The organism is Acinetobacter sp. YH12098 (assembly GCF_013419235.1).
GTDB lineage: Bacteria > Pseudomonadota > Gammaproteobacteria > Pseudomonadales > Moraxellaceae > Acinetobacter > Acinetobacter amyesii.
This window is the reverse complement of the sequence record NZ_VPAO01000002.1, coordinates 1-112,262: the sequence shown is the minus strand read 5'-3', so window position 1 is coordinate 112,262 and position 112,262 is coordinate 1. Positions and strand designations below refer to the sequence as shown.

Here is a 112,262-nt window from a genome sequence, read left to right as displayed (position 1 = left end):
ATATTATGCGACAACGTAAATTGACGGGTGAATTTTAAATTCGAATTCATGCCATCATAGAAAAGCCCAATGCTGTGTAGAACAACATTGGGCTTTTTTATTTGTGGTATACAGTCTTAATTTGATGTTGTTGGTTGTTCTGCATTTTTTAATTTGCGATCGAAAATAAACGGGCCAAAAGGCAAAATCGATGCAATTAGGCCCATTAGAAATACGCTGAGCGACCATTTTTGCTTTTCACAGACCACAAATAGCACCACCAAGAAGGCAATAAACAAGACGCCATGTCCCATACCGACGTACTTGACCAATATTGGATTATCCATCAGGTACTTCATTGGCATAGCAATGAACAACAATAATAAAAAGGAGATGCCTTCGAGTAGGCCCACAAAGCGTAAGGTCTTGATATTCATGCGAAGTCTAAATTCAAAGTGATTTCAGCCTTGAGTCTACCTGAAAGCACTGCAGGAACGAAGCATTCCCGTTGAAATAATTGATCCGCATATTGAATCTAAGTTGATGTTTTTAAGGTTAATTCTGAGTCGTCTGCTCGGATTAATTTTCTAGATCCGCTAAGGCATCCTCAATTGAACCCTGATCAAATTCATAGTTACAGCCGAATAAAATCATCGGGCTTTTTCCGGTCATTTCAGACAGGCTTAGTTTGTGATTGATCGCATGCAGATCATCCGTTTCAGCTTCCGTACGTAGGATTTTTTCACCACGGAAAAACGGCATATTGGCAAACATCGGATGCTGTTCAATACCATATTTTTGGGCAAGTTTTTTCACATCGGCTTGGCGATAGATCGCGAATACGGCATTGGAAGACAGGCCAATTTCTTGGGTCGGCATGCCAAAAAATTCAACAGGCTGCTTATTTTTATAGATATAAATAAACGGTTGATGTGGGTCATCATGGCGTTTCCAACCCAATTGCCCTAGAACCTTTTCATAGTCGAGTAAAGTGTCATGGTAGGTGTCGTAATCGGCCTGACATTCCAGAATACGCTTTAAATCTTGTGCTGTCGGTGCTGCAAAAACAGAAGACGCAGCTAAACATGAGGTCGCCATAATCGTGGTTAATATGAGGCGTTTAAGACCGAAACTAAGCATTTTCATCAAGAGTCCCAAATGATTTTATTTAATTTCCGCCTGAATTAGCTGTGTTCTGAGCTGAATCAGTTCGGCTAATGTTTCTAATAATAAACTGATCTGCTTGAGCACCAGTTGTAGGTGATTAGACAGCATTTCTTCAGTGCTGAGTGTTTGAATTTCGAAAAGTTTTTGCTGAATTTTCTCAGGGTTGAGCGGTTTTTGCTGAATTAAGACGTCGTCTAAGGTGCTTTGACACCATTGCAGTAGTTCAAGGACTTGTTGGTCTTGTACTTGTTCACGGTGGCTCCCCAGTGCCGAAATATAACTGAGCTGACTATGGCTATAGACCAAATAGCGAAAAGCATGTTGAATCAAAATTTGGTCGGGTTCAGGCTCGGTACTTAAACTTGAAATCATGCTCGACAATTCAGTTTGAGCATTATGGGCTGAACGACGGGCACGCCGATAATCAATGCTATTGGTTTTCCCATGGAGATATTGCTCAACCACGGCATCAAAATAATGCAGGGTCGCAGCAGAGCTTTTTTGAATGGTCTTGGAAATATTGCGAAAGTCCCAATCTGGCCAGATCACATTCACCGCAAACCATGCAATAAAACAGCCGAGTAGGGTATCAACGATACGCGGTAAAATGACCGCATAACCTGCGCCTTTCAAATTAAAAATCAGCAAGACCATTAAGGTTGCCATGAGGGTCGCCATGGCATATTTTTTGGCACTCAGATAGAAAAAGCACACGCCAAAAATAATCGTCAGTAGCAATTGACCTTCGACACTCGGCACAAAATACAAAATAGGAATGCCAAGTAAGACCCCTAATATGGTTCCCAATGTCCGCATTTTTAAACGACTTTTGGTCGCAAAATAACGCATCTGACAGACAAATAAACTGGTCAATAATATCCAGTAGCCATTTTTAGCAAAGGGCAATAGCGAAATGGCATAGCCCATCGCAAAGACAAAAGCGATGCGAACGGCATGGCGAAATAAGGCAGATTCGGGACTCAAATGCTGTTTCAGTTTGAGCCATAAATCATGCCACCCATGAATATCGTCATCAAGTAAATTGAGGTTATCAATATGCTGCTGATAGGCCTGTTGCTGTGAATGATCTAAATCCTGAACATGCGAAAAGCGTTCTTGTACACTGTCCAAATTACTCAAGATCAGCTGTAGGTTTTTTACTTCTATATTTTGCGGATTGTTGGTCATCCACTCCTGCAAAGAGGCATGCAAATGTGCCAGTGCTTGCGCAGTAATGGGATCAGGCTGATAGGGCTGCCGATGCAATATACAGTAGGCCAACTGTTGGCAAGCCTGCGCCTGTAATCGAATATTTTTTTGAAAACGGAAAATTAAATCGGTACGGCTAAAATTTTGATGAATTTGTTCATAGTGTAAATAATTCGCACTGGCCTGTTCGTGAATATCTTGTGCCAAGAAATATAAATTCAGCCAGTAGATGGTGTTTTTATTTGCTCTTGAGGCTTTTAAACGGGTGAGTAAAGAAGCTTTGGTCGTGTTTAAACTTGGGATGACATCACTGTTTTTGAGTGATAATTCATACAGTAAGTGTTCCACATTGTCGACATTATCTGGGTCAAATAAGCGTGCTTTTGCATTCAGTACTTCGGCGATTTGTAAAAAACAACGCGAGAGATTGTCCTGTACGGGTAGGGTGGGTTTAATCAGGTAAAAAAGAATTGAGGTGAAGCCATACCATATTGCCCCTAGAACAAAGCAACTGGGTTGAAAGTACCAGGTGTCATATTCGCCCAAGCCGAACATGGTGTAGATCGATAGTAAAATCGTGCCAAAAGAAATCGTGGCATAGCGTTGCCCCAAAGCTCCTAATAAAATAAATCCTGCACTGGACAGTGAAAGATATAAGATAAACAGCAGCTTATAGGGATAGAGAAAATCTAAAATACTACTGACACTAAAGAAGAGTACGCAGACATAGAACAAATTACGCAGTCGGATGCTGAGTCGGTCATCAAAGTCCGTGAGCGCGGTAGCAATCGCACCTAAGGTGACGGGCACAATAAAACTATGAAAACCGAGAAAATATAATCCGAGCGTGGTGCCACTCAAAACAATACAAATTTGCAGGCAATACATAATGATTGCACTGGATTGAAACTGTTGAAACCAAGAGAGTCGCGTGTTCACAGAGTTATGAAGTATTCGAATGATTTTGTAAATTAGACTGAGCTTTTTTCTGTGAACTGTCAATTTTTATTCAATAGAAAAGCGGACTTAAAGTCCGCTTGTTCAAATCTATATGCAAGGTCGATTATTGAATCACACCACAGGCAATACGGTCACCGCCACCGCCTAGAGGTTTAGGGTCGTCAGAGTAATTATCACCACCGGCATGGACCATGATGGCTAAGCCTTGTACATCCGCTAATTTCAAACGCGGTGCAATTAAATTCACTTTTGCTGTGCCATCCGTTTGAACTTGAAGGATCGGTAAGTCACCCATGTGACCGGTTAACGGTGTACCGTGGTGAGGTGCCGCTTTAGGGTTAAAGTGACCACCCGCAGCGAGTGCAGCACCCACTTTTCCATCTTTTTCAGCTGGGGCACAAGAACCTTTTTCATGAATATGGAAACCGTGTGGACCCGGAGGAAGCTGGGTTAAATTGGTATGAATAACCAAGCCAGCAGGGCTATCAACCAAGTTAATTTGACCGATGCTTTGACCAATACCTTGAGCAGTCACGGCATTGACCGTCACGGTTTTTGCATTCAGACCTGTTGAAGTCGAGGTACTCGCACAGCCTGTAAACATCAGGGCACTGACCGCAGCAAGCGCGCCGAATTTAAATAGTGAAGACATGTTTGGCATCCTGTCTGTTTTTATGGAGTCTCAACCATTGAAACAGATGCGAATACAGGATGACAGATAATTTAAGTATTTGATTGTAATATTTGTTTAATGAATTCAAGCCTGAATTAAGGTTGTTCAGGCTTATCATCTATATTGTCTAAGTTATGTGCCAACGTTGCTTTGGGCATCATGACGGCTTCAATTTGGGTTTCATGCAACCATTCACGCCAAATGGCTAACAATACAGCCAAGATCACTGGCCCGATAAATAAACCAACAAGACCGAAACTGGCGATACCACCTAAAACACCGAACATGATTAATAAGAATGGAATCTGCGTTGCCCCTGAAATTACTAAAGGACGAATCACGTTATCGGCCGTACTCACCACACAAACACCCCAAGCCATGACGCCAATTGCTTCAATGGTTTGACCTTGTGAAAATAACCACAACGACACAGCGGTATATGAAATTGGTGGGCCAAACGGAATCAGTGCCAACATGAAGGTAATGATGGTTAATAACATTGGGTTAGGCACATCGGCGACAAAATAGCTGAGACCGGCAAGTAAAGCTTGGGCAATGGCGGTGAGACCGATGCCATACACTACGGCACGTGTAGTATCCGAAATAGTGGCAAGATAATGATGAATACGTGGCCCAATGACCATTTCGAGGGCTTTACTGACCTGACTTAAAATGGTTTGACCATCACGATAGAAGAAAAATAAAGACATCACGGCAAAACACAGCTTAAAGATATTTTTACTGACTTCGCCGACCAAAACTTTACCGTAGTTCAAATGCCCCTGAATCCAAATTTGTACTGATTGAATAATACTGTTTGGGTCATTGTTCAGCTCATGTAGGGTACGACTGACTTCTTTACCAATAAACGGCAGTTGGCGAATAAAATCAGGCACATTGACATGACCAGAGAAAACTTGCTTTTGTAATTCAAAATACAAGTTACGGCCTTCATGTTGTAGCAAGAAGATCGCAAAAATCACCGGCAGACCCACCACGAGCACCACCAGTAAGATCATCAGCGCCGCACTTAGATTTGCACGATTGCCACAAAAACGATGCACCGATTGATACAGTGGCCAAGTCATATAAGCAATAATCGCTGCCCAAACGACGGGCACAATAAAGTATTTGAGTACGCTAAAGCTCAAAAAAATCAGGATAAAAAATAATCCGAACAATAAGACTTTTTGTAATGTAGGTGCGAACGTTGGCAATGCGTGCTCTGATTTTTTCATCATGTTGTGTTCAATCTTAACCGAAAAAAAAGCTCCCGAAAACGAGAGCTTGTTAACTTATGGTGAATATCTTTCAGGCTAGATCCTTGCAAGATTGACCTTTATATCAGCAAAATGTGGAATGATGGGTTAAAACCACTCGGCTTCGTCTTCAATAATGGCATTGAGCACAGGTTGCCATTGTTGCTGCATGCCGAGGTACATTTTTTGCGTTTTATCAAAAACCGAAAGACCTTGCATGGCAAGTTGACCATAAGCGGTACGTTCAGAAATCCAAGCAACGGGCTGCTGTTCAACTTTATTGAAAAAATCTTGAATTTCTTTGGAATGAGCAGAATTGGGTTTGACACGATTGGCCAACAATAGGATTTGGACTTTACCTTTACGAATCCGTTTAATTTCTTGCAAATGCTTTAAAAAACGACGGGTCGAGTCGATGTCGAAGAAAGATGGTTGTAGCGGGGTAATGATGGCATGAGCTTCACTCACCAACTGATCTGCATGTTCACCCGATAACGCACCCGGTGCATCGATAATTAGATATTCAATCCCTTTCGGCACATCACCAATCGATTTTTCATGACGCCAATCTAGGCTCTGAATTGGGGCTGCAGTCTCTGGGCGCTGTTTGAGCCATTGACGTGCAGACTTTTGATTGTCAGCATCTGCCAAGGCCACTTTATAACCTTTTTGCGCAAGTGCAGAGGCTAAACTGATTGCTGTGATGGTTTTGCCACAACCACCTTTTTGATTGGCAATTAATATCGTTTTCATCGACCTAAATAGATTTTATTCTGCTCATCCCTAGCATATCATTGTTTAATGCGGGGAATATGACAAAGAACCAAAGTCTAAGTTTTTTCTATAGGTTTCGCTGTAATATATTAAAAAGATTAGGAATTTTAAATGTCTGTCTGGATGGCCATGCTCATTGGCGCGTGTATTGGGATTGTACTGACCACCTTAATTTTAAGTGGCAGTCGCAATGGAAGGATTAAGGCAGAATATGAGCAATATATTGCAGAACTAGAATTGGAACATCAGCAGGCCTTGGCCCATGCACAAAAACGCAGTGTAAATACCAGTCGTGCTGTTTTAAAAGGCAAAATGGCCGAACAAATGGCGCCGATCATGCCTGAATTTCAGTATTTACCTAGCGATGCAAAGTTTCTCGGTGACCCGATCGATTATGTGGTTTTTGATGGCTATACCGACTTTCGTGATGGTGATGGACTCGCTGAAGACATCGAAGTGGTGCTGATTGATATTAAAAGTGGTGGCGCACGTTTGACCAAAGGGCAACAAGCGATTGCTCAAGCCATTGCCGAAGGGCGAGTACGTTTTGAAACCATCCGAATTGATTTTGAGCATATTTAAGCTCGCGTGACTCAGCCTCAGAACCGTCGAAAAGCAATAAGGACAGAATATCCACATGGAAAAACTCTTAGCGACTGCAGCCGTTTTTGCGCTCATGCTGTGGATATGGTCTGAATATTTTCGTGCCATTCCACATTTAGAGCAGACTGGTGTGCTGAAAAATTTTCAGGTCACAGCGACTCAGGCATTTTCCGGTGAATATTTGCTGTTGGATAAACGCTACTACAGTGCGAGTAGTCGTACATTACATCCGGCCGCACCGACCGTGGTGGGTGGCTTTCAAGACTTGGCGTATGTCAGCAATATTGATCTGCTACTGAGTTCAGGCTCAAATGATTTCCAGTCTTTAAAATATCATCTTGAGTGGTCTCAGCAGAACCGCTGTTTTAGCGTGCAAGCGAAAGACGTGCCCTCGACACAAATTGAAAAGCTCAAGTCTGAATTGCAAAATGTCAGTGTGATTGCTCAATCCGAAGACGTCGCAAATCGTATTCGGCGTTTGAAATCAGGGGATCGTGTGGAGATTTTGGGTGCATGGGTGGATGTACATTCCATCAAAACAGGTAAGTCGTATAGCACTTATAATGTGTTGAATAAAAAGCCCTGTCATATCCTAAAAATTAATGCCATTCGACTAATCAAAGACTAGGTACTTTTAACTAGATTTGATTGTGCTTAAACATGGCCTTGGACGCTTTAACTCAACTTCCGTGCGCGGGCGAGCAACATGCGTTGTCCAATTTTTGGAATGCCTTCAGCATCAAAATACTGCGTTTCAAAACATTCAAACTGGGCATCTTCAAGCAACTTTTGCATATTACGATCCAGATGACAGCCATCCGCGACTTTCTTTTGAATGGGCGTCAGTAGGTGTTGTAACTGCTTAATTTTCCGATTTTCATTGTGTTGTACATGCTCTATTAAATGAAATATCCCTGTTGGTTTAAGGACACGGTAGATTTCTTCAAGCGCAGTTTCAATATCGGCAATGCTGCATAAGGTCCATGTACTCACGACATGATCTAGACTTTCATCTGCAAAGGGTAATTTTTCAGCACCGGCTAAAATATGCTGTACCTCAAAGGGCGCAGCATGTACACGTTCAGCAGCTAAATGAAAAATATCAGGATTGGGCTCAAGGGCAAAAACCGTATCGACATTTTGATAAAACGCTAAATTCAAACCTGTACCAAAGCCAATTTCGAGCACCTCCCCAGATACGGCTAACAGGAGTTCGCGTCGTTTATCCATCAGGCTCGGTACTTGCATGACTTGATTTAAAAGATGCGGAAAAATGTGTTGTTGATAAAATTTATAAATCATAGCGGGTATTGTTGTTGGCTTTTTTAAAGTGTAATTCATGTCTTTTTAATTTTAAATCATGTGGTAGGGCGTGGATATGGGCCAATTGACTGAATAACAGCATTTTGTTACCAAGTTCATAAGGTTTATGCAGACTGTATGCGTAATATAGAGTTACAACTAGTGAAAACGACATTCATCCCGCTCAACCAACGTGGTTTTAAGCTCGTGTTCAGGTTGGGGCATTATGAATAGATGAAATCGGCTCAATTGCAGAATGCAAATTGAGTAATGTGAAGTATTACAGGGTAAGAGGATAACGCGATGATCAAGCGAATTGCATTAAGTACTGTGCTTGCAGGCTTTTTATTGAATGTCGGTGTCCAAGCGTCTTCAGATTATAATATTGCCAAAGGCTTAGCACCTGCTGCCAAAGGCCAGTCGATTTCTACCTTGAAAGAATTTAAAGGGGATTTCCGAATTTTAGGTTCAAAAACCTATCAAACAGATGAACAAGCAAAATTTTCTCCGATCGATTATGCGGTCAGTTGGGGCTTATTTGCAGAGCCAGAAATAGCTCGTACGATTTCAGTCAATCAATATGACCGTTTCTTAAATTGGAAAATGGATCGTGTTCCTGTACCGCAAAAACAAGCCATGATGATGGTGTCGAATATGCACATCATTCCTGCAAACCCGCAAATTGCGAAACAAATTACTCAAGTAAAACGTGGTGATCTTGTGCGTTTAAAAGGGGATTTGGTTGAGGTGAAAGACAAAGATTTGGTTTGGACTTCATCTTTGACCCCAACAGACACGGGTGATGGGGCTTGTGAAGTTTTTCGTGTCAATTCGATTCAGTGGATTGAAAAAGTTAAAGGCTAAACTTCGATTGCATCGAGATCGTATTTGAAATCGGTGTGCATTAGATTCAAGGTAAAATAATTTGATGATGAAAATGACGATAAAGAAAAAGTTTATTTTGAGTCTAATGATGGCGAGTGGTTTGGCACTTGGTGGATGTACCAGTATGAGTTCAACTGTAGATGGGAAAACCCATGTATTTACTGAACAGCAAAGTTGTCCGACTTTGCTTGAGATGGATCGTGGACAGACTTTGGAAGTGCTGTTAAACGAAAATCCAAGTACTGGGTATGTATGGTCTTTGGCTGAGCAACCGAAACTTTTTAAAGTTGAAGAAGTGTTTCAGTCAGCTCAACAGCAAGCTGATGCGGATACGACACCAGTACTAGGCGGAGGCGGTCAAAAAACTTATCGTTTTACCGCAACGACTGCGGGTGAAGAATTACTACATTTGAAGCATGCACGAGCTTGGGAAAAAACCGCGATGGCTGAATGGACTTGCAGAGTTCGAGTATCTTGATTTGAACCAATGATGAACGATAAAAAAGCCAGTATTTGTACTGGCTTTTTTTATTGCAGACGAACTGATTTAGAACGTCTATCTAGGCATTATTTCGCGCTGAGCGCTTGACCATCAAATTGAATACCTTCCCAACCATTTTGCATAAATTGGCGAATGTTTTGGTGGTCAGTTGCGTCTGGTGTTGCCAATACAGCAGCATAGTGTTCAGCAAAAAGACTTAAGGTTTCAGCTTGGTTTAGACCATTCAATTGGGCAAAAGAAAATACTTTGGCACTGCCTTGGTTTTCAGTCGCTGCATTGGCTTGTTTGCCATTGGTAAAAGCGGTTGGTGTGTGGTTATAACGCGCTTCAATAAATGCAATCACATCTGAAAACTTCGCAGTCCCTGCTTGAAGTTGATCTAATAATTCCTGAGCCATAATGTCCTCTTTCAATAAAAAATACCGCAAAGTGTTGCAGACTATAGCAAGCTTTGGCCCAAACATTTAACACTATTTGCGTAAATTAAATGCGTGTATATTGAAGGGCGACCTTAGGCAGTCTGTTGCCTAAATTGTAGATACCAATGATGTTGAAGTAGGACAAATATGAACTGGCTTTTGGTCGCATGTGGCGGCGCAATTGGAGCAACACTTCGCTATGCAGCAGGACTGTTATTGGCCAAGCCAACCGTGCTCTTTCCATGGGCAACATGGTGGGTGAATATTTTAGGTTGCTTTTGTGCAGGTGTGTTCTTTGCATTTAGCCAAAAATATCCAGTTCTACAAAATGAAGCACGCTTATTGCTTATGGTCGGGATCTTAGGTGGCTTTACCACATTTTCCAGTTTTGGCTTAGAAACCTTTCAACTGCTCAGACAAGGGCAAAGTGGGCTGGCATTTAGTTATGCCATTTCCAGTGTGGTGATTGGTGTCATCGTATTGGGGCTGGGATATTACTTATTTCAGTCGATTTTAAAAATAGATGTTTAAAACAACGCTTGAAAACCTCAAAATTTCAGACATAAAAAAAGAAGTTCAGGCTGGAGGAGGGGAACCCTGAACTTCTTCAATGCTTTAATTTTAAAAGCAAAAACTTAATCGAAACTGAACTTATTGTGAGCGTTTGAAACGCGCAAAGCGTTTATTAAAGTTCGCAATACGTCCTTCATTATTCACTTGACGTTGTTCACCTGTATAAAAAGGGTGTGATGCACTTGAGATATCGAGTGTCACATACGGATAAGTCTTGCCTTCAAACTCTTTGGTTTGATTGGTACTTAAAGTACTGCCAATCACAAAAAAGGCATTGGCATTGGTGTCATGAAAGAGCACTTCACGGTATTCGGGATGGATGTTGGCACGCATTCTTCTGTTCCTTAAATTTATTGATTAAAGAAATGTTATAACATAACAATTAAAAATGCAAATATTGCCCGAAATTCATCAGGCAATCAGCGCTTCATGTTCCCTTAAGCGCTAGGTGGGACCAACTCATCAAAGAGATCATTGAGATTGTCATTCACTTTCAAATGAATCAAATTCCAATAATGCCCTGAAACAGTCCGGTTCACCATCAAGGTATCCGGTGACGGTTTAAACACATCCCAGTATTTAAGAGATGGCTTAATTAATTCTACCCCGTCATGGTGCGCTGAGTTTTCAGCAAAGTCGTATTGTGTGGTCAGTGGACGCATCAGTACTTCAAGCCATTGTTCATACAACTCCGCAGGGAATTTACCGAGTTCATTGAGGGAATGTAGGGCATCGAGTTGCTGTTCCATCAGTGGAATATCGTGCTTGCGTGCAGCATTAATCAATTGCTTAAAGTGTGACACGATTTCAGGAGACAGGGTTTTCACACCGCCGTAGTCATACACGATGACTGAACCATCTTCACGAAAGGCGAAGTTGCCCGGATGTGGGTCACAGTGGAAACGTTTAAGGAAGAAAATTTCACGGCCAATGGCACGGAATAACCGTCTTCCCAAGGCATTTCGTGTTTCTTGTGACCATGTGCTGGCAGTTTCTATACTGTCGCCAAGCTCTAGACTTAAAGTCAATATATGACGTGAAGAATAATCTTTATAGACCTGTGGAATAATGATTTTGTCATCCAGCGCACTATGAAAAGCACGGGCCACATCTAAGTTTTGTGCTTCAATTTCATAGTTTAGTTCGTTGTCCAAACTGTCCTGAATTTCACGAAATAGCTTGTCTTGTAACTTCCGATCAATTTTCAATACGCCCATCAGACGAAGTGCAAGGCGAACTTGTTTTAAATCACTTTCACAGGCTTCTTCGACACCCGGATATTGCACTTTCACCACCACCTGCTGACCATTGGGTAACACGGCTTTATGCACCTGCCCAATGGATGCAGCGGCAAAAGGTTGTTCTTCAAAACTTTTAAAAATTTGCGCGAGGGGTTTGCCGAGTTCTTGTTCTACTTGAGCCTTAATTTCAGCAAAAGGCATGGCTGGCGCTTGGCGTTGTAATTTACTGATCGCTTTTGCGACTTCAGGTGGAAAAATGTCTTTGTACTGCGAGGCAATTTGTCCGACTTTCATCACCGCACCCTTCATTTCACCCAAAGTGTCTGCAATTTGCAGACCGATGTCCTGAAAAAGTTTACTGCGAGATGCATTTTTCTGTTCTTCATCGGCAGTGATATTGCGGATGGAATTGGAAACGGTTTTAGTAGCAATGCTTGCCGTCATACTGGCAAGTTTCATAAAGCGACGACCCGGTGTGCTAGCCGTTTTTGCCATGTGATGTTCCTCAAGATCATCATTTATTATCTAATACCGATCATAGGCGACAAAACACAAACTGCCTACTTTAAATTGTTAAGACTTTATTTGCATTGATAAAATGATGGGCAAAAATGTAAATACTGAAAATAATTCAGGCAAATTTAAGCCACGTGCTGAATGGTTTAAAATATCGCGTCGCTAGAAGAGAACTGAACGATGAAAGTGTATCGCTATTTAACCGGTAAAGATGATGTCAATTTCTGTGCCCGTGTGACCAAAGCTTTAAATGAAGGCTATGAATTGTATGGATCACCGACCATGAGTTTTAATGGGACAGAGGTGATTGTCGGGCAGGCGATCGTGAAAGACGTAGAGGACGACAGCCAAGTGCCACAAAGTTTAAAAAATGCCATCGAGGCGCTTAATTAGTTGGTTTTTGCTGCTTCGCTCGATTCAGTTTTTTCCAGTTCTAAATGTGGACTGAGATATTTACTGCATTGGTTATGGTGTAAATTTTCATTCAAGGTGATGAGGTTTTGCGTCACGATAAAATCCTGATCATCCGCAGAGGCAAACTTTTGATTGGCCTTGATGAAGTCCTGATAGGTATACGCCATACCAGACTGCTGACAACTTAATTTTAAACGTGCGGTATATGAGTCCGCCTGTTGTTCATGATAAAAGCGAAAGGCTGTCCAAAGTGCTTGATTGATGTAATCAAATTCGGGTTGTGATTGGACTTTGATGGGTGCGTGATATAAAGGAAATTCATGTCGGTTGATCGTTTGTTCAGCTTGTAGTGACATGGAAAAGCCTAAGCTCAGACAGAGACTAATCGAGCGAAATACATGGGACATGTTTATTTTCCTCTTCTTCGTATTTTTATTTATGGCGTTGCTATGCAGAGTGTTAATTTGCATTAATCTTCTGCATAGCGTAGCCGTCTTTTTTAAGTAACTGATGTTACGTAGTAACATCAGAAGCGCCATTTGATTCAAATAAAAGAACGATACGCGGTAACGTCATCCGCAAGTGTTTGAGACAGGACTACTTCTAATCAAAAATGTTTTTGCGTGACTTTGAATAATTACACGCTGGTGAACGAGTTTTGCGGATGACAATGGTTTTGGGTACTTTTGCCGAAACAAAAATACCTCCAGCCGAAGGCTAATCCCGTTATTCAATCCCTAAGATGTAAGACTCCGTCGAATAAAATTAAAAATCATTTTAAAAATGCAAAATTACTTTTATGTGCGTAACATCAGTTAAGTAACTTTTTAGATGATTTTTTAGGGCTTATCCCGCATGTGCTAAACGTTTATTCATCATAAATAAACGCGTAAGTAGCAGTGTACATGCGACAGTCAGACCTACAATCAGGCCAATCCAAACGCCTGCAGCACCAGTCGTAGTGAAGCGTGCAAGATAGATCCCGACAGGGAAGGCAATGATCCAATACGCGATCATGGTGATCCACATCGGCCCTTTAGTGTCTTGCATGCCGCGTAAACACCCTGCGGCACTGACTTGCCATGCGTCCATCAACTGATAGGCAATCGCGAACAAGACCAAATACACGGCAAGCTGAGTCACATCATAGTCATTGGTATAGAGTGACACAATTTCATTACGTAAAAGCCAAAGCAGCAACATGGTAATCAGGGCAAATACCGTCCCTGTCAACATACCGATTTTCTGGACTTTTCGCATAGCCAGCCAGTTCTTTTCCCCATAATAGGTACCGACCCGAATGGTCAGCGCAATCGCCAGTGACATGGGAATCATAAACAATTGCGAGGTAATCGAAATGGCGACTTGATGCGCTGCAATGGTAACTTCGCCTAAGGGACTCAACACAATAGCGGCTGTACTAAAAATACTGACTTCAAAGAAAATGGCTAAGCCAATCGGAAAGCCGAGTTTTAAAATACGTTTGATCCATTCACTGTTCATTTTTTCAAAAGCAGCGAAAGGTTGGGTTTTTTGATAGGCCGATCCTTTGAAAACGTACATCGCCAAAGCAAAGAACATTAACCATTGCAAAATCGCGGTGGCAAAACCACATCCTGCTGAACCCAGTTCAGGGACTGGGCCTAAACCATACATAAAAATAAAGTTCAGTGGAATTAACACCAATAAGGCCAGCAGACTCAGCACAGTGACTGGACGCGGATGCCCCAATGCTTCTGAGTAACCACGTAAAGCTGCGTACATGGTGACAGCAGGCATACCTAAACTAATCGCATGTAGAAATAAACTGGCTTTGGGAAGCAAGGCCTCAGGTACACCAAGTACAGGAAGTAAAAGCGGCATTGCCTGTAAAACCAGTGCAGCGATAATGCCAAGAAACAACGCAACCCACAAAGACTGACGGGCGATGGTGGCAATTTTTTCAGGCGTCCGAGCACCATTGGCTTCGGCAACCAATGGGGTGGTGGCAATCATAATGCCGCTGAACAGCAGCATGACTGGTATCCATAAGCCGACCCCGACCGCAATGGCTGCAAGGTCATTGGCGGACATGTGTCCAGCCATGATGGTATCAATGAGACCAAATCCCGCTTGCGCAAACTGCGTGATCAATATCGGGATCATTAAATGAAACAGTTGTTTTAATTCATACTTGCTGCTTGTTACAGCCGTGACAGTAGACACAGAATGTACTCATTTCTTGTGAGGTGCTTAGGAATGAGGTCTTAGCGTTGGAAAGTGAGAAGCACACCAATAAAAATCACCACGCCACCCAATAAGCGTTGCCAGTTAATCGGGGTTTTTTCAGTGCCGAGCAAGCCAAAATGGTCAAATACCATCGACATTAAGATCTGTCCAAAAATAATCAGACCGGAGAGGGATAAAAAACCCAGTTTCGGTGCGGTATAAATACTGATACTGATGGCATAAACACCCAAAAATCCCCCCAACCATAAATACCAAGGGATTTGAGCAAAACTTGCAAAGTCCGGTTTTTCGGCCGATTGAAAAAACACCATAAAGGCGAGGACTATTGTACCAACCAAAAAAGAAAAAAGGGCAGCTTGCAGCGGTGAATATAAATATTCACGCAATTGGCTGTTGATCGCTGTTTGAATGGTCATGGCGATGCCAATACCCATCGCGAGCGGCAGTAAGTACAATAAATGGCTGCTTATTTTCATCTTGTTATCAGCAAATTCTTTTTTAATATGATCAGTCTACTGTATTCGATCAGAGTTTTCACAAGCACTCTGATGCAGTCATGTTAAAATAAACAGTATTCTTCAACGCATTTTGAGCAATCTCCTTGGCTGAATTAAATCCTGCACTCGTTCCTTTGTCTTTATACATTCACATGCCGTGGTGTGTGCGTAAATGTCCATACTGTGACTTTAATTCGCATGCGGTGCCGAATGGTGAATTGTCTCTGGACTTAGAACAAGAATATTTACAGGCGTTGGTTGAAGACTTTAAAACCCAAGTCGATTTTGCTCAGGGCCGCCTGATTCATAGTGTATTTATTGGTGGCGGTACACCATCTTTGATTTCTGCCCAAGGTTATCAATGGTTATTTACTCAGCTCAAAGCATTGGTGCCATTTGAAAAGGGCTGTGAAATTACCTTGGAAGCCAATCCCGGTACGGTTGAGCACGATCCTTTTTCAGGTTATTTAGAGGCAGGGATTAATCGTTTATCTATCGGTGTGCAGAGTTTTAATACCGAGCAACTGAAAAAACTGGGTCGGATTCACTCGAATGACGATGCCATTTCTGCCATTCAGCATGCACGGGAAGCAGGTTTTGAACGGGTGAATGTCGATTTGATGCATGGCCTGCCTGAACAAGCGATTGAGCAAGCGCTTTTGGATTTGAAATTGGCTGTGGAAAATGGCGCAACACATGTGTCGTGGTATCAGTTGACGATTGAGCCGAATACGGTCTTTTTCCGCACCCAGCCGATTCTGCCTGTCGATGATGTGCTTGAAGAGATTCAAGCGCAGGGCGAAGCCTATTTAACAGCGCAAGGCTTTATCAATTATGAAGTGTCGGCATGGCGTAAAGAAAAGCCGTCGGCACACAATTTAAATTACTGGCAGTTTGGCGATTATTTGGCGATTGGCGCAGGCGCGCATGGTAAAGTGACCATGCCAGACGGGGTGTATCGTTTCCAAAAAACCCGATTGCCGAAAGACTATTTAGCCAAAGTACCTGCTGAACATCTTCAGTTTAAGCGCATCGAAGCAGCCGACATGCCTTTTGAATTTATGATGAATGCACTTCGTTTAAATCATGGGGTGGAAGCCAAGCTATATAGCGAGCGTACAGGGGAAAGTTTAGAGCCGATTGCCGAGTTATTGAACTCATTACGTGAACGTAAATTGATGGTCAGTGATCCAACACTTTTGTCTTGTACCGAGCAGGGACATATCTTTTTAAATTCAGTATTGGAAGAATTCCTGTAATGAAAGCTATATCAAACTTGTTTTAAAATTTGAGCGACAAGTAATTTTTCATATTCCGAATGTAATTTGCAGAATGTGTATGAAATTATTCAGTTGATAATTGAATTTACATGGCATAAAGGAACTTCAGAAAATGAAATATATTTTAACTGCGACGTTATTAACTATAGCTTTGGTGGGTTGCACCGATAAAAAAGCACCATCAGAACAAAATGTTGCAACAGAGGCAACGACCGCAACTGCACAAACAAACAAACGATGTTGCAGTATCTCAAGATGAGCAAGTGATTCACTTTACAGGGCCACAAGATCTTAGCCTTGAGTTAAAAACCAAAGATAATTTTGAAACCGCACAATTGACTGATAATTCTGATCGTGTGTATGAATTGAAACGAGGAGTTTCAGGAAGTGGTGTACGACTTGCCAACGACCAAGGTGTTTCAATTCACTTTAAGAACTTTAATGGTGTGAATGAAGGCACTGTTGAGTTGGTAAAAGATAAACCCATAGAGATTAAAGAATTTATTGCTGATAAAGCAAAGTAAATATTAAAAAAGACCGCATGAGCGGTCTTTTTTTAATTTAGCTTAACGATGTTTCGGTGGCATTGGCGGTAATTTATGCTGCGAAACAGGTTTGTGTTGATTGCCTTTAAAAGCTACTGCCTTATGATTTTGTTTGGCAAATTTTGCATGAGCTTGTTGATGCTCTTTTTTCACCATTTGCGGCCCAGCAGGTTTGTGATGTGTTGCTTTAGGCGGTACAGGTTTTTTATCGAAGTGTGCAGCAGGTAGCGGATTTTTATGATCGAATGCAGGCGCTGCCATTGCAGACATTGTCGCAGTTGTTGCAATCAGACCAATCATTAATGAAGACATCAATTTTTTCATGGTTACGCTCTCTATGAATCAATGAAGTCATCATAGGGGGAGGCTATGCAGAAGATATGAAGTTGTATGAGATACAAATGTAAAGCTAAAATTATGGAGTTAAATTTACTTTAAGTATTTAATATTTATTAAATAAAATTATGTTTTAGCGATAAGGTGTTCTATTTTTGTTGAAAAATACAACAATATTTCTCCATATAAAGTTCATCTTTATACATTGTTATTACCTCATGAAGAAATTAAGAATACTACTCGTAATTCCTATAGATCAAAATTAAAAGAGAAGACAAAAAAGACCGCCGAAGCGGTCTTTTTATAGAGTCATTTAACTCGGTTTAAAGCTTAGTAGTCAAAGCTAAAGTGTTCAGGAGCCAAAGAAGTCATGGTCTTCGATGGGTTAACCATTGCTTCAGCGTGACCTTGTGAGCGTGGTAATAGACGTTCAAAGTAGAAGTCAGCCACTTTGATTTTTGCTTTATAGAACTCAGGAACTTCTGCACCATTGCCTTCTGCTAATTTTTCAGAAGCTACGGCAGCTTGTTGTGCCCAGAAATAAGCCATCATCACGTAGCCAGAGAACATTAAGAAATCGACAGAAGCAGAAGATACGATGTCACGGTCTTTACGTGCTGCAAGCATGATACGAACCGTTAATGCATTCCACTGTGCGCAAAGCTTCGTTAAGTCCCACGCAAAACGACGCATGTATTTGTTACGTGCATGTTGACCACAGAACTTCAAGATTTCAGCTGTGTAGTCACGAATCACTTTACCTTTAGAGGTCAACAGAACTTTACGACCAATCAAGTCTAGTGCTTGAACGCCTGTTGTGCCTTCGTAGAGAGTAGAGATACGTGAGTCACGAACAATTTGTTCCATGCCCCATTCTTTAATATAACCATGACCGCCGTATACTTGCATACCATGGTTTGCAGCTTCATAACCCATTTCGGTTAGGAAACCTTTGAGAATCGGTGTGTAGAAGCCTAAGTGGTCATCATGTGCTTCAAACGCTGCTGTATCACCGCGGGTTAAAGCATCAGTCATTTTGTCCGCAATTTGAGCTGCATAGTAAATCATTGAACGGCCGCCTTCAGCGATCGCTTTTTGAGTTAAAAGCATACGACGTACGTCTGCATGGTGAATAATCGCATCGGCTACCTTTTCAGGATCTTTTTTACCTGAAAGTGCGCGCATAGACATACGTTCTTTGGCATATGGAAGAGCGCCTTGGAATGCCAATTCAGCATGTGCAATGCCTTGGATCGCTGTACCAATACGTGCAGTGTTCATAAAGGTGAACATTGCGTGTAGGCCTTTGTGTTTTTCACCGATCAAGTAGCCAATGGCATTATCAAAGTTCAGCACAGCTGTTGCCGAAGCACGGATCCCCATTTTGTGTTCAATCGAACCACACGTTACAGGATTGCGTTCGCCCACAGTACCATCTGCATTCACAAGGAATTTTGGAACGATGAATAATGAAATGCCTTTAGTACCTGCAGGTGCATCTGGAAGACGTGCAAGAACGATATGTACGATGTTCTCTGTTAAATCATGCTCACCCGCAGAGATGAAGATTTTTGTACCAGAAATTGCATAGCTACCATCAGCTTGAGGTTCCGCTTTGGTTTTTACCTGACCTAAGTCGGTACCGCATTGAGGTTCAGTTAAGCACATGGTGCCTGACCAAGTTCCAGCAACAAGATTCGGTAAATATTGGTTTTTCTGTTCTTCTGAACCAAATTGTAGAATGGTGTTGATACAACCTACGCTGAGACCTGGATACATTTGGAATGACCAGTTCGCTGTACCCATCATTTCAGATTTGATGAGATTCAACGACTGTGGCAAGTTTTGACCGCCAAATTCTTCAGGGAAAGACAGACCTTGCCAGCCACCCTGTACAAATTGGTCATAGGCTTCTTTAAACCCTTTTGGTGTTTTCACATCACCATTTTCAAAATGACAGCCTTCTTCATCACCCGTTTGGTTCAAAGGCGAAAGGATGTTTTCACAAAAATCCGCTGCACCTTCTAAAATCATGTCGACAGTGTCTGCATCAGCAGCTTCACCATTAGACAAAGTTTTGTAATGTGCTGGGTAATCGAGCACTTCATTCATTAAGAAACGAATATCGTGTAAAGGCGCTTTATATGCAGGCATAGTCTTAATCCTAATATCTAAATTTTTTTGGATTATCTGTATTGATGATTTGATTATTCATAATTTCATCTAAAAAACATTGATGAATACGCCCTTAAAAAATGTCAGAAAGGCGAATTGTAATATTTAACCAACATGTGAAAAATAAACTTCTGATAGACTTGATGTTGATCTTTTGATCATTTTTTTCTTTTAATAAATCATAAAGAACTTAGGTCTTTCGTACAATTATGCGATTAAAATATATAACACTTTGTTTACTGGGTTTGAGTATTACTGGGTGTGCTCAACATGTCATAAAAACCAATTCAACGGATCAGTCTCTCGGGCAACAAGCCACTCAAGGCTTAAACGCAATGTTTGAAAATGCCAGTTATGACATGAAAGGGCAATTTTCAATTCAGACAGATCTTCAGTTCGATGAAAAAAAGCCTGAAACCAAGTCAAAGCCTGCGATAAGCACACAGCCAGAGCTGGATCCTAAACTTAAAAAACAACTGGATCAGTTGATTAAAACCCAAAATATTCCGTTTAGCCAAAAAGAAAAGAAACAGCTCTATCAAGCCATTGCCAATGAATCGATCCCACCATCAGTGCGCTATAGCGATGAAGAGGATGGCGTTTCTCCGCAATCTAAAATTGCTCAATCACTGCTGAATGTATTGAATGATTTACAGTTTAGCTATAGCGGTTCAGTACATTTTAGAGAAAAACTTGCTGCCTTAACCTTGCAATTGAGTTATCAAAAACCGACCTTGCAGGTGAATGCACAGTTGCCGATGATCATTGATTTTAATCAACATAAATTTTATACCAACTACTTTGCGTTCATGCCTTTTATGGTGAATCGCGAAAGCCAAAGCAGCTTGGCTTATGTGGATTTTTCAAAACATAAAGAGACGATTGCTCAGTACGATTTGAAAAAATTTGCTGACTATTTAAAACAGATGAATGCTTTGCCCTATGTCTTGGCAGAGCCGAATCAAGTGCAAAATATTGCTTTAACACGTGATGAAAAAAATGCAGGGCTGACTAAAAAAATCCGCTATGTGGGTGATCTCGATGCGCTTTACACCCAGCTTGAACTTTTTGATTTTGTGAACGCCAACTATTACACCACGCAAATCAAAGGTCAGCGCAATAGTGACGCTGAGCAAGATGAATCTGTGGACGCTGCTGCGCATCTCAGTGCTTCCGAAGAGGCGATGGCTGCGGCTGAAGCGGCGGGAGGGACTGCAGTAGCGGCAGCAGCTGAGGATGAAGACTATGATGCGGCTTATGCATCTGTAGAACGTGTGAATGAGCTGCTCAATGCGAAAATGCATGGCCTGATGTATCACCAACACGAAACGGAAGACGAACAAACGTCTTCTGCCGCTGAATCTGCTGAAGAGGCGATTGATACTGCAAGTGCATATGCGGAGGCAACCGCGGGTGATGACGAAGAAGCCTATAGTTCGGATACTGAAGTAACCGAAGTTTATGCGGCTTCTGAGGAAGATGATGAAACAGCGAACTTATCTGAGGAAGTCTGTCAGGCCTTGATAAACACCAAACAGGTGCCGATTGGTAAAATCACATTGTGTCAGGATTATCAAGATGTTCGGGTGATACCACTGCAAGAAGATTCTGTACCATCGGCCTCTGCTGCGGACGCATCCAATACAGATTCTGAGATTGCGGACGCTGTTGAGCAGTTAAAACCAGTATTCCAGCAATATCAAAGTGAACAACTTGTCGATGTAAAACAATTCCAGCAATTATGGCAAAAGCATCAAGCTGAAATTGCGCAGGTGCTGAATGCAGAGGATAAAGCATCTTCGAATGTCGTGATGGATGTAGGCTTAGATCACAAAGGCCGCGTCCAAGTAATGGACTATCAATTGGCCTTTAATGAGCCACGTCTTGGTCAATTAAAGCTGAAAAGTAGCAACCAAATCTTGAATTATGGCAATGCGACTAAAATTGATCGTCAAGCCATGAAACAGGCAAAATCCATTGAGGAAGTCAGTAAAGATTCACTCTTTGAAAATATGTTGAAAGGCCTGCTTGCGCCAATCACGGGAAATGATCCTCTGCTTGCTGAAGCAGAAACTGCATCGGTCGATGATGTCCGTGCTGTAAATGAAGAAATCGAACTTCCTGAATATCTCAGTACTGTGGCATTGCAAAGTTATAAACGTCATCAATCTGAAGTGAAAGCCTATCAAGCGGCATTTGTCGTGGCATTTGCTAACTATCGCGCTCAGTATGTGCGTTATTACTCAGCCAATGATTTGAATGAAATTGCAGAAGTTTATGCGTATCGATTTGTTGATGGCTTAAAAGAGCCAACAGGCAATGCGCTGAAACGTTTAAATCAATTACGTGATAAGCATGCTTTGCATCGCTATCAAGACTTTGATGACTTAGGTTCTTCAGTCAATCATTATGTGCAGTCGGGGATTGGTGAGTACAAAGCTCAGGTTGAGTGGAAACAATTGCAAAAAACTTATAAGACTGATCAGGCGATTTTTGCACATTTATATCAACAAAACTTTTTAGCCAGTTATGAACTGGAAGGAACTGAAAAAGCGCATTTGGTGAAAGCATCAAAAATCTATGCGCAAGCCTTTGCTGATGATATCAAAGGAAAATTATCAGAAGCGTCATTGCAAGGCCTAGCAGCAGAACACGAAGAGTTGTTCAGCCAATCGGCTTATTATGAGACCTATAAGGCGATACAAAAACACAAGAACTAAGTTGGATCAAAAAAAGAACCTCAATTGAGGTTCTTTTTTTAGGTGTTTCGACTGCTCAGAAAGTGAATTGAGCAAATCATTTTGAATTATAGAAAGTCTTTTAGATCAGGTTTGACGCCATTCCAAATGGAAAAAGATTCAATCGCTTGACCAACCAACATGCCAAAACCTTCTGAGGTTGGAACATGGCGTGCTTTGGCTTGATCCAAAAATGTCGACGGTTTGCCATAGGCCATTTCATAAGCATGTGTAAATTGTAAAGCTTCAGGCAAAATCAGTGCATCACCCGTTAAACTGGCCGATGTTGCGTTAATCACCAGATCAAATTGACCTGCTAAGTCGGCGAGGGCAATGGCTGCAAGTTCAGCATTCGGTACAGCAGTTTTTAAGTCAGCGACCAATTGTTCAGCACGCGCTAAAGTACGGTTGGCAATCACGATTTTTTTGGCCCCAGCTTGTACCAGTGGGTAAATCACGCCACGTGTCGCACCGCCTGCACCAATGATCAATATATCGCTCTGTTCTAGATTCCAATCTAAGGCACGGATGGCATCGACTAGGCCTTGTCCATCGGTATTATCGCCATGGAGTACGCCATCTTGCATCCAAAGTGTATTGACCGCACCTGCAATTTTGGCACGTTCAGTAAGCACGGTACATTGTGCATACGCTTGTTCTTTAAACGGAACAGTGACATTCATACCGATACCACCTTCGGCAAAGAAGGATTCGACACTGTGCTGAAAACCATCGAGTGGCGCAAGTCGTTTGCTGTACTGAATGTCGAGGCCTGTTTTTTCAGCGAAGGCATGATGAAGTTCAGGTGAGCGTGATTGTTCAATCGGGTTGCCAATCACGGCAAATTGTTTGCTCATTGCACAGCGTCCATGTAGATGTGAAAGAGCAGACAATATACGCCAAAACCGAAGATGGCTAAAGTTCGGGCAGTCTTAAAATCGTGAAATAAAGGCGGAAAATTAAGGATTACAAATATCTAAGACGCTTTGAATCAAGATGCTCGCAGCACTGATGACTAGACCAATCAAGGCAACGACCATGAAGCCAATGGCCAAATTATCATTCAAAGACGTTTCGGAAAAAATATTGGTACTGATAGCGCTGATCAGCACAACAGCAAAGCTCCAAAACACCAAGGCAGTAAGACTGACTGCTTTTTTATTGAGTGTTTGATGTGTCATGTGCGTTGTACTCCGTACAAGAAAGTTACAGCCATAAGTTTATTGACACATTGTGCAATGACATAGCTTAAAGCTGTTTAAAAGATGTGTCATTGTTGAGCAATCTGATTACAAAGTAAATGCTTAAAAAATTTATTTATGCATCAAGATATTACATACAAATGAATACTCTAATCATCAGGTAATAAAAAGCCCCTGACGGACAGGGGCGAATACATGTTTATCGGTTTTATTTCAGCGTATTCAGCCAATCTTGCGGTTTTAAATAAAAGTCGGTGAGTTTTTTCTCGGCAGAATGTTCTTCCCATTCAGGACGATATGACCAGCCCGCCAAAGGTGGCATACTTACTAAAATGGATTCAATACGCCCACCAGTTTGTAAACCAAATAAGGTGCCACGGTCATAGACAAGGTTATATTCAACGTAACGACCACGACGGTAAAGTTGGAAGTCTCGTTGTGCTTCGGTATAGGCTTTGTCTTGGTTTCTTTGGAAGATCGGTAAAATTGCCTCTAAATAACCATTACCGACGGCCTGCATATATTTGAAACAGGTTTCAAAGTCCCATTGGTTGAGATCATCAAAGAATAAACCACCCACACCACGTTGTTCATCACGGTGTTTGAGATAGAAATAGTCATCACACCATTTCTTATGTTCATCATAGAGCGTATCGCTAAATGGGGCACAAAGATCATGGGCAGTTTGATGCCAAGACAAGACATCTTCATCATTTGGATAAAATGGAGTGAGGTCAAAACCACCGCCAAACCACCAAATCGGATCTTGTCCTTCTTTTTCCGCGACAAATAAACGCACATTGGCATGTGAGGTTGGGACGTTGGGGTTTTTCGGGTGAATTACCAATGACACGCCCATGGCTTGCGCTTTTGCACCTGCAATAGCGGGATGGCGTTCAGTCGCTGAGGCAGGTAATTTTGAAATGTTGATGTGCGAGAACATCACACCACCTTTTTCAATCACCGTCCCATTTTGTAGAACACGTGAGCGACCACCACCACCTTCAGGGCGCTCCCAGTCATCGATCGCAAATTCGGCACTTCCGCCACCAGCACGTTCTTGCTGTTCCAATGCGGCACAAATCCGTGCCTGTAAATCGCGAAGGAATTCATCTACACGTTGAATATCGGCTGAAGTTGGATTCTGCATGGTGACCTTTATTAAAATAATTTAAAGATAAGTGTCATCAAAGCATAAATTAGGTGAAAACTTAAGGCATTTTTCCCGATACTCAGCATCGGATCTTTGCTTTAAATCTAGATATCTAGTGATTAAACCAAAAGATCATGCAAAGTTAGCAGCAATTGCTCCGGCTGAAATTGAGCCTATTCCGACAAATTTGCTAGGTTGAATTCACATCTGAAGCTCAGCACAATAATCATCAGGTAGATTTAAATTGAATCTCATTGATTGAAATGGTGCATCGATGTCTCAGCAGGCGAGTTCTTTAATTCAAAAATACAATGTACCAGGTCCACGCTATACCAGTTATCCAACCGTGCCGTATTGGGAGGAAGCTGAATTTTCATTGCAACAGTGGAAACAGGGATTGAAGCGTTCATTTGATGAGACTAATCACAGCGAAGGCATCAGTCTGTACATCCATCTACCCTTTTGTGAAAGCTTATGTACGTTTTGTGGTTGCCATAAAAAAGTTACGAAAAAACATGAGATGGAGCTGCCTTATATTCAGGCGGTGCTGAAAGAATGGGACTTATATTGTCAGCTCTTGGTCGACCGGCCAATAATTAAAGAAATTCATTTGGGCGGGGGAACGCCTACTTTCTTTTCTCCTGAGCATCTCACCCAGTTGATTCAAGGGATTTTAGCGCAGGCAGATATTGCTGATGCACATGAATTTAGTTTTGAAGGGCATCCGAACAATACCACACGTGAGCATTTACAAGCCTTGTACGAAGTTGGGTTTCGACGCGTGAGCTATGGGGTGCAGGATTATAATGAAAAAGTGCAAAAAGCCATCCACCGTATTCAGCCCTTTGCACATGTTGAACAAGTAACACAGTGGGCACGTGATATTGGCTATACCTCTATTTCACATGATTTGGTTTTTGGTCTGCCATTTCAGGATTTAAACGATGTGTTGCATACCATTGAACAGACCACTCGTTTGATGCCAGATCGTCTAGCCTTTTATAGCTATGCACATGTGCCGTGGATTAAGGGCAATGGTCAGCGTGGTTTTAAAGATGCCGATGTCCCGAAAGATGATTTAAAGCGTCAATGCTATGAAGAAGGTAAAAAACAGCTACTGGCGCAGGGCTATCATGAAATTGGGATGGATCATTTTGCATTAACCCAAGATCCGATGTATCAAGCTTTTCAGCAGGGCAGTTTGCACCGTAATTTTATGGGCTATACCGCATCGAAAACCCAAGTGATGATTGGTCTCGGCTTATCTTCGATCAGTGATAGTTGGTACAGCTTTGCACAAAATGAAAAGAAAATTGAAGACTATTATGCACGTTTAGAGCAAAACCAAATTCCTGTTTATCGAGGTCATGTGCTGACTGAAGAAGACTTGATTATCCGTAAACATATTCTGAATTTGATGTGTACCTTCCAAACTTCTTGGGCAGGTCCAGAAAAGCAATTTCCTGAGCTTGATGAAGTATTAGCGCAATTGGCTGAAATGCAAGAAGATGGCTTGCTCGAGATTTTTGATCAGCATATTCAGGTGCGTGACGCAGGCAAGCCTTTTGTTCGCAATATCTGCATGGCTTTTGATTTACGATTAAAACGTCGTGTTCCTGAAAATCGTATTTTTTCGATGACGATTTGAATCTCCCCTAACCCCTCTTTAATAAAGAGGGGGAAGCCTCCCTTTTGTAAAGGGAGGTTTGGAGGGATTAATTTATGGAGAATTTATAGGATTTTTAAAAATCGTCCTTTTGATACATATGCGACATACGATCATGTTTGGTTTTTAAATATTGTTCGTTAAAGGGATTTAAACCCACAGTCAGCGGAACGCGATCAACGACATTCACGCCTTGCTCTTGTAGCGCTTCAATTTTTAACGGGTTATTGGTAATGAGACGCACCGCAGTAATGTTGAGATGATTCAACATGATAGGACACATATCATAACGACGTGCATCGGCAGGAAGATCCAATAATAAATTGGCATCGACTGTGTCATGGCCTTGGTCTTGTAGGGCGTAAGCACGAATTTTATTGGTCAAGCCAATACCACGACCTTCTTGGCGTAAATATAAAATCACCCCTTGACCTGCATCATTAATTAATTTTTGGGTCGCTTGAAGCTGTGGGCCACAGTCACATTTGAGTGAAGCGAAGGCATCACCGGTGAGGCATTCGGAGTGGATACGAACTAAAACAGGTTCAGTGGGAGCTTGTTCTAGTCCTTTAGAGAGTGCGACGTGTTCTTCACCGGTTTCAGGATCCTGAAAAACCGTAATATTGAATTCACCAAAAGCGGTCGGTAATCTTGACGTTGCGACAAATTCTATAGGCACTGCTTAACCCGTTTATTCGATTATAAATTGGCTAAAGTATAGCGTAATGCTTGGACATTGGTAGAATTGCAACGACGAATTTATGCAGAACATTTTCTTTTTTGTATAAAGCGAACGATAATAGTTGATAAATAGGAAGATTATTCAGGATAATCTGACTCATTCAAAATCTCCCCAACGAGATCATTGCTAAAAATTACATCGCTACAAGTTTGGCTGATTGTAAGGTGATACAATTCGACGATATGATCGAGTTACCCATTTAGACCGAGCTTAGGAATTTGCCAGGCTTTAGAAGGCTTTGCCACATTATGCTGTATAAAGAAATACCATTTCAACGCCCTGTAACACCGTTGCTGGATACGATTAACCATCCTCAACAACTTCGTTTACTCGAGCGCAGCCAATTAGAGCAAGTGGCGGATGAGTTACGTCAATTTATTTTGTATGCGGCCGGACAAAGTGGTGGGCATTTTGGTGCCAATCTTGGGGTGATCGAATTAACCGTGGCATTACATTATTGTTTTGATACACCACGTGATCGTCTGATTTGGGATGTGGGTCATCAAGCCTACCCGCATAAAGCCTTAACGGGTCGTCGTGAACAATTAGTGACGATTCGTGCTAAAGATGGTTTGGCAGCGTTTCCTGCCCGTGAAGAATCTGAATTTGACACCTTTGGTGTAGGCCATTCATCAACTGCGATTTCTGCTGGTCTTGGGATGTCATTGGCACGTCGCTTCAAGCAAGATCCCTGTCATGTGGTTGCAATCGTGGGTGATGGCGCGATGACAGCGGGCATGGCTTTTGAAGCCATGAACGATGCGGTGGCACACAATGCTGACCTCATGGTGGTATTGAACGACAATGATATGTCGATCTCATGCAGTACCGGTGGTTTTGCCAAACATTTGGCTGCGATTTGGGAAAGTGGTCAATCGGTGAATATTTCTGAAAATGGCGAAGCCTATATTCAACCGCATCCTGAATGGGCGTATAACTCACGCCTACATTGTGCTGCGACCGATGCTGCAGATAACTTATTTAAAGCCATTGGCTTTAACTACTTTGGTCCTTTTGATGGGCACGATGTTGAACAATTAACACATGTGTTTGAAGCCTTAAAAAAACGCACAGGCCCACGTTTAGTGCATGTCTATACCAAAAAAGGTAAAGGCTTTGCACCTGCCGAAGCAGATCAAATCAAATACCATGCCATCAGTAAAGTGAATGCACCCGTTGCAGTGGCAACTGCACCGAAATATTCAGATGTTTTTGGTCAGTGGTTATGTGATGAAGCTGCACAGGATGATCGTTTATTGGCGATTACCCCAGCGATGTGTGAAGGTTCAGGCATGGTGCAATTTGCCAAGCAGTTTCCTGAGCGTTTCTTTGATGTTGCCATTGCAGAACAACATGCGGTGACTTTGGCTGCGGGGATGGCCTGTGAAGGGGTAAAACCGGTTGTTGCAATCTATTCAACCTTCTTACAACGTGGTTATGATCAACTGATTCATGACGTCGCTTTGCAAAATCTTGATGTGACATTTGGTATCGACCGTGCAGGTTTGGTTGGTGAAGATGGCCCAACGCATGCCGGTGCATATGATTATGCCTTTATGCGTACCGTGCCAAACATGGTGATCATGGCGCCGAAAGACGAAAATGAATGTCGTCAAATGTTGCATACGGCTTATTTGTATAAAGGCCCAGCGGCGGTACGTTACCCACGTGGTAATGGACTGGGTGTTGAGATTCAGCAAGAGATGACCGAGCTTGAAATTGGCCGTGGTGAAATTCTTGCAAACTTCAATGATCAGCAAGATGACACCATTTCTATTCTGGCTTTCGGTAGTCGTGTTCAAGCGGCACTAGAGGCAGGACAGGCTTTAGCGACAAAGCTAGATGTGGCTGTACGTGTGATTAATATGCGCTTCGTGAAGCCATTAGATACACAGTTGATCGATCAAATCGCAGCAAGTACGCAACTGTTTGTGACAGTTGAAGAGCATGCAGTCATGGCGGGTGCGGGCAGTGCAGTAAATGAATATTTAGCCCAAGCAGGCGTGGTTAAGCCTGTGCTGAATTTAGGTTTGGCTGACGAGTTCATGCATCAAGCAACACATGCTCAAATGTTGCATCAGGCTGGACTGGATGCTGAAGGCATTGGCGCTTCAGTGACACAGAGCTGGCTAAAACATAAGCAAACAGTGGTTTGTTGAATTTCTAATTTTTAGAAACATTTTTTCCCTAAAAGCCCTTATATTTGATAAGATATAAGGGCTTTTATGCATTATTCTTTATCAGTATCTTCAAATTTGTAGTGGGTGTTCAATGGAACCTATGGTGGTTATGGCTGCGCGTGCGGCTCAATTAGTTGGTCAAGAGCTTTTAAAAGCGCATCAAAATCGTCATAAACTCGATCTACAAGTCGAAGAAAAAGGAATTGATGGTCCAGTAACGCGTGTAGACCGTTATTTGGAACAATTGACTATCGATACCCTACGTAAAAGCTATAAAAATCACAGTTTCCTAGGCGAAGAGTTTGGTCTTCAAGAAGGCAAAGGTCACGACGCTGATTGGTGTTGGATCATCGACCCACTTGATGGCACATTAAACTTCGTTAATGGTGTTCCACATTTCTGTATCTCTATTGCAGTTCAACATAAAGGTGTAACTCAACACGGTGTTATTTATGACCCTGTGAAAGATGAGTTGTTCTCTGCAAGCCGTGGTCGCGGTGCGATGATGAATCAACGTCGTATTCGTGTAAATGTAAAAGACAGCTTAGAAAACACTTTCCTTTCAGTGGGTCATGCGTATCGTAAAATTCGTAATGGCGAAGTGGTTTCTTATGCGAAAAACCATTTCAACTCATTGTTAAATGTGACTGAAGCCGGTGCTCAATACCGTCGTTCAGGTTCTGCTGCTCTTGATCTAGCATATGTTGCTGCCGGTCGTTTCGATGGTTATTTCGAACTTGGTTTGAAACCTTGGGACATCGCTGCGGGTGAACTTATTGTGAAAGAAGCGGGTGGTACTGTGGTTGATGCTCGTGGTGGTAACGACTCAATGGACAATGGTCAAGTACTTGCATGTTCTATGAAAATGCTTAAACCGCTTATGCAAGCTGTTGTTCCAGCTTGGGGTGAAGCTGCTAAATAATAGAACGCTTAGTTCGAGTTTATTGACAGAATAATGAAATAAAGCCCTCTTTATGAGGGCTTTATTTTTGTCTAATCGGTCAAAAATAATGGCTTAAACACCTATAATTTAAAGCTTCTTACAAAAAATATTCTGAAGTTGACTAAAACAGGTGACATTTAAAAACTTTCTGCTATAATCCCCGCACGCACTAAATTTCGTTCATTACCTGAACATTCTCTTCTATCATTGTGTATGCGCGTTCCGGTCCAAAGAGAGGACGATATTTCGCGCCCCACCCAATCGCTAAGCGATTCCTTCAGGTTGCGGCTGTAATCATGTGTGCGTTATACGCATCGTCGTTCTCGGATCGCCGCTGATTCTATATTTTCAGCGTCTTTTGCTGTGCCGCTTTTTGCCGATGTCCATCTGAATTTATATTTTTAATGGAGCACCCATTTTTGGGGTGAAATACTCTATGAGCAAAACTTTTGCTGATTTTCCTTTACATGAGTCGTTACAACTAGCATTACAAGGTCTAGGTTTTACTACTCCGACTCCAGTGCAAGAACAATCAATTCCAGCTGCATTAGAAGGTAAAGACCTTCTTGTATCAAGCCAAACTGGTTCTGGTAAAACTGCTGCATTCTTACTCCCAACTGTGAATGCATTAGCTGGTCAAGACACATTGATGTCTTTCAAAGATCGCATGAAAGCGGTTACTGCACCTTCTATTCTTGTACTTTGTCCTACTCGTGAATTGGCTCAACAGGTAAGCCAAGACGCAATTGCTTTAGTACGCCACATGAAAGGTGTTCGTATTGCTGCAATCATGGGTGGTATGCCTTTCGGTAAACAAATCCAACAGCTTAAAGGTGCACAAGTTGTCGTAGCGACTCCAGGTCGTTTACTTGACCTTGTTAACCGTCGTCAAATTAAATTAGACAACGTTGATGCGTTAATCGTTGACGAAGCTGACCGTATGCTTGACTTAGGTTTCTCTGAAGACCTAGAAGCGATCAGCGACTTGGCTGCTAACCGTAAACAAACATTAATGTTCTCTGCAACATTTGCGCCGCGTATCATTACACTTGCAGAACGCATGATGAATGATCCACAGCGTATTGCGATTGAAACTGGTCACTCTACAAATACTGACATTGCTCAGACTCTTCACTGGACTGACGGTTTCGAACATAAGAAAAAACTTTTGACTCACTGGTTATCTGATGAGTCTGTAGATCAAGCAGTTGTATTCGCATCTACTCAAGAAGATACAGATATGTTGGCCGAAGAACTTGCAGAAGCAGGTCACTCAGTTGTTGCTCTTCACGGTGCAATGCCACAAACTGTACGTAACCGTCGTTTACGTAGCATTCGTGAAGGTCGTGCAAAAATCTTAGTTGCGACTGACGTTGCTGCACGTGGTCTAGACGTACCAACTATTTCTCACGTAATTAACTTCGGTCTTCCAATGAAGAACGAAGACTATGTACACCGTATCGGTCGTACAGGTCGTGCGGGCCGTACTGGTAACGCGATTACTTTAGCGACTTACCGTGAACGCGGTAAAATCCGTGCTTTAGAAGACTTCTTAGATGCACGTTTAAATGTATCTGAAATTGAAGGTCTTGAGCCATCTCCACCTCCTGCACGTGGTAGCCGTGATGGCGGTCGTGGTCGTCGTGATGGCGGTCGCGGTGGTCGTGGTGGTTTCGGTGGCGGTCGTCGTTTTGAAGGTGAATCAAACTTCAAACGTCGTGAAGGCAACCGTGATGGCGAACGTCGTTCATTCGGTGGCGAAGATCGTCCACGTCGCGAATACAACAACGATCGTCCACGTCGTGAAGGCGGTTTCGAAGATCGTCCACGTCGCGAATTTAACAACGATCGTCCACGTCGCGAATTTAACAACGATCGTCCACGTCGTGAAGGCGGTTTTGAAGATCGTCCACGTCGCGAATTTAACAGCGATCGTCCACGTCGTGAAGGTGGTTTTGACCGTCGTTCTAACGATGACAACCGTGGTAACCGTGTAGATTATAAACCAGCTCGTGAAGGTTATGGCGATCGTCCAAAACGTTCATTTGGTGAAGATCGTCCACGTCGTGAATTCAACGGTGACCGTCCTCAACGTTCATTTGGTGAAGATCGTCCAAAACGTTTCGGCGATGACCGTCCAAAACGTTTCGGTGATGATAAACCACGTGGCGAACGCACTTTCGGTGAAGACCGTCCACGTCGTAAATTCAATGACTAATTGAATTTCGAAAGAAATATCGAAAAAACCGGTGGAAACACCGGTTTTTTTTATGGATTTAAATTAGCTTTTTAATCAGAAAAATGTATACTTGATCAAACTTTATGTGTTTAATGATAATTAATATGAACGGAAACGCGTTGGCAAATATGCGTACAGTGATGATCGAGGTACTTATGCCTTATATCGGTTTGACACTCTTATTGTGTAATATCGTTTACTATATATACAATTATTTTAACTAAATTCTTCTATTGGGTTGAAAGCAGCCTCTATAAAATCGCATTAATAATAAAAAACAATTTACCTGATGGAATGCAGGGATATGCGCTCATGCAATGGTAACATTTTAAACTTCAATCCTTTATAGTATGCATGCTGAAAAAAATGCAGGAAAATCCTCAGCTATGAATAATCAAACGTCTTCTCAGACTCAGGCACTGATCGAAGTGAAAAACCTGAGTTTTAAGCGAGGAGAGCGCGTCATTTATGACAATGTCAGTTTAAAAATTCGTCGTGGTCAGATCACTGCAATTATGGGTCCATCTGGTACAGGTAAAACGACTTTACTCCGTTTAATTGGTGGTCAATTGACTCCCGATAATGGAGAAGTGTTGCTTGATGGGCAGGACATTGCACAGATGTCACGTCAGGAACTCTTCGCTGCGCGTGCGCGTATGGGGATGCTGTTTCAGAGCGGCGCATTATTTACCGATATGTCGGTATATGAAAACGTAGCCTTTCCAATTCGTGCGCATACCAAGTTGCCAAAGCATTTGATCGCTGAAATTGTTGCGTTGAAATTAGAGTCTGTTGGTTTACGTGGTGCAGAAAAAATGATGCCCTCTGAACTTTCAGGTGGTATGAATCGTCGTGTGGCTTTGGCCCGTGCAATTGCACTCGATCCTGAGCTGATCATGTATGACGAACCCTTTGCAGGGCAAGACCCGATTGTGATGGGGGTTTTAACTCGCTTGATTCGTTCGCTACGTGAAGCTTTAGATCTAACCACGATTATTGTTTCGCATGATGTGGCTGAAACATTATCAATTGCAGATTACATCTATGTTGTGGCTGAAGGGAAAGTGCAGGGCGAGGGAACACCTGAGCAGTTAAAAGCACATGCTTCGCCTTTTGTGAAGCAGTTCTTGACGGGTTCGGTAGAAGGTCCGGTCGATTATCAATTCAGTCATCAGCCCTATTTAAATCATGAGGTTCGTTCATGAATGCTATTGCCGCATTAGGTAGACGCGTTATTGAACGTGTTCAAGGAATTGGCGTAGCAACGATTATGCTACTACAAATTCTATTTTCGATGCCAACATGGTTGGGTGTACGTTTATTCATATACCAGATGTACCGTGTCGGTGTGCTGTCGCTGTTGATTATTGTCGTGTCAGGCTTATTTATTGGTTCTGTACTCGGTTTGCAGATGTACAGCATTCTGTCGACCTTTGGTAGTGAGGCAATGTTGGGTACTGCAGTTGCATTGACCTTACTGCGTGAACTTGCACCTGTAGTTGCAGCTTTACTATTTGCTGGTCGTGCAGGTTCTGCATTAACAGCAGAAATTGGCTTAATGAAAGCCACTGAGCAATTGTCCAGTATGGAAATGATTGGTGTTGATCCACTAAAACGTGTGATTTCACCGCGCTTATGGGCAGGTGTTTTTAGTTTACCTATGCTCTCTGTGATCTTTGCCGCGGTCGGCATCATGGGTGGTAAATTGGTGGGTGTTGATTTTCTGGGTGCAGATGAAGGCTCTTATTGGAGTGGCATCGAGAACAGTGTGCAATTCTTTAAAGACGTCTTTAATGGCACCATCATCAAAAGTTTTGTTTTTGCATTAATTTGTACATGGATTGCGGTCTATCAGGGTTATGCCTGTGTCCCAACTTCAGAAGGTATTGCAACGTCGACCACACGTACTGTCGTGTATTCTTCGTTGTGTGTTTTAGGATCAGATTTCGTGTTGACTGCGGTCATGTTCGGAGGTATTTAATGAAATCACGTACGAGTGAACTGGCCGTCGGTTTTTTTGTCATTCTTTTTGCTATCGCTATTTTCTTCTTGGCGATGCGTGTGAGTGGTTTGGTCGGCAATAACATCGAAGACAGTTATGAATTGACCGCGACATTTGAAAATGTAAACGGGATTAAACCCCGTGCCAAAGTCACCTTAAGCGGTGTCAAAGTCGGTCAAGTGGAGTCGTTGAAACTCGATCCTGTGACGCGCTTAGTGACAGCACATCTGATTATGGATGGCTCATTAACCTCTTATAACGCAGAACAATTAAAAGAAGTGCAAAAGAATGCACTCGAAGAACTGCGTTACACATCAGATTATGAAGCAGCAACACCTGCGAAACAAAAAGAAATGGAACAGCAACTGATTGCTAACATGAAATCCATCACCAATATCGATGAAGATGCTTACATTATGGTCGCAACCAATGGTTTATTGGGCGAGAAATATTTGAAAATTGTACCGGGTGGTGGTGTCAACTTCTTAAAACGTGGTGACCAAATTGGTAATACCCAAGGTACGATGGAAATCGAAGATTTGGTGTCTAAATTTGTGACCGGTGGTGCAGGGAACAAATCTGACAGCACAGCAGAAGCTGAACAAAAAACAGAAGCTGCTGACACAACAACGGCAGAAGAACCTGCATTTGTTGAATAATTTTTAGGAGAAATTAAGTGAACACATTGTTAAAACATACGCTTACAGCAAGTATCTTATCAACTATGATGGCAGGTACAGCTTTTGCTGCTCCAAGCGAAGCACCACCTGCATTTGTAAAAAAAGTGGCTGATGGCCTCATTACACGTTTAAAAGCAGACCACGCAAAACTACAAAATAACCCTGCGGCTGTGAAAACGATTGTTCGTCAAAACTTAGACCCGTATATCGATTCACAAGCGTTCACACGTATCGTGATGGGTACGTATGCCACTAATCAATATAGCTCAGCGGCTCAACGTGCACAGTTTGAACGTAACTTCCGTGCAACGCTGATCGAAAATTATGGTTCAGCTTTTGCCAAGTTTAGTAACCAAACGTATAGCATGCGTCCATATAAAGCGTCGAACAGTAAGAACCCTGTTGTAACGATTGATTTCCATAACAACGGTGAAAAAATTCCAGTCTCTTTCCAGTTGGCGGATAAAGGTTCACAATGGAAAATCCGTAATATCAACGTTTCGGGTATCGACCTAGGCTTACAATTCCGTAATCAGTTTGCGGCAACTGTAAAACGTAATGGCGGTAACATTGATAAAGCAATTGCGAACTTCAAACCTGATGCTGACGCAGCATTGGACAAGAAAAAATAAGATAGGTGATGTGTGATTAAATTTCATCAACAAGAATTGATGGTTTCAGGCAAAATCGATTACAACAATGCCGAATTGTATTATCAAGACGGCTTGAAGTTGATTCAACAACAGCAAGCTTTTCCCTTAGTGGTCAATCTTGCTGAGCTTGAGCATGGCAGTACTTTGGCTTTAGCTGTTTTGGTCCGTTGGTTACGTCAAACGCCAAAAGCGCAAGGTTTGCAGTTTAAAGCAGTCCCTGAAAAAATGATGAAGATTATTCAAGCCTGTCATCTTGAGCATGACTTGCAATTGATCTAAATAAAAAAAGCACCGTAAGGTGCTTTTTTTATTGCAGTGCGATAAGAAGTTCTCGCAAGTCTACGCAATAGGAACGGATTAAATCCATTTCTTCCAGCGGAAGTACATCAATGGGCCAATAAAGAATGCCACGATGATTAAGCTGACCACGATAAAACTGGTTGTACCATGTGCGAAGGGCAGTACATCTGTGTTCATCCCATAGACGCTAGCCACTAACATCGGTGGTGCAAGCATACTTGGTAAAATCGAGAATCGACGAATCGTATCATTCTGTTCGGTGTTAATGAACCCAGAGGTGGTATCCAGTAAGAATCGAACCTTTTGGAACAAGAAAGCATCATGCTCAACAAGAGAGCGCACGTCTTCACTGAGTTCTCGGATGTCGGCATCATAAATATGACTGCCCAAGGCCCGAGGACGTGACAGGAAGGTGAGAACACGACGTAAGTCGATCAGACACAGCTGAGCTTTCCCGAGCATATCTTCTAAATGCGCAAGTCGGGTAATCATGTCATCTAAGTCTAAAATCATCTCACGATGACGGTTATTCAGCACTTCTGTGGAATACTTTTCTAAGTCCTTGTGGATATCTTCCAAGATATCCGCAAGCTCATCGAGTTTGGCTTCTAAAAGACCCAATAAAATCCAAGTTGGATCTTTATAGTCAATTTCATAGTCATTACGACGCGCACGGGCACGAAAGGCACGGAAAGCCACCAGCTTTTCACCCCGTAAAGTGAATAAGCGCTCTTTATGCAAAATAAAGGCAACTGTCTGCACGGTAGCTAAGGTGCTGGCATTTTCTTCGGGTTCGCCATCGACCTGAAAATTTTTATTTTTCGTTAAAAAATAGGTGCTGATGTGCAAAATACCGTCGTCATCACGGTAGAATCGTGCACTCGACGAAATATCTTCTAATGATTTTAATGTAGGTAAATTTTGATCATAGGCATCCATAATCCATTGCTGCTCTTCCTGAGACGGGGCAATGAGATCGAGCCAGACTAAATCCTGATGTAAATCGAAGTCACCATTGATGGTGACATCTTCCAGGCTACCGCGCTCTGTGGCGTAAAAGGCTTCAAGCATGTTGTCTTTTCCCCTTACGCAGTAAGTTAAAAATGAATGGGTGTATTTTAGACAAGGATTTGCTGAAAAACACTGTTCTAATGCTTAATTTATGAAAAAATCTGTTTAAAGTTGATTTTTCCAGCATAGCGTTCCTGATCTGATGGTGATTATAAATGAAATCTATCGCAATTTTCTGTGGTTCCGCCCTTGGTAACAATCCTGCCTATTTACAGGTGGCTGAAAATGTCGGTCGTCATTTGGCGGCACAAGGCATCACACTGGTCTATGGTGGTGGTCGTTCAGGTTTGATGGGGGTTGTGGCAGATAGTGCTTTGCGTGCAGGCGGGCAAGTCATTGGGGTGATTCCAAAAGTCCTGGTCGATAAAGAATTGGCGCATCCAGATTTAACCGAATTGCATGTAGTAGAAAATATGCAACAACGGAAAACCAAAATGTCTGAACTCTCGGATGGTTTTGTGGCGATTCCAGGTGGAGCAGGCACCTTAGAGGAAATTTTTGAGCAGTGGACGTGGGCTCAATTGGGCATTCATTTAAAGCCATGTGCCTTTCTCAATGTAGATGGTTTTTATGACGATTTATTGAATTTTCTGAAAACAACTGCAGAAAAAGGCTTTACCCATCCGCGTTTTATCGAAGGCTTAATTGCAGAAGATAATATTGAAACGATTGTTGAGAAATTTCAACATTTCACTGCGCCAGAGCCGAAATGGGGCATGGTTGAACGTACAGCCTTTATCGCGGATTTGGAACAAGATTGATGAAAACCATAACCGTTGCCGCAGCCATTATTTTAAATGAACAGCATGAACTCTTAGTGGTTCGTAAAAAGCACACGGCATTCTTTATGCAAGTGGGTGGCAAGTTGGAACCCAATGAAGCCCCTGAAATTACCATGCTACGTGAAATTCAGGAAGAAATAGGCTGCGCTGCGCAGATTGAGCAATTCATTGGTCGTTTTGAAACGGCAGCTGCCAACGAAGCCAATCATCTATTGGTGAGTTATGTCTATCTGGTTCAGTTGCAAGGTGAACCGAAAATTGATGCGGAAATTGCAGCGATGCAATGGGTCAGCTTAGATGATAAACAAACAAAACTCGCACCTTTAACACGTGAGGTGGTGATTCCTTGGGTGAAGCAGCAGGCGCGATCTCTTGCTGAAAGCTAAACTGCTTCGCTTGTTCATTTTCTTTAGAGGTTGATGTTTGAAACTAAGGCTGTGCCGCAGCAATGCATGCGGCATATACCTGCGTGCAATGTAGCTGATGTAACAGCGTACTTAATGCATGGATTGAACTCCCCGTGGTCACCACATCATCGATAATGAGGACTTTACGGAAACGGTGTTTTTCAGTTGGGTCGATAATAAATTGCTGTTCGATATTTTCTAGGCGTTCTAGCCGACTTAAACCTTTTTGAGCGTGCTGTGCTTGACGAATCACTGGTTGCCAAACAGGGATGCGCAATTGCTTTGCTATCATGTGTGCAACGAGCAGCATTTGGTTGTATCCACGGTCTTTAAGGCGTTCAACTGAAATAGGCATGGGCACGATGGCTTGAACCCTAGCTAAGCGCAAGCTTAAAAGGCTCTGTGCCAGTAAATTTTGATAGTGCAATTGTTGCTCATACTTATAGTTTTGAATGATGCGATCTATAGGGAAATCATAGTAAAAGGCACAAGAGATGCTGTGTTCATGGCGATCAACCGCTTGTTTAAACCAAGGCAGTTGTGCCCAGCAGTCGGTACAAAGCGAATGATGTTGTTGTCGATCGATACCGCAGAGCAGGCAAGGGGAAACGCTCTGTATTCCTTTTTGGATGAAGTGTTGGATAGATTGGAGCATGTTTTTATTCTAATCATTCTTTTTTGAGTATTTTGCACAGTTCGTGGTGAAGTGCAATCACAACACCACAGCAACCTGTTCGACAAGCTTATTGGTTCAAGCCAATCTGTATAATTAGGATGATCGATCTGTCATCCTAATAATTATTATACATAGGCGTATCGAGGAGCTTCCGGCAGCCATCGTTTTAAAAGCGCTTGAGCCTGTGCAGGATAGTCATTCAGGACTTGTTGAGCCACATAGTGAGCCTGATTGAGTAAATGGTCATCTCGCTCTAATTTTGCTACACGAAAGCCCATATCGCCCGTTTGTTTAGTGCCGAGGAGCTCACCGGGGCCGCGAATTTCCAAATCTTTTTCAGCAATAATAAAGCCGTCATTGGTCTCGCGCATAATGCGTAAACGCTCTTGCCCATTTTGCGACAAGGGATTTTTATACAGCAAGGCACAGAAACTGGCTTTGGCACCACGCCCTACACGACCACGTAGCTGATGTAGTTGTGAAAGCCCTAGGCGTTCTGCATTTTCAATCACCATGATTGAGGCGTTCGGGACGTCAACACCGACTTCAATGACGGTGGTTGCAATTAGTAATTGCAATTCATTATTTTTAAATTGCTGCATCACTGCTTGCTTTTCATCGGCCTTCATTTTGCCGTGAACCAGACCAATATTGAGGTCTGGGAAGCGTTCTTTAATTTCATTAAAAGTTGCTTCAGCGGCTTGAGCATCTAAGGTTTCGGATTGTTCCACTAGGGTACAGACCCAATAGGCTTGTTTGCCTTCAGCACAATTGCTGGCAATCCGCTGTAGCACTTCTTCACGACGATCCAGTGGAATGGTGACCGTTTGAATCGGTGTACGACCGGGTGGTAGTTCATCAATGACAGAGGTGTCTAAGTCGCCATAAGCCGACATCGCCAAGGTACGAGGAATAGGGGTTGCTGTCATCACCAGTTGATGCGGTGTCATGCCATTGAGACCTTTGTTTCGTAGCGCCAAACGCTGATCGACACCAAAACGGTGTTGTTCATCAATAATCACTAAACCCAATTTGGCAAATTGAACATTGTCCTGAAATAAAGCATGCGTGCCGACCACTAAATTGGCTGAACCATCTTGAATACTTTGTTCTGCCGCAGCTCGAGCCTTACCTTTTTGTTTGCCGGAAAGCCAAGACACGGTCAGTCCCATAGGCTCAAACCATTTTTTGAAATTTAGATAATGTTGTTCGGCCAAAATTTCTGTCGGCGCCATCATGGCCACTTGCCAACCTTCCTCAAGCGCATGACAGGCTGCAACGCCTGCAACCAAGGTTTTACCTGCACCTACATCGCCTTGTACGAGTCGTAGCATAGGTTTGTTCTTTTTCAGATCGACCGCAATTTCTTTGGACACGCGTTTTTGTGCGCCGGTCATTTCAAACGGTAGTGTACTTAAAAGCTGTTTGGTGAAGTTCTTACTTGCAGAGAATGACGGTGCTTCGATTTGTTGAATATAAGCACGGCGGCTGAGCAAACTGACCTGATGGGCAACCAATTCTTCGAAAATTAAACGTTGCTGTGCAGGATGAGAACCTTGGCTGAGTTGCAACATATTGGCATCGACAGGGGGGTGATGAATATAGTCCAGTGCTTGTTTTAGGGCATAGCCATTGGTGAATTTTTCTGGCAATAATTCAGGTAAGTCATCACTATATAACTGTAGTGCTTGTTTGACGTATTCACGCAGTTTGGGCTGTGTTAAGCCTTCAGTTGCAGGGTAAATCGCAGTGAGTTGGGTTTGAGGTAAAGGCGTGTGTTCAGTAATCACCTGTAGTTCAGGATGATACATTTCTAAGCCACGAGCACCAACACGGACTTCACCAAAAATCCGTAAACGATTTCCCGGTTTTACCCGATCAGTAATGCCTTTGTAGATATGGTAAAAACGTAAAGTGACTTTGCCACAATCGTCATCCAAAAGGGCGGCCATCGATTTACGCTTACCGGGTGGGAAGTCGATACTTTTGACTGTACCTTCCAGTAAATAACTTCGACCCACGGTCAATTGGTTCATGGGGATGATCGTGCTACGATCTTCATAGTCGCGTGGCAGATGAAACAAAAGATCATCTGTCGTGAAAATATTTAGTTTTTCAAGTAAAGCAGCGGCGGCATTGCCAACCCCTTGCAATTGATGGACGGCAGCCATGTCCCCTCAACTTCGGTTTATATGATCTAAATGGATCAGTTCTGAGAATAGGTCGTTTGATGCATATTCTATTTATCGGTTATGGTAAAACATCGCAACGTGTTGCTAAACAATTATTTCAGCAAGGTCACCAAATTACCACAGTGAGTCGTAGTGTAAAAGAGGATGATTTTACAGAACATTTAATCCAGGATATTCACCAACTGGATTTATCGCAGGTTCAACCGATTGATGCTGTCTATGTTCTTTTGGCTCCTGCACGTCATGCTCAATTCAATGCTGTGGATGCTTATCGATACACTTATGTCGATTCTGTACAGCCGATTGTTCAAGCATTAGCAAGTCATCCAATACAACGTTTAATCGTGGTGTCGTCCACTCGTGTCTATGGTGAGCATGCGGGGGAGCACATTGATGATGACACTGTGCCACAACCGATCGATGAGCAGGGGATGTTGTTACTTGAAATGGAGCATCACTACTCACTAGCATTTCCTACTGAATGCGTGATCGTACGTCCATCTGGGATTTATGGCACATCGACAGCGCGAATGCGTAAACTAGCAGAAACGACTAATCGCTATCCCAATATCCATTGGTCCAATCGAATACATATCGAAGATTTGGCAAATTTTCTGTGTCATCTACTCCACGTGGAACATCCTGAAAAATCATATATTTGTACTAATAACCAACCTCAACCTTTGCATGAGCGAATCTTAGAATTGCAAAGAGCTATGCATTTACCCGAATTGGTTTTAGAGAGCGAAGCAGAAACAGGGAAAAAGATTTATGCAACGTGGATGATGGAGAGTGGTTTTAAGTTAGCGCACAATTGATTTTGATGTGTATGTAAAATTGACGTGACGTATAAAATTCAGTGCGGCTTTGTGAGTGTAAAAAGAAATTCTATAAATGAATAAGATAGGTCTTTTACAACATGTATTGTTCAAATTTTCGAATGGATCTCAAAGGATAAAATTTAAATAATGACAAAATCATTTGCTGAACTTACTCAGAATTTACCCCATAGACCGATTTTGGAAAAAGCTTTGAGTTATTTTGAGAATTTACCAAAGATCTCTATTGATTGTGGTTGTGGTGCAGGAAATGAATCATCATTTCTACTCCGTCATAATTTTAAAGTATATGCATTTGATCCAACTGTTGAAGCTAAAAATATCTGTCTAAGTAAATTTAAAGACAATAAGAATTTTTTATTTTCTAATCAGGCCTTTGAAGACTATAGCTTTCCTGAAGCTAGTTTAATTATTGCTTTATTCAGTTTATTTTTTTGTTCTAGGGATTCGCTTGAAAGTGTTTTAAAGAAAATGCAGGAATCCTTAGGTGAGCAAGGCATCTTACTCATACAACTGTTAGGAAAAGATGATGATTGGGTAAATAATTTTTCTGAAAAATTTATAGGTTTTGAACAGGAAGAACTTAAACAATTGTTTGATGCGGACTTTGATATTATTTATATCGATGAATTTAAAGGCAATAAACCACTAGCCAATGGAACTCCAAAATTTTGGAATATACATACTTTAATTTTAAAAAAGAAAATATTAAATACTTTTGTATAGTCCAAAAAAAAGAGACAAGCTTTTTACAACTTGTCCCTGATTTTGCTCATCTTCTTCCGCTTTTATGGCGAAAAAATCAGAACGGTTTATTTCTTCTTACGTTTCAAGCGTTTTTTGGCTTGTTCAGCAGCCACTTTATCAAGTGCTTCTTTTAACTCTTCATCACTAAAGGTCGTAATGTGTTGCAACATTTGCAGTGTCACATCATCCAAAACGAGGTTGGCATATTGCGCAACATTTTGGAAATTTTCATCAAACACAATGGCGTTGTTTTCATTGGTACTGATATAACCTTGTTGGGTTAAGACTTTAATAAAGCTTTGGAACAATGCCTTATCAAAGAACTCTGGCGAGTTAAATTCATACAACACAGATAGACGTTGACCAACCAAGTGACTGAGTTCTTCAACCTGACGCGTCGAGATATTGCCTGAACCACGTTGTGTGATTAAAGCCAAAGTCATGTAGTAACGCTCAAGACTTTGCATCACAGGTGCAGCTAAGACCACTAACTGATTGTGCTGCTCTGAGTTAGGCGCAGGGGAGATCAGGTTGCCTTCTGCATCTTCAGAAATTAGCTTGGCTTTGATCAGTACTTCTGCATACGCACAGATCTGATCTTTAAGCTCTTCATCATTCCACTTGAGGAATAACTCAGCTTTTAAGAATGGATAGAGTGTACGAATGACATTAATCAAATCACCACGGCGAATAGAACCATTATGTTCAACCAAAGCGGCAATGAGTGATGGCAAAATAAATGCGTGCAGGATGTTGTTACGGAAGTAGGTTAACAGCACCGCTTGATTATCAGCAATGGCAATAATATCGCCAAGGACATGATTAACACGTTTAATCAGCTTGAGTTTCAAGCCATAAGCAATGATTTCTTTACCCGATAGCGGTGTCACTTGCATGCGTTCATCGTAAGGTAAGGCATTTAAAAGATCGCGATAGGTATCTAACTGCTTAATGCAAATCTCTTCATCTAAAGTATGTTTAGATGTCGCCAATAAAATCAGTGAAAGCAATGAAACCGGGTTCACCACTGCTGCACGGTTAATATTTTCTAAAATCACGTGTGCAGAACTGTTAATGGCATCCGAAACTTCTGGCGGAATTGGGTCGTCATTTTTCTCGATTTTGATGTTGCTTGCATTATGCTGTTTCAACATATCATCAAGGAAAACCGGCTCACCAAAGTTCAAATGCACTTTACCGAAAATACGTTCGATCTTACGCAGAGTTTTCATAATCCCAATGATCGATTCGCCTTCTTTCGGCTTACCATTCATTTCGCCAACGTAGGTCGCACCTTCCATTAAACGCTCATAGCCGATATAGGTCGGTAAGAACACGATCGGTTTGGCTGGATTACGTAAATGACCATGGACAGTCATGGCGAGCATGCCGGTCTTCGGTGGTAATAAACGACCAGTACGTGAACGCCCACCTTCGATGAAGTATTCCAGCGGCGTATTACGCGCCAAAATACTGTAGAGGTATTCTTTAAATACGGTGGTGTAGAGACCATTGCCACGGAATGAGCGACGAATAAAGAACGCGCCGCCGCCACGTAAAATTTGCCCGACAAATGGCATGTTTAAGTTATCGCCCGCAGCAATGTACGGCACCATCAAGCCACGTTTATAGATCACATATGACAATAATAAATAGTCGATATGACTACGATGACATGGGGTGTAAATGATCTCATAGTCTTTGGCTAGTTCACGAACGGTACTGAAGTTATGCACTTCGACGCCATCATAAAGCTGTGTCCATAGACGAGTCAGGGCTAAGTCAGCAAAACGAACCGTTGAGGCTGAATAGTCAGAAACGATTTCATTTAAATAACCAATCGCACGACGTTCAGCTTCAACCATACTGATTTTACTGCGAATGCTTTCACGACGAATCGCATCTTGCACATCCGTAGATTTGATCAGGCCGTGCATCACATTACGACGATCAGATAAATCCGGCCCCAAAACTACTTCACGCTGTGCATCTAAATAATCATTCAGTGTGCTGACAATATAAGTCGCAGGTGACAAGTTTGGATGTGTAGTTTTGGCATATTCAACCAAACGACGCAAAGACTGTGGCTCATGGAATTCAAGGTAGGATTGACGACCGTGCAAACCAATATTGACCAACTGCTTCACTTTGCTTGGTGTAGACCATGTATCGGTAAATAATAATTTAAACCAAGAATCTTCTTTATCGGGTTCACGGCCCCACAGCACGGTTACAGGAACGAGCTCAACATCCGCATCAGGATTTTTTTCCAAAACCTCAATTAAACGCAATAAACGAGGTGGAAAGGCATGTGGCGGTGGATTGAGTAAGTTGTCTTCATCATGATGTTGTAAAAACACCACAGAGGCTTTTTCTGTTTGCGTACCCACAGTCATTGGGTCGAGTGCAGGGTGTAGCTTTAAACGACGGGTTTCACCATCGACAATTAAAGCATTACTCCGTGAATGATTTTGCAGAACGTAGCAGGTAATTTTCGTTGTCTGTACGCCGGTATCTGTATCGGTTTCAGTCACTACAGGTTCTACAGGGACTTCACCTAAAACATGCGGTGTTACCACAAGGTCAAGCAGTTTACTCGAAAGCTTTCGATACATCTGACCAAAGCCGCTCTTGGACATACAAACTCCTACTTTTCATGACCAAACCACAGAGATTCTGAGGGGAATCTATTCTGCGTAATTGTACTTAAAAACTGTATGTCATTTTCTGACAAATTGCATAGATATTGTAAGATTTTATCGTTAAAAAACGTATTTTTAGCAGTTATATTGCATCAGCAAGGTGACAGATCAGTCAGCGAATCTCTAGGGTTTTAGTCTGGATTTATGGCAAAATGGAAAATATATTTAAACATCTGTTGATGTTGCCTGCGTTAGCTTAATCCCGAATGATAGATAGGTTTGTTATGAATGCCTTAACACAAGAGTTGGTTGATTTACTCAGTCTTGAAAAATTAGAAGAAAATATTTTTCGTGGGCAAAGCCGAAATTTGGTCGGGAAGCGTGTCTTTGGTGGACAGGTTTTAGGTCAGGCGCTCCGTGCGGCATCTTATACAACAGATCGACCTGCTCATTCCTTACATGCCTATTTCTTATTTGGTGGTGATATCAATGCACCGATCATTTATGAAGTAGATCGTATTCGCGATGGACGCAGTTTTGTGAGTCGTCAGGTTCGTGCGATTCAACATGGTAAAACCATTTTCATGTGTATGGTGTCATTTGCAGAGCAAGAAGAAGGGTTGAACTACCAAGTTGCAGAGCCAGAATATCCAGCCGTGGAAGATTTAAAATCTGAAGCTGAGCTAAAACGAATGATGGTGGAGTTTATCCCTGAAAACGTCCGTGCATCGTTTATGCGCGACCGCCATGTGGAAATTCGCCCGATTGATCCGCAAAACCCGTACCAACCGCAGCCTGCTGCGCCATCGTATGCACACTATATTCGTACCCATGACAAAATTGCTGCTGACGTTGATGACATCTCTTTACATCAGGCCATTGCAGCATTCTATTCAGATTTTACATTGATGACGACTGCACTACGCCCACATGGTTTAAGTTATTTATCACCAAGTTTGCAGTGTGCGAGTATTGATCATGCCATGTATTTCCATAAGCCATTCCGTGTGGATGAGTGGATGCTTTATGACATGGATGCCACAGTCAGTGCCAGTTCACGTGGTCTAAATTTCGGTCGCATGTGGCAAAACGGTGAGTTGGTCTGTAGTACGACACAAGAAGGCTTGATTCGTTTACGCGAAATTGAAACCCAATAAGCTTTGAGCACTATGTGTTAAGTCGTAAAAGCTGAATATTGAAAAAACCGAATCTCCTGATTCGGTTTTTTTATGCCGTCAATTTTTAGTATGAATCTACTCACGGATTCGAGTTATCTAATTGGGGTGCAGTACAAATTGAATTGGGTTGAATACATGCTTTGCAGAATTGTAGCAGTATATGTGACAAAAAATTCCTCGATTCCCAGTGGGGCGCATGGCATAGTGCCTGAATAAAGGATGATAAATGCAAGGCACAATGAGCTTAAATACGCAGATTTTAATTGCCGCAATATTGGGTGTGGCATTTGGCTTTTTATTAATTCAGTTTCCAGAGACGCAGTTTTTATCCGCCAGCCTGTATGGCCTGGGGATTGCCAGTAGTATTTTTATTGGCTTGCTGAAAATGATCTTGGTTCCGCTGATCTTTAGTTCGATTGTGGTGGGGGTATCGAATTTACAAGCGGGTGGTCAGCTGAGTCGTACGTGGAAAATTACCTTAGCTTGCTGTGTCACCACCACGGCTTTGGCACTGATCTTGGGTCTAGCATGTGCGCATATTTTTAAAGTTGGGCAGGGCGTGGACATCGTCATGTTCCAAGATGCAATACAACAACATCAGAGTCCTGACACCCTCACAGCAGGTTCATTCTTTACCAATTTTATTCAAAATACACTGATCAATCCGTTTAAAGCCTTTAGTGATGGCAATGTACTCGCTGTCGTGGTGTTTTCCCTATTTTTAGGTGTGGCCTTGGTCAAAGGCGGTGAAAAATTTCGAAGTGTGAGAAAGCTCAGTCAGCAATTTTTTGACATCATGATGATGATCATCGGTTGGGTGATGAAGCTTGCACCGATTGGTATTTTTGCATTATTGGCTAAATTGATTGCTACCGAAGATATTTCGGTGTTGAGTCGCCTCGCGGAGTTTGCTGCCGTAGTCACAGGGACCACGATTTTCCATGGGGCAGTGGTGTTACCTCTGTTGCTTTGGATTTTTGGGAAAATGAGTCCACTGGCATTTTTTAGAGGAACACGAGCTGCCTTAATCACTGCTTTTGCAACCAGTTCAAGTTCAGCAACGATGCCACTGTCGATGAAATGTGCGCAGGAAAATTTAGGCGTACGTCCTCAAACAGCAGGTTTTGTGATTCCATTGGGCACACAGTTAAATATGGATGGTACAGCGTTGTATGAAGCTGCTGCTGCGTTATTTATTGCTAACTTGATGGGCTTAGATTTAACCTTGGGTCAGCAGTTAATTGTCTGTGCAACCGCCATGATTGCGTCACTCGGCGCACCGGGCATTCCAAGTGCTGGAATGGTGACAATGATTATGGTTTTACAATCGGTTGGGCTTCCTGCAGAAGCCATTGCGATATTGCTGCCGATCGATCGTCTATTGGATACGGTACGGACTGTGGTGAACGTACAGGGTGATATGATGATTAGTGTGGTGGTGGATCGTCATACGCGAGATGTAGATGAACCAGCGTTGTCGAATTAAGCAGATAGACAGCTAAAATGTGGGTTGTAGACGATCTCCCACAGATGCCCATCTAAGTCTTGAAAATAGCCTGCATAACCACCGTAAAACGTGGGCTGTGCGGGCTTAATTGTTTTTGCACCTGCGCGTTGGGCTTGTTGCATGATTTGATCGACGGCTGCGGTACTGTTGACGTTATGTCCAAGAGACATTTGAGTTGGACAAAACGCTGATGTACTGATTCCGGTGTCATGACTCAGGCTATCTTGCGGCCAGAGTGCGAGCTTTAAACCGTGTTGTAAATCAAAAAATGCCACAGCACCATGTTCAAATTCAGTCCCAATAATCCCTGCGCTATTTAGACCTAAACCCTCCTGATAAAACGCGAATGCAGCGTGTAAATCTTTCACGGCCAGTGTAATAACGGAGATGTGAGCGTGCATGGAGATGCTCCTGAACGGTGTATTTTTATTTTAGGATGAGACTGAGTATAAATGCATTTTAAAGAGAATAGGGAACTCGGAATACCTGTACTTTAAACCTTGAACTTATGACCTTATCCATCTTGAGTGTGTTGATTGCTCAATAAAAAATTGAGCGTAATGGATGTGGGTACAAAAAAAGCAGGGCGAACCCTGCTTAATACAGATTTTAAAGTAGTGTTTAAGCGACTTTCAGTGCGGCACGTTTTGCAGCAGGAGAGTTGTCGAGATAGGCAATCGCATCTTCAGTTTTCGCTTCATGCACAGGATCGTACCAAGGCATTAAATACCCCAATTGCTGCGACACTAACCAAAGCGGATGTGGCAATAAGCGATTGTCTTTTTGCGCGATACGCGCCTATTCACGCCAAATCCACGGTTTATATACGGCAGGTTTAATCGATGCATAGCGCGAGTCTTGCTGCATGATATGTGCTGCACCATCGACCCATAGACCAAGTACGGCAGCAATCACGATCACACTTTGATAATAGCGAGAAATATAGCCCCCACCGAGATGACGATACAAATCAAAAGCCACGGTACGATGTTCTAATTCTTCTGCGCCATGCCATTTTACTAGATCGAGCATATTCGGATCGGCACCGAGGCGTTCCCACTCTTTGTTGTATAAAGCATATTTGCCTAGTACACAGGTCATGTGCTCAACTGTTGCAATTACCCCTAAACGAAAGAGATCCCACTGATGATCCAAAGCTTTAGGTACGTTGAGCCCTAAAGGTTGGTCCGCAAGCAGTTTGCCAAAGAGAAAGTCCATGATTTCAAGGTTGCGTTGAATACTGATATTGCGGTGAGATAGATATTCTTTATTGGTAGAGTTATGCGCCTGAGCATGCATGGCTTCTTGGCGGATAAATGCTTTAACGTCCTCTGCTAATTTTTCATCTCTAATTTGTGGCAATACTTTGTTATACAGACGGCAAAACCAAAACTCACCTGCCGGTAAGATCATATTAATTTCATTAATAAAATAGCTGACAAAAGCTTGGTTGGGTACCCAGTCAACTTGAGTATCTTGCCACTCAAATTTCACTTTACGTGGCTTAATTTTATATTCGATTGATGATCCAAGTTTTGTGTTTCTCAAGCGGGAGAGTAATTTCATGACCTATCCTTGTTTTTATGTGATCGAGTACACATCTGATGTATTCAGTATCCAAAAAAAATCCTGCATTGTGATTAGCAATACAGGACATTTCATTATCTTCAGATGATACTTTTTGTCAGACAATCATCCTTGCGCTGACTTTAAAATTACTGGATTAGTGGTCTGAATTTTTGCCTTCAGCTTGGGGTAAATCTTCAGATGTAGTGTCGATGTCGTCGAATGCTTCCGCATCTGCATCGATTTCAATATCATCTTCCGATGCTTCAGGAATGCTATCAAGATCAAACTCTGTCGATTGTTCTAGAGTGAAGTTAAGACGACCCGCCATGACACTCGCTAACTCTTCTAAACCTTGTTTATTCAATGATGAGAACAATTGGATAGAGAAGTTCAGCTTCATTTTTTTCAATGCTGCTTTCACTTCTTGTAGTGCTTTAGAGGCTGGGCCACGGTTTAATTTATCTGATTTGGTGAGCAGTACGTGCACGAACAATTTACGAGAATGTGCCCATTCCAACATCATGACGTCAAAGTGTTGTAGTGGATGACGGATATCCATCAACAGCACAAGACCTTGTAAACTTTCACGGTGTATCAGATAGTTTTCTAACTCTTTTTGCCAAACGATTTTCATCGCTTCAGGTACAGCGGCATAGCCATAACCCGGTAAGTCGACCAAACGTTGATCAGGATTTCCTAGACTGAAAAAGTTTATCATTTGGGTACGACCCGGTTTTTTCGACGCACGTGCCAATTGTTTTTGGTTGGTGAGCGCATTAATGGCACTCGACTTACCCGCATTAGAGCGGCCAGCAAAGGCAATTTCATAGCCGGTATCTTCAACGCAGAGGTTGAGTTTAGGCGCACTCATTAAGAACTCAGCTTTGCGTAGCCAGTTGAGCGAGCGCACAGCATATTCAGTAATCGCAGAGTCTACTTTTTTCTCGTAAGTAATCTTTTGCTTCGGCGCATTGGCCGCTTTACTGTTTCGTGATTTTCCTCTGTGCTGATGCATAACCCAACTTCAATAACTGATTTAACAACACGCATTATAAAGGAAGTCGGGCAGGCAAGCGAATTTTGTCGCAGGCAAAGTGAAATTAGAGATTGATCATTTGAATCGGAGATTGTGTTGTAAATTTAGATGCGCTGCTTGGTTGCAAGACATCGGCAAGTTTGTACTGATCGAGACTTTGATAAAACTGTTCTAAAGCTTGGTCTAAAATGCTTTTTAAACCACACTGACTGCGCAGTAAGCAGGGTGGGTCATTGCATTCAACAATCTGGTGATTACCTTGCAAAATCCGTACGATTTGACCGAGCTGAGCCTCAAGCGCTTCAGGGTTAAGGCGGATGCCGCCACCTTTGCCGCGGCTGGTGATTAACCAGTTTTGCTTTGCCATAAAATGCACAATTTTCACCAAGTGATTACGCGAAACGTGCAGGTCTTCTGCAATTTCAGCAATGTTATAAGGCACATCACGAGGACGTGCGATATAGAGCAAAATGCGTAATGCATAATCGGTGAATTTATTGAGTTGCATGATAATACTGTGAGTCTGAGAGAAATAAATAAGGGCTAGTCTAGCATAACTAAACTAACCCTTTGTATTTCAGGTGAATAGCTTAGTTAGTGTTTTACACCACCAGTGCCGAAAGCTTCGCTGTGAATATTGCTAGCAGGAATACCACGAGCAATTAAAGCTTTCTGTTGTTCAGCCATAAATGGCATTGGACCGCAAAGGTAATAATCCGCATTGATCGGTAACAGTGCAGTATCCATGCTGCCTAAGTCTAGACGACCAGCAGCATCATAATCTTCACCTAATTTATCATTAGCATGAGGGAACTCATACGCTGTAAAAGTGCTAAGACGTGGGTATTTTGCTTCCAAATCCTGAATGTGTTTATGCATTGCATGCACTTGTTTGCTACGGCAGGCATGGATAAAGGTTACAGGTTGTGGCATGTCTAAAGTCACCAACTGATTCAGCATCGCAATCATTGGTGTTAGACCTACACCACCACTGATAAAGACATTGCGTTTTTGTGAATCAATCAGGAAGAAATTACCTGTTGGTGCAGACACTTCGATTTCTGAACCGATCTCCAAGCCATGCAGTGTATTCGATACCCAACCTGGAACCAAGTCACCTTTCTGATCTTCACGTTTTACAGAGATACGTAAGTAGTTGTCTTGTGGGCTGGTAGACAGTGTATATTGACGTGGTTGTTTTAGACCCAGCTCATCGACCAATACACGTACAGAGATGTACTGACCTGCTTCATATTTTGGTAAATCACCACCATCAGAAGGCTCAAGGTAGAATGAGGTGATTTCATCACTTTCAGCCACTTTTTTCGCGATTTTGAAATTACGCCAACCTAACCAACTGCCTTTAGTTTGCTGATGTTGCTCATAAATCGCTTTTTCAGTGCTGATAAACAAGTCTGCCAATTGTCCATATGCTGCTGCCCAAGCTGCAATCAGTGGATCTTCCATTGAAATGCTTAATACTTCACTGATCGAGTGCAGCAAATTTTCGCCGACAATATTATAGTCTGGCGCTTGAATGTTAAGACTCACATGTTTATGCGCAATTAATTCTACAACTGGTAAAAGTACAGATGGGTCCTCAATATTTTCAGCATAAGCCAATACAGCACCCGCCAAGGCTTGTGCCTGAGCACCGCTGCGCTGATGTCCCATGTTAAAGGTTTCTTTGAGGTCAGGGTTATTGCCCAACATACGATTATAGAAGTAACCAGTCAGCGCGACACCATTTTCACGTAGAACAGGAACAGTAGCTTTTACTAGGTCAATTTGCTGCGGAGTCATAGCTGATCTCTCATGGCTGTTATTTATAAGATGTATTTAAAATACATTTTTAAATACATCCGCGCAATACATGTTTTAGTAAAAACCATAAAAAAATTATGGAATATAAAAAGATTCCATAATTTTGTACTTTTTAATTGGGCTTTTAGATTATTTCTTGCCGAAGATAGAACCTAAGAGGCCACGGATAATTTTCTGACCTGTCGACCCGCCCAAGCTGCGTGCAGCACTTTTTGCAAAAGTTCCTACCGTGTCTTGAATCAGTTTTTCACGTTGTTTGGCTGAACGCTCAGCTTCTTTTTGTTGTTCGCGCGCAAGGCGTTCTTGTTCACGTGCTTGCTGTTTGGCGAGTGCATCTGCTTCTTTTGCTTGTTGTTTGGCCAACGCTTCTTGTTCTTTGGCTTCTATTTTATCTTGTTCCGCTTGGACGGCTTGTTGTTGGCGCTCCGCCACTTTATTTTGTAAAAGTTCATAGGCACTTTCACGATCTGCTTCGGTGTCATACACACCTGCGACAATGCTATTTGCCATCAGAGCTTTGCGTTCTTCTACAGCAATTGGGCTAAATGAAGAGTAGGGTGGCATCACCCAAGCACGTTCAACAATTTGAGGTGTGCCTTGTTCATCTAGACAGCTAATCAGTGCTTCACCTACAGCCAGTTCCGTAATCACTTGATCGACTTTAAACGCAGGATTGGCTCGAAAAGTATCTGCTGCCGTCTTGACCGCTTTCTGATCTTTGGGGGTAAATGCACGTAGCGCATGCTGAACGCGGTTACCTAGTTGTCCTAAAACACTCTCGGGTAGGTCAAGTGGATTTTGCGTTACAAAGTAAATCCCGACGCCTTTAGAGCGAATTAGACGAACCACTTGTTCAATCTTTTCTTGTAAAGCAGGGCTGGCATTATCAAACAATAAATGCGCTTCATCGAAGAAGAACACCAGTTTGGGTTTATCCATATCTCCAACTTCAGGCAATTGTTCAAACAGTTCTGACAGCATCCAAAGTAAGAAGGTCGCATAGAGCTTAGGGGTATTCATTAACTTGTCAGCGGCAAGCAGGTTGATGTTGCCACGACCTTGTGCATCCGTTTGAATGAAATCCATGATATTGAGCGCAGGCTCACCAAAGAACTTGTCACCACCTTGATCAGCCAATGCGAGCAAATTACGTTGAATTGCACCTAAGCTTGCAGGCGATAAATTGCCATATTCATTTTTAAATTCTGCTGCATGTTCACTGACGTAGCTAATCATGGCTTTTAAGTCTTTAAAGTCGATGAGCAATAAGCCCTGATCATCAGCAATACGAAAGACCGCAGATAACACACCTTCTTGCGTGTCATTTAAGTTGAGAATTCGGGCAAGGAGCAGTGGGCCAATTTCAGAAATGGTAGTGCGAATGGGGTGTCCTTGTTCACCAAACAAATCCCAAAACACCACAGGGGAGGCAGCAAAAGGAATGCTCTCGATATTTAAACTTTTAATTCGTTCGTCAAACTTAGGATTGCTTTCACCTGCTTTGGCAAGGCTAGAAACATCCCCTTTGGCATCGGCTAAAAATACAGGTACACCCAGCCGAGAAAAACTTTCTGCCAACACCTTCAACGTCACCGTCTTACCAGTACCTGTGGCCCCAGCAATCAAACCATGGCGGTTTGCAAATTGTGAATGAAGCACCACATCTTGTGTAGTGTCTTGTGTTTTTTTGCCAATAACAATTGGTGTACCCATAGATGTTCCTGTATTTATTCGAGTTGCTGTTTATTTAAATGTTGTAGTGCGTTTTCTATATCTTGTATTAAATCTGCAGGATGTTCTAGTCCTATACAAAAGCGAACCAGTAAGCCGGTTTGAATATGTGAATGTTCGAGTACACGCATATCTTTTAAGTTATATAGCATGACTAAACTGACTGGGCCACCCCAGCTAAAACCGAGCTTAAAGAGTTTCAGTGCATCACAAAAGCGGCGTACATCTTGCAGGCTATATTTTTCATTAAATATCACGCTGACCAAGCCAGCACTGTGTTGTTCTGTACAAATTTCTTTCCAATGCTGATGTCCTGCGGAAGCTTCATCGGCAGGATGTAAAACCTGTACAAAGGTTGGCTGCTGTTTTAGCCAATTCAATACAGTTAAAGCACTTTGTGACTGGTGTTCATAGCGCAGGCGCATTGAAGCCAAACTGCGTTGTACTTGCGCGGCGTCATCACCAGAGATACTAATGCCTTGAATAGCGTGCGCACGAAACAGTTTGTGATGAAGCTTTTTATCTCGTGTAATTACCGAACCCATCAAAATATCCCCGCCGCCACTTGGGTATTTGGTCAAGGCATGCACACTGATATCGACACTCAGATGCTCAGAACTGAAATCAAAAGCATTAAAGGCAAGTCCTGCGCCCCATGTATTGTCCAGTGCAGTGAGAATGTTATGTGCTTGGGCTTTTTTGACCAAGCCGACTAAATCTGGAAACTCTAAAGTGACAGAACCTGCTGCTTCTAACCAGATAAGCTTAGCTTGCGCTGAAGGGCTAAATGAATCGACATCAATCGGGTTATAAACCTTGACCACGATGCCATAGCGGGTTTCTAGGTTACGCAGATGTTCCATATTTGGGCCATAGATATTATCTGCGACCCACACTTCATCCCCTTGACTTAAAAAACATGAATTGACCAAATTAATTGCAGATAAACCGCTTGGTGCGAGTAAGTGATACAAGCCACCTTCAATCTGAGCAATCTGATCGCCTAGGGTAAATGTCGTGGGGGTGCCATGCGTTCCATAGCTATAGTCATAATCATCGGTCCAATGGCGATTAAATAGCGCATCTGTATTTTCGAAAATTATAGTGGATGCACGAAACAGGGGAGGTTGAACACTATTGATGTATTGCGGTGCCATTCTTGGTGCATGAATGAGTTCAGTTTGAGGATTCTTTTTCACGTGGCGCTCTGAAATGATCAAAATAATAATGAATGTTCAAAAGAATACGACTAAAATGCATGGATTTACGATGCTTTTGTATAGAAAATTAAGTGAAAAGCAAAGTTGGCTTCATTCTTGCAAAACCGATATCAGAGCAACAACAATAGGTTTAGCGCATGAAGTCGCATTTAAAAGTACATTATTTTCAGCATATTGCTGGCGAAGGGTTCGGCAGTTGTTATGATTTTTTAAAACAGCATCAGGCCAAAATTACGGCCACAGAATTCTTTGCATTACCTGTCGATCAAGCCTTGGATCTCGAGGCTTTGCCGCATGTTGAAGATGTCGATTTACTTATCATCATGGGTGGGACCATGAGCGTAAATGATGAGGCAAATTTCCCATGGTTAAAAATAGAAAAACGATGGCTGCGACGCTATTTAGCACTCGGCAAACCCGCAATCGGGCTTTGTTTAGGTGGGCAATTGATTGCCAATGCTTTGGGTGGGGCGGTGAGCCGAAATGCACAACAAGAATTGGGTTGGACGACCATCCGTAAGGTCGCTAACGTACCGCATGACTGTTTCAAACTACCGGAAGAGTTTAAAGTCATGCAGTGGCACAGTGAAACATTTGAAATTCCGAAAGGAGCGGTATTGCTGGCGGAAAATGATGCATGTCGTAATCAAATGTATCAAATCGGGCAAAATGTTTTGGGCTTCCAATTTCATCCTGAAATTACCCCAGAAGTGCTCGATTTATTTTTGGAAAATGATGAAGAAGTGGCATTTTTTTTAGGAACACATGTACAGCCAGTACATGATCTACGGAAAAGCGCAAAGAACAAATTTATTGAGGGAAATCAAATACTAAACCAAGCAATAGAGTATGTATTAAGAAAAAACGCCTATTGATTAAAAGTTAAGCAATTGATCTTGCATAAAAAATGAAAAATATAAGAAAAACAGCAAAAGAGATTTGCTTATGCATTAAACAATAGCTATAATGGGCGACCCTTTGATGAAGGGGGTTAGCTACGAATAAAGTAGTTAACATCGTGACAGTCGCGGCATCGATCGTGACCTTAGTGATATTTCACTGCTCTTGACACTTGCCTCTTTTAAAGTGGGGTGAGATGCGTCAAGGGTGATTCTTTATATATTTGGCTTGGAGTTAACTGGTATGTCTAACCAGAGAATTCGTATCCGTCTTAAGTCTTTTGATCACCGTCTAATTGATCAATCAGCTCAAGAAATCGTAGAAACAGCAAAACGTACTGGCGCACAAGTTTGTGGTCCAATCCCGATGCCTACACGTATCGAACGTTTTAACGTTTTAACATCACCACACGTTAACAAAGATGCGCGTGACCAATACGAGATCCGCACTTACAAACGTTTGATCGACATCGTTCAACCTACAGATAAAACTGTTGATGCATTGATGAAATTAGATCTTGCAGCTGGTGTTGATGTTCAGATCGCTTTGGGTTAAGGCTTTCGGTTAATTAACGCTCTAAGTTAATTAGGCCGCTTTTTTAGAGGTTTATGCACATGGCTATTGGTTTAGTCGGTCGCAAGTGCGGTATGACACGTATCTTTACAGATGCTGGTGTTTCTGTACCTGTAACAGTGATTGAGGTTGATCCTAACCGCATCACACAAATCAAAACGCTTGAAACTGATGGTTATCAAGCGATTCAAATCACTACTGGTGAACGTCGCGAATCTCGCGTAACTAACGCTCAGAAAGGTCACTTTGCGAAAGCTGGTGTAGCTGCTGGTCGTCTAGTTCAAGAATTCCGCGCTACAGAAGCTGATCTTGAAGGTCGTGAAGTTGGCGGAACTATCGGTGTAGATGTGTTTACAGTGGGTCAAATTGTTGACGTTACTGGTACATCTAAAGGTAAAGGTTTCCAAGGTGGTGTTAAGCGTTGGAACTTCCGTACTCAAGACGCTACACATGGTAACTCTGTATCTCACCGTGTTATCGGTTCTACAGGTCAAAACCAGACTCCTGGTCGCGTGTTCAAAGGCAAAAAAATGCCTGGTCACTTAGGTGCTGAACGTGTAACTACACAGGGTCTTGAAATCGTTGCTATCGACGCAGAACGTTCAGTTCTAGTTGTTAAAGGCGCGGTTCCTGGTGCTACTGGTGGCGACGTTACTGTTCGTCCTACTATCAAGGCCTGAGGGGAAATAACGTGAATTTAAATACTGTTTCCGGCTCTGCTGTTGAGTTATCTGAAGTTGCGTTTGGTCGTGATTTTAACGAAGCTCTTGTACACCAAGTTGTTACAGCTTACTTAGCTGGTGGTCGTCAAGGTTCTAAAGCGCAAAAATCACGTGCTGACGTTTCTGGCGGTGGTAAAAAACCTTTCCGTCAAAAAGGTACTGGCCGCGCTCGTGCTGGTTCTATTCGTAGCCCAATCTGGGTTGGCGGTGGTAAAACTTTTGCTGCTCGTCCACAAGACTGGTCTCAAAAAGTAAACCGTAAAATGTATCGCGGTGCTATGCAATGCATCCTGGCTGAGCTTGTTCGTCAAGATCGCCTTGTTTTAGTTGAAGAGATTGCTGTTGCAGCTCCAAAAACTAAAGAATTGCTTGCAAAACTTAACGACTTGAATGCACCTCGTGCATTAATCGTTACAGATGCTGTTGATGAGAACTTGTATCTTGCTGCTCGCAACATTCCACACGTTGATGTGGTTGATGCTGCTGCAATCGATCCTGTTAGCTTGATCGCGTTCGATAAAGTTGTTATGTCTGTTGCTGCTGCTAAGAAAATTGAGGTAGAACTCGGATGAACAACGAACGTATCTATCAAGTCCTACAAGGACCTGTATTCTCAGAAAAAGCACAAGTTTTAGGCGAAACTGCTGGTGTTCAAGTGTTCAAAGTTGCACTAGATGCAAACAAACTTGAAATCAAAAAAGCTGTTGAGCAACTATTTGGTGTTCAAGTTGTTAAAGTTAACACAACGATCACTAAAGGTAAGACTAAACGCTTTGGTAAAACATTAGGACGTCGTTCTGATGTTAAAAAAGCATACGTCACCCTGAAAGCTGGCCAAGATGTTGAAATGGCTGACTTGGGCGATACCGCTGAAAACGCAGCGGAATAAGGACGAAAATTATGCCGATTCAAAAATGTAAGCCAACGTCTCCAGGACGTCGCTTTGTAGAGAAAGTGGTTCATAACCACCTTCACAAAGGCGCGCCATATGCTCCGTTGGTTGAAGCTAAAAAACGTACTGGCGGTCGTAATAACAACGGTCACATTACAACTCGTCACGTTGGTGGTGGTCATAAACAGCACTACCGTATCGTAGACTTCAAACGTAACAAAGACAGCATCCCTGCTGTAGTTGAGCGTATTGAATACGATCCAAACCGTACAGCTCATATTGCTTTATTGAAATATGCTGACGGTGAACGTCGCTATATTATTGCACCTAAAGGCCTTCGCGCTGGTGATCAAGTTCAGTCTGGTAATGATGCTCCAATCCGTCCAGGTAACTGCTTACCACTTCGCAACATGCCTATCGGTTCTACTCTTCACAACATCGAGCTTAAAATCGGTAAAGGCGCACAATTAGTACGTTCTGCTGGTACATCTGCTCAATTGTTGGGTCGTGACGGTTCTTACGCTATCATTCGTCTTCGTTCAGGCGAAATGCGTAAAGTACACGTTGAATGCCGTGCTGTGTTAGGTGAAGTTTCTAACTCAGAAAGCAACCTTCGTTCACTTGGTAAAGCAGGTGCATCACGCTGGCGTGGCGTTCGTCCTACCGTACGTGGTATGGCGATGAACCCAGTAGACCATCCACATGGTGGTGGTGAAGGACGTAACAAAGGTATTCAACCTGTAAGTCCATGGGGTCAAAAAGCTAAAGGGTACAAAACACGTACCAACAAGCGTACGACTAAGATGATCATTCGCGACCGTCGCGTTAAGTAACAAGTAAAGGAATCTGACAATGCCTCGTTCTCTGAAAAAAGGCCCATTCGTCGATGCGCACTTGTTCGCTAAGGTTGAAGCGGCTATCGCGGCTAATAACCGTAAGCCGATCAAAACTTGGTCGCGTCGTTCGATGATCTTACCGGATTTTGTTGGTCTAACAATTTCTGTACACAATGGCCGTAACCATGTTCCAGTGATCGTATCTGAGCATATGGTTGGTCATAAATTAGGTGAATTCGCGCCAACTCGTACCTATCGTGGTCACGGTGTTGACAAGAAGTCTAAACGTTAATAGGTGCTATGATGGAAGTAACTGCTAAATTACGCGGTGCCGCTATCTCGGCACAAAAAGCACGTTTGGTTGCAGACCTAATTCGCGGCAAATCTGTTGCGCATGCTTTGAATATCTTAAACTTCAGCAACAAAAAAGCTGCAGTTTTAGTTAAAAAAGCATTGGAATCTGCGATTGCAAACGCTGAACACAATAACAGTTTAGATGTAGACGACCTTAAAGTTTCTACGATCTACGTTGATGAAGGCATGAGCCTGAAACGTATTTTGCCACGTGCTAAAGGCCGTGCAGATCGTATTACTAAGCGTACTTGTCACATTACCGTTAAGGTAGGGGTTTGATATGGGTCAGAAGGTTCATCCAATCGGTATCCGCCTAGGTGTTGTGAAACGTCATAACGCTAACTGGTATGCGAATCCGAAACAATATGCTGAATATTTGCTAAAAGATCTTCAAGTTCGTGAGTTTTTAACTAAAAAACTTAAGAATGCGATGGTAAGCAATATTCTTATCGAACGCCCTACAGGCGCAGCTAAAGTAACTATTAGCACTGCACGTCCTGGTATCGTGATCGGTAAAAAAGGCGAAGACATTGAGAAATTACAACGCGAATTAACAGCCATTATGGGTGTTCCTGCGCAAGTAAGTATCAACGAAATCGATCGCCCAGATTTAGACGCTCGTTTAGTTGCTGAAGCAATCGCTTCTCAATTAGAAAAACGTGTAATGTTCCGTCGTGCTATGAAGCGTGCGGTTCAAAACTCTATGCGTGCTGGTGCTAAAGGTATCAAAGTAGAAGTTTCAGGCCGTCTAGGTGGTGCTGAGATTGCTCGTACTGAATGGTATCGTGAAGGTCGTGTACCTCTTCATACTCTTCGTGCTGACATCGACTATGCTACTATGCGTGCTGAGACTACTTACGGTACGATCGGTGTTAAAGTATGGATCTTCCGTGGTGAGATCTTGGGCGGCATGAAACAAGTCATGAACCCAGCTCCAGCTGAAGAACGTCCAGCTAAACGTGGTCGTGGTCGTGGTGAAGGTCAAGAGCGTCGTGGTCGTCGCAATGATCGTTCTGCTGAAAAAGGAGAATAATCCATGTTACAACCTAAACGTACTAAATTCCGTAAAGTGCAAAAAGGCCGTAACACTGGTCTAGCACATCGCGGTAGCTCAGTATCTTTTGGTACTATTGCACTTAAATCAATTGAACGTGGTCAAATGACTGCACGTCAAATTGAAGCAGCGCGTCGTACAATCAGCCGTCGTATTAAACGTGGTGGTAAGATCTTTATCCGTGTTTTCCCAGACAAACCAATTACTGAAAAACCATTAGAAGTTCGTATGGGTAAAGGTAAAGGTTCTGTGGAATACTGGGTTTGCCAAATCAAACCAGGTAAAGTCTTGTACGAAATTGATGGTGTTAACGAAGAACTTGCTCGCGAAGCATTTACGCTTGCTGCTGCAAAACTTCCGTTTAAAACCACTATCGTGACTCGGACGGTAATGTAATGAAAACTAATGATCTACGTGAAAAGTCGGTAGAAGAGTTGACAGCTTTGCTTGATGAGCAACAGCTTAACCAATTCCGTCTTCGTATGGCGAAAGCAACTGGTCAATTGGGTAAATCGCACGAAGTTGCGCTTACTCGTAAAACTATTGCTCGTATTAAGACACTCCTAACCGAAAAACAGGGGAACGGACAATGAGTGAACAAACAGTTCGCACGTTAACCGGTAAAGTAGTTAGCGACAAGATGGACAAGTCTATCGTTGTTCTTATCGAACGCCGCGTTCAACACCCGTTGTATGGCAAATCAATCCGCCGTTCAACTAAATTACACGCTCATGATGAAAACAATGTTGCTAAAGTTGGTGACGTAGTAAGCATCAAAGAAAGCCGCCCAATTTCTAAAACTAAGTCTTGGACTTTAGTTGAAGTTGTTGAAGCTGCTGCTGAGTAATTAAACGTTCTTGCATCATCGGTCAATTTCGAGTACTCTTTGAGCCTTTCGAAATTGCGACCGGTGATGCTCGGTTTTGGAGTAGGGCAATGATTCAAACCGAAAGTATGCTAGACGTAGCAGACAACAGTGGTGCTCGCCGCGTACAATGTATTAAAGTACTTGGTGGTTCACATCGTCGTTATGCTTCTGTTGGCGACATTATTAAAGTTACTGTAAAAGAAGCTATTCCACGCGCACGTGTTAAAAAAGGTGACGTGATGAATGCTGTAGTTGTACGTACAAAATTCGGCATCCGTCGTGCAGATGGTTCAGTTATTCGTTTCGACGATAACGCAGCTGTTATTTTGAACAACAACAAAGCGCCGATTGCAACTCGTATTTTCGGACCAGTGACTCGTGAACTTCGTACTGAACAGTTCATGAAAATTATTTCATTGGCTCCTGAAGTTCTATAAGAGGCACTCATGGCTAAGATTAAAAAGGGCGATCAAGTAATTGTGATCGCAGGTAAAGAAAAAGGCAAACAAGGTACTGTTTTGTCTGTTTCAAATGACCGTGTTAAGGTTGAAGGCCTTAACTTGGTAACGAAGCATCAAAAGCCTAACCGAGCTACTGGCGCTGAAGGCGGCATCGTAACTCAAGAAGCTGAGCTTCATATCTCTAACGTGGCAATTTTTAATGCTACAACCCAAAAGGCTGACCGTGTTGGTTACCAAGTGATTGAAGGCGTGAAAACTCGCGTATTCAAATCTAATGGTGAATCAGTGGCGGTAGCGAAGTAATAGGTTGACTAGGCAATGGCCAGACTTAAAACGCGTTACAACGACGAACTTAAGGCTCAATTAAAAGAAACATTGGGCGTTAAGAATGTGATGGATATTCCTCGCATTACAAAAATCACCATCAACATGGGTGTTGGTGCTGCATCAGCTGACAAGAAATTGTTAGATGGCGCTCTTTCTGATATGCAAGCAATTGCTGGTCAAAAACCAGTACTTACTTTAGCTCGTAAATCTATCGCTGGTTTCAAAATCCGTGATGGTTGGCCGATCGGCTGTAAAGTTACTTTACGCGGCGAACGTATGTACGAATTCTTAGACCGTTTGATCTCTATCGCGATCCCTCGTATCCGTGACTTCCGTGGTTTCTCTGCGAAATCATTCGATGGTCGTGGTAACTACTCAATGGGTCTTAAGGAACAAATCATGTTCCCTGAAATCGATTTTGATAAGATTGATCGTATTCGTGGTATGGACATTACCATCACTACGACTGCTCGCACCGATGACGAAGGCCGTGCGCTTATGCGTGCATTCGGCTTCCCGTTCAAATAAGAGGTCGATATGGCTAAGAAAGGTATGATTAATCGCGAATTGAAACGCGAAGCTACTGTTGCTAAATACGCTGCGAAACGTGCTGAATTAAAAGCAATTATCGCAAACGTTAATGCATCAGACGAAGAACGTTTCGAAGCGATGATGAAATTTCAAGCATTACCACGTAATGCGTCTCCAGTACGTCTACGTAACCGTTGTGGTTTAACTGGTCGTCCTCATGGTTACTTCCGTAAGTTCGGCTTAAGCCGTAACAAATTACGTGAAACAGTAATGCAAGGTGATGTACCGGGCGTTGTTAAGGCAAGCTGGTAAGGAGCACTATAAATGAGTATGCAAGATACCGTTGCCGACATGCTAACACGTGTTCGTAACGCACAAATGGCAAAGAAACAAACTGTTTCTATGCCAAACTCAAAGTTGAAAGTTGCGATTGCTAACGTACTTCAACAAGAAGGTTATATCGCTGATGTAGCTGTTGCTGACAATGAAGGCAAAGCGACTTTAACGATTACTTTAAAATATTTCGAAGGCAAACCAGTTATCGATACTGTGAAACGCGTAAGCCGTCCTGGTCTACGTCAATATCGCGGTAAAGATGCACTTCCTAGCGTTAAGCAAGGTTTAGGTATTGCAATTGTTTCTACAAGCAAAGGCATCATGACTGATCGCGCTGCACGTGCTGCAGGTATCGGTGGTGAAGTTATTGCTTTTGTTTCTTAATAGGTGATTCCTCATGTCTCGTGTGGCTAAAGCCCCAGTAACTGTACCTAACGGTGTTACAGTTACTCAGAACGGCCGGCAGGTCGAAGTGAAAGGCAGCAAAGGTACATTGTCTTTCAACCTGCATGCGCTGGTCGAGCTAAAACAGGAAGACGGTACTCTAGTTATTGCTCCTAAAGCTGAATCTAAAGATGCTTGGATGCAGGCTGGTACTGCTCGCGCTGTGCTTAACAACCTTGTAAAAGGTGTTAACGAAGGTTTCGAACGTAAGTTACAGCTTATCGGTGTTGGTTATAAAGCTGCGGTTAAAGGTAACATTGTTAACCTTAACCTTGGTTTCTCTCACCCGATCGACTACAACCTTCCTGAAGGTGTAACTGCAGAAACTCCTACTGCAACTGAAATTGTACTTAAATCAGCTGATAAAGCTAAATTAGGTCAAGTTGCTGCAGAAATCCGTGGTTACCGTCCGCCAGAGCCTTATAAAGGTAAAGGTGTTCGTTATTCTGACGAAGTTGTACTTCGTAAAGAAGCTAAGAAGAAATAAGGCGCGAGGTTCTTATGAACGAAAAGAAACAATCCCGTTTGCGTCGTGCGAAAAGCACACGCTTGCACATCCGTGCATTGGGTGCGACTCGTTTGTGTGTAAACCGCACTCCGCGTCACATCTATGCTCAAGTTATCTCTGCAGATGGTGGCAAAGTATTAGCGCAAGCTTCTACTTTAGATGCTACTCTACGTGCTGGTACTACTGGTAACGTTGAATCGGCTCAGAAAGTTGGTGCTTTAATTGCAGAACGTGCTAAAGCGGCTGGTGTAACTAAAGTTGCATTTGACCGTTCTGGTTTCAAATATCATGGTCGTATCAAAGCCTTGGCTGATGCTGCTCGTGAAAACGGCTTGGAGTTCTAATCATGGCTAAAGTTGAACAAAACGAAGGTCTTGTTGAAAAGCTGGTTGCCGTTGATCGTGTAGCCAAAGTTGTTAAGGGTGGTCGTATCTTCTCTTTCACAGCATTAACTGTTGTGGGTGATGGTAATGGTCGCGTAGGTTTTGGTCGTGGTAAAGCACGTGAAGTTCCAGCTGCTATTTCTAAAGCACTTGAAGCTGCTCGTCGCAACATGATTACTGTTGACCTTGTTGACGGTACTGTTCAGCACCCTATCAATGCTCGTCACGGTGCAAGCCGCGTTTACATGCAACCTGCTTCTGAAGGTACTGGTGTAATTGCTGGTGGCGCTATGCGTGCAGTTTTAGAAGCTGTAGGTGTACGTAACGTATTAACTAAGTGTTATGGTTCTACTAACGCTGCTAACGTAGTAAACGCAACTTTTAACGGTTTGCGTGATATGACTTCTCCTGAGAAAGTTGCTGCGAAACGTGGTTTATCAGTAGCACAAATTCAAGGGTAATCAATCATGAAAACGATTAAAGTTACCCAGACTAAATCTTCATCGCATCGCTTGAAAAATCACAAGCTTAGCCTTAAAGGTTTAGGTCTGCGTCGTATTGGTCATACAGTTGAAGTGCAAGATACGCCTTCTAACCGTGGTATGATCAACCAAGTTTACTATATGGTTAGTGTAGAGGAATAAGCCATGACTCTGCGTTTAAATACAATTGCACCTGCAGAAGGTGCTAAGCGTGACAACCTTCGTTTAGGCCGTGGTATCGGTTCTGGCGTTGGTAAGACTGGTGGCCGTGGTGTCAAAGGTCAAAACTCACGTAAGAGCGGTGGTACACGTCCTGGTTTCGAAGGTGGTCAAACTGCGTTATATCGTCGTTTACCTAAATTCGGTTTCACTAGCCAAATGGCTTTGAAAACTGCTGAAGTACGTTTATCAGAACTTGCTAAAGTTGAAGGCGACATCGTGTCTCTTGAAACTTTAAAAGCTGCTAACGTTGTGCGTAAAGATATGTTACGTGCACGTATCGTACTTTCTGGTGAAATTACTCGTGCATTCACTGTTCAAGGTGTTGCATTGACTAAAGGCGCTAAAGCTGCTGTTGAAGCTGCTGGCGGTAAAGTCGAGGAGTAATCCCCAGTGTCTATGACTCCTAGTTCGACAGGTCATGTTAACATGATGAAAGGCCAACCTTTTCATGTGAAATATCGTGAAATTATCCGCCGTATGATGTTCCTCATCGGGGCGTTGTTGGTTTTTCGACTGGGAGCACATATTCCAGTACCGGGCATTAACAATGCCGCACTAGAGAATCTGTTTAATGCAAACCAAGGTACGATCCTTGGTTTGTTTAACATGTTCTCAGGTGGTGCATTAGAGCGTATGTCAATTCTTGCTCTTGGGATTATGCCGTATATCTCTGCATCGATTATCGTGCAGTTAATGTCTACGGTTGTTCCTTCGCTGGAAGCTTTAAAGAAAGAAGGCGAACAAGGTAAGCGTAAGATCAATCAATATACGCGACAAGGCACATTGTTTCTTGCACTTGTGCAAGCTGTTGGGATGTGTGCAGGTCTGATTAGTCAAAATATTACTTTGACTAGTGGACTTGCTTTTTACGTTCCTGCTGTAACTTCTTTGGTTGCAGGTACAATGTTCCTGATGTGGTTAGGTGAGCAAATTACTGAGCGTGGAGTAGGGAATGGTATTTCCATGATCATCTTCGCAGGTATCGTTGCTGGTTTGCCGAACTTGGTTCTGCAATCTTTAACCTCAGTAGATAATGGCCAATCTAGTTTAATTGGTCTTGCAATATTTGCATTGCTATCTGTTGCAGTGTTAGCAGCAATTGTGTTTATTGAGAAGGCGCAGCGTCGTATTCCGGTAAACTATGCTCAAAAACAACAAGGTCGTCGTGTATTTACCGCTCAGCAAACACATTTGCCATTAAAAATTAATATGGCGGGTGTGATTCCTGCAATTTTTGCGAGTTCATTGCTATTGTTCCCAGCGAGCTTAGGGCAATGGGTAGGCAGTGCAGATCCAAATGCTGGCGTGATTAAACGTGGCCTACAAGATTTGGCACTCGTATTGTCGCCGGGTCAACCGATGTATTTGGTGCTATTTGGTGCATTAATTATCTTCTTCTGTTACTTCTATACTGCGCTAGTATTTAGCCCTAAAGAAGTGTCAGAGAATTTAAAACGTAGTGGTGCTTATGTACCGGGTATTCGTCCTGGTGAGCAAACTGCACGCTATTTAGATCATATTTTGAATCGTTTGACTTTTATTGGCGCGGTTTATATCACAATCATCTGTTTAATGCCGATGATTCTACAAAGCTCATTTGGTATTCCATTTAGCTTAGGTGGTACGTCTTTACTGATCGTAGTGGTGGTGGTGATGGACTTTATGGCTCAGCTCCAAGCTCATCTCACATCGCATCAATATGACAATCAATCGTTAATGCGTAAAACGACTGCTCATCCGAAAGGATAAGCGCACTTAGAGGTTTCATTATGAAAGTTCAAGCTTCTGTAAAGAAAATTTGTGGTAGCTGTAAAGTTATCCGTCGTAATGGGGTTATTCGCGTAATTTGCAGCGCAGAACCTCGTCATAAGCAGCGTCAAGGTTAATCTGATCAAGACCTGTTGATTTCAGTAGGCTAATTAGGTTATTATCCGCCCCTCAAAGATTTTGTCGGGCGGTTGATTATCTTAACTGCCTTTTTGGAGAAAATTGAATGGCTCGTATTGCCGGTGTAAACATTCCGGATAACAAGCATGCTGTTATCTCTCTAACGTACATTTTTGGTATTGGTCGCCACACTGCAAAAGCTATCTTAGCTGCTGCTGGTATTGCACCAACAACTAAAATTCGTGAATTAGATGACGCTCAGCTTGATGCGATTCGTGCAGAAGTTACTAAGGTTCCTACCGAAGGTGATTTACGTCGCGAAATTTCCATGAACATTAAACGTTTAATGGATTTAGGCTGCTACCGCGGTCTTCGTCATCGTCGCAGCTTGCCTGTCCGTGGTCAACGCACCAAAACTAACGCACGTACCCGTAAAGGTCCGCGCAAACCTATTAAGAAATAAGATTTCTGGAAGCTAAAAGATGGCTAAAGATACTCGCACACGCAAGAAGGTCACTCGTACCGTCTCTGAAGGTGTTGCACACATTCACGCTTCTTTTAATAACACCATTGTGACTATTACCGATCGTCAAGGTAATGCACTGGCTTGGGCTACCTCTGGTGGACAAGGCTTCCGTGGATCACGTAAATCAACTCCGTTTGCTGCTCAGGTAGCTGCTGAAGTTGCTGGTAAAGCTGCTTTAGATTACGGTTTGAAAAACTTGGACGTCCTTGTAAAAGGTCCTGGTCCAGGTCGTGAATCTGCGGTTCGTGCTTTAGGTGCAGTGGGTTATAAAATTAACAGCATTACCGATGTGACGCCAATCCCGCACAACGGTTGCCGTCCACCTAAAAAACGTCGCGTGTAAGGAGAAACATTCATGGCTCGTTATATTGGTCCAAAATGCAAACTCTCTCGCCGCGAAGGGACAGACCTGCAATTAAAATCTGGCGTTAAACCATTTGACGTCAAAACAAAAAAAGCTGCTAAAGCACCTGGCCAACATGGTGGCGCTCGTGGCGGCAAACAATCTGAGTACTCACTACAATTACGTGAAAAACAAAAAGTACGTCGTATGTACGGTGTTTTAGAGCGTCAATTTAGTAACTACTACAAAGAAGCTGCTCGTGTTAAAGGCGCAACAGGTGAAAACTTGTTGAAACTTCTTGAAAGCCGTCTAGATAACGTTGTTTATCGCATGGGTTTTGGTTCTACACGTGCAGAAGCTCGTCAGCTTGTATCTCACCGTTCAATCACTTTAAATGGTCGTCGTGTTAACATCGCGTCTATCCAAGTTAAAGCTGGTGACGTTGTTGCAGTTCACGAAGGTGCTAAACAACAATTGCGTATCAAAAACGCAGTTGAGTTAGCGACTCAACGTGGCATTCCATCTTGGATTGAAATTGATCATTCTAAATTGGAAGGTACGTTCAAAGCTGCACCAGATCGTTCTGATTTACCTGCTGAAATCAACGAAAGCTTGATTGTAGAATTGTATTCTAAATAATCCTTGAGGTAGCAATAATGACGCGTACTGCAAATGAGTTTCTAACTCCGCAAGCGATCAAGGTCGAAGCGGCAAGCGGGACCTCGGCAAAAGTTATTCTAGAACCATTAGAGCGTGGCTTTGGTCATACTCTTGGTAATGCTTTACGTCGTATCCTTTTGTCTTCTTTACCTGGCGCAGCCGTGGTTGAAGTAGAGATTGAAGGTGTCGAGCACGAGTACAGTACTTTGGAAGGCTTGCAGCAGGACATCGTCGAGCTCTTGCTGAACCTAAAAGGATTGTCTATTAAGCTGTTCGATCAAAATGAAGCTTATCTGACATTGGAAAAACAAGGTCCTGGCGACGTTACAGCCGCTGACCTTCGTTTACCACACAATGTTGAAGTGGTTAACCCTGAACATTTGATCGGTACTTTAAGTGCTTCTGGCTCATTAAAAATGCGCCTGAAAGTTTCTCAAGGTCGTGGTTATGAGACTTCTGATTCACGCTTCCCTGAAGGCGAAACTCGCCCAGTGGGTCGTTTACAATTAGATGCTTCTTACAGCCCAATCAAACGTGTGTCTTATACAGTGGAAAACGCTCGTGTAGAACAACGTACTGACCTTGATAAACTGATCATTGATCTTGAAACCAACGGTACTGTTGATCCTGAAGAAGCAATCCGCAAAGCGGCAACAATCTTGCAACAACAAATTGCAATTTTTGTTGATCTTCAGAAAGATCAAGCACCAGTTGCTCAAGAGCCTCGTGAAGAAGTTGATCCGATTTTGCTTCGTCCAGTAGATGATCTAGAGCTTACTGTTCGTTCTGCTAACTGTTTGAAAGCAGAAAATATTTACTACATTGGCGATCTTGTTCAACGTACTGAAGTTGAGTTGCTTAAAACTCCTAACTTAGGTAAAAAATCGTTGACTGAGATTAAAGATGTTCTGGCATCGAAAGGCTTGCAATTGGGCATGCGTTTAGAGAACTGGCCACCGGCTAGCCTCCGCATGGACGATCGCTTTGCTTATCGTAGCCGTTAATTAAGTAGGACTATCACCATGCGTCATCGTAATAGTGGTGTGAAATTAGGCCGTACAAGCAGTCATCGTAAAGCGATGTTCCAAAACATGGCTAATTCTTTGTTCGAACACGAGTTAATTAAAACTACTGTTCCTAAAGCAAAAGAATTGCGTCGTGTTGCTGAGCCTTTAATCACTTTAGCTAAAGTCGATTCTGTAGCAAACCGCCGTTTAGCGTTTGCTCGTACTCGTTCAGCTGCAACTGTTGGTAAATTATTTACCGTTCTTGGCCCTCGTTACAAAGAACGTAACGGCGGTTATCTACGTGTTCTTAAAGCGGGCTTCCGTGCAGGTGATGCTGCACCGATGGCTTACGTTGAGCTAGTAGATCGCGAAGTTAACTAATTTCGTGAAGAGCAGCGTACGTTGTTCTAAAAAAGGTCGGTTTTTAACCGACCTTTTTTAATGCCTGCAGTTTTGTGGTGGCTATATATTGTTAGACAATAATTCAATTTGTCCTTAAAAGATAAAAATAAAACGCCTTTTGCTTAAACTTGACATTGTGCATTGTCAAAAATGTGATTTAATAAATATAAATCTAAGATAGGTTAAAAGAACAACATGGAAAAACAAGTTGATATTCTCATTGTAGGTGCAGGGATCTCCGGTGTAGGTTTGGCTGCGCATCTTTCAAAAAGTTGTCCAAATCGTTCATTTGAAATTATTGAACGTCGTGAAAGTTTCGGTGGTACATGGGATCTTTTTAAATATCCGGGTATTCGTTCTGATTCGGACATGTCAACTTTTGGCTTTAATTTTAAGCCGTGGAAAAAATCTAGTGTGCTTGCTGATGGGTCTTCGATTAAAGGCTACCTTTCTGAAGTGATTGATGAATATAAGATTAAAGAAAAAATTCATTTTCAGCACCGTGTTGTGAGTGCGAACTACGATTCACAAACTCGTAAATGGTCTGTTGTTATTGAAGATGCGAAGAAGAAACAACAAACCTGGGTTGCAAATTTCGTCTTTGGCTGTACGGGTTATTATAATTATGACCAAGGTTTCCAACCTGAGTTTAAAGGGCAGGAAAACTTTAAAGGTACCTTCATTCATCCACAACATTGGCCTGAAAATATTAATTATGCAGGCAAAAAAGTGGTGATTATTGGTAGTGGCGCAACAGCAATTACCCTTGTGCCAGCTATGGCAAAAGGCGGTGCAGGGCATGTGACTATGCTACAGCGCTCTCCGACCTATATTGCCTCAGTACCTTCTATTGACATCATTTACGACAAAATGCGTAAAGTATTACCTGAAGATGTTGCTTATAAACTTACCCGTGCACGAAATATCGGTGTCCAACGGGCTGTTTATGCTATTGCACAAAAGCAACCTAAATTACTCCGTAAATTTTTATTAAAATCAATTGAGTTGCAGTTGAAAGGTAAAGTGGATATGAAGCACTTTACCCCAGATTACAATCCTTGGGATCAGCGCCTTTGTGTGGTGCCAGATGGTGATTTGTTTAAAATTTTACGCGAAGGCCGTGCATCTGTTGAAACCGATCAAATTGAAAGTTTTACTGAAAATGGCATTCAATTAAAATCAGGTAAACATTTAGAAGCGGACGTGGTGATTTCAGCTACAGGACTCAACATTCAAATTCTAGGCGGGATCAGTGCCACAATCGATGGACAGCCATTAAATACCTCTAAGCATATGTTGTACCGTGGCGTGATGGTCAGTGATGTACCAAATATGGCGATGATTATTGGCTATATTAATGCTTCATGGACATTAAAAGTTGATATTGCTTCTGAATACATCTGTAAATTGATTAACTATATGGATCAAAATGGTTATAACCAAGTGATTCCACAAGGCGATGCGACCGAGTTGTTAGAAGACACAGTAATGGGAAGCTTGACTTCAGGTTATATTGCACGTGCGGCAGATGTGATGCCAAAACAGGGTAAACATGCACCGTGGAAAGTCAGCAATAACTATTTGGCAGATCGTAAAGAATTAAAGCATGCTTCATTTGAAGATGGAGTGCTGAAATTTGAAAAAAAGTCTGATCAAGTGGCGGCTAAACCCAGATTAGTTTCTTAAGTCAGTTACATAAAAAAGGAGCATCATGCTCCTTTTTTTGCTTTAGATATGTGACTTTAGGGTTTTATTTGATGCGCTTTATTTGTTGAAAAATATATGATGTTGAAAACAAGGAAAAACACACAGGGTTAATGTGAAGAATCAAGAACATTCAGAATTTATAAAATTAAATGATTATGAGCTATATACCAAAGCTTGGCAGCCTGAAACAGCAGATAAAGATGCAACTTTGGCCCCGATTATATTGATGCATGATTCACTGGGGAGTGTGGATTTATGGCGTGATTTTCCTGCGCAATTGGCTGCTGAGTCTGGCAGAACGGTGATTGCCTATGATCGATTGGGTTTTGGCCGATCGTCAGCGAATCCTCATCTATTAAGTACAGATTTTGTCTATGCTGAAGCGCGGCAGGGCTTTAAGGCGCTTCTTCAACATTATTCCATTCAACAGTTTATCGTGATGGGGCATAGTGTTGGCGGGGGAATGTCAGTCGTGATTGCCAGTGAATATGCTGAACAATGTCATGGTCTGATTACCATAGCCGCACAGTATGAAGTGGAAGTACTGACATTATCGGGTATACGTGAAGCCAAAACAGGTTTTGCGCAGCCGGGACAGCTTGAACGCTTGGCTAAATACCATGGGGATAAAGCCCAGTGGGTTTTGGATGCTTGGACGGAAACTTGGCTTTCACCAAGTTTCCGTCAATGGAACCTCGAAGATTATGTTGGAAAAGTACAGTGTCCAAGCTTGATCATCCATGGAGAACTGGATGAATACGGGACGACAGCACAAGCTCAGAAACTTTTTTCGGGTATAAAAGCTGATGCAGAGCTAGAGATTTTGGAAGGGCTTCATCACATGCCGCACAAAGAGCAACCCGCATTGGTCGCTGCATTAATCTGTGATTTTGTGAATGATTTAAGTTGATATCGAAAGAATGAAAAAAGCCCATCATCTGATGGGCTTATTTGTTATAAAGAGCGGGAAATCAGCTCTTTCATAATTTCATTGGTACCGGCATAGATACGATTGGCGCGGTTGTCGATATAAGCCCGTGCAATTGGATATTCAAGCATATAGCCATAGCCGCCATGCAACTGCAGACATTCATCTACGACTTTGGAGAACATCTCTGAAATTTTGTATTTAGCAGCTGCGGCTGCGTCAATACCGAGCTGTTCCTCAAGTTGCAGCTCCATACATCGGTCTAGATAAGTTCGACAAAAATCGATTTCAGTGCGTAGCTCTGCCAATTTAAAACGGGTGTTTTGGAAACTAGATACGGTCTTGCCAAATGCCTTACGCTCTTTGGTGTATTGAACAGTGTGCGCAAAGGCTGCTTCTGCACCGGCTTGGCAAATAATCGCGACCAACATACGTTCCCAAGCCAATTCCTTCATCAGCATCATAAAGCCCATACCTTGCATGCCGAGTAAGTTGCTTTTAGGGACGCGGACATTGTCAAAGAACAGTTCACAGGTATCCTGACCTTTCATGCCAATTTTGTTTAAAGGTTTGCCTTTACTAAAACCGACGCGATCTGCCTCGACGATAATTAGCGATAAATTGGCTGAACCTTTTTCACTATTACCTGTCTTGCAGACCACAATTGCCATGTCAGATAAATAGCCATTGGTGATAAAGATTTTTGAACCATTAATAATATAGTCATCACCATCTTCTGTAGCGGTTGTGCGAACTGCCTGTAGGTCTGAACCTGTGCCCGGTTCGGTCATTGCAATGGCAGTCACAGTTTCGCCAGACGCCATTTTCGGCAGCCAATGCAGCTTTTGTTCTTCATTGCCAAAGTTATGAATATAATTGGCCACAATGTCGGAATGCAGTGAAAAGCCGGTAGAGGAGTCCATGGCATAGGCCTGCTCTTCAATCAGAATCATGCTATAGAGTCGGTCTACACCATAGCCGCCATAAGCTTCGGGCATGGTCGGGCAAAGCAAGCCCATGGCACCAGCTTTATTCCATAAGTCACGGTCTACATGTTGTTGTTTTTCATACTTTTCGATATTGGGCACAACTTCTTTTTCATAAAATTTTCGTACTGTTTCACGAAATGCATCATGTTCTGCATTAAATAATTGACGTGGCAGCATGTTGTTGAGTGGGCGAATCGCTCCAGATTGCATTTTGAATATCCTATTCATTTTTATGGCTTTGTCTCAACTTATAAGATGCAGCGTGTGACTGCAATGTGCAGAACATTCAAAAGCAGTAAATGCGATGAAGCATTCGGTCAATCTTTGAAAACACTCCACTTCAATGCGGTGGATGAGTTACACTAGACGGGTTCAACGATTGGGGAAGACAATGACTGATGAAATCAGCTTAGAAGAGCGTAAAGTGATCTACCGCGCACGTCGTGGTTTAAAAGAGATTGATGTTTATTTTGATCCCTACGTCAAAAATTACTATTTACAAGCCGATGCAGCTGAAAAAGACATGTTTGCAGAACTCGTTGCTGCAGAAGATCCAGATTTGTTGGATTGGTTTATGGAAGTTAGTGAACCGCCACGTCCTGAATTAAAAACGTTTATTCAAAAATTAAAACATTACGTTCATGGATAATCGGCAATTCAAACTGAAACGCAGTTTTTTATCGCATGCGTTTCAGTTTTTTATTTTTGCGGTATTGATGACGCTGCTTTATCAGTTACTAACACCCATGCTTTGGGGGATATTTTTCCTAATCGGGCTAGTGGTTTATGTTCTGTTTTTCCGTAAGCATTTACACGTCACCAGTCTAGATTATTTGGATGGAACTGATTGGTCTTTGCAACGACTCAACCGCCCGGTGCAACGCGTTCAAATAAGCCATATTTTGGATCATCAAATGTATATTGTGGTGTATTTTATGCATGCACGTGCAAAACCAGTGATTATTTGGCGCGATCAATTGTCATTGAAACAGTGGAAATCACTCAAAGTATTGGCCAAAATGATCTAATTGTTAGACAGCCTTTATTTTTAAAATTCAATAAAATGCAAATATTTCATTATCTTATATTGTGGGTAAAATAATCTTGTCTGACAGGATTGAAATTTATTGGCAAAATATTTAAATTGTCTGACAATTTTAAGCTGTGCGGTGATTCTCTGCCTATATATTAGCCTTACCAACAGCCGTTAAGGGAAATCATCATGATGATGCCAACTTGGATGTTTCTGGTAATAGCGATTGTGTTAGCAATTGTTATAGGACGACTAGGAACAGTGCTGAAGGAACAGTTAACTCAAAAATAAGCAGTCAAACGCTTTCACAGTTAATAAGTAGCATGTGCCGAACCGTCGCTATGCTACTTTTTTTTGCCTAAAATTTAGTCTTTGTAAAAAATCAGTCAATTGCATTCAGCGTGATTCATGGCACAGTGTGTCGTTCAAATTAGAGCAAATACTCTTTTATTCATTTTTTGCTTCTGATATGTTTGTCGTGATGGACATAAACACAATTATAGAGGACAGGAAAATGTCGAGCGTCCAAAAAATATGCCAGGGTGTGGCAGTTGTAGCAATAACAAGTACATTATTCGCGGGTTGTTCGCAGGTTGTAAAAACCGGTGCTAATGTTGCACTCGGATTTACAGAAAAACATATTGTACCACCAATTTTAGCCATGGAAGATGCTGAAATGGTGTGTAATTCAGGTAATTCATTAACTCCAGCCATTATGGCCACCAAAGATATGGGCGCAGACCCAACACGTGTGGCTGTGTTGATGTATTCAGCAGCAGGGATTTGTGCAGAACAAAAAGCCTTGGATGCAGAGTTACGCTATTTACGTGCATCTAAAGCTAACCAAGTATCCGAAGCACAGGATGCTCGTGTTGAGCAAAAGCGTTGGGCGGCACTTGCTGCACAGCGTCAATATACCGGCTATCAATTATTTCAAGATCGTTTTGAAAAGAAGTATAAGAAAAGTCTAGGTGAAGGCTGTCCAAAAATGAACAGCGACATTGACCAAACAGTGTATATGTTGGGAATGTTAAGTGGCTTACAGGCCATGACCAATGATATTAACTCAGGTGGGGCGGTAAACGTTCCAAAAGACATTGCTGCGATTGTTGAACGCGGTATGGTATGTCTGAATAATGAAAAATTCTGGGGCGCACCAAATGCAACCCGCGCTGTGATCTGGACGTTATTGCCGGGTGCAGGTGATGGAAAACCTGATCCATACCAAACATTGAAACAATCTACGCAAATTGGTGAGCAAAAAGGTGTGAGACTGTCACATGCTTTATATGCGGTTGCTGCACAAGCCAGTGGCGATGATGCGAAAATCCGTGATGCCTTACGTACCTTTGCACAAGCGCGTAGCGATGAGAAACCTGTTAATCCACAATTTAAGCTCATCGATAGCATGGCTGAAACCATGGTGAAAGGGATTTCAGATCGTTATTGGACTGAACATACAGGCGTTCGTACGGCTGATGATGGTATGGAACATTTCTGGGATGAAAGTGCCAATAGTTCTGAACTCGATGATTTGTTTAGTGGTGATATTGAAACCAGTGGCACAGCTGCAAATTAATCTTTGCAATAGCGTTTAAAAGTGAGGTACAGGAGGAGCGAAAATGAAACTACAATTTTTAATACCGAAAATTGTCTTTCTTGCCGTATTCGTTTCGATCTGTGCCTCGCTACAGGTATTTAAAGATTATTTTATCTATTGGCAAGATGACTTATTTCATGATTTTTGGCGCTTATGGACCGCACATTGGGTTCACGTCGGTTGGATTCATTTTGTTTTAAATATATTGGCCTTTATTTGCTTACCGTTTATTTTCCCACGAGTTTCGACATGGCATTTTGTTGCCATTTTATTGATTTTATCTCCTTTAATCAGTCTAAGTTTCTATTTTTTCTTACCCGATATTGAAGCCTATGCCGGATTATCTGGTGTCTTACATGGTGCCTATGTCGCGGTCGCTTGTGTGCATTTGATGTATCGACGGGAGCGAAATTTTGCAGCCTTTGTATTGTTGCTGATTTTGGCAAAATTGGTGTGTGAAAATACCGTGGGCAATACGGGAACGGCTGAATTAATTGGAAGCCCCATTTTAGTCGAAGCACATTTATTGGGGGTGATTTGGGGCATTATCATCGCCTTGTTCTATCTTGTTGGCAATTATTTCTGGGATCGTTAGCTCACTTTAGGTGATTGGGTTGACAAAAAAAACCGAAAAGAAAATACATATTGTCATTTTAATGTTTTGAATATTGATGCAAATTTAAACGTAATAATAAAACAGTTAGGTCAGGGAAAGGATCTTCTCGAGCCGCTAAGGAAAAGGATGCTTGGCTCCGCTAGGCTCCAAAATAAAAAATAGGAAGACTCATGCAAAATGATGCACAAAACAGATCCGGCATCGTCGGGCTGTTAAGGTATGTCTGGACAGAATGGATTTCGACTCTAGTCGTGTTGATCTTGCTTCTGCTTACATTGATTATCGGTACAGGGGAGATGATTCATGGTCAGCTTCTGCGTACTGGTGAGCGTTTGTATGGTAATGAAAGCATTGGGATGCAGTATTCATTTTTACGTGCAGAACCGACCAAGCCTGAATGTGACCGTAACCCGAATGTCGATGCGTTGGTGAAAACTCAAATGCAAGCCAATGCAGCAGATGAGTTTGCTGATTTTTTTGGTACGGCATCTGAGAATGACGTTCGTTCGTCTATTTTAGCGAGTGTGCAGCAGTGTGAAGAAAAGTATCAATTTTATGATAAAGCCATGCAACATATGGAGAAGCATCCGAGTATTCGCGCCTATCGTAATTTTGAAACAAGCTTCTTCGGTATCTTTAAATTTGGTACTGAAAATCGCGCCATTTTGTTGATTTTTATGGTGGTTATAGCTGCGATTAGTGCGACATTGAAAATTCATCATATTGGTCTACGCGGTCCTGCAACCAAGAAGGATTATCGTGTTTATAGCCTGATGATGAGCTTCGGTAATGGACTGTTAACCTACTCAAGTATCAGCCAATTCAATTCAGTGAAAAATTCGGGAGTTCCAATGACCACCGAAACTGAACTGATTTATTGGATGTGGATGACGCTGTTCTCAATCCTGACATTGATCAGTGTTTTGCAATTGTTTAGTCCGCCAAAAGATGCCAAAGAGGGCGGTAGTCTTAGTTTCGCGTTCCTAAGCGTGCCTTTATATGCGTATATGGCGTTGATTACAGGTATCGCCTTTATCTTCTTTATGGACTACCCGATGGGGCAAGGCATCTATTTAGGGCAATTGGTCGAGTTTTCAAGTATTTTCCTGAATCTAGCGTTATTCATTTGGGCGGGTATGTTGTTGAAGCAAACCCGTGTCGTAGATTTATTCTTGAATATTTTACGCCCATGGAACTTAGCTCCTGAGACTTTAACATGGCTGATTTTAATCGCAGCAGCATTGCCTACAGCCTATACTGGAGCATCGGGGATCTTTGTCATTGCGGCAGGCGCGATTATTTATAAGGAAGTGTGGAACGCTGGCGGACGCCGTCAATTTGCCTTGGCTGCAACAGCAATGTCCGGTTCGCTTGGGGTGGTTTTACGTCCATGCTTATTGATTGTGGTTGTTGCATCGCTAAATAAAGAAGTGACCACGGATCTGCTTTATCAATATGGTATTTATACGTTCTTGCTGACATCTACGATGTTTTTAATTGTGTCGTTATTTTTTGCAGAACATAAGTTCCGTATTGCTCAAGCCAATGTGGCAGCGCCGCAGTCAGGACGTGCCTTCTTAGCCGTTATTCCTTATATTGTGATTTTCGTGCTGATTTGGATGTTCTATAAATATTTATTGAATACAGATTTAAATGAATTTACTGCACCAGTCATGATGCCTGTTATTCTGCTGATGATCGTTTTAGTGGATAAATTACGTCATCAGCCAGCACCATTGTCAGCAGTTGGGCATTGGGATGAAACACTAACAGCAAATTATAGTGCGAATGCTGAACCTGCTTTAGCCGGCGCACAGGTTGCACATGCAGAATACCGTGAAGGATTACATGGTAATAGCACAGATGATGGGCAGGCTGCGAATCATACAGTGGCTCAATCCAGCTCTATGCAGATTCTACGTCAAGTTGGTTTTTGGAAGTCGATGCATATTTCGACCAGTGAAACCGTTGGACATATCGGTGCTTTGGTTATTTTGATGGCGCTTTCGGTAAGCGTTGGTGGATTGCTAGAGCGTACTGAAGTCATGAGTTTATTCCCAACTGATATCAGCAGTACTTTTTTGGTTATCACATTGATTGTCGGATTGATGGTCTTTGTGGGTATGATTATGGATCCGTTTGGCGCAGTCATTTTAATTTCTGCAACTATTGCTCCTGTAGCCTATCAATACGGTATTCATCCTGTGCATTTTTGGATGATTACACTCATTGGTTTTGAGCTAGGTTATGTTACGCCTCCAGTTGCATTGAACCACCTCTTGGCCCGACAGTCGATAGGGGATGCTGAAGTCAATGAAGCGGATGCTGAAGTTCGTCACTTGTCGTTTTATTACCGTTATGAACGTTGGATTTTGCCGCTGATTGTGCTGTTCCCTGCAATGTTGATTATTGCGTATCTGCCGTATTTCTTTAAGCTGTTTGGTTGGTATCAATAAATTAATTTTGAAGCATTAAAAAAGCACCTTCGGGTGCTTTTTTATTGAATAAGGGGCTGTGCATTTGATGGTAAATGGTTTGAATCTTTATGACTTTTTAAACTTATTTTGTAGGATTGGACTACAGAGCAAAATCGCTAAAAATATAAAAGCAAAGCCGAATAGGCTGTAAATGTCTGGCAGTTCCTGCCAAAGAACAAAGCCCCAAATACCTGCAAAAATAATCGTGATATAGTTCACGGGGCCAATTTGACCTGCGGGTGCGAGCTTATAGGCATTGGACATAAAAATTTGACTGATATTGGCCAAAAGTCCCGCTGTAATCAGAAAAGCTAACTCTTTTAAACTATAGGGACGCCAGAGCCAAAACATTGGGATCATGGAAATAAGTGTGCCAAAAAAGCAGAAATAAAACACAATGCGTTCAGGCGGTTCTGTTGCTGTAAGCGCACGGACAGTGACAAATGCCATGGCTGCCAAGAAGCTTGCGCTCAGTCCGATGAGTGATAACTGATTGAACATTCCTGCATCGGGCTTTGCGACGAAGAGCACGCCGATTAAACCAATGACTGCGGCAATGAGCATACTCAGGGTCATTTTTTCTTTTAAAAATAACCATGCAATTAAGGGGATAAAGATCGGTGAGGAATAGGTGAAGACCATGGCATTGGAGAGTTTTAAGTGTGCAATGGCATAAAAAAAGCCATACATTGCCACCAAGCCTACGATTGAACGCCATGTATGCATCCACAGTTTTTCAGTTCTAAAAAATGTGCTCCCTTTTTGCAGGATCAAAGGGAGAAAGATCAATAAGCCAACCGCATTTCGAAAAAATACGATGGTGGCATTATCTACCGTGTGAGATGCGTAGCGTATACAAACCCCCATGATGGAAAAAAGCAGCGCTGACAGCATGAGAAAGCCAATTGCTTTGGGGATATTCTGTGGTGTAGTAGTGGACATAACAAAAAGGCTAAAAAATCTGATGATATTCTAGCCTATAAGTACGCAGGGTGTAGCAGAAGTCGGTTATTTTGCTTGTTGTGCTAACTGGGCTTCGAGTAATTTAATTTGTTCTTCTTTCAGTTTAATCAGCTCATCTGCATCTGAATGTTGCTGTTTTAAGCTTTGCTCCTGATCATTCAATTGTTGTTGAATGTCATCTAATTTGGCAATTTCCTCTTTGGCTAAAGAGGCATTTTCAGGCACAGCTGCATCTAAAATGTCTTCTTCGACCAATTTAATGGTTTCAGTCTCTGCGGTAGGGACTGATGCTTCAGTCTCAGATTGGACAGGGGTTGCAACAGGCGGTTTAGCCGGTGCAGCGACCAGTTCTTCTTGAAGTGCAGATTTATCTGCTGTACTGCTGCTTAACCATTGATATGCAAAAAAGATAGCAATCAATAACGTTAAGCCCCCAATGATTCCAACTAACAATTTTGGATTATGTCTTTGATCTTCTGTCATTGCTTGACCTTAATTTTTATTTAGGCTGACGTGGCTTAAATTGGATCACACCGATATCGTCTGGCACGGCAGGTTGTTCAGGTTGATCGACATGAGTCGGTCGATTTTCACTGTAACCACAATCAATGCATTCGATCCATTCGTCTTCGCCAGAGGTCAGCATGACAACCCGGTCCATCGCTTGGCATTTTGGACATTTTGCACCTGCAATGAAGCGTCGTTTAATGGTCATCATACTTACCTTGAATCTAACTAAGGTCCCTAGTTTAAGCGTTTTTAGATGCGTTCGTCCAACCTTGATGACGCAGCAAAGCATCTATTTTTGGCTCGCGTCCGCGGAAATTGATAAATGCGTCAAGTGCCGTATCTTTTCCGCCAACTGCTAGAATAAATTGTCTAAACGACTTGCCAGTCGAAGTATTAAAAATTCCTTCATTTTCGAATCGGTCGAAGGCATCACTTGCCAAAACCTCTGCCCATTTGTATGAATAATAACCAGCAGCGTAACCACCTGCAAAGATATGACTGAAACCATGTTGGAAACGGTTGTACGAAGTAGTGGGTGCAACTGCATATTTTTGACGAATATCATCTAGGGTGTGTTGGATGCCTGCAGCGTCCAAAGCAGGGTTGGCCTTATGGATATTTAAGTCAAACATGGCAAATTCAATTTGACGTAAAGTTTGCATCCCAGACTGGAAGAAACGTGCATCTTGCAGTGCTTTTAGCAGATCGGCTGGTAAAGTTTGCTTTGATTCTATATGTTCACTGAGTAAATCTAAACTTTCTTGATCCCAAGTCCAAAACTCCATGAATTGACTTGGCAGCTCTACAGCATCCCACGCCACGCCATGTGTACCAGCCACAGCAATATTATCGACTTCAGTGAGCATGTGATGTAAGCCATGACCAAATTCGTGGAACAGCGTTGTTACTTCATCATGAGTGAGTAAAGCAGCTTGCTCACCGACAGGTGGGGTAAAGTTGCAGACCATGTAGCAAATTGGTTTTTGCAGACCATTTTCAGTTTGCATGCGTGAACGGAAGCCGCTCATCCATGCGCCGCCACGTTTCCCACTTCGTGCATACAGGTCAAAGTAGAAACCGCCAATCACGCTGCCTTGATCTTCAAGTTCAAAATAACGTGCATCAGGATGCCAAACAGGCGCTTCACGCTCGATTACATTGATGCCATAGAGACGATTTACAATGCTGAACAAGCCTTGAATAATTTTAGGTGCAGGGAAATAGGGCTTCAGATCTTCTTGTGACAAATTAAACTGTTGAACTTTGAGTTTTTCTGAATAGAAAGTGGCATCCCACGGTTGTAACTCAGTGATACCGTCTTGCGCTGCAATGGCTTTCAGTTCAGCGATTTCTTTCTCTGCTGGGTCACGCGCATGTTCTGCCAATTCAATCAGGAACTGATCTACAGTTGCTACATCGGGTGCCATTTTGCTTGCCAAGGACAATTCGGCGTAGTTGTTAAAACCAAGCAGGCTTGCCATTTCCTGACGTAGCTTCAAGATTTCTTCCATGACCGCTGTATTATCAAATTCAGCAGAGTCTGCCTGATCAGAAGCACGTGTGGTATAGGCTTTATAGAGTGCTTCACGCACTTCGCGGTCTTCTGCATAGGTCATAATGGCAATATAAGACGGGAAGTCGAGTGTGGCTACAGCTTGTTCGAGTTCGCGTTGCTGACCATATTGTTTCAGAAGTTCAATACTGCCTTGAGGTAGTCCTTTGAGCTGCGCTTCAGTTAAAGGTTTGAAGTAGGCTTGGGTGGCATCCAATACGTGATTGGAAAAGTCTGATGATAATTGTGAAAGGCGTGCAGAGATTTCTGCATAGCGTTTTTTCGCTTCACCTTCTAAGGCTACGCCTGAAAGTTTAAAATCTCGTAACGCAAGTTTAATCGCGCTTTGCTGTGCTGGAGGAAGCGTGTCGAAAACACTGTTGTCATGTACATGCTGATACGTTTGATACAACACTGTATGTTGACCTAGCTGCGTATAGTACTCACTCAGGACGGGTAGTAAAGATTGGTAAACTTCACGTGTTTCGGCATTATTCATGACAGCATTGAGGTGCGAAAGCACGCCCCATGCTTCACTCATGTTATTTTCAAGGGTATCGACGTGTTCTAACGTATTTAGTTGTTTTTGTACCGAATCTGGAACAACTGTCAGTTCATTTAGAAATTGTTGACCGTGTTGAATCGCATTTTGAATTTTTTCTTTGAGTTGATCTAAGGTAATTTGATCAAATTGAGGAACGGGCAAAGTTGCCTTTTCTAAAGTCATATTTTCTACTTCATATAAATCCTGAGTTATTTATAGATGTAGGGTTTGTTGCGGGTTAAATCAAGACTAAATCAGGAATTATTCATCTTCTGCAGAGGTCGAGAAGTCTTCACTGACCTGAAGAATCAAAAAGAGCGCCGAAGCGCTCTTGATTTAAACCTTAATCCGCAGATGATTTTGCATTGGATTTTTTCTTTTTCGGTTTAGATTTTTTCTTCACTTTATCTTTAGCCTTCGCTTCAGATTTGCTTGCAGATTTTTTAGCAGGCTTTTTACCGAATGAACTGGGCTTAGATTTTGACTTTTTGCGTCGTATGGGCTGTTCTCCATCTTCAGCAACGTTGGTTTTACGTTCTGAAAAGACTTCTTCTTTGGCTGTAGGTTTTGCAACACGAGGGGCACGTGCGCGAATAGCGCGACCTGCATGGCTCAATTGTTGAATCAATTCAAAGTCAATTTTGCGCTCTTCTAGGTTTACACCAGCGACTTTAATTTTCACTTCATCGCCTAGACTGAAAACTTGACCGCGAGATTGACCAATTAAGCTCTGACTTGGTTGGTCATAGACAAAGAAGTCATCACCCAATTGGCTGACGTGGATCATGCCATCAACATATAAGTCTTTGAGCGTTACAAACAGGCCAAATTCAGCAGTCGCACTGATAATGCCGACAAACTCTTCACCCAAATGTTGCTGCATGTAATGGCACTTCAACCATGTAGTGACAGAACGTGAAGCTTCATCAGCACGGCGCTCGGTCGCAGAGAAGTGTTCACCTGCATCATCCAGCGAAGCACCAGAAATTGGATAAGGTTTTTTCTTCAATTGTGCTTTGATGGCACGGTGAAGTAACAAGTCTGGATAACGACGGATTGGAGATGTGAAATGCGTATATGCTTCGTAAGCCAAGCCAAAGTGACCTGCATTGTTCGCGCCATAATAGGCTTGCATCATTGAGCGGAGTAAAACGGCATGAATGCTTGGAGCATCAATACGGTCTTTGGTGGCATCAATCACGGCTTGATAGTCAGCTTGAGTCGGCTGTTCAGGGAATGGAAGACCCAATAACTTCACAAAATCACGAACCTTTTGAATACGTGAGAACTCAGGTGGTTCATGCACACGGTACAGCATCGGAATTTCGTTTTTTAATGCATATTCTGCCGCTGCGACGTTTGCCAACAACATGCATTCTTCAATTAACTTATGTGCATCATTACGGCTACGCGGTAAGATTTCATTAATACCGCCAAGCTCATCAAAAGTCATATAAGTTTCAACGGTTTCAAATTCCATCGCGTGGCGTTCAGCACGTAAGCCTTTCAACACTTGATACAATTGGAATAGGGTATTGACCGATTTACGCACATCACGGTTTTCAGGAATGGCTTGACTATTACCCTCAAAATATTCGGCAACTTGGGTATAGGTCAAACGAGCTTTTGAATGCATTACACCCGGATAGAACTCAAACTTAGTGACACGACCCGCGCGAGATAAGTTTAAATCACAGACCATACATAAACGGTCTACGTGTGGGTTCAAAGAACATAAACCATTCGACAGCGCTTCAGGCAACATCGGCAATACAAAATGAGGGAAGTACACCGATGTACCGCGCTCTTGAGCTTCGTCATCGAGCGGTTTACCCGGACGTACATAATGGCTGACATCGGCAATTGCTACCACAACGCGATAACCACCACCCGGACGTTTTTCCGCATACACGGCATCATCGAAGTCGCGGGCATCTTCACCATCAATGGTGACAAGCGCTAAATCACGTAAGTCGACACGACCTTCACGGTCTTGTTCTGATGGTTCTTTAAAGCTGTTGGCTTCTTGTTGTACCGCTTCAGGGAATTCGTAAGGTAAACCAAATTCTAAAATGGTTTGTGGAATAATAATTTCAGTGTCTGCTTTATCTGCCATCGACTGAACAATATGACCTGTCGCAAATTCTTCTTTGGTTGGGTAGCTGTCAATCGCAATACGCACAGAGTCGCCGAGTTTGACTTTGGCATGCTCGATTAATTCTTTTTCTAAAGTAATCGGTTGGTGTGCATTGGGATTTGCCGGCTGAATAAAATATTCGCCTTCATACTCAGACACTTTACCGATAATTTCTTTGACACGATGCTGTAGAACTTCAGTAATAAAGCCCCATGCTTTGCCTTTACGGTCTACCGAAGTTTGGCGGACTTTAACACGGTCACCATTAAACACCTGACGTAACTCACGTTCAGGAAGTAAAAGGTCATCTTCACCACTAATATTGGCTGTGCCTAAACCTTTTGAGTTGATATAAACCGTTGCTTCATGAGTCGGTTGCTCAGCTGCAAGCTGGAACTTAAATCCATCTTTCATCAACTGACCATCTCGAACCATCGCAATCAGACGATGACTCAGTGCATCAATACTTTTTTGATCGGCAATTTCAAAATGTTCTACAAGATCGGCATGCGACATTGCAGTTTTCAGTTGTTCAATCGTCTCTTGAATTAGAGTACGGCTTGGAATTGGATTGTCATAACGTTCGGCTTCAGCTTTTGCTTCAGGGTCGACCCAGTTTTTCATATGTATTTGGCTTCAAATCAGAAGATTAGGATTAGCATAAGTCATGCAAGCAGATACTGCACGCAATTGATTGCAATAAAGTGTTTTATGCCGATATTTTATAATGTTTAAAGCTGAAAAGTAGGGGATAGCAGCGCGTGCTGAACTAATTTTGCACTAATTTTTTGAAAATCGTTTAAAAAATATCTAATTGAGTAAAAAAATGAAAAAAATATAACGACTGTGCTTGCAGTCGTATCATGATCTTTGTATTATGGCGGCACGTTACGGTGAGATGGGTGAGTGGCTGAAACCACATCCCTGCTAAGGATGCATACGGGCAACTGTATCGAGGGTTCGAATCCCTCTCTCACCGCCACGATTTACTTATGTCGCGCTCATAGCTCAGCTGGATAGAGCACTTGGCTACGAACTAAGGGGTCGGGAGTTCGAATCTCTCTGAGCGCACCAATAAGTAAATCTGAAAACGTAGTCTTTTAAGACGACACAAGTTACGCGCTCATAGCTCAGCTGGATAGAGCACTTGGCTACGAACTAAGGGGTCGGGAGTTCGAATCTCTCTGAGCGCACCAACTTGAACAAATTACCGCACATGTTGCGGTTTTTTTGTGCTTGTGATTTATCGCTTTGATATAGCTGTCTTTTGTTTGGATTGTATAAAGCGTTCTTTTTCATAAGACGACCCATCAGTAAATTTGATTTTGCTTTCTTCCATAGATAACCTTTTTTTTCAGATGTTCATGGTGATGCAATTTTTTAAATCTAAGGCAAGGAAAAGTTGACTCATTTAAAGCCGTGATTCAATGATGGCGATATATTTGTTATCTATCTTGAGCATTTATAAGTGAGTACAGCTAACTTTAGATTCCAAACTTGTGATGCAAAAGCCCTTTAAAAAGTAAATTTGGCTGATTTTTAGCGTGTTTAAAGGGCAATTGTTTATTTGCTGTGCGTTTGGTTAAATTTATATGAAAAAGCTCTTAACAAAAAATAAAAATCACGTATAATGAGCCTCATCAAGACGTCGCGCTCATAGCTCAGCTGGATAGAGCACTTGGCTACGAACTAAGGGGTCGGGAGTTCGAATCTCTCTGAGCGCACCAACTTGATCAAGATTGAAAAACCGCACATGTTGCGGTTTTTTTGTGTCTGAAATATAGCTAAAAACAATAAATTCAGTTCATCAATCAAGGTTCTAACTTAGCTTTTGTTTAACTTTGAGTGCAAAGACCGTATTTCCGCCTAAAGCCGGTAACATGTCGTGATACGGCATACTGCGCATAGCACGAAGTAAAAACGGTGCTTTGTCATCAATCTTCACCGCACTGGTCAATTGTAATAACGACCCTTGTTGTAAGGGGCGAATATGCATTGCACCTCGGCCAAACTTTAAGTCCCCACCTGTTGCGGTATATTGATTTTGCAGTAAGTCGGGATAGTTAAAACGCATCTTAAAATCAAAGGGAATATTGATCACACCTAAACCCACCGAAATTTTATAGTCGGCATCCATGAGGTGCGGATTAATTTTCTGCACTTGCATATGTTTGACTTGTCTTGGAAATAAGTGCTTGAACGAAGACACATTAATCCAGCGCTGTAAGCTCGAAGGCTCTTGTGCATAATATTGAAAACTGGTGCTAAAGCGCATCAATTCATAATTTTGCCCAAAGGGAACGCGCTGCGCTGTCAAAATAAAGGACACAGGTTCTTTCGAGTTTTGACTTAATTGGGTGATTTTGTCGAGTTGAGAGGCATTCAATTTGAGTTCAGGCAATTGATTTGCAGCGAGAGTTTCACTACTAAAGGCTTTAAATCGGCGCTGTAATGATTCGAGTAAAAAACCATTGGTTCCCGCAGGAATCCCTAATTTGGCATCGGGTAAGGCATTTAATATTTTGCTAAACAAAAAACCTTTGGGCTGATTTAAATCGCCCCATTGGGTCACACTAATCAAGGTGTGTTGTGCATCAATCTCAAACCATTCAATTTTCCCTGCACCAAAGGGCACTGGTGCTTCTAGAACCAAACTATTAATGCTGTTGTGCTGAATTTGGTGCTGCATCACCACAGTTTCTTTAAAGTTTAAAACCGGAATCGGCGTCGGGATGTGGATGCGATATTCAACTTGGCTGGTTGAACCTTGCTGTTGCAAAACCTCAGCAGATTTTAGCGTGGGAAATAAGCCGGCGTAGTTTGGATAATTACTGAGTAATCTGGCGACATTTTTACTGTTGGTTGGGACAACCACCGCGGCACTTTGAAATTTACCAACGACTTTTTGTCCTGCTTTCATCGTGGGTAGACTAATCTGCTGTGAGGGATGTGCAAAAATCACGATGTGATCACCGGCAAGATTTGCCAAGGCTTTGGCATTGCCATTAAACAAGTCCAAACTACTAGGAATCTGGGGTTGCCATTGAACCAATTTGGCCCAACTGGTCGATATGCTCAGTCCACTCAGAAACACCAGGACCATGATTATTTTTGTTATCTGCATGTCACATCCTGCGTATGCAATCTTTTATTTGTTGCTGTTTTTAACGTATTTCTAGGTGGAAGGGAAGTAGTGATGTGTTACAACCGACCATTAAAAAGCATGAAGCAAATTTGAATTGTGGTGTAGTATTTAGCGCAATTCATTTTTAAATATTCATACGCTTATGTCTGAAAATCTACCTGCATTATCGCTGCGCTATTTTTTAAATCTAGAAGAATCACAGGATGGTTTTGCACTAGCTACTTTTGGCAAAAAGCAATTTACGCGTTTTTTAACGCCAGCCATTAGCCTTGGGATTATCATCTGGGGTTTTTACTTAGGTGTAAATGGTGTCGGTGCCTACTATGTTGGGCTGGGTGCTTTCTTTTTACTTCTTCAAGGTATCATGCGTTATTGGTTTTTACCGATGATGTTTAAACGCCAGTTTGTAAAATACCAATTAGGAAAAAGTGAACAAGGTATTGATTTATTTCAAGACTATGCAGAAATTCATGCCAATGGTCGTAAGAATATCTTCCATTATGCTGAAGTGGCCAATTTTGCTGAAGGCAAATTGACCTATATGCTTGAGCTGAAAAATAAAACCGTGATTATTGTGCCGAAAAGTGCATTTAAAGATACTGCGGACCAAGCGATTTTTAGCAATACTTTTCAGCACTAAGACAATCTATTCATAACAAAAGAGGGAGTAGTATGCAGTCACGTCCATCTAAAATTGTTTGCGTCGGTCGTAGTTATGCAGATCATGCCAAAGAATTAGGCAATGCAATTCCTGACCGTCCTGTGCTTTTTATGAAGCCGCCAAGTGCATTAACCGCATTAGAGCAAGGCATCTCATGGAATCCAGTATGGGGCAGTTGCCACTATGAATGCGAATTAAGTTTACGTATTGATCGTCCTTTATCGGCTGAAACTGATCCTCTCAAAGCCTTAGAAGCAGTTGGAGCTGTGACTTTGGGCCTAGATCTGACCTTACGTGATCTACAAGATGATTTAAAGAAAAAAGGTCAGCCTTGGGAGCGTGCCAAAGCTTATGATGGTTCTTGCATCCTTGCGGATTGGGTCGATGTCCAAGAGGTGGTTCAAGATTGGAAAGATGTGCATTATACCTTGCATGTCAATGATGAATTGCGTCAGAACGGTGATACTGCTTTGCTGATTTTTGATGTGGGTACTTTGTTGGCCGATATTAGCCAAGTGTTTAGTCTTGAGGCGGGTGATGTGGTCATGACGGGTACGCCTGCAGGTGTCGCGGCACTACAGTCAGGTGAGCAGTTGAAAATGACCCTAAAAGGCAAAAATCAGGACTATGTCTGGACAACCTTTGTCAAATAATCTGTGAAAGAAATACAAAAAAGGCTGCTTAATGCAGCCTTTTTTGATTGATCTATTCAGTGCTACTTGATGGCGGTGGCTCATTTGGTTGTAAAGGACCAGTGTCTTTCCATGTTTCATAGGTGTCGGCCATATGCTGTGAGCCGGTGTCTCCCAATGCACCTGCTTTGGCATACCATTGTCGCGCTTTTTCACCATCTCGAATATCATAATGATAATAATGTGCCATTTTCATCGCCGCGTCAGCATCTTGCCCTTGTTCTGCGGCATAGCTTAAATATTCAGCTGCTTTGTCGGGTGTAGACGAAGGATGTTCAGAAAAATAGTGTTGATTTCCCAAGACTTTGATCGCTTCGACATTCTTTTGTTTGGCAGCTTTTTCATACCAAATTTGCGCTTGGTGCTTATCTTGAATTAAGCCTTTTCCAGTGTCGTACATCCACCCAACGGTATATTCAGCAGCAGGATCATGAGTCTTTTTTGCAAGGTCTAGCACCCAGTGTGCAAGGAAAATATTGCCATCTTGCTGCATCTTTCGAATCACTTGATCTGCATGCGGGTTTCCTTGGTAGGCTTGAGTCATCAACCATGCGAATGCGTCCGTAGTGCCTTGATCCGCAGCAGCTTTGTACCAATGTACACTTTGTTCGATATTTTGTTCTGTGCCCGTTCCACTGAGGTATAAATCACCCACTTTCATTTGTGCAGTCGCATCGCCCGTTTGAGCGGTTTTGAGTGCAGAATTAAATTCACGCTGTTCTTTGGAACTACAAGCCGTTAAAAATACGGCAGATAAACACAGCGCTAAAATGGTTTTTTTATTCATTCGAAAGGGAGTCATTATCATTCTTTGTGGATTTTTTGATCTTAGCGGATTGTTGAATCACTTTATAGAGACCCTTATAGCTAAATTTAAACAAATTTAGGGCTTTAAGGCAGATTTTCTAAACTGATCTGGGGTGCAAAGCATCCATTTTTTAAACATATTTATAAACGCCGAGGCATTGGCATAACCAAGTTCTAAAGCAATATTTTCGACGGTTTGACCTGCGTTGAGCATCGACATGGCTTTCATGACTTTGAGGCGTTGTCGCCATTCATGCAGCGACATCCCAAGTTCTTTTTGACAATAACGTGCCAGAGTACGTTCCGTCATGTTTATCCGCTGTGCCAATTGCTCAAGCGCGCTCTGATCCGCAGGATGTTGATGTAAATAATCAAGCAGTTGTTTGAGGGCAGGGTGTTCCGAATGCGGTAAATAGCTACTGACCAGTTTAGCTTGATGCAGTTGATCTAAGATCACATGAAGCAAGCGTTGATATTCGGCCGTATTTTCCATGAGGTCGGCTTGTTGGTGTAAGAGACGCAAATGGCTGAAGATCGCGGTGACTAAGGGCGAGCTGAGTAAAATCCCAGGTTGTTTCGGTAAGTGAGTACATAGCGATTCATGTACATATAAGGTGCCATGTGAAACCGCGGTACGATTTAAACCACTGTGTTCTAAGTGTGGGGGAAGCCAAATGCCATAAGGCGGTGGGGTAATATAGTCTATCTGATTGATGTTCACTTCCATTACGCCATTAAAGGCATAGACAAACTCGCCCCAAGCATGTCCATGAACGGGATAAACAGACAGTGCAGGATCGTCACGAAAACTGATCCACAGCGCTGCTTGAATTTCATCGTTAGTGGGAAGTTGTTGCAACTGCGTATGATCTGCACGAGCTTTATGACGCATGAGAAATTTTGCCTGAATAAGAAGATCACTTGTCTATTTTGAAGTATATATTTTATTTCTGACAGTTCTATAGTGTTGCTTGTCGTATTGTCGAGTAAAAAGTGTGGAACAGCGTAAGGCGCTAGATGCAAAAGCTTCTGGTCTGATGATTATTTTGTGCATGATTTTAGGGATTCAGCAGGTCATTTTGAAATTGGCCGCGGTTGATATTGCGCCGATCATGCAAATTGCCATTCGATCGGGTTTGGCTGCGCTGTTGGTTTTTTCACTGATTCGTCTCAAGCCGGGAACACATTTATATACACGCGAATACTTGCTGCCGGGTATTTGGTTGGCGTTTTTATTTTCAGCCGAATTTATTTTAGTTGCAGAATCCCTGCGCTATACCTCTGCATCACATACCGTCGTATTGCTCTATACCGCACCGATTTTTGTGGCTTTAGGTTTACATTGGAAGTTGCCTGAAGAAAAACTCACAGCGATCCAATGGGTCGGTATTTTTATTGCCTTTTCAGGTATTGTTCTATCGTTTATGGGACGTGAAAGTAGCACTACAGTCAACACTCAAGCACTGTTGGGTGATACGATGGCGCTACTTGCAGGGGTGATGTGGGCCTTAACCACTATTTCATTAAGACTCACCAAACTCTCTGATGCACCTCCGACTCAGACCTTGTTTTATCAGCTAGTTGGTGGTTGCGTGTTTTTATTACCCGTGGCGTGGCTGACAGGACAAATGACCGTGCATTGGACGGTGCTGTCCATCAGCAGCATGGTTTTTCATGTGCTCATTATTTCATTTTTTAGCCTGATGTTGTGGTTTTGGCTGTTAAGTAAATATCTGGCCAATGGTCTGGGCGTTTTTTCATTCCTTACTCCCATCTTTGGTCTAGTCTTTGGCGTATTGATCTTAAACGAAACGATTGAACTGAACTTTATTTTGGGAACGGCCTTAGTAATGGTTGGAGTGATGACGGTAACCTTGCATCGGTGGTTGTCTAAATTGATGGGACATCAGTGCACAGCGATCTAATATCATGTATAAATTAAAAGGGAGAACTGCAGTTCTCCCTTTTAATTTATACGGTTATTTTTCTTCAAAAATAGTCGCAAGCGGAATCGAGAGTTTGGCCGCAAGATAATCATCCGATTCGACCAGTTGCGGTCCAATTTTTTCCATCCAGACATCATCTGGATCGACGCGACCTAGGTCTTGGCGCTTAGGGAGCGGATAGGGCAGTTTACTGTAAAAGCTCCAGAAGTCTACTTGGGTTAAATTGCGAACCAAAACATAATGATCATCGTCGGTACGTTTAATCAGGTGCTGCTTTTCAAATAATAAAATATAGCTCGGCAGGCGACCGATTTCATCACGCCCTAAAACCTCAAGCGCTTCTTTTTCTGTCACGCTCTGACCGAGTTTTTGCTTCTTATAAAATAATTCAAGCAAATCCATCAACATAATCACAGGATGACGTTTTTGATCTTTGCCTGAATTGAAAGCGGTCAGTGCATAACTAATTTCTACCCCAATCAGCACGATATTCCATGAAAGGAATATCCAAAGTAGGAAAATTGGCACCGCAGCAAAAGCACCGTAAACGATTTGATAACTGGTGAAATTGGACATGACAAAACCAAAGAGGTTTTTGAGTAATTCAAATACCACGGCACTAAAGACACCCGCGATCAGCGCCGCCTTAATCGGCACACTGCGGTTGGGAATCGTCCAATACAGAATGAAAAAACCTAAAATGGTCAATGAAAAAGACAAGATCCACAGCAGAAAAGCCCCGTCTAGTTCATAGCCGGCAAAATTATTGCTGAGGACATTCATAGAGGCCAAGGTAGATGACACAACAAATGCGCTACCCAGTAAGATTGGGCCTAATGAGATAATAGTCCAATAGCGCATAAAGCCAATAATGCCGCCACGTGTCTCACGCACCCGCCAAATTCGGTTAAATACTGTCTCAATGCTGGTCAGCATCATAACTGTGGTAATGAATAAAAACAGTACACCAATAACAGTCAGGTTACTGGATTTATCGGTGAATGCATTCAGTGCTTTATCAAAAGCAATTGTCGTTTTCGGTAGGAAATTACTATAAATCAATTGTTGAAGCTGTTGACGAGCAGGTTCTAAAGCTTTAATTGAGGAGATGATGACCAAGAATACGGTCAACATGGGTACCACTGCAAACAAGGTGGTATAGGTTAATGATCCAGCTTGTTCACGGCAGCGATCGGCTTCAAAACGTCGAATGACAAATAAAACAAACTGAAACCATTTCTTGTCGTAAAAGGGAAGTTTTTTTAAAAATGCTTCGATCATTCGTTCAAGTCTCGAGTTATTTTAGTCATGTTTATGCAATTTTCATCACTTAGCTTAACCAAAAAATAGGAAAAATACCGTATAGTTTTCTTTTTTCATTGAATTTATAAAAATGACGCAAGCTTATGTACTGGTGCTGTATTACAGCAAATATGGTTCAACACGTGAGATGGCACATTTGATTGCCAATGGAATTGAAGCGTCTGGAATGGCGGTAAAAATACGAACCGTTCCAAATTTATCCGCTGTGGTGACTGACGTGCAGCCCAGTATTCCTGCCGAAGGCGATATTTACTGTAGCTTAGATGACTTAGCGCATTGCTCAGGTTTAGCCCTTGGTTCGCCAACACGTTTTGGTAATATGGCGTCGGAAATGAAATATTTCTGGGATCAAACCACAGCGCTTTGGCTCAATGGCGCATTACATGGCAAACCTGCCTGTGTGTTTACCAGTTCAGGTTCAATGCATGGGGGACAGGAAAGTACTTTGCTGACCATGCTGCCACCTTTGTTTCATCACGGAATGATGGTTATGGGTTTAAGTAATGCCCATCCTGCATTATCGAATACCAAAACGGGTGGTACACCTTATGGTGCAAGCCATGTCAGTGGTCCACGCCATGATCAGTCATTGAGTCAAGATGAGCGTAACTTGTGTGAAGAGCTGGGTAAACGCCTAGGCGAAGTGGTCAAAAAGTTGATTTGATACTTACTTGCTCTAGGAAGTTGCGCTAACTTTGTAGCGAACGGGCAAGAAAAGGCTTAAATATTGCACTTTTCTTGCTTTATTTACGTGTGACTTCTTTTTATTTATGACGTTGTATACCGCCCAAAATATAAAAATAAATCTGTCGAACCATTCCTGAAATATTAAAAATAAATGATATCAACAATATATTGAAAGTTTTTAAATACAGCCTGCTCAGTGATGGTTTCGAGTCGAATATTGCTCTGTCTTTGGGCGCGTTATTTTTATTTTTTGATTACATGATTTGTATTTAAATTTCTTCTTTAGGGTGTGTGATGTCTATTGTTAATTTTCTAATGACTTTCCTGTGTTCCGTATTGGCTGCATCTTCCTTGTGTACGGCAATGCCAGTTTATACAGTATGGATTTCCCGCAAGAGAAAAAAGCTGAAGAAAAAGAATTTTTAGCGAAACAAGATCAAGTTAAAGTGGACTCAAAATCTTTAACTGATGTTTCAAAATAATTGATTCGCCATGGTTTTCGAATAGCATTTCAATAGACTAGAAATACATATTAGAAAAACAATAACCTATAAAAAAAGAGCGCTGATGCGCTCTTTTTTTATATCCAAATTAGTCTTGATCCGAAGTCTTTGCAGCGTCTTCAGGCTGTTGCTCAACTTCAAATCGCTGTTTGCAGTCTAAACATTGGTAGTCGAGAAAAATATTTTGATCGACGATCACGCCGGCTTTTTTACCAAAACGGTGTCCTAGAAAACCGCCGGTAATACCGACGCTAATCGCACCGACAAAAGTCCCGATGGTTCCGCCCATAATCACGCCAAGTGGGCCTGCAGTCACACCACCAATCGCAGCACCAATAGATGCGCCAGATGCCGCACCACCAACAGTCCCTGCAGCAGTTCCTGCACCACTGAGTAAGACCCCACCAATTTTTTGTAAGTTTTGTTCATGGTTACGCTTTTCAATATGGGTTGATCCACATTTTGGACATTTAACTGTCGGTTCCATGTTTTGATCTTCTGTATTCATAACTTTCCGTAGCCTTAAAAAAAATAAAGTGGCCGAATTTATGGTGCAGCATAAAGTAATTTGACAGATGAGTAGTTGACCCATTTGATCAAATGTGACGATTTTCCTGAATTTTATCGAGTTTTGCGCACAGATGTTTTGTCTGCTTGTAACCAAGGCGTTAAAAAGTGCGCTCTACGTCACCTTAATCGTAAGTTTTTAGCAAAAAAAAGAACACCTGATGTGTTCTTTTTTTTTCTTTTGAACGCAAACTTAGTCACGAACAAATTCAACAGTACCATTCGCCAGTGATTTCACACGTGCCAATGATTCAACGCGATAGCCTTTTTCAAGCAAAATATCACGACCAGGTTGGAATGATTTTTCAATCACGATACCGATACCCAATACTTCAGCACTTGCTTGATGAATAAGATCTGCAAGACCTAAAGCCGCTTGACCATTGGCCAAAAAATCGTCAATCACTAAAACTTTATCTTCAGCATTGATGTGCTTTTTAGAAATCGCGATAGTGCTTTCAGTTTGTTTTGTAAAAGAAAACACTTTTGAGCGATACAAATCATCTTTTAAGGTTAAAGATTGATATTTACGTGCAAAAATCACAGGAACACCAAGTTCAAGACCAGCCATTACTGCAGGTGCAATACCTGATGCTTCAATCGTAATGATTTTTGTGATGCCAGCATCTTTAAAAAGACGGGCAAATTCTTGACCAATTTGCTGCATCATCACAGGGTCAATTTGGTGGTTCAGGAAAGAATCGACTTTCAGAACTTCTTCAGAGAGAACGATACCTTCAGCTAAGATTTTCTGTTCCAGAGCGTGCACGGGAGAATCCTCGAGGGGCAGGTGCTTTTTAAAGCAAAAGCGTATTTTAAAAAGCACCGTGAAAAATGCAAGCGAAATTGATCAAATCAATTAATTTGTTGCACCTTTATAGCCCGTTAACAATAAACCGTAAGAGGTTTTATTGTCTTGGTGGGAAACTTTGACAGGTAGATAATCTAGTTTTGGTGCTAACCAGAAAGTCGTTTGACGGCCTGGTTTGTCATGACGCATCACGACTTTAACGGTGTCAAAAGTTCCATAAGTGGTTTTCACTTTTTCAGTGCCTTGTTTCACGAACTTACGAGCTTCAACCTCTTTGGCATCGGCAATGTAGTAATTCGATTTCAAACCACCATTTTTTAAATCTTCACGAATTTGCAATTCAGCATTGAGTTCATCTAACACACCTGATTTCCACGCAAATGAACGCGCTTTATCATCTTTTTTGGTATTAATGGTTTTTGCGCCAGCATTGAAATTGATGTTCATGGTGTTGTTGTGCACCAAAATTTTGCTGCTGCGGCTAAAGCTGTTCGAGTGAATTTGGCTGCCATTTAAACTAAAACGACTGGTTTCAGTTGCAGAGGCCATCGCACCAGCTTTTGCTGCAAAAACATACGTCCAGTTATTCCCAGATTGTTTTAGGGTACGTGTTGCAGAACCCAAGTTTTTGCCGTTGTAATTAAACTGGTAGCTTGCTTGGAATGGACTCATGGCAAATGACTGACTTGAGAAACCAGTCAAAAGCAGTGTAGTCGATACCCCAGCAACAAGACCTAAATTTTTCAAAACTGAATGTGCCATAAGTATGGTTTTCCTATTCAATAGAAGTGCGGTGGGCTAAACCACCTGATATATTTATTATGCGGCTGGATTGTGGAGAATCACGTCACAAATCCGTGCCTAATGTATATATTGTGTAGCGTTTTTATAGGTTCAAGATGCCTAAGTACAGGATAAGTCTAGCTTTCCTTTTGCTTTATAGGCGTGACTTCATCGTCTTTTAAATTTGAATCATCCCAGTCTTCCATCCGTTCTTGCGACATTTTGGTGAACAATGCGGTTAAATTAACATTACCAATCACCACCAATTCGGCCTCACGTAAAACAGCATGGTTGACATGGACTTTGCCCAGTGTGTCGATAATCGATCGACTTTTACCGAGCCAGCGATTCAGGTCTAAATACAGTAAATCATCTTTAACTTTGATCACATTGAGCTTTTCCAAAATCATACCCAATGGATCTTGGTTGAGTACTTTTTGATAGAACCATAACGCCATGCGCACGCCCATCTTATACAGAACATTTGGATACTTTGCTTCAATCACTTGTGTATCACTAATTTGTTCAAATACGATCAATTGGGTTTGTTTGTTGAGTTCCATCTGTACCAGTTTTAAATCAACAGAGAGTGTTATGATCAGCCCGTTATAATCCAATGTGGCATACAGTCGAAGCCAGTCATCATGCAGGTCAGCATGCAAGTCTTTGAGCATTTTCACATTATCGGTGACAAAGCGCTGAAATGTCGCATTTAAAAACACTTGAGACATTGGGAATTCACGCTCATCTTCAATAAATCCTTCAGCTTTTTGGTACACTTGGCGTATACGTTTAGCGATATTGGAAACTAGCGTTTGCATAAGAAGTGCATCCTGACAAATTATGTTTTTTGACGATGTTTATCTTGTCGATTTCTATAAAAACACAAGGTTTTGATCTTGCAGTTTAGCAAAATAAATTGCACCATTTTCATGATTTTAATTGTGCATTATCTATGTGTTGATGGATTTCTCGTTTTCATCAAAAAATGAATACGAGTTTTATTTTATACTGTTTTAAGCAGTTTGGGGAATGCGGCAAATAGTCGGTTTAATGTGATGCTGAAAAAAATAACGTTCATGCCCTTGATGAAAGAGTGGTGGAAAGATCCCATATTTGCAACTGCGTTGGTGTTTGCTGCTGTGTTGCATTTGGCATTTTTAACCATGCAATTTACCATGCCCCAAGAGGCTGACTATAACACCAAAGAAATTGCAGTTTCTTTACGTTCTACGACGGAAAAAATTGAACATGCAGACTTTTTAGCACAAGCCGATCAGCAGGGCTCTGGGACATTCCGTGAGTCACATCGTATGTCGAGTGACATGCCTGCACCGATGATCGAACAAAAAGCCGGTGAGCAAAAAAGTGAAGCTTTAGAACAACTGCAACAAAAGAAAGAACTCAGCTTTGAAGATAAAGTGTTGATGACAACTTTGAGTTGGCAAAAACAAGCGGAAGAAAATAGTCGCAAAAAAGCCGTTGAGGAGTTGAATAGTCAGTTTCAGGCCAAGGCTGCGATGGTGGCGAGTATCGAAGCTCAATATTTACAACGTCAGCAAAACTTTAGCCGTCAGCAAAAAATTAAAACCATTGATGGTATTCAAGCCAAGCAAGATGTTTCTGCTGCTTACATGGAAAAATTTCGCGAAAAAGTCGAATTTTACGGTAACCGTTATTATCCTGAAGCAGCAAAACAGCAGCAGCTCCGCGGTGAAGTACGCTTAATGGTTATTTTGAACAGTAATGGCGGGATTCGTGCCATTCGTTTGATCGAAAGTTCAGGTTCAAACTTATTGGACGAAGCTGCAAAAACCTCTGTACGTAAGGCGGCACCTTTTGGTTTGTTTGATGCCAAAATGAAAGACATCTCAGAACTTCGTATTGTGCGTACTTGGCGCTTCGATCCTGCAGAAGCAGAATTTGAGGTGCGTTAAAATTCAGTCGCGATAGCGTCGCAAAACTTCGCAGATTTCGACGCTAAAATTCGTATACCATTGGTTTTTTCCCAATTGCTGCGCCACTAGATGTTGGGCATCTTGTTGCCAAGCTCGAATGTCTTCTAATGTATTCCAGTAGGAAAGGGCGATTTCATGCTCACCCTCTGTCAGCGCTTCAAAATGTTGACAGTTAAAGTGTGTCAAGGCTTTGTCTCTAAGCTGCTGTGCAGTCGAAAAATACAGCTCATCAAGCGTACGAATGCGTGCTTTAAAAATCACGACATATTGCATATCTTTCCTTCCTTGGTTTCTCTGACGATAAAAAAAAGCGAGCCGTAGCTCGCTTTTTGGGTTCTTAATCTCTTTCCAGATAAGGGTTATCAAAACCCAATTTGGCTAAAATCTCGATTTCCAATGCTTCCATTTCTTCAGCATCTTCATCAGAGGTTTCATGGTCATAGCCCATCAGGTGCAACGTACCGTGTACCAGCATATGCGTAAAGTGGGTCAGGGGTGCTTTGCTTTGTTCTTGTGCTTCACGAAGAACCACAGGAATACAAATCACCAAGTCGCCAATCGGAAATGAGTCTAAAACTGCAGCCATTTCATCGGGGAGATCGCTCGGAAAAGACAACACATTAGTCGGTTTGTCTTTACCACGATATTCCAAGTTCAATTTGTGGCTTTCGTCATTGTCCACACATGCAATACCGATCTCACAATCACTTTGTGTATCGATATGACGTAAAGCCGTTTCCACGACTTTTTTGATATGCGCACGTTTCACCACCAATTCAGGTGACTGAAAATTTTGCTGCAAGGAGAGATTAAGTTTCAAAATGAATCCTTAAATGTTTTCGTCTTGATGCTGCCCATCAGCTTTAGCATCATTGTCCGCGACCAAGGCTTCCTGACGTGCTTTACGTTCTGCACGTTGTTCAGCCGTGAGGCGATGTTGTTCGCTGTCCCATCCCTCATAAGCTTCAACAATTTTTTGAACCAATTGATGACGTACCACGTCACGAGAGTGGAAGCGAGTAATATGAATTTCTTTGATTTTTTCAATCACACGTAAGGCATGTGCCAAACCAGATTGTTGACCACGAGGTAAATCGACCTGTGTAATGTCGCCCGTGATCACCGCTCGAGAACCAAAGCCTAAACGGGTGAGGAACATTTTCATCTGTTCAGGGGTAGTATTCTGTGCTTCATCTAAAATCACAAAAGAATGATTTAAGGTACGACCACGCATGTAGGCCAGTGGTGCAACTTCAATCACTTGACGTTCAATCAGTTTTGCGACTTTTTCAAAACCCAGCATTTCATACAAAGCGTCGTAGAGAGGACGTAAGTAAGGGTCAATTTTTTGGCTCAAATCACCGGGTAAAAAACCCAGTTTTTCACCTGCTTCAACCGCAGGGCGAACCAATAAAATGCGTTGAATTTCGTTACGTTCTAGCATATCTACAGCAGCGGCGACCGCGAGATAAGTTTTACCTGTACCCGCTGGGCCGATACCAAATGAAATATCGCTTTGTAAAATACGCTGTACATAGCGTTTTTGATTGGCGCCACGTGGGTTGATCCGACCTTTACGGGTTTGTAGATAAACATTGTCTAAACCGGTATGCTCATTTTCAGAAAAATCTTCCTGAATTTCGCGGTCAGTCTGACTGCCTTGAATCATCATGTGTAAAATGTCCGCACTAATCTGTAGATTGGTTTCGGACTCTTCATAAAGACGGTGAAGGAGACTTTCGGCTCTCTCTACCGCATCGATTTCCCCATCGATAAAAAAAGCATCTGCACGATGAGAAATTTTGACATCTAAACGTTGTTCAATTTGTTTGAGATGACCGTTATAGGCACCGAGCATGCTTTGTAAACGGTCAAGTGGAATACCAGCAAAAGTTACAGTACGTCGAATCGCTGCAGTCAAGAGAATTCCTTTAAATTGGTCTGACGATTAAGCTTACATTACGCCACGTCAGGCTCAAGATTCAAGAGTTCACCGTAAACAAACTTCAAAGTTTTAATATCGGTCACTTCAATCTCTGCAAAACGCCCAACCCATGCAGGATCACCGATAAAGCTAACCAAACGTGTATTGTCTGCAGTACCAATCAGCAAGTTCGGATCTTTGTCTGAAACAGACTCAATCAAGACACGTTGAATGGTCCCTAGCATTGCATCAGTTTTATCAATACTAGATTGTTTAATCCATTGTTGAACTTTTGCAAGACGTTCTTTTTTCACATCTTCAGGGGTGGTGTCTTCAAGTTCTGAGGCAGGAGTACCCGGACGTTTTGAGTAGATGAAACTGTATGAATGATCGAAGTCCATATCTTGGATAAATTGATAAGTTTCTTCGAAGTTTTCGTCAGTTTCACCCGGGAAGCCAATAATAAAATCGCTAGATAAATGCATATCAGGGCGAACTTGACGTAATTTAGCAATTTTATCGATATATACATCAATCGTGTGGTTACGTTTCATGGCTTGTAGAACGTCATTCGAACCACTTTGAACCGGTAGATGCAAGTGAGAAACCATTTGCGGTAAGTCACGGTAGCATTGAATCAAGTCATCATTAAATTCAAGCGGGTGCGATGTGGTGTAACGAATACGACCAATGCCTGGAATCTCAGCAACTAAACGTAATAAGTCTGCAAAGGTACAGATTTCCCCTTCAAAAGTTTCACCACGGTAGCCATTCACGTTTTGGCCGAGTAATGAAATTTCACGGACACCTTTTTCAGCTAAAGTGGCAATTTCAGCCAATACGTCATCCAGTGGGCGAGAAACCTCTTCACCACGAGTATAAGGAACTACGCAGAATGAACAGTATTTTGAGCAGCCTTCCATAATCGAGACAAAGGCTTTAAAACCTTCTACACGCGGTTCCGGCAAAAAGTCGAATTTTTCAATGTCAGGGAATGAAATATCCACCAACTGAATTTTTTCTTTTTTCGGCTTAACCACTTGTTCAGTGTGTTGATCCAGCATTTGCGGTAAACGATGCAAAGTTTGTGGGCCAAAGACCATATCGACATAAGGCGCACGTTTTTGAATGTTGTCGCCTTCTTGAGATGCCACACAACCACCGACACCAATCACCAAGTCTGGATTTTTTTCTTTCAGCTTGCGCCAGCGACCCAATTCAGAGAACACTTTCTCTTGTGCTTTTTCACGAATCGAACAGGTATTCATGAGCAGAATATCCGCTTCTTTCGGATCATTGGTTAAGACGTAACCGTGTGAATCACCTAAAAGGTCGCCCATACGTTGACTGTCATACTCATTCATCTGACACCCTTGCGTTTCGATGTACAGTTTTTTCACTGCTCCATCTTGAGCTGGGGTGTGCTGTGGCTGGGTAACAGTGTTATCTGGGGCAGCTTGGGCACTATTGGGGATGAAGGTTTGAACCGTCATGTAGGCTCCTAAAGGAATTTTATGAAAATCAATAACCATACGTGGCTGACAGACAATTCAATCAATTGAATTGTGCAGCTGCGGAGGTCAAAAAGGGGATTTTAAGAATGGGCAATATTTTAGCAGTAATTTACTAGAAACTTACAGCCTAAAATGACAACTCTGCCATATTGATTTATGAAGCAAAAATGTTTGAAAATTAATATTGGCTAATCATAAGGTTACATAACAGAACACAATGCAGAGTTTAGAATTATTAAACTAATTCCTAAACAAAGTTCGATGTGCTGTAACTGAGCAGAATGACATGAAAGAAGGCAAGTGGATGTTAAAACATAATTTTAAACAGAAAAATTACGCTAAATTACTTGCTTTGAGTGTCGGGCTCTCCGGAATTTCTGCGTTTGCCCAAGCCGCAGATGAGCAGTTTAACGATGCTTTACGTGCTGCGAATGCAGGCAATATTAGTTTATTACAACAATACCAATCATCTATGCAAAATGACGTTTTGGGTTATTATCCAGAATATTGGTTACTGAATAACAATTTGGCTTCACAACCTGCAAGTGCCATTATTAATTTTGCACAGCGCTATCCAAACTCGGCAATGGCAGAAAAATTAGCCGCAGATTATGTTGAAGAAAAAGTCAAACAAGCTGATTTCGCTACAGCACAGCCTGTCTTGCAATATGTGACTAATGCTGACCGTGCTGAAACATGTGCCATGGCTCAAGTCCGCGCAAAGTCGGGCGACCCTCTGGTTTACGCAGAATTTAAAGATGTATGGTTGACCACAAACTCACACCCTGACTCGTGTACGGGCTTGGGCCGTATGATGCTGTCGAGTCCTTTAATGACTCAAGATGACCGCCATCAACGGATGTGGGGACAGTTAAGAGCGGGTCAGTCAGGACAAGCGATTGCGACTGCGCAAACCATTGGCGTGAATATTAATTTGTCACAACTCAACACCATTCAAGCCAATCCACTGAATTATTTATGGTCTGCACCCAAAGCCACAGCTGAAGATCATGCATACCTGATTTATGCGATGGGTCGCTTGGCCGATAGCGACTTAAATGGCGCGATTTCTTCGGTCAAACGTGCAGCAGAAGGCACACCAGCCGATGTACAAAAAGCCCTATACCGTAGTGTCGGGTATATCGGTGGTACAACGGTAATGAAAAACAATTTCAACCGTGAAGTTCTAAATTATCTTGATTTGAGTTATGGACTGCCTTTTAGTGCAGAAGAGGCCGAGATTTATGCGCGACAAGCCATTCGTTTTGGCGCATGGGAAAGTGTCATTCGTGCAATTGATGCGATGAGCGTTTCGCAAAAGCAGGAAGACCGTTGGCAATATTGGTTAGCACGTGCCTCTGAACAACGTGGAGATGCCTCATCTAAACGTGTGGCTAAAGAAATTTATCGCAAGCTTGCCGTTGGCGATGATTACCATAATTTGTTAGCACGTGACAAAATTGGTCAGTCTTATAACAATATTCCGTCAAATGTGCAGCCTTCGTCACAAGATGCGCAGCGTCTCAGTCAGGATATTCACTTCCGTCGTGCCTTTGCATTGCGCAATATTAATGCATCTGATAGCTATATTAACCGTGAATGGAACTGGGCAGTGCGTCAAGCCTACTTAAAGCATGATGATGGCATGATTCTTGCCGCAGCTAAACGTGCAACCGATATGGGGTGGTATGATCGGGCGATTTATGCGGCAGATCGAACCACTAAACAGCACAATTATGCTTTACGTTATGCTATGCCGCATCAAAATTATGTGGTGAGTCATAGTCGTAATGCCGGCATTGACCCTGCATGGGCTTATGGTTTGATGCGTCAAGAAAGTCGGTTTGTCACTAGCGCACGTTCACATGTCGGTGCCGGTGGTTTAATGCAAATTATGCCAGACACCGCAAAATTGGTGGCTCGTCAGATGGGGGAGAGTTATAACCCCGCTGCATTAACGGATATGAATACCAATATTCGTTATGGCACTTTCTATTTATCGATGATTCAACGTCAATTGAGTAATAGTCCAGTCTTAGCGACCGCAGGTTACAATGCGGGTCCAAATCGTGCTCGACGCTGGCAGCCTGAATATCAAGCAATTGCAGCGGATCAATATACGGAATCGATTCCATTAACGGAAACTCGAGACTATGTAAAACATGTGATGACCAATGCAACCCATTACGGCCTTTTATTAGGTCAGGGGCCACAATCGATTGAAAAAAGAATGCAAATGATTCCATTACGGAATGCGCAATAAATTTTAAAGCAAGATGCGCCTGTTTTTAGGCGCAATATGGGTAAATGATGAATGCCGAAAATGGACATTAGACCTGCTTATCGAATACTGACATCACTGCTCATCGGCAGTGGTGCAGGCTTTGGTATGTCTATGCTTTCGGCTGCACCGGTTGTAAAAGGGTATGTGATGGATGTGCAAATGGTGCCTGCTGTTTGCGCCTATGACCCATTAAAAAGTAAAAAACGTAAATGTTTAGAAGGGTATTCACTCAATATCACGGGTCTATATCCAGAAACCTCTACACGTGATTGCACGACCAATAGTTCAGCTAAACTTTCTCCGTTGCAAGCGAAAGTGGTTGCACGGATTATGCCTGATGAAAATGCTCGCGTGGCTCTTTGGCACACTACCGGCGGCTGTGTCCCAATGAATGCTAGCCAGTATTTCAGAACCATTATTAATCATGCAGATAAGCTAAAAATTCCAGATGAATTGACCAGTCAAGAAACCCAATCCATTCAAGCCAATGTCTTGCGTAATAAAATGTTGCGTATGAACAGCGGATTGGTATCACAAAGTATTGAATTTAACTGTATGCAAACCCGTGGTGGTAGTCTGCTGACTGAGATTAAAATTTGCTATAAAAACAATGGTCAGTACAAAAGTTGCCCTGCGACTATCGTCGGAAATTGTCCTGCAACTTTCATAATTAAAGGTTCTTTCTAAGCTTTTTTCGGCATTTTATTTATATTTCCTATCATACTTTTGTTGAAAAGCATTCTCTTTTACATGCAAGCGTCAAAAGATTGGAGTACAATCTTTGCCGTTTATGATTATTAAGATTAGATAGAACAGCTATTTAATCATTATGACCTTCCTCAATTGGAGATAATTACATGAAGCAAGCAGTTCGTGTTGCCGTTACTGGCGCAGCTGGTCAAATCGGTTATAGCTTATTATTCCGTATCGCAAGCGGTGAAATGTTGGGTAAAGACCAACCAGTTATCCTTCAATTATTAGAAATTCCAGTTGAGAAAGCTCAACAAGCGCTTAAAGGCGTAATGATGGAACTTGATGACTGCGCATTCCCTCTTTTAGAAGGTATGATCGGTACTGATGATCCTAAAGTTGCATTCAAAGATGCTGACTACGCTCTTCTTGTAGGTTCACGTCCACGTGGTCCTGGTATGGAACGTGCTGACCTTCTTAAAGTAAACGGTGAAATCTTCATCGGTCAAGGCCAAGCGCTTAACGAAGTTGCTAGCCGTGACGTTAAAGTTCTTGTTGTAGGTAACCCTGCAAACACTAACGCTTACATCGCAATGAAATCTGCTCCAGATCTTCCAGCGAAAAACTTCACAGCAATGTTACGTCTTGACCACAACCGTGCGTTAACTCAACTTGCTCAAAAAGCAGGTGTTGCAGTTTCTGACATCGAAAACATGACAGTTTGGGGTAACCACTCTCCAACGATGTATGCTGACTACCGTTTTGCAAATGTAAACGGCGAAAGCTTAAAAGACAAAATCAACGATGCTGCTTGGAACAAAGACGTATTCCTTCCAACTGTTGGTAAACGTGGTGCTGCGATCATCGAAGCACGTGGTCTTTCTTCTGCTGCTTCTGCTGCAAACGCTGCAATCGACCATATGCGCGATTGGGCTCTTGGCACAAACGGCAAATGGGTAACTATGGGTATTCCTTCTGACGGTTCTTATGGTATTCCTGAAGGCGTAATGTTCGGTTTCCCTGTAACAACTGAAAACGGCGAATACAAAATCGTTCAAGGTCTTGAAATCGACGAATTCAGCCGTGAACGTATCAACTTCACTCTAAACGAGCTTGAAGAAGAACGTGCAGCAGTTGCTGACATGGTTAAATAATTTAATTTTTTAAATTAAATTATAAAAAGGCACTCCATTTGGGGTGCTTTTTTTATGGCCTGCGAAAAATACCACGCTTAATTTTTGAACAAAAAATAACACGTTGAGATGCTGTTGCAACTGACAAAGTCAAATAAACAGATAACTATAAAGATGGGAAAAATGTTATTGGCTTGAGGAGAACGGCAATGTTTGATCAACAACCGACGTTGGAACTATTTTTTGAACAATTGGGGTTGGATGCAACTCCGGAAGGCATCGATCAATTTATCGAAACGCATCAAATCACCATGGATGTTCCATTGCATGAAGCGCCATTTTGGACGAAGTCACAGCGTGACTTTATTATCAGTCATTGGAAAAAAGATGATGACTGGGCCATAGTGGTCGATATTTTAAATGAACAATTGCATACAGAACATAAGCTTTCCGGATCATGCAAAATCTAAATACAATTTGAAACAACAAACCTAGTTTTAACGCTAGGTTTTTTTATCGGCATCATATAAATTAATTAAATAATAAATGACAGATTAGTTGATAAGGAGGGCGAGATGCTCAATCAAAATAAACCATCCTTAGCTTTATTGTTTTCTCAATTGGGGTTAGCCAGCAGTCCAGCTGCGATCGAGTTATACGTACGTACGCATCAGCTTGCTGCAAGTGAAAATTTACATGATGCGCCGTTTTGGAATAAAGCGCAGCGTGATTTTCTAATCAGTCATTTAGTACAAGATGATGATTGGGCAATTTGGATTGATGAGCTGAATCAACAGTTGCATATGGATGCATATAAGCTGCAGCCAGCATAGATTTCATTTCTCCACAAATAAAAAAACACCTCCTCGGAGGTGTTTTTTTATTTAGTGCAGTTTGCTTTGGCGTAATTCTGAAAACCAGTCTTCTTGGCGATATGGATTAAATGCAGGATGCTCAAGTAATGTGGTCAGTTTGAATTCTTGAGATTTGCAGTATTTATTTAACCAGTGGCGGGTTAACGCAGGTTCCTGTTTTACCGCAGAGGCATAGGCCAAGTAGAAGTAAATGTCGCCATGTTCAGCTTTGGACATCGGTTTCATAATCTGCTGGGTAATCAGGGCATAGCGCTGCTCTTGGGTAATTTCAAAAAATATCATATAAGCTTTGGCTAAATGTACAGACAAATTGATGTATAGCTCAATCGGCATTTCTTCAAATTCAATCCGGCTTTGCTCAAGTAGAACAATGGCTTCTTGCAGAAAATACACTTGTTCTTGATGGTTCTTACTTAAATTAACCAATTGCAGGCGTAAGTCTGCACGCTCAAGGGCAAGTTCAGGGCTGTTGCCTTGTAGAAATAATTGATCGGTTTCGCCAATACGCTGAATAATTTTATGACTGTTTTGACGCATCGGGTACATCCTCATCTATGAATGACTCATATATGAGGATAGTTTAAGGGATTTAAAGGAGGAATCTCGAATTACCACATCGAGTTGTCATTACGTAGCCAAGCCGTAATCGATAAACGTTGATGTTTAGCTTCGAGTACCTCGTGTAATAGGTCACTTTGGAATAACGCAATGCGATTCGGTTTAGGTTCTAAAATATGCCAAACATCATTCTTATCTTGTAAGCGCAATTCACCGCCCCAGTCGGCTTGCCAATATTCATGCAAATAATAAACCGCTGAAATGACACGTCCATTTTTGCCTTGAGGATTATCTTTGTGTAGTGCATAAAACTCACCTGCGTTATAACAAGCAAAATGTGCTTCGACTTCGTGAATGTTAGAAAAAAATGCGCGATTAAATTGTTCTGATAAAAGTTCTAAGGCTTGAACGTGTTCTTGTGCGACATCTAATGTGTCGTTAATCCATAAAATATGATCACTTCTAATTTTACTGATGACCCCATTTTGTACGGCTGCATCCCTAAATTTATTTAAATTTGACATACATTCTTCAACAAGTGCATGTATATATTCAGCAGGATAAGCGTCATCAATAATGCTAAACCCGTGTTGATCTAAATCATCGAGGATTTGATCAACGGGCCAAGACTTTGGGAGAAAGGCTGTTTCCATATACGATCCATAAAGTTGTGGAAAAAAAGGTGACGTATTCTAGAGCAAGAATAGCATCGGAATGAAACTATTTTTCATGCTAAAATGTCCGTTGATATCAGGAATTAAAGAAACATGAATTACCGTCACCATTTCCATGCAGGCAATTTTGCCGACGTGATGAAGCACGTTTTGCTGCTTCAGTTATTAAGTCGACTGAATGCAAAAGATAAACCTTATCGCTATGTAGATACACATGGTGGTGCAGGTAAATATGATCTTTCGACCTCTGAAGCACAGAAATCAGGTGAGTTTTTAAATGGTATTCATCGTTTAGTTAAGCTCGATGATTCGATTAAACGCAATGCGCCTGAAGGTGTTCAACAATATTTAAAAGTTGTTGAAAAAATGCGTGAAAACTTTGGTAAAGGCGCTTATCCAGGTTCTCCATGGTTTGCACTCGAAGGCATGCGTGAAACTGATAAAGCCACGATTTTTGAAATGCAGCGCGATGTATTCCAACAATTGCGCCACAATATTTTTGATAAACGTGCAGGCTTGCATGAGCGTGATGCTTACGAAGGTTTATTGGGTGTAATTCCACCAAAAGAAAAACGTGGTTTGGTCATGATTGACCCGCCTTACGAATTAGAACGTAAAGATTTTCCACAGCTTGTAGAATTATTGGTGGCTGCTTATAAAAAATGGCCGACAGGCGTTTTTGCGGTATGGTATCCAATTAAAGACCGCGCGATGATCGAACGTTTTGAAAAGAAAATGTACAAAACTGGCATTCGTCGTCAGTTGGTTTGTGAAATTTGCGTATGGCCAGATGACACTCCAGTGGGTCTAAATGGTTGTGGTTTATTGGTGATTAACCCACCTTGGAAATTCTCTGAAGATGCGGATGAAGCATTACAATGGTTGTTCCCACATCTTCGTATGAATGAAAATGGTGGTCATGCAGCCGTACGTTGGTTGGTTGGCGAATAATTTTAAACTTGAAAAAGAAAGGTCACAGTTAGGATCGAACAATGACAAATACAAATAAACCTGAGCGGGAAATTTCTTCAAAGGATGAAAATGCATTTGATGGCATTACATTTGAAGTTGAAGAAGAGGAGCACACCCATGAAGGGCATAAAGTGAAACGTCGTGGGATCTATCTGTGGCCAAACTTGATTACAACTGCTGCGTTGTTATCTGGCTTTTATTCAATTATTGCCAGTATGAATGGTGAGTTTCAACAAGCCATTTATGCCATTTTCCTTGCAGCATTATTTGATGGTTTGGATGGCCGTGTCGCACGTGCTATCGGCGCGCAAAGTCCATTTGGTGAACAGTTTGACTCCTTATCAGACTTATTAGCATTTGGTGTTGCACCTGCCATTTTAATGTATAGCTGGAGTCTAAATGACTTAGGCCGTATTGGTCTGGCAGCATGTTTTGTTTACACCGCATGTGCAGCCTTCCGTTTAGCGCGTTTTAACGTACAAATTGGGGTTGTCGATAAACGTTACTTTATTGGTGTTGCAAGTCCACTCGCAGCCGTTATGATTATTTCATTGGTATGGGTAGGCATGGACATCCCTGCAGTCTTCGACTTACGCGAAACAGGTATTCAGATTTTTAATGCGGTAGTGATTATTGCAGTGGGTCTATTGATGATCTCAAATGTGAAATACTATTCATTTAAAACGGTGGATCGTCGCCGTGTTCCATTTGCCGTGTTACCAATAATCGTCTTTGTTTTAGCAGCTGTAACGTATAATATTCCAATGGGTATTTTAATTATTTCAGTGATTTATGCATTGTCTGGTTTTGTCACCACCTTAATGGCAAAAAAGGCAGAAGCATGAGTTAAAGCATGAAATAAAAAAATGAAAAGGAGCTTGATATGCAGATATTTCAAGATTTCTTGGATCAATCAAGGCGACTGAATCAAGCTCCAGATTTACAACATAAAAAAATAAATTTACATGCGCCGAATACGCCATATCCTTCAGTCCATTATGGACTTTGTCTACCGAATCTTCCTGCGCCATTACATTATCTTAACTTTATGAGTTGGCTCGGGCAGCCTCAGATTCCTGCTTTTCAAAATCCTGCGTCCATTCAACAAGACGAACTCAATACAGCCACAGTAATGACCAGTGTGAGCGGTCATATGGTTGGTCAATTACAATCATATTCCATTAAAGATGACTGTAGTCTGAGTGATACCGTCTTTAAATTTAGAGATAAAGAGCAGATCGGTTGGGATGGAGCGGTATTTCAAATCCATCGAGCAGATACTGAACTCAGTTTAGATTTGTCCGTGCAAACTACCGATATTTCTTCTTGTTTAATAAAATTAAGATTAGGTCTTGCTGAATATTGGTCGGTGATGTGCCAATGTGAAGGGCAAATCAAATTTCAGGGCCAGATGTATGATGTAAATCAGTTGGCGGTTTTGTCTTATGCACAAATACGCAAGTTTCCATATTTACCTTTGGCGTTTTATACCCATCAGGTGATCAACCTGAGCCGAAAGCGTCAAATCATCTTTATGCAAACGCGAGACCGCTATAACAATATTTTGAGTTCACGTTTATATCTAAGAGATTTAAATCAGCAGCAAGTGTTCATGGCAGACCAAGCCGTGTTCTTTAAAGTCATGCGCGTTTATCCTGTGGTTAAAACCCCAAATTTGCAAAAAATGTATTTGCCACGTGAATTTGAATGGATTTACCAAAATGACAAACTGAAAATACATGTACAAGCACAGAGTCGTGGGGATTTTAAATTTGGACTCGGCGCAGGCTATGCAGGAAGCTTTAACTATCAAATCAAAATCAACGACGAAATCGAGTGTGGGGAAGGTGGCTACTGTGAATATGTCGATTGTCGAGCTTTAAAATGGCAAGAAAAGAATGAAAAAGATAAATTAACGGATAAATATGGAAATATTGTCCCTTTTATGCTCAAAAAATAGTAAAAAAATTTGATTTAGTAGAATAAATAAACAAACGTAATGAAAAATTAAAAATAAATGGAAAAGGGTGTTGCAACGGATGTGAAATGCTGTAGAATGCACATCCATCGGCGGTGATGAAGATTAAAACTTCTGATAAAACAATGACTTGGTTGAATTGATTAAGTTAGGTTTTATTTGATAAGTTTAAAATAATTTGAATTACCGGTTGACTCTTTAGAAATAAAGAGTAATATAGCCGACCTAGCTTGCTGGTGACGAACCAACAAGAAGATCATTAAGAGATTATGAAGAACAACTTGTGTGGATTTTTACTGATTGATTGATCGAAATTATTTTCATTGATTGATGGTAGAAATTACTCGAAGTTTATTTGAGCAAATTTTTGTCAGTAATTGATGAGCCAAGATTGGTACCCTTTAAGGTGCTACAAAGTATTAAACTGAAGAGTTTGATCATGGCTCAGATTGAACGCTGGCGGCAGGCTTAACACATGCAAGTCGAGCGGGAATAGGTAGCTTGCTACCGATTTCTAGCGGCGGACGGGTGAGTAATGCTTAGGAA

General features: G+C 42.1%; 125 protein-coding genes, 4 tRNA genes, 1 rRNA gene and 1 pseudogene (1 of these 131 running past the window's edge). 80 read left to right on the top strand and 51 right to left on the bottom strand.

Going from position 1 to position 112,262, the window contains the following annotated elements; genetic code table 11:
- Positions 1-38, top strand: the final stretch of a protein-coding gene (locus FTU38_RS01210) for an MFS transporter (protein ID WP_078189336.1). The gene continues 1,192 nt to the left of window position 1, outside the view; the window shows 38 of its 1,230 coding nt (coding positions 1,193-1,230); its start codon lies beyond the left edge, outside the window; it ends in the stop codon at positions 36-38.
- Positions 39-116: 78 nt separating this feature from the next.
- Here FTU38_RS01210 and FTU38_RS01205 read toward each other — a convergent pair whose 3' ends face one another.
- The 6 genes from FTU38_RS01205 to FTU38_RS01180 form a co-directional block, all read right to left on the bottom strand.
- A complete protein-coding gene (locus FTU38_RS01205; RefSeq protein ID WP_180110402.1) occupies positions 117-416 on the bottom strand; it encodes a DUF3817 domain-containing protein in 300 nt (99 codons plus the stop codon).
- Between the two features lie 142 nt (positions 417-558).
- Entirely contained in the window at positions 559-1,125 is a 567-nt protein-coding gene (locus FTU38_RS01200) for a hypothetical protein (protein ID WP_180110401.1), read from the bottom strand.
- An 18-nt stretch (positions 1,126-1,143) separates the two neighbouring features.
- A complete protein-coding gene (gene yccS / locus FTU38_RS01195) occupies positions 1,144-3,294 on the bottom strand; it encodes a YccS family putative transporter (RefSeq protein WP_373683959.1) in 2,151 nt (716 codons plus the stop codon).
- 124 nt (positions 3,295-3,418) lie between these two features.
- Positions 3,419-3,967, bottom strand: a complete 549-nt coding sequence (gene sodC, locus FTU38_RS01190) for a superoxide dismutase family protein (RefSeq protein ID WP_180003399.1) — start codon at positions 3,965-3,967, stop codon at positions 3,419-3,421.
- 116 nt (positions 3,968-4,083) lie between these two features.
- Entirely contained in the window at positions 4,084-5,205 is a 1,122-nt protein-coding gene (locus FTU38_RS01185) for an AI-2E family transporter (protein ID WP_180049315.1), read from the bottom strand.
- Between the two features lie 150 nt (positions 5,206-5,355).
- Positions 5,356-6,000 (bottom strand): ParA family protein, encoded by a 645-nt coding sequence (locus FTU38_RS01180; protein WP_180021560.1) that lies wholly within the window; start codon positions 5,998-6,000, stop codon positions 5,356-5,358.
- Positions 6,001-6,132: 132 nt separating this feature from the next.
- On the opposite strand from FTU38_RS01180, the gene FTU38_RS01175 reads away from it, so the two are divergent.
- Together FTU38_RS01175 and FTU38_RS01170 are read left to right on the top strand one after the other, a co-directional pair.
- Positions 6,133-6,603, top strand: coding sequence for a Holliday junction resolvase-like protein (locus tag FTU38_RS01175; protein ID WP_078192492.1), 471 nt, complete (start codon positions 6,133-6,135; stop codon positions 6,601-6,603).
- 55 nt (positions 6,604-6,658) lie between these two features.
- A complete protein-coding gene (locus FTU38_RS01170; RefSeq protein WP_180035642.1) occupies positions 6,659-7,252 on the top strand; it encodes a hypothetical protein in 594 nt (197 codons plus the stop codon).
- A 47-nt stretch (positions 7,253-7,299) separates the two neighbouring features.
- Here FTU38_RS01170 and FTU38_RS01165 read toward each other — a convergent pair whose 3' ends face one another.
- Together FTU38_RS01165 and FTU38_RS01160 are read right to left on the bottom strand one after the other, a co-directional pair.
- Positions 7,300-7,926, bottom strand: a complete 627-nt coding sequence (locus FTU38_RS01165) for a class I SAM-dependent methyltransferase (protein WP_180062841.1) — start codon at positions 7,924-7,926, stop codon at positions 7,300-7,302.
- On the bottom strand, positions 7,916-8,101 hold the full coding sequence (locus FTU38_RS01160; protein WP_180110400.1) for a hypothetical protein: 186 nt from the start codon (positions 8,099-8,101) through the stop codon (positions 7,916-7,918). The genes FTU38_RS01165 and FTU38_RS01160 overlap by 11 nt, the downstream gene beginning before the upstream one ends.
- A 128-nt stretch (positions 8,102-8,229) precedes the next feature.
- Here FTU38_RS01160 and FTU38_RS01155 point away from each other — a divergent pair, with 128 nt between their 5' ends.
- Both FTU38_RS01155 and FTU38_RS01150 read left to right on the top strand, forming a co-directional pair.
- Positions 8,230-8,790 carry a hypothetical protein gene (locus FTU38_RS01155; RefSeq protein WP_180110399.1) on the top strand — a complete coding sequence of 187 codons (561 nt, stop codon included), beginning with the start codon at positions 8,230-8,232 and terminating at the stop codon, positions 8,788-8,790.
- 73 nt (positions 8,791-8,863) lie between these two features.
- Positions 8,864-9,289: a protease inhibitor I42 family protein gene (locus FTU38_RS01150; protein ID WP_257225656.1), complete on the top strand. Its 426-nt coding sequence runs from the start codon at positions 8,864-8,866 to the stop codon at positions 9,287-9,289.
- Positions 9,290-9,378: 89 nt separating this feature from the next.
- Here the strand turns inward: FTU38_RS01150 and FTU38_RS01145 are convergent, their stop codons facing one another.
- Positions 9,379-9,711: a HopJ type III effector protein gene (locus tag FTU38_RS01145; RefSeq protein WP_078192490.1), complete on the bottom strand. Its 333-nt coding sequence runs from the start codon at positions 9,709-9,711 to the stop codon at positions 9,379-9,381.
- Between the two features lie 168 nt (positions 9,712-9,879).
- Here FTU38_RS01145 and crcB point away from each other — a divergent pair, with 168 nt between their 5' ends.
- Positions 9,880-10,263, top strand: a complete 384-nt coding sequence (crcB, locus tag FTU38_RS01140) for a fluoride efflux transporter CrcB (protein ID WP_078189322.1) — start codon at positions 9,880-9,882, stop codon at positions 10,261-10,263.
- Between the two features lie 120 nt (positions 10,264-10,383).
- On the opposite strand, the gene FTU38_RS01135 is transcribed toward crcB, so the two are convergent.
- Positions 10,384-10,638, bottom strand: a complete 255-nt coding sequence (locus FTU38_RS01135; RefSeq protein ID WP_078189321.1) for a type B 50S ribosomal protein L31 — start codon at positions 10,636-10,638, stop codon at positions 10,384-10,386.
- 104 nt (positions 10,639-10,742) lie between these two features.
- A complete protein-coding gene (locus tag FTU38_RS01130) occupies positions 10,743-12,041 on the bottom strand; it encodes an AarF/ABC1/UbiB kinase family protein (RefSeq protein ID WP_111884186.1) in 1,299 nt (432 codons plus the stop codon).
- A 201-nt stretch (positions 12,042-12,242) separates the two neighbouring features.
- Between FTU38_RS01130 and FTU38_RS01125 the strand changes: the two genes are divergently transcribed.
- The gene (locus FTU38_RS01125; RefSeq protein WP_180010499.1) at positions 12,243-12,455 is read left to right on the top strand and encodes a DUF1737 domain-containing protein; all 213 of its coding nucleotides are present in this window, start codon (positions 12,243-12,245) and stop codon (positions 12,453-12,455) included.
- On the opposite strand, the gene FTU38_RS01120 is transcribed toward FTU38_RS01125, so the two are convergent.
- The 3 genes from FTU38_RS01120 to FTU38_RS01110 all read right to left on the bottom strand — a co-directional run bounded on the left by FTU38_RS01120 (position 12,452) and on the right by FTU38_RS01110 (position 15,181).
- Positions 12,452-12,883, bottom strand: coding sequence for a hypothetical protein (locus FTU38_RS01120; RefSeq protein WP_180010500.1), 432 nt, complete (start codon positions 12,881-12,883; stop codon positions 12,452-12,454). The two genes, FTU38_RS01125 and FTU38_RS01120, sit on opposite strands and share 4 nt — an antisense overlap.
- A 439-nt stretch (positions 12,884-13,322) precedes the next feature.
- Complete coding sequence (locus tag FTU38_RS01115) at positions 13,323-14,681, bottom strand: MATE family efflux transporter (protein WP_373683960.1); 1,359 nt, start codon at positions 14,679-14,681, stop codon at positions 13,323-13,325.
- Between the two features lie 41 nt (positions 14,682-14,722).
- Positions 14,723-15,181, bottom strand: coding sequence for a DMT family transporter (locus FTU38_RS01110; RefSeq protein WP_180064829.1), 459 nt, complete (start codon positions 15,179-15,181; stop codon positions 14,723-14,725).
- 125 nt (positions 15,182-15,306) lie between these two features.
- On the opposite strand from FTU38_RS01110, the gene hemW reads away from it, so the two are divergent.
- Positions 15,307-16,461, top strand: coding sequence for a radical SAM family heme chaperone HemW (gene hemW / locus FTU38_RS01105; protein WP_180110398.1), 1,155 nt, complete (start codon positions 15,307-15,309; stop codon positions 16,459-16,461).
- A 212-nt stretch (positions 16,462-16,673) separates the two neighbouring features.
- The gene (locus FTU38_RS01100) at positions 16,674-17,006 is read left to right on the top strand and encodes a hypothetical protein (RefSeq protein WP_257225655.1); all 333 of its coding nucleotides are present in this window, start codon (positions 16,674-16,676) and stop codon (positions 17,004-17,006) included.
- Between the two features lie 42 nt (positions 17,007-17,048).
- Here FTU38_RS01100 and FTU38_RS01095 read toward each other — a convergent pair whose 3' ends face one another.
- Positions 17,049-17,351: a hypothetical protein gene (locus tag FTU38_RS01095; RefSeq protein WP_180105610.1), complete on the bottom strand. Its 303-nt coding sequence runs from the start codon at positions 17,349-17,351 to the stop codon at positions 17,049-17,051.
- A gap of 342 nt (positions 17,352-17,693) precedes the next feature.
- Positions 17,694-19,517 carry an acyl-CoA dehydrogenase C-terminal domain-containing protein gene (locus FTU38_RS01090; protein WP_180003419.1) on the bottom strand — a complete coding sequence of 608 codons (1,824 nt, stop codon included), beginning with the start codon at positions 19,515-19,517 and terminating at the stop codon, positions 17,694-17,696.
- 230 nt (positions 19,518-19,747) lie between these two features.
- Between FTU38_RS01090 and FTU38_RS01085 the strand changes: the two genes are divergently transcribed.
- Complete coding sequence (locus FTU38_RS01085; protein ID WP_180110397.1) at positions 19,748-22,258, top strand: hypothetical protein; 2,511 nt, start codon at positions 19,748-19,750, stop codon at positions 22,256-22,258.
- Between the two features lie 86 nt (positions 22,259-22,344).
- Here the strand turns inward: FTU38_RS01085 and aroE are convergent, their stop codons facing one another.
- The 3 genes from aroE to hemF all read right to left on the bottom strand — a co-directional run bounded on the left by aroE (position 22,345) and on the right by hemF (position 24,628).
- On the bottom strand, positions 22,345-23,133 hold the full coding sequence (gene aroE / locus FTU38_RS01080) for a shikimate dehydrogenase (RefSeq protein WP_180105608.1): 789 nt from the start codon (positions 23,131-23,133) through the stop codon (positions 22,345-22,347).
- 102 nt (positions 23,134-23,235) lie between these two features.
- The gene (locus FTU38_RS01075; RefSeq protein ID WP_078189308.1) at positions 23,236-23,457 is read right to left on the bottom strand and encodes a hypothetical protein; all 222 of its coding nucleotides are present in this window, start codon (positions 23,455-23,457) and stop codon (positions 23,236-23,238) included.
- Positions 23,458-23,686: 229 nt separating this feature from the next.
- Positions 23,687-24,628 carry an oxygen-dependent coproporphyrinogen oxidase gene (gene hemF, locus FTU38_RS01070; RefSeq protein ID WP_180026069.1) on the bottom strand — a complete coding sequence of 314 codons (942 nt, stop codon included), beginning with the start codon at positions 24,626-24,628 and terminating at the stop codon, positions 23,687-23,689.
- Positions 24,629-24,905: 277 nt separating this feature from the next.
- Between hemF and hemN the strand changes: the two genes are divergently transcribed.
- The gene (gene hemN / locus FTU38_RS01065; RefSeq protein ID WP_180110396.1) at positions 24,906-26,279 is read left to right on the top strand and encodes an oxygen-independent coproporphyrinogen III oxidase; all 1,374 of its coding nucleotides are present in this window, start codon (positions 24,906-24,908) and stop codon (positions 26,277-26,279) included.
- A 94-nt stretch (positions 26,280-26,373) separates the two neighbouring features.
- On the opposite strand, the gene ribA is transcribed toward hemN, so the two are convergent.
- Positions 26,374-26,976: a GTP cyclohydrolase II gene (gene ribA, locus FTU38_RS01060; RefSeq protein ID WP_180024333.1), complete on the bottom strand. Its 603-nt coding sequence runs from the start codon at positions 26,974-26,976 to the stop codon at positions 26,374-26,376.
- 311 nt (positions 26,977-27,287) lie between these two features.
- Between ribA and dxs the strand changes: the two genes are divergently transcribed.
- From dxs to FTU38_RS01020, 8 genes are all read left to right on the top strand, one after another.
- Positions 27,288-29,198, top strand: coding sequence for a 1-deoxy-D-xylulose-5-phosphate synthase (gene dxs / locus FTU38_RS01055; RefSeq protein WP_180110395.1), 1,911 nt, complete (start codon positions 27,288-27,290; stop codon positions 29,196-29,198).
- Between the two features lie 112 nt (positions 29,199-29,310).
- Positions 29,311-30,141: an inositol monophosphatase family protein gene (locus FTU38_RS01050; protein WP_078189303.1), complete on the top strand. Its 831-nt coding sequence runs from the start codon at positions 29,311-29,313 to the stop codon at positions 30,139-30,141.
- A 457-nt stretch (positions 30,142-30,598) separates the two neighbouring features.
- Positions 30,599-32,380 (top strand): DEAD/DEAH box helicase, encoded by a 1,782-nt coding sequence (locus FTU38_RS01045; RefSeq protein WP_180110394.1) that lies wholly within the window; start codon positions 30,599-30,601, stop codon positions 32,378-32,380.
- A 407-nt stretch (positions 32,381-32,787) separates the two neighbouring features.
- Positions 32,788-33,606, top strand: a complete 819-nt coding sequence (locus FTU38_RS01040) for an ABC transporter ATP-binding protein (RefSeq protein WP_218945413.1) — start codon at positions 32,788-32,790, stop codon at positions 33,604-33,606.
- The gene (gene mlaE / locus FTU38_RS01035; protein ID WP_180110393.1) at positions 33,603-34,382 is read left to right on the top strand and encodes a lipid asymmetry maintenance ABC transporter permease subunit MlaE; all 780 of its coding nucleotides are present in this window, start codon (positions 33,603-33,605) and stop codon (positions 34,380-34,382) included. Before FTU38_RS01040 ends, mlaE begins: the two co-directional genes overlap by 4 nt.
- Complete coding sequence (locus tag FTU38_RS01030) at positions 34,382-35,062, top strand: outer membrane lipid asymmetry maintenance protein MlaD (protein WP_078189300.1); 681 nt, start codon at positions 34,382-34,384, stop codon at positions 35,060-35,062. Before mlaE ends, FTU38_RS01030 begins: the two co-directional genes overlap by 1 nt.
- A gap of 17 nt (positions 35,063-35,079) precedes the next feature.
- Entirely contained in the window at positions 35,080-35,715 is a 636-nt protein-coding gene (locus FTU38_RS01025) for a phospholipid-binding protein MlaC (RefSeq protein WP_078189299.1), read from the top strand.
- 12 nt (positions 35,716-35,727) lie between these two features.
- Positions 35,728-36,015 carry an STAS domain-containing protein gene (locus tag FTU38_RS01020; RefSeq protein WP_180110392.1) on the top strand — a complete coding sequence of 96 codons (288 nt, stop codon included), beginning with the start codon at positions 35,728-35,730 and terminating at the stop codon, positions 36,013-36,015.
- A gap of 78 nt (positions 36,016-36,093) precedes the next feature.
- Here the strand turns inward: FTU38_RS01020 and FTU38_RS01015 are convergent, their stop codons facing one another.
- The gene (locus FTU38_RS01015) at positions 36,094-37,107 is read right to left on the bottom strand and encodes a CorA family divalent cation transporter (RefSeq protein WP_078189297.1); all 1,014 of its coding nucleotides are present in this window, start codon (positions 37,105-37,107) and stop codon (positions 36,094-36,096) included.
- A gap of 155 nt (positions 37,108-37,262) precedes the next feature.
- Here FTU38_RS01015 and FTU38_RS01010 point away from each other — a divergent pair, with 155 nt between their 5' ends.
- Entirely contained in the window at positions 37,263-37,868 is a 606-nt protein-coding gene (locus tag FTU38_RS01010) for a TIGR00730 family Rossman fold protein (protein WP_180026064.1), read from the top strand.
- Positions 37,868-38,275 (top strand): NUDIX domain-containing protein, encoded by a 408-nt coding sequence (locus FTU38_RS01005; RefSeq protein ID WP_180110391.1) that lies wholly within the window; start codon positions 37,868-37,870, stop codon positions 38,273-38,275. The genes FTU38_RS01010 and FTU38_RS01005 overlap by 1 nt, the downstream gene beginning before the upstream one ends.
- Before the next feature lie 43 nt (positions 38,276-38,318).
- Here the strand turns inward: FTU38_RS01005 and FTU38_RS01000 are convergent, their stop codons facing one another.
- Positions 38,319-38,951 (bottom strand): ComF family protein, encoded by a 633-nt coding sequence (locus FTU38_RS01000; protein ID WP_180110390.1) that lies wholly within the window; start codon positions 38,949-38,951, stop codon positions 38,319-38,321.
- A 146-nt stretch (positions 38,952-39,097) separates the two neighbouring features.
- The gene (gene recG / locus FTU38_RS00995) at positions 39,098-41,143 is read right to left on the bottom strand and encodes an ATP-dependent DNA helicase RecG (RefSeq protein WP_078189293.1); all 2,046 of its coding nucleotides are present in this window, start codon (positions 41,141-41,143) and stop codon (positions 39,098-39,100) included.
- Positions 41,144-41,202: 59 nt separating this feature from the next.
- On the opposite strand from recG, the gene FTU38_RS00990 reads away from it, so the two are divergent.
- Positions 41,203-41,982: an NAD-dependent epimerase/dehydratase family protein gene (locus tag FTU38_RS00990; RefSeq protein WP_180110389.1), complete on the top strand. Its 780-nt coding sequence runs from the start codon at positions 41,203-41,205 to the stop codon at positions 41,980-41,982.
- A 150-nt stretch (positions 41,983-42,132) separates the two neighbouring features.
- Positions 42,133-42,729, top strand: a complete 597-nt coding sequence (locus FTU38_RS00985) for a class I SAM-dependent methyltransferase (protein ID WP_180110388.1) — start codon at positions 42,133-42,135, stop codon at positions 42,727-42,729.
- Positions 42,730-42,815: 86 nt separating this feature from the next.
- On the opposite strand, the gene plsB is transcribed toward FTU38_RS00985, so the two are convergent.
- A complete protein-coding gene (gene plsB, locus FTU38_RS00980; protein ID WP_168379111.1) occupies positions 42,816-45,389 on the bottom strand; it encodes a glycerol-3-phosphate 1-O-acyltransferase PlsB in 2,574 nt (857 codons plus the stop codon).
- Positions 45,390-45,676: 287 nt separating this feature from the next.
- On the opposite strand from plsB, the gene FTU38_RS00975 reads away from it, so the two are divergent.
- Positions 45,677-46,549 carry an acyl-CoA thioesterase II gene (locus tag FTU38_RS00975; RefSeq protein ID WP_180110387.1) on the top strand — a complete coding sequence of 291 codons (873 nt, stop codon included), beginning with the start codon at positions 45,677-45,679 and terminating at the stop codon, positions 46,547-46,549.
- Between the two features lie 247 nt (positions 46,550-46,796).
- Positions 46,797-48,056 carry a dicarboxylate/amino acid:cation symporter gene (locus FTU38_RS00970; protein ID WP_180105600.1) on the top strand — a complete coding sequence of 420 codons (1,260 nt, stop codon included), beginning with the start codon at positions 46,797-46,799 and terminating at the stop codon, positions 48,054-48,056.
- Here FTU38_RS00970 and FTU38_RS00965 read toward each other — a convergent pair.
- From FTU38_RS00965 to FTU38_RS00935, 7 genes and pseudogenes are all read right to left on the bottom strand, one after another.
- Positions 48,053-48,478, bottom strand: coding sequence for a VOC family protein (locus FTU38_RS00965; RefSeq protein WP_180105599.1), 426 nt, complete (start codon positions 48,476-48,478; stop codon positions 48,053-48,055). The genes FTU38_RS00970 and FTU38_RS00965 overlap by 4 nt on opposite strands.
- 220 nt (positions 48,479-48,698) lie before the next feature.
- Positions 48,699-49,643 (bottom strand): annotated as a pseudogene (locus tag FTU38_RS00960) (metal-dependent hydrolase).
- Positions 49,644-49,800: 157 nt separating this feature from the next.
- The gene (yihA, locus tag FTU38_RS00955; protein WP_180110386.1) at positions 49,801-50,661 is read right to left on the bottom strand and encodes a ribosome biogenesis GTP-binding protein YihA/YsxC; all 861 of its coding nucleotides are present in this window, start codon (positions 50,659-50,661) and stop codon (positions 49,801-49,803) included.
- A gap of 85 nt (positions 50,662-50,746) precedes the next feature.
- Positions 50,747-51,190, bottom strand: a complete 444-nt coding sequence (locus tag FTU38_RS00950) for an Rrf2 family transcriptional regulator (protein WP_180110385.1) — start codon at positions 51,188-51,190, stop codon at positions 50,747-50,749.
- An 86-nt stretch (positions 51,191-51,276) separates the two neighbouring features.
- A complete protein-coding gene (gene hmpA, locus FTU38_RS00945; RefSeq protein WP_078192460.1) occupies positions 51,277-52,485 on the bottom strand; it encodes an NO-inducible flavohemoprotein in 1,209 nt (402 codons plus the stop codon).
- Between the two features lie 150 nt (positions 52,486-52,635).
- Complete coding sequence (locus FTU38_RS00940; protein ID WP_180110384.1) at positions 52,636-54,219, bottom strand: helicase HerA-like domain-containing protein; 1,584 nt, start codon at positions 54,217-54,219, stop codon at positions 52,636-52,638.
- A 14-nt stretch (positions 54,220-54,233) separates the two neighbouring features.
- Entirely contained in the window at positions 54,234-55,436 is a 1,203-nt protein-coding gene (locus FTU38_RS00935) for a PLP-dependent transferase (RefSeq protein WP_180110383.1), read from the bottom strand.
- A 158-nt stretch (positions 55,437-55,594) separates the two neighbouring features.
- On the opposite strand from FTU38_RS00935, the gene FTU38_RS00930 reads away from it, so the two are divergent.
- The 31 genes from FTU38_RS00930 to FTU38_RS00780 all read left to right on the top strand — a co-directional run bounded on the left by FTU38_RS00930 (position 55,595) and on the right by FTU38_RS00780 (position 72,792).
- The gene (locus FTU38_RS00930; RefSeq protein ID WP_180110382.1) at positions 55,595-56,332 is read left to right on the top strand and encodes a type 1 glutamine amidotransferase; all 738 of its coding nucleotides are present in this window, start codon (positions 55,595-55,597) and stop codon (positions 56,330-56,332) included.
- Between the two features lie 268 nt (positions 56,333-56,600).
- The gene (gene rpsJ, locus FTU38_RS00925; protein ID WP_000070912.1) at positions 56,601-56,912 is read left to right on the top strand and encodes a 30S ribosomal protein S10; all 312 of its coding nucleotides are present in this window, start codon (positions 56,601-56,603) and stop codon (positions 56,910-56,912) included.
- A gap of 59 nt (positions 56,913-56,971) precedes the next feature.
- Positions 56,972-57,610, top strand: a complete 639-nt coding sequence (rplC, locus tag FTU38_RS00920; protein ID WP_078189280.1) for a 50S ribosomal protein L3 — start codon at positions 56,972-56,974, stop codon at positions 57,608-57,610.
- An 11-nt stretch (positions 57,611-57,621) separates the two neighbouring features.
- Positions 57,622-58,224, top strand: a complete 603-nt coding sequence (gene rplD, locus FTU38_RS00915; RefSeq protein WP_078189279.1) for a 50S ribosomal protein L4 — start codon at positions 57,622-57,624, stop codon at positions 58,222-58,224.
- Complete coding sequence (gene rplW, locus FTU38_RS00910) at positions 58,221-58,541, top strand: 50S ribosomal protein L23 (protein ID WP_005012992.1); 321 nt, start codon at positions 58,221-58,223, stop codon at positions 58,539-58,541. The genes rplD and rplW overlap by 4 nt, the downstream gene beginning before the upstream one ends.
- Before the next feature lie 11 nt (positions 58,542-58,552).
- Positions 58,553-59,377, top strand: coding sequence for a 50S ribosomal protein L2 (gene rplB / locus FTU38_RS00905; RefSeq protein ID WP_078189278.1), 825 nt, complete (start codon positions 58,553-58,555; stop codon positions 59,375-59,377).
- Positions 59,378-59,396: 19 nt separating this feature from the next.
- Positions 59,397-59,672 carry a 30S ribosomal protein S19 gene (gene rpsS / locus FTU38_RS00900; RefSeq protein WP_004281508.1) on the top strand — a complete coding sequence of 92 codons (276 nt, stop codon included), beginning with the start codon at positions 59,397-59,399 and terminating at the stop codon, positions 59,670-59,672.
- 11 nt (positions 59,673-59,683) lie between these two features.
- Entirely contained in the window at positions 59,684-60,013 is a 330-nt protein-coding gene (gene rplV, locus FTU38_RS00895; RefSeq protein ID WP_035265103.1) for a 50S ribosomal protein L22, read from the top strand.
- A 1-nt stretch (position 60,014) separates the two neighbouring features.
- Entirely contained in the window at positions 60,015-60,767 is a 753-nt protein-coding gene (gene rpsC / locus FTU38_RS00890; RefSeq protein ID WP_078189277.1) for a 30S ribosomal protein S3, read from the top strand.
- Positions 60,768-60,770: 3 nt separating this feature from the next.
- Complete coding sequence (gene rplP, locus FTU38_RS00885) at positions 60,771-61,184, top strand: 50S ribosomal protein L16 (protein WP_078189276.1); 414 nt, start codon at positions 60,771-60,773, stop codon at positions 61,182-61,184.
- On the top strand, positions 61,184-61,381 hold the full coding sequence (rpmC, locus tag FTU38_RS00880) for a 50S ribosomal protein L29 (RefSeq protein ID WP_005012982.1): 198 nt from the start codon (positions 61,184-61,186) through the stop codon (positions 61,379-61,381). The genes rplP and rpmC overlap by 1 nt, the downstream gene beginning before the upstream one ends.
- Positions 61,378-61,635 carry a 30S ribosomal protein S17 gene (rpsQ, locus tag FTU38_RS00875; protein WP_078189275.1) on the top strand — a complete coding sequence of 86 codons (258 nt, stop codon included), beginning with the start codon at positions 61,378-61,380 and terminating at the stop codon, positions 61,633-61,635. The genes rpmC and rpsQ overlap by 4 nt, the downstream gene beginning before the upstream one ends.
- 89 nt (positions 61,636-61,724) lie before the next feature.
- Complete coding sequence (gene rplN, locus FTU38_RS00870) at positions 61,725-62,093, top strand: 50S ribosomal protein L14 (protein ID WP_005012978.1); 369 nt, start codon at positions 61,725-61,727, stop codon at positions 62,091-62,093.
- Between the two features lie 9 nt (positions 62,094-62,102).
- On the top strand, positions 62,103-62,420 hold the full coding sequence (rplX, locus tag FTU38_RS00865) for a 50S ribosomal protein L24 (RefSeq protein ID WP_078189274.1): 318 nt from the start codon (positions 62,103-62,105) through the stop codon (positions 62,418-62,420).
- A gap of 15 nt (positions 62,421-62,435) precedes the next feature.
- Entirely contained in the window at positions 62,436-62,972 is a 537-nt protein-coding gene (gene rplE / locus FTU38_RS00860; RefSeq protein WP_067762907.1) for a 50S ribosomal protein L5, read from the top strand.
- Between the two features lie 9 nt (positions 62,973-62,981).
- On the top strand, positions 62,982-63,287 hold the full coding sequence (rpsN, locus tag FTU38_RS00855; RefSeq protein ID WP_067762906.1) for a 30S ribosomal protein S14: 306 nt from the start codon (positions 62,982-62,984) through the stop codon (positions 63,285-63,287).
- A gap of 12 nt (positions 63,288-63,299) precedes the next feature.
- Positions 63,300-63,695, top strand: coding sequence for a 30S ribosomal protein S8 (gene rpsH / locus FTU38_RS00850; protein WP_078189273.1), 396 nt, complete (start codon positions 63,300-63,302; stop codon positions 63,693-63,695).
- 13 nt (positions 63,696-63,708) lie between these two features.
- Positions 63,709-64,242: a 50S ribosomal protein L6 gene (gene rplF, locus FTU38_RS00845; protein ID WP_078189272.1), complete on the top strand. Its 534-nt coding sequence runs from the start codon at positions 63,709-63,711 to the stop codon at positions 64,240-64,242.
- A gap of 14 nt (positions 64,243-64,256) precedes the next feature.
- Positions 64,257-64,607: a 50S ribosomal protein L18 gene (rplR, locus tag FTU38_RS00840; RefSeq protein ID WP_067762903.1), complete on the top strand. Its 351-nt coding sequence runs from the start codon at positions 64,257-64,259 to the stop codon at positions 64,605-64,607.
- 2 nt (positions 64,608-64,609) lie between these two features.
- On the top strand, positions 64,610-65,107 hold the full coding sequence (rpsE, locus tag FTU38_RS00835; RefSeq protein ID WP_067762902.1) for a 30S ribosomal protein S5: 498 nt from the start codon (positions 64,610-64,612) through the stop codon (positions 65,105-65,107).
- A gap of 6 nt (positions 65,108-65,113) precedes the next feature.
- Positions 65,114-65,290 (top strand): 50S ribosomal protein L30, encoded by a 177-nt coding sequence (gene rpmD / locus FTU38_RS00830; RefSeq protein WP_005012961.1) that lies wholly within the window; start codon positions 65,114-65,116, stop codon positions 65,288-65,290.
- A gap of 3 nt (positions 65,291-65,293) precedes the next feature.
- A complete protein-coding gene (gene rplO / locus FTU38_RS00825; RefSeq protein WP_078189271.1) occupies positions 65,294-65,734 on the top strand; it encodes a 50S ribosomal protein L15 in 441 nt (146 codons plus the stop codon).
- 45 nt (positions 65,735-65,779) lie between these two features.
- On the top strand, positions 65,780-67,099 hold the full coding sequence (gene secY, locus FTU38_RS00820) for a preprotein translocase subunit SecY (RefSeq protein ID WP_171263746.1): 1,320 nt from the start codon (positions 65,780-65,782) through the stop codon (positions 67,097-67,099).
- Positions 67,100-67,119: 20 nt separating this feature from the next.
- Positions 67,120-67,236: a 50S ribosomal protein L36 gene (gene rpmJ / locus FTU38_RS00815; protein WP_000867907.1), complete on the top strand. Its 117-nt coding sequence runs from the start codon at positions 67,120-67,122 to the stop codon at positions 67,234-67,236.
- A gap of 107 nt (positions 67,237-67,343) precedes the next feature.
- The gene (gene rpsM, locus FTU38_RS00810; protein WP_078189269.1) at positions 67,344-67,700 is read left to right on the top strand and encodes a 30S ribosomal protein S13; all 357 of its coding nucleotides are present in this window, start codon (positions 67,344-67,346) and stop codon (positions 67,698-67,700) included.
- Between the two features lie 19 nt (positions 67,701-67,719).
- The gene (gene rpsK, locus FTU38_RS00805) at positions 67,720-68,106 is read left to right on the top strand and encodes a 30S ribosomal protein S11 (RefSeq protein ID WP_001040166.1); all 387 of its coding nucleotides are present in this window, start codon (positions 67,720-67,722) and stop codon (positions 68,104-68,106) included.
- Between the two features lie 12 nt (positions 68,107-68,118).
- Positions 68,119-68,745, top strand: a complete 627-nt coding sequence (rpsD, locus tag FTU38_RS00800) for a 30S ribosomal protein S4 (protein WP_078192454.1) — start codon at positions 68,119-68,121, stop codon at positions 68,743-68,745.
- Between the two features lie 17 nt (positions 68,746-68,762).
- Positions 68,763-69,770 (top strand): DNA-directed RNA polymerase subunit alpha, encoded by a 1,008-nt coding sequence (locus FTU38_RS00795; protein ID WP_004650465.1) that lies wholly within the window; start codon positions 68,763-68,765, stop codon positions 69,768-69,770.
- A gap of 18 nt (positions 69,771-69,788) precedes the next feature.
- Complete coding sequence (gene rplQ / locus FTU38_RS00790; RefSeq protein WP_005012953.1) at positions 69,789-70,154, top strand: 50S ribosomal protein L17; 366 nt, start codon at positions 69,789-69,791, stop codon at positions 70,152-70,154.
- A 216-nt stretch (positions 70,155-70,370) separates the two neighbouring features.
- Positions 70,371-71,861: an NAD(P)/FAD-dependent oxidoreductase gene (locus FTU38_RS00785; protein WP_180110381.1), complete on the top strand. Its 1,491-nt coding sequence runs from the start codon at positions 70,371-70,373 to the stop codon at positions 71,859-71,861.
- Between the two features lie 133 nt (positions 71,862-71,994).
- Positions 71,995-72,792 carry an alpha/beta fold hydrolase gene (locus tag FTU38_RS00780; protein ID WP_373683961.1) on the top strand — a complete coding sequence of 266 codons (798 nt, stop codon included), beginning with the start codon at positions 71,995-71,997 and terminating at the stop codon, positions 72,790-72,792.
- Between the two features lie 44 nt (positions 72,793-72,836).
- Here FTU38_RS00780 and FTU38_RS00775 read toward each other — a convergent pair whose 3' ends face one another.
- Entirely contained in the window at positions 72,837-74,009 is a 1,173-nt protein-coding gene (locus tag FTU38_RS00775; protein ID WP_180092097.1) for an acyl-CoA dehydrogenase family protein, read from the bottom strand.
- 181 nt (positions 74,010-74,190) lie between these two features.
- Here FTU38_RS00775 and FTU38_RS00770 point away from each other — a divergent pair, with 181 nt between their 5' ends.
- The 5 genes from FTU38_RS00770 (at position 74,191) to FTU38_RS00750 (ending at position 79,504) form a co-directional block, all read left to right on the top strand.
- Complete coding sequence (locus FTU38_RS00770) at positions 74,191-74,448, top strand: succinate dehydrogenase assembly factor 2 (RefSeq protein ID WP_078189264.1); 258 nt, start codon at positions 74,191-74,193, stop codon at positions 74,446-74,448.
- The gene (locus FTU38_RS00765; RefSeq protein ID WP_078189263.1) at positions 74,441-74,827 is read left to right on the top strand and encodes a hypothetical protein; all 387 of its coding nucleotides are present in this window, start codon (positions 74,441-74,443) and stop codon (positions 74,825-74,827) included. The genes FTU38_RS00770 and FTU38_RS00765 overlap by 8 nt, the downstream gene beginning before the upstream one ends.
- Positions 74,828-75,346: 519 nt before the next feature.
- Entirely contained in the window at positions 75,347-76,411 is a 1,065-nt protein-coding gene (locus FTU38_RS00760; RefSeq protein ID WP_180021620.1) for a hypothetical protein, read from the top strand.
- Between the two features lie 43 nt (positions 76,412-76,454).
- Positions 76,455-77,027, top strand: a complete 573-nt coding sequence (gene rrtA, locus FTU38_RS00755; RefSeq protein WP_180110380.1) for a rhombosortase — start codon at positions 76,455-76,457, stop codon at positions 77,025-77,027.
- 191 nt (positions 77,028-77,218) lie between these two features.
- Positions 77,219-79,504, top strand: a complete 2,286-nt coding sequence (locus tag FTU38_RS00750; protein WP_180003463.1) for a TRAP transporter large permease subunit — start codon at positions 77,219-77,221, stop codon at positions 79,502-79,504.
- Between the two features lie 87 nt (positions 79,505-79,591).
- Here FTU38_RS00750 and FTU38_RS00745 read toward each other — a convergent pair whose 3' ends face one another.
- From FTU38_RS00745 to rnr, 5 genes are all read right to left on the bottom strand, one after another.
- Positions 79,592-80,467: a DMT family transporter gene (locus FTU38_RS00745; RefSeq protein WP_180008432.1), complete on the bottom strand. Its 876-nt coding sequence runs from the start codon at positions 80,465-80,467 to the stop codon at positions 79,592-79,594.
- Between the two features lie 66 nt (positions 80,468-80,533).
- Complete coding sequence (locus FTU38_RS00740) at positions 80,534-80,971, bottom strand: hypothetical protein (RefSeq protein WP_180010531.1); 438 nt, start codon at positions 80,969-80,971, stop codon at positions 80,534-80,536.
- 16 nt (positions 80,972-80,987) lie between these two features.
- Positions 80,988-81,197 carry a YheV family putative zinc ribbon protein gene (locus FTU38_RS00735; RefSeq protein WP_171256675.1) on the bottom strand — a complete coding sequence of 70 codons (210 nt, stop codon included), beginning with the start codon at positions 81,195-81,197 and terminating at the stop codon, positions 80,988-80,990.
- A 40-nt stretch (positions 81,198-81,237) separates the two neighbouring features.
- Positions 81,238-83,277 carry a M3 family metallopeptidase gene (locus FTU38_RS00730; protein ID WP_180110379.1) on the bottom strand — a complete coding sequence of 680 codons (2,040 nt, stop codon included), beginning with the start codon at positions 83,275-83,277 and terminating at the stop codon, positions 81,238-81,240.
- 160 nt (positions 83,278-83,437) lie between these two features.
- Positions 83,438-85,855 (bottom strand): ribonuclease R, encoded by a 2,418-nt coding sequence (rnr, locus tag FTU38_RS00725; RefSeq protein ID WP_180110378.1) that lies wholly within the window; start codon positions 85,853-85,855, stop codon positions 83,438-83,440.
- 268 nt (positions 85,856-86,123) lie between these two features.
- Between rnr and FTU38_RS00720 the strand changes: the two genes are divergently transcribed.
- From FTU38_RS00720 to FTU38_RS00705, 4 genes are all read left to right on the top strand, one after another.
- Positions 86,124-86,213: transfer RNA gene (locus tag FTU38_RS00720), tRNA-Ser, on the top strand.
- 15 nt (positions 86,214-86,228) lie between these two features.
- Positions 86,229-86,305: transfer RNA gene (locus FTU38_RS00715), tRNA-Arg, on the top strand.
- A 45-nt stretch (positions 86,306-86,350) separates the two neighbouring features.
- Positions 86,351-86,427: transfer RNA gene (locus FTU38_RS00710), tRNA-Arg, on the top strand.
- Between the two features lie 454 nt (positions 86,428-86,881).
- Positions 86,882-86,958, top strand: a tRNA-Arg gene (locus FTU38_RS00705).
- 92 nt (positions 86,959-87,050) lie between these two features.
- Here FTU38_RS00705 and FTU38_RS00700 read toward each other — a convergent pair.
- Positions 87,051-88,355: an SRPBCC family protein gene (locus FTU38_RS00700; protein ID WP_180110377.1), complete on the bottom strand. Its 1,305-nt coding sequence runs from the start codon at positions 88,353-88,355 to the stop codon at positions 87,051-87,053.
- Positions 88,356-88,518: 163 nt separating this feature from the next.
- Between FTU38_RS00700 and FTU38_RS00695 the strand changes: the two genes are divergently transcribed.
- Both FTU38_RS00695 and FTU38_RS00690 read left to right on the top strand, forming a co-directional pair.
- A complete protein-coding gene (locus FTU38_RS00695; RefSeq protein WP_180008423.1) occupies positions 88,519-89,016 on the top strand; it encodes a YcxB family protein in 498 nt (165 codons plus the stop codon).
- Between the two features lie 32 nt (positions 89,017-89,048).
- Positions 89,049-89,690: a fumarylacetoacetate hydrolase family protein gene (locus tag FTU38_RS00690; RefSeq protein WP_180110376.1), complete on the top strand. Its 642-nt coding sequence runs from the start codon at positions 89,049-89,051 to the stop codon at positions 89,688-89,690.
- A 52-nt stretch (positions 89,691-89,742) separates the two neighbouring features.
- On the opposite strand, the gene FTU38_RS00685 is transcribed toward FTU38_RS00690, so the two are convergent.
- Both FTU38_RS00685 and FTU38_RS00680 read right to left on the bottom strand, forming a co-directional pair.
- Positions 89,743-90,516 carry a tetratricopeptide repeat protein gene (locus FTU38_RS00685; protein ID WP_180110375.1) on the bottom strand — a complete coding sequence of 258 codons (774 nt, stop codon included), beginning with the start codon at positions 90,514-90,516 and terminating at the stop codon, positions 89,743-89,745.
- Between the two features lie 96 nt (positions 90,517-90,612).
- Positions 90,613-91,428 carry a helix-turn-helix domain-containing protein gene (locus FTU38_RS00680; RefSeq protein ID WP_180110374.1) on the bottom strand — a complete coding sequence of 272 codons (816 nt, stop codon included), beginning with the start codon at positions 91,426-91,428 and terminating at the stop codon, positions 90,613-90,615.
- Between the two features lie 103 nt (positions 91,429-91,531).
- Here FTU38_RS00680 and FTU38_RS00675 point away from each other — a divergent pair, with 103 nt between their 5' ends.
- The gene (locus FTU38_RS00675; RefSeq protein WP_180110373.1) at positions 91,532-92,461 is read left to right on the top strand and encodes a DMT family transporter; all 930 of its coding nucleotides are present in this window, start codon (positions 91,532-91,534) and stop codon (positions 92,459-92,461) included.
- A gap of 54 nt (positions 92,462-92,515) precedes the next feature.
- Here FTU38_RS00675 and FTU38_RS00670 read toward each other — a convergent pair whose 3' ends face one another.
- Positions 92,516-93,763 carry a YihY family inner membrane protein gene (locus FTU38_RS00670; protein ID WP_168379130.1) on the bottom strand — a complete coding sequence of 416 codons (1,248 nt, stop codon included), beginning with the start codon at positions 93,761-93,763 and terminating at the stop codon, positions 92,516-92,518.
- Positions 93,764-93,875: 112 nt separating this feature from the next.
- Here FTU38_RS00670 and wrbA point away from each other — a divergent pair, with 112 nt between their 5' ends.
- Together wrbA and FTU38_RS00660 are read left to right on the top strand one after the other, a co-directional pair.
- On the top strand, positions 93,876-94,469 hold the full coding sequence (wrbA, locus tag FTU38_RS00665; RefSeq protein ID WP_180021639.1) for an NAD(P)H:quinone oxidoreductase: 594 nt from the start codon (positions 93,876-93,878) through the stop codon (positions 94,467-94,469).
- 349 nt (positions 94,470-94,818) lie between these two features.
- Positions 94,819-94,974 carry a hypothetical protein gene (locus FTU38_RS00660; RefSeq protein ID WP_180110372.1) on the top strand — a complete coding sequence of 52 codons (156 nt, stop codon included), beginning with the start codon at positions 94,819-94,821 and terminating at the stop codon, positions 94,972-94,974.
- A 109-nt stretch (positions 94,975-95,083) separates the two neighbouring features.
- On the opposite strand, the gene FTU38_RS00655 is transcribed toward FTU38_RS00660, so the two are convergent.
- From FTU38_RS00655 to FTU38_RS00640, 4 genes are all read right to left on the bottom strand, one after another.
- Positions 95,084-95,482 (bottom strand): hypothetical protein, encoded by a 399-nt coding sequence (locus FTU38_RS00655; protein ID WP_143221573.1) that lies wholly within the window; start codon positions 95,480-95,482, stop codon positions 95,084-95,086.
- A 273-nt stretch (positions 95,483-95,755) separates the two neighbouring features.
- The gene (locus FTU38_RS00650) at positions 95,756-96,331 is read right to left on the bottom strand and encodes a xanthine phosphoribosyltransferase (protein WP_078189246.1); all 576 of its coding nucleotides are present in this window, start codon (positions 96,329-96,331) and stop codon (positions 95,756-95,758) included.
- Positions 96,332-96,421: 90 nt separating this feature from the next.
- A complete protein-coding gene (locus tag FTU38_RS00645; protein ID WP_180010540.1) occupies positions 96,422-97,135 on the bottom strand; it encodes a DUF3108 domain-containing protein in 714 nt (237 codons plus the stop codon).
- Between the two features lie 158 nt (positions 97,136-97,293).
- Positions 97,294-97,977 (bottom strand): hypothetical protein, encoded by a 684-nt coding sequence (locus FTU38_RS00640; protein ID WP_111885941.1) that lies wholly within the window; start codon positions 97,975-97,977, stop codon positions 97,294-97,296.
- 258 nt (positions 97,978-98,235) lie between these two features.
- Between FTU38_RS00640 and FTU38_RS00635 the strand changes: the two genes are divergently transcribed.
- Positions 98,236-99,093, top strand: a complete 858-nt coding sequence (locus tag FTU38_RS00635) for an energy transducer TonB (protein WP_218954682.1) — start codon at positions 98,236-98,238, stop codon at positions 99,091-99,093.
- Positions 99,094-99,096: 3 nt separating this feature from the next.
- Here the strand turns inward: FTU38_RS00635 and FTU38_RS00630 are convergent, their stop codons facing one another.
- The 4 genes from FTU38_RS00630 to miaB all read right to left on the bottom strand — a co-directional run bounded on the left by FTU38_RS00630 (position 99,097) and on the right by miaB (position 102,531).
- Complete coding sequence (locus FTU38_RS00630) at positions 99,097-99,387, bottom strand: antibiotic biosynthesis monooxygenase (RefSeq protein ID WP_180110370.1); 291 nt, start codon at positions 99,385-99,387, stop codon at positions 99,097-99,099.
- 64 nt (positions 99,388-99,451) lie between these two features.
- Positions 99,452-99,934: an rRNA maturation RNase YbeY gene (gene ybeY, locus FTU38_RS00625; protein ID WP_078192431.1), complete on the bottom strand. Its 483-nt coding sequence runs from the start codon at positions 99,932-99,934 to the stop codon at positions 99,452-99,454.
- Between the two features lie 9 nt (positions 99,935-99,943).
- On the bottom strand, positions 99,944-101,035 hold the full coding sequence (locus tag FTU38_RS00620) for a PhoH family protein (protein WP_180103026.1): 1,092 nt from the start codon (positions 101,033-101,035) through the stop codon (positions 99,944-99,946).
- 38 nt (positions 101,036-101,073) lie between these two features.
- Entirely contained in the window at positions 101,074-102,531 is a 1,458-nt protein-coding gene (gene miaB, locus FTU38_RS00615) for a tRNA (N6-isopentenyl adenosine(37)-C2)-methylthiotransferase MiaB (RefSeq protein WP_078192429.1), read from the bottom strand.
- Positions 102,532-102,838: 307 nt separating this feature from the next.
- Here miaB and FTU38_RS00610 point away from each other — a divergent pair, with 307 nt between their 5' ends.
- The 5 genes from FTU38_RS00610 to FTU38_RS00590 all read left to right on the top strand — a co-directional run bounded on the left by FTU38_RS00610 (position 102,839) and on the right by FTU38_RS00590 (position 107,492).
- Positions 102,839-104,815 carry a lytic transglycosylase domain-containing protein gene (locus FTU38_RS00610; protein WP_180110369.1) on the top strand — a complete coding sequence of 659 codons (1,977 nt, stop codon included), beginning with the start codon at positions 102,839-102,841 and terminating at the stop codon, positions 104,813-104,815.
- 126 nt (positions 104,816-104,941) lie between these two features.
- Positions 104,942-105,523, top strand: coding sequence for a ribonuclease I (locus FTU38_RS00605; RefSeq protein ID WP_257220819.1), 582 nt, complete (start codon positions 104,942-104,944; stop codon positions 105,521-105,523).
- A gap of 170 nt (positions 105,524-105,693) precedes the next feature.
- The gene (locus tag FTU38_RS00600) at positions 105,694-106,680 is read left to right on the top strand and encodes a malate dehydrogenase (protein ID WP_078189236.1); all 987 of its coding nucleotides are present in this window, start codon (positions 105,694-105,696) and stop codon (positions 106,678-106,680) included.
- Positions 106,681-106,868: 188 nt separating this feature from the next.
- The gene (locus tag FTU38_RS00595; protein WP_180003486.1) at positions 106,869-107,129 is read left to right on the top strand and encodes a DUF2789 family protein; all 261 of its coding nucleotides are present in this window, start codon (positions 106,869-106,871) and stop codon (positions 107,127-107,129) included.
- Positions 107,130-107,234: 105 nt separating this feature from the next.
- Positions 107,235-107,492: a DUF2789 family protein gene (locus FTU38_RS00590; RefSeq protein WP_078189234.1), complete on the top strand. Its 258-nt coding sequence runs from the start codon at positions 107,235-107,237 to the stop codon at positions 107,490-107,492.
- Between the two features lie 51 nt (positions 107,493-107,543).
- On the opposite strand, the gene FTU38_RS00585 is transcribed toward FTU38_RS00590, so the two are convergent.
- Both FTU38_RS00585 and FTU38_RS00580 read right to left on the bottom strand, forming a co-directional pair.
- Positions 107,544-108,071, bottom strand: coding sequence for a hypothetical protein (locus FTU38_RS00585; RefSeq protein ID WP_078192424.1), 528 nt, complete (start codon positions 108,069-108,071; stop codon positions 107,544-107,546).
- 71 nt (positions 108,072-108,142) lie between these two features.
- Positions 108,143-108,745, bottom strand: coding sequence for a 2OG-Fe(II) oxygenase (locus tag FTU38_RS00580; RefSeq protein ID WP_180062876.1), 603 nt, complete (start codon positions 108,743-108,745; stop codon positions 108,143-108,145).
- Positions 108,746-108,859: 114 nt separating this feature from the next.
- On the opposite strand from FTU38_RS00580, the gene FTU38_RS00575 reads away from it, so the two are divergent.
- The 4 genes from FTU38_RS00575 to FTU38_RS00560 form a co-directional block, all read left to right on the top strand.
- A complete protein-coding gene (locus FTU38_RS00575) occupies positions 108,860-109,717 on the top strand; it encodes a 23S rRNA (adenine(2030)-N(6))-methyltransferase RlmJ (protein WP_078189232.1) in 858 nt (285 codons plus the stop codon).
- A gap of 41 nt (positions 109,718-109,758) precedes the next feature.
- Entirely contained in the window at positions 109,759-110,583 is an 825-nt protein-coding gene (gene pssA, locus FTU38_RS00570) for a CDP-diacylglycerol--serine O-phosphatidyltransferase (protein WP_078189231.1), read from the top strand.
- 38 nt (positions 110,584-110,621) lie between these two features.
- Positions 110,622-111,698, top strand: coding sequence for a DUF6670 family protein (locus tag FTU38_RS00565; RefSeq protein WP_180110368.1), 1,077 nt, complete (start codon positions 110,622-110,624; stop codon positions 111,696-111,698).
- Between the two features lie 439 nt (positions 111,699-112,137).
- Positions 112,138-112,262: ribosomal RNA gene (locus tag FTU38_RS00560) — 16S ribosomal RNA — on the top strand; the annotation flags it as partial.

What these genes read in the sequence shown, in the direction of transcription:
- FTU38_RS01205 (WP_180110402.1), bottom strand. Translation starts at nt 416, where the DNA reads ATGAATATCAAGACCTTACGCTTTGTGGGCCTACTCGAAGGCATCTCC.
- FTU38_RS01200 (WP_180110401.1), bottom strand. Translation starts at nt 1,125, where the DNA reads ATGAAAATGCTTAGTTTCGGTCTTAAACGCCTCATATTAACCACGATT.
- sodC (WP_180003399.1), bottom strand. Translation starts at nt 3,967, where the DNA reads ATGTCTTCACTATTTAAATTCGGCGCGCTTGCTGCGGTCAGTGCCCTG.
- FTU38_RS01180 (WP_180021560.1), bottom strand. Translation starts at nt 6,000, where the DNA reads ATGAAAACGATATTAATTGCCAATCAAAAAGGTGGTTGTGGCAAAACC.
- FTU38_RS01175 (WP_078192492.1), top strand. Translation starts at nt 6,133, where the DNA reads ATGTCTGTCTGGATGGCCATGCTCATTGGCGCGTGTATTGGGATTGTA.
- FTU38_RS01170 (WP_180035642.1), top strand. Translation starts at nt 6,659, where the DNA reads ATGGAAAAACTCTTAGCGACTGCAGCCGTTTTTGCGCTCATGCTGTGG.
- FTU38_RS01165 (WP_180062841.1), bottom strand. Translation starts at nt 7,926, where the DNA reads ATGATTTATAAATTTTATCAACAACACATTTTTCCGCATCTTTTAAAT.
- FTU38_RS01160 (WP_180110400.1), bottom strand. Translation starts at nt 8,101, where the DNA reads ATGTCGTTTTCACTAGTTGTAACTCTATATTACGCATACAGTCTGCAT.
- FTU38_RS01155 (WP_180110399.1), top strand. Translation starts at nt 8,230, where the DNA reads ATGATCAAGCGAATTGCATTAAGTACTGTGCTTGCAGGCTTTTTATTG.
- FTU38_RS01150 (WP_257225656.1), top strand. Translation starts at nt 8,864, where the DNA reads ATGACGATAAAGAAAAAGTTTATTTTGAGTCTAATGATGGCGAGTGGT.
- FTU38_RS01145 (WP_078192490.1), bottom strand. Translation starts at nt 9,711, where the DNA reads ATGGCTCAGGAATTATTAGATCAACTTCAAGCAGGGACTGCGAAGTTT.
- crcB (WP_078189322.1), top strand. Translation starts at nt 9,880, where the DNA reads ATGAACTGGCTTTTGGTCGCATGTGGCGGCGCAATTGGAGCAACACTT.
- FTU38_RS01135 (WP_078189321.1), bottom strand. Translation starts at nt 10,638, where the DNA reads ATGCGTGCCAACATCCATCCCGAATACCGTGAAGTGCTCTTTCATGAC.
- FTU38_RS01130 (WP_111884186.1), bottom strand. Translation starts at nt 12,041, where the DNA reads ATGGCAAAAACGGCTAGCACACCGGGTCGTCGCTTTATGAAACTTGCC.
- FTU38_RS01125 (WP_180010499.1), top strand. Translation starts at nt 12,243, where the DNA reads ATGAAAGTGTATCGCTATTTAACCGGTAAAGATGATGTCAATTTCTGT.
- FTU38_RS01120 (WP_180010500.1), bottom strand. Translation starts at nt 12,883, where the DNA reads ATGTCCCATGTATTTCGCTCGATTAGTCTCTGTCTGAGCTTAGGCTTT.
- FTU38_RS01110 (WP_180064829.1), bottom strand. Translation starts at nt 15,181, where the DNA reads ATGAAAATAAGCAGCCATTTATTGTACTTACTGCCGCTCGCGATGGGT.
- FTU38_RS01100 (WP_257225655.1), top strand. Translation starts at nt 16,674, where the DNA reads ATGTTGCAACAGAGGCAACGACCGCAACTGCACAAACAAACAAACGAT.
- FTU38_RS01095 (WP_180105610.1), bottom strand. Translation starts at nt 17,351, where the DNA reads ATGAAAAAATTGATGTCTTCATTAATGATTGGTCTGATTGCAACAACT.
- FTU38_RS01090 (WP_180003419.1), bottom strand. Translation starts at nt 19,517, where the DNA reads ATGCCTGCATATAAAGCGCCTTTACACGATATTCGTTTCTTAATGAAT.
- FTU38_RS01085 (WP_180110397.1), top strand. Translation starts at nt 19,748, where the DNA reads ATGCGATTAAAATATATAACACTTTGTTTACTGGGTTTGAGTATTACT.
- aroE (WP_180105608.1), bottom strand. Translation starts at nt 23,133, where the DNA reads ATGAGCAAACAATTTGCCGTGATTGGCAACCCGATTGAACAATCACGC.
- FTU38_RS01075 (WP_078189308.1), bottom strand. Translation starts at nt 23,457, where the DNA reads ATGACACATCAAACACTCAATAAAAAAGCAGTCAGTCTTACTGCCTTG.
- hemF (WP_180026069.1), bottom strand. Translation starts at nt 24,628, where the DNA reads ATGCAGAATCCAACTTCAGCCGATATTCAACGTGTAGATGAATTCCTT.
- hemN (WP_180110396.1), top strand. Translation starts at nt 24,906, where the DNA reads ATGTCTCAGCAGGCGAGTTCTTTAATTCAAAAATACAATGTACCAGGT.
- dxs (WP_180110395.1), top strand. Translation starts at nt 27,288, where the DNA reads ATGCTGTATAAAGAAATACCATTTCAACGCCCTGTAACACCGTTGCTG.
- FTU38_RS01050 (WP_078189303.1), top strand. Translation starts at nt 29,311, where the DNA reads ATGGAACCTATGGTGGTTATGGCTGCGCGTGCGGCTCAATTAGTTGGT.
- FTU38_RS01045 (WP_180110394.1), top strand. Translation starts at nt 30,599, where the DNA reads ATGAGCAAAACTTTTGCTGATTTTCCTTTACATGAGTCGTTACAACTA.
- FTU38_RS01040 (WP_218945413.1), top strand. Translation starts at nt 32,788, where the DNA reads ATGAATAATCAAACGTCTTCTCAGACTCAGGCACTGATCGAAGTGAAA.
- mlaE (WP_180110393.1), top strand. Translation starts at nt 33,603, where the DNA reads ATGAATGCTATTGCCGCATTAGGTAGACGCGTTATTGAACGTGTTCAA.
- FTU38_RS01030 (WP_078189300.1), top strand. Translation starts at nt 34,382, where the DNA reads ATGAAATCACGTACGAGTGAACTGGCCGTCGGTTTTTTTGTCATTCTT.
- FTU38_RS01015 (WP_078189297.1), bottom strand. Translation starts at nt 37,107, where the DNA reads ATGCTTGAAGCCTTTTACGCCACAGAGCGCGGTAGCCTGGAAGATGTC.
- FTU38_RS01010 (WP_180026064.1), top strand. Translation starts at nt 37,263, where the DNA reads ATGAAATCTATCGCAATTTTCTGTGGTTCCGCCCTTGGTAACAATCCT.
- FTU38_RS01005 (WP_180110391.1), top strand. Translation starts at nt 37,868, where the DNA reads ATGAAAACCATAACCGTTGCCGCAGCCATTATTTTAAATGAACAGCAT.
- FTU38_RS01000 (WP_180110390.1), bottom strand. Translation starts at nt 38,951, where the DNA reads ATGCTCCAATCTATCCAACACTTCATCCAAAAAGGAATACAGAGCGTT.
- recG (WP_078189293.1), bottom strand. Translation starts at nt 41,143, where the DNA reads ATGGCTGCCGTCCATCAATTGCAAGGGGTTGGCAATGCCGCCGCTGCT.
- FTU38_RS00990 (WP_180110389.1), top strand. Translation starts at nt 41,203, where the DNA reads ATGCATATTCTATTTATCGGTTATGGTAAAACATCGCAACGTGTTGCT.
- FTU38_RS00985 (WP_180110388.1), top strand. Translation starts at nt 42,133, where the DNA reads ATGACAAAATCATTTGCTGAACTTACTCAGAATTTACCCCATAGACCG.
- plsB (WP_168379111.1), bottom strand. Translation starts at nt 45,389, where the DNA reads ATGTCCAAGAGCGGCTTTGGTCAGATGTATCGAAAGCTTTCGAGTAAA.
- FTU38_RS00975 (WP_180110387.1), top strand. Translation starts at nt 45,677, where the DNA reads ATGAATGCCTTAACACAAGAGTTGGTTGATTTACTCAGTCTTGAAAAA.
- FTU38_RS00970 (WP_180105600.1), top strand. Translation starts at nt 46,797, where the DNA reads ATGCAAGGCACAATGAGCTTAAATACGCAGATTTTAATTGCCGCAATA.
- FTU38_RS00965 (WP_180105599.1), bottom strand. Translation starts at nt 48,478, where the DNA reads ATGCACGCTCACATCTCCGTTATTACACTGGCCGTGAAAGATTTACAC.
- yihA (WP_180110386.1), bottom strand. Translation starts at nt 50,661, where the DNA reads ATGCATCAGCACAGAGGAAAATCACGAAACAGTAAAGCGGCCAATGCG.
- FTU38_RS00950 (WP_180110385.1), bottom strand. Translation starts at nt 51,190, where the DNA reads ATGCAACTCAATAAATTCACCGATTATGCATTACGCATTTTGCTCTAT.
- hmpA (WP_078192460.1), bottom strand. Translation starts at nt 52,485, where the DNA reads ATGACTCCGCAGCAAATTGACCTAGTAAAAGCTACTGTTCCTGTTCTA.
- FTU38_RS00940 (WP_180110384.1), bottom strand. Translation starts at nt 54,219, where the DNA reads ATGGGTACACCAATTGTTATTGGCAAAAAAACACAAGACACTACACAA.
- FTU38_RS00930 (WP_180110382.1), top strand. Translation starts at nt 55,595, where the DNA reads ATGAAGTCGCATTTAAAAGTACATTATTTTCAGCATATTGCTGGCGAA.
- rpsJ (WP_000070912.1), top strand. Translation starts at nt 56,601, where the DNA reads ATGTCTAACCAGAGAATTCGTATCCGTCTTAAGTCTTTTGATCACCGT.
- rplC (WP_078189280.1), top strand. Translation starts at nt 56,972, where the DNA reads ATGGCTATTGGTTTAGTCGGTCGCAAGTGCGGTATGACACGTATCTTT.
- rplW (WP_005012992.1), top strand. Translation starts at nt 58,221, where the DNA reads ATGAACAACGAACGTATCTATCAAGTCCTACAAGGACCTGTATTCTCA.
- rplB (WP_078189278.1), top strand. Translation starts at nt 58,553, where the DNA reads ATGCCGATTCAAAAATGTAAGCCAACGTCTCCAGGACGTCGCTTTGTA.
- rpsS (WP_004281508.1), top strand. Translation starts at nt 59,397, where the DNA reads ATGCCTCGTTCTCTGAAAAAAGGCCCATTCGTCGATGCGCACTTGTTC.
- rplV (WP_035265103.1), top strand. Translation starts at nt 59,684, where the DNA reads ATGGAAGTAACTGCTAAATTACGCGGTGCCGCTATCTCGGCACAAAAA.
- rpsC (WP_078189277.1), top strand. Translation starts at nt 60,015, where the DNA reads ATGGGTCAGAAGGTTCATCCAATCGGTATCCGCCTAGGTGTTGTGAAA.
- rplP (WP_078189276.1), top strand. Translation starts at nt 60,771, where the DNA reads ATGTTACAACCTAAACGTACTAAATTCCGTAAAGTGCAAAAAGGCCGT.
- rpmC (WP_005012982.1), top strand. Translation starts at nt 61,184, where the DNA reads ATGAAAACTAATGATCTACGTGAAAAGTCGGTAGAAGAGTTGACAGCT.
- rpsQ (WP_078189275.1), top strand. Translation starts at nt 61,378, where the DNA reads ATGAGTGAACAAACAGTTCGCACGTTAACCGGTAAAGTAGTTAGCGAC.
- rplN (WP_005012978.1), top strand. Translation starts at nt 61,725, where the DNA reads ATGATTCAAACCGAAAGTATGCTAGACGTAGCAGACAACAGTGGTGCT.
- rplX (WP_078189274.1), top strand. Translation starts at nt 62,103, where the DNA reads ATGGCTAAGATTAAAAAGGGCGATCAAGTAATTGTGATCGCAGGTAAA.
- rplE (WP_067762907.1), top strand. Translation starts at nt 62,436, where the DNA reads ATGGCCAGACTTAAAACGCGTTACAACGACGAACTTAAGGCTCAATTA.
- rpsN (WP_067762906.1), top strand. Translation starts at nt 62,982, where the DNA reads ATGGCTAAGAAAGGTATGATTAATCGCGAATTGAAACGCGAAGCTACT.
- rpsH (WP_078189273.1), top strand. Translation starts at nt 63,300, where the DNA reads ATGAGTATGCAAGATACCGTTGCCGACATGCTAACACGTGTTCGTAAC.
- rplF (WP_078189272.1), top strand. Translation starts at nt 63,709, where the DNA reads ATGTCTCGTGTGGCTAAAGCCCCAGTAACTGTACCTAACGGTGTTACA.
- rplR (WP_067762903.1), top strand. Translation starts at nt 64,257, where the DNA reads ATGAACGAAAAGAAACAATCCCGTTTGCGTCGTGCGAAAAGCACACGC.
- rpsE (WP_067762902.1), top strand. Translation starts at nt 64,610, where the DNA reads ATGGCTAAAGTTGAACAAAACGAAGGTCTTGTTGAAAAGCTGGTTGCC.
- rpmD (WP_005012961.1), top strand. Translation starts at nt 65,114, where the DNA reads ATGAAAACGATTAAAGTTACCCAGACTAAATCTTCATCGCATCGCTTG.
- rplO (WP_078189271.1), top strand. Translation starts at nt 65,294, where the DNA reads ATGACTCTGCGTTTAAATACAATTGCACCTGCAGAAGGTGCTAAGCGT.
- secY (WP_171263746.1), top strand. Translation starts at nt 65,780, where the DNA reads ATGAAAGGCCAACCTTTTCATGTGAAATATCGTGAAATTATCCGCCGT.
- rpmJ (WP_000867907.1), top strand. Translation starts at nt 67,120, where the DNA reads ATGAAAGTTCAAGCTTCTGTAAAGAAAATTTGTGGTAGCTGTAAAGTT.
- rpsM (WP_078189269.1), top strand. Translation starts at nt 67,344, where the DNA reads ATGGCTCGTATTGCCGGTGTAAACATTCCGGATAACAAGCATGCTGTT.
- rpsK (WP_001040166.1), top strand. Translation starts at nt 67,720, where the DNA reads ATGGCTAAAGATACTCGCACACGCAAGAAGGTCACTCGTACCGTCTCT.
- rpsD (WP_078192454.1), top strand. Translation starts at nt 68,119, where the DNA reads ATGGCTCGTTATATTGGTCCAAAATGCAAACTCTCTCGCCGCGAAGGG.
- FTU38_RS00795 (WP_004650465.1), top strand. Translation starts at nt 68,763, where the DNA reads ATGACGCGTACTGCAAATGAGTTTCTAACTCCGCAAGCGATCAAGGTC.
- rplQ (WP_005012953.1), top strand. Translation starts at nt 69,789, where the DNA reads ATGCGTCATCGTAATAGTGGTGTGAAATTAGGCCGTACAAGCAGTCAT.
- FTU38_RS00785 (WP_180110381.1), top strand. Translation starts at nt 70,371, where the DNA reads ATGGAAAAACAAGTTGATATTCTCATTGTAGGTGCAGGGATCTCCGGT.
- FTU38_RS00775 (WP_180092097.1), bottom strand. Translation starts at nt 74,009, where the DNA reads ATGCAATCTGGAGCGATTCGCCCACTCAACAACATGCTGCCACGTCAA.
- FTU38_RS00770 (WP_078189264.1), top strand. Translation starts at nt 74,191, where the DNA reads ATGACTGATGAAATCAGCTTAGAAGAGCGTAAAGTGATCTACCGCGCA.
- FTU38_RS00765 (WP_078189263.1), top strand. Translation starts at nt 74,441, where the DNA reads ATGGATAATCGGCAATTCAAACTGAAACGCAGTTTTTTATCGCATGCG.
- FTU38_RS00760 (WP_180021620.1), top strand. Translation starts at nt 75,347, where the DNA reads ATGTCGAGCGTCCAAAAAATATGCCAGGGTGTGGCAGTTGTAGCAATA.
- rrtA (WP_180110380.1), top strand. Translation starts at nt 76,455, where the DNA reads ATGAAACTACAATTTTTAATACCGAAAATTGTCTTTCTTGCCGTATTC.
- FTU38_RS00750 (WP_180003463.1), top strand. Translation starts at nt 77,219, where the DNA reads ATGCAAAATGATGCACAAAACAGATCCGGCATCGTCGGGCTGTTAAGG.
- FTU38_RS00745 (WP_180008432.1), bottom strand. Translation starts at nt 80,467, where the DNA reads ATGTCCACTACTACACCACAGAATATCCCCAAAGCAATTGGCTTTCTC.
- FTU38_RS00740 (WP_180010531.1), bottom strand. Translation starts at nt 80,971, where the DNA reads ATGACAGAAGATCAAAGACATAATCCAAAATTGTTAGTTGGAATCATT.
- FTU38_RS00730 (WP_180110379.1), bottom strand. Translation starts at nt 83,277, where the DNA reads ATGACTTTAGAAAAGGCAACTTTGCCCGTTCCTCAATTTGATCAAATT.
- rnr (WP_180110378.1), bottom strand. Translation starts at nt 85,855, where the DNA reads ATGAAAAACTGGGTCGACCCTGAAGCAAAAGCTGAAGCCGAACGTTAT.
- FTU38_RS00700 (WP_180110377.1), bottom strand. Translation starts at nt 88,355, where the DNA reads ATGCAGATAACAAAAATAATCATGGTCCTGGTGTTTCTGAGTGGACTG.
- FTU38_RS00695 (WP_180008423.1), top strand. Translation starts at nt 88,519, where the DNA reads ATGTCTGAAAATCTACCTGCATTATCGCTGCGCTATTTTTTAAATCTA.
- FTU38_RS00690 (WP_180110376.1), top strand. Translation starts at nt 89,049, where the DNA reads ATGCAGTCACGTCCATCTAAAATTGTTTGCGTCGGTCGTAGTTATGCA.
- FTU38_RS00685 (WP_180110375.1), bottom strand. Translation starts at nt 90,516, where the DNA reads ATGAATAAAAAAACCATTTTAGCGCTGTGTTTATCTGCCGTATTTTTA.
- FTU38_RS00680 (WP_180110374.1), bottom strand. Translation starts at nt 91,428, where the DNA reads ATGCGTCATAAAGCTCGTGCAGATCATACGCAGTTGCAACAACTTCCC.
- FTU38_RS00670 (WP_168379130.1), bottom strand. Translation starts at nt 93,763, where the DNA reads ATGATCGAAGCATTTTTAAAAAAACTTCCCTTTTACGACAAGAAATGG.
- wrbA (WP_180021639.1), top strand. Translation starts at nt 93,876, where the DNA reads ATGACGCAAGCTTATGTACTGGTGCTGTATTACAGCAAATATGGTTCA.
- FTU38_RS00655 (WP_143221573.1), bottom strand. Translation starts at nt 95,482, where the DNA reads ATGGAACCGACAGTTAAATGTCCAAAATGTGGATCAACCCATATTGAA.
- FTU38_RS00645 (WP_180010540.1), bottom strand. Translation starts at nt 97,135, where the DNA reads ATGGCACATTCAGTTTTGAAAAATTTAGGTCTTGTTGCTGGGGTATCG.
- FTU38_RS00640 (WP_111885941.1), bottom strand. Translation starts at nt 97,977, where the DNA reads ATGCAAACGCTAGTTTCCAATATCGCTAAACGTATACGCCAAGTGTAC.
- FTU38_RS00635 (WP_218954682.1), top strand. Translation starts at nt 98,236, where the DNA reads ATGCCCTTGATGAAAGAGTGGTGGAAAGATCCCATATTTGCAACTGCG.
- FTU38_RS00630 (WP_180110370.1), bottom strand. Translation starts at nt 99,387, where the DNA reads ATGCAATATGTCGTGATTTTTAAAGCACGCATTCGTACGCTTGATGAG.
- miaB (WP_078192429.1), bottom strand. Translation starts at nt 102,531, where the DNA reads ATGACGGTTCAAACCTTCATCCCCAATAGTGCCCAAGCTGCCCCAGAT.
- FTU38_RS00610 (WP_180110369.1), top strand. Translation starts at nt 102,839, where the DNA reads ATGAAAGAAGGCAAGTGGATGTTAAAACATAATTTTAAACAGAAAAAT.
- FTU38_RS00605 (WP_257220819.1), top strand. Translation starts at nt 104,942, where the DNA reads ATGTCTATGCTTTCGGCTGCACCGGTTGTAAAAGGGTATGTGATGGAT.
- FTU38_RS00600 (WP_078189236.1), top strand. Translation starts at nt 105,694, where the DNA reads ATGAAGCAAGCAGTTCGTGTTGCCGTTACTGGCGCAGCTGGTCAAATC.
- FTU38_RS00595 (WP_180003486.1), top strand. Translation starts at nt 106,869, where the DNA reads ATGTTTGATCAACAACCGACGTTGGAACTATTTTTTGAACAATTGGGG.
- FTU38_RS00590 (WP_078189234.1), top strand. Translation starts at nt 107,235, where the DNA reads ATGCTCAATCAAAATAAACCATCCTTAGCTTTATTGTTTTCTCAATTG.
- FTU38_RS00585 (WP_078192424.1), bottom strand. Translation starts at nt 108,071, where the DNA reads ATGCGTCAAAACAGTCATAAAATTATTCAGCGTATTGGCGAAACCGAT.
- FTU38_RS00580 (WP_180062876.1), bottom strand. Translation starts at nt 108,745, where the DNA reads ATGGAAACAGCCTTTCTCCCAAAGTCTTGGCCCGTTGATCAAATCCTC.
- FTU38_RS00575 (WP_078189232.1), top strand. Translation starts at nt 108,860, where the DNA reads ATGAATTACCGTCACCATTTCCATGCAGGCAATTTTGCCGACGTGATG.
- pssA (WP_078189231.1), top strand. Translation starts at nt 109,759, where the DNA reads ATGACAAATACAAATAAACCTGAGCGGGAAATTTCTTCAAAGGATGAA.
- FTU38_RS00565 (WP_180110368.1), top strand. Translation starts at nt 110,622, where the DNA reads ATGCAGATATTTCAAGATTTCTTGGATCAATCAAGGCGACTGAATCAA.